Raw genomic sequence first — 115,343 nt, forward strand, 5'->3', positions numbered from 1 at the left:
GTGCGCACCAAGCAGGCCACCGAGGAGCTGGCCGAGAAGTTGCGCTCGCGCGGATTCTCCGCCGCCGCGATCAACGGTGACATCGCGCAGAACCAGCGTGAACGCACCATCGGTCAGCTGAAGTCGGGTGCGCTCGACATCCTCGTCGCCACCGATGTGGCCGCGCGTGGTCTCGACGTCGACCGCATCTCGCACGTCGTGAACTACGACATCCCGCACGACACCGAGTCGTACGTGCACCGCATCGGCCGCACCGGTCGCGCGGGCCGCTCGGGTCAGGCGCTGCTGTTCGTCGCGCCGCGTGAACGTCATCTGCTCAAGGCGATCGAGCGGGCCACCCGGCATCCGCTCATCGAGATGCAGCTGCCGAGCGTGGACGACGTCAACGCCACCCGTGTCTCGAAGTTCGGCGACATGATCACCGAGAACCTGTCGTCGGACAACATCGCGTTGTTCCGCAAACTGATCGAGGACTACGAGGCCGAGCACAACACCCCGCTGGTCGACATCGCGGCGGCGCTGGCCGTCGGTGGTTTCGACGGCGACAACTTCTTCATGGAGGCCGAGCCGGAGCCCGCGCCGCGGCGCGACCGGGATCGGGACCGCGATCGCGAGCGTGCCCCGCGCCGCTACGACGACGAGGACCGTGGACCGCGTCCGCCGTCGTTCTCGCGTGAGACCGGCGCGGAGCTGGCCACCTACCGGATCAGTGTCGGCAAGCGGCACCGTGTGGTGCCCGGCGCGATCGTCGGCGCCATCGCCAACGAGGGTGGGCTGCGGCGCAGCGACTTCGGGCACATCAGCATCCGGCCCGACTACAGCCTCGTCGAGTTGCCCGCGAACCTGCCGCACGAGACGCTGGAAGCGTTGCGGCGCACCAGGATCAGCGGTGTGCTCATCCAGCTGCAGCCGGATCAGGGCCCGCCGTCGCAGCGGCTCAACGCGCGCGGACCCCGGCGCGACCGTGAGGCCCGTCCGCGTACCGAACGGCGTAAGCCGCGCACGTAGCGCACCCTCGCACGTAGACGAGTCCATGGGTCGCTCCATGGGCTGTCTCGGCGCTGGCTAAGGTGTTGCCGTCGGGTGTGCGTGAACACAGGAGGGCCGCGTTTGTTCGTCTCCGGTGATCGGGTGATCGGTGCTGTCGGCGATCTCGTGCGCGCGGCGGACTGCGAGTTCGCGCTGCTGCGCGGGGTCGACGCCGCCCTCGGCAACCTCCCCGGCACCCGAGACGCCGCCGCGGATCTGGTGCGCGCCGTCGACGTTTCCCCGGAGTTGCTGCGGCACTTCGGGGACGGGTTGATCCACATCCCCACCCCCGATCCCGTCGACGCCACCACTCTCAGCGAAGCCGCCGCACGCACCACCGACGCCCTGCGTGCCGGTGCCGAGGCGATCGCCGGTGCGGTCTTCTTCGACGGTCGATTCGTCTGCCAGGCAGACCTTCTCGTGCGCGACGGTGCGCGGTACGTGGTGCACAGTGCCGTCGCACCTGCGCGAGTGGGGTTTCCGCGCGAGGCGCCTCAGCATGATGCCGGGGCGTCGGGAGTCGGCCTGCCCAGTCGATCTCGCCGAGATGACACGCTGGACAGCGGCGTGGACGGCGAGGCGTGCCGGGGCTCGAGTGGTGAGGTCGCCCCCGTCGGCAGCGATGGGGGAGACAACGAATCGCGCGTCGGCTGTGCGGGCGGGTTCGGTGGCGCACGTGCCGAGTCGCCCCGGGACCGGGGCCTCGGGGCGGAAGCCGGTCGTGATGAACCGGGTCCGCTTGTCGAGTCCGGTTCTGGTGTCGCGGGTTTCGATGCTGACGACCATCGGGTGTTGCGGCGTGAACTCGCGGCGGGGCGGACGCCGTTCGAGCGGGTTTCGGCGTCGGTGCGGTCGGTTGGGGTCGATCCGGTTCGGCTGGAGCTGTGTGCTCGGGTCGAAGTAGCCGCGTGCGTCGAGGCATTGGCGGCGGCCGGGGTGGATGTCGACCCGGTGGCGCGAATTTCGACGCCGACCGGTGAACGTGGCGTGGTCGCAGCGGAACTCGAGCCGATCTACCGGGCGCGGCGGGCGCGGGTGGAACACGTCGTCGAGGAGAAGCTCACCGAATTGCTGCCCGTGCAGTGGGGTGACCCGCGCTACTTGGCGTGTGGGCAGTGCCCGACGTGCCGTGCGGCGGCCGCGACCGCACGGGACTTGCTGCTGGTAGCGGGGATTCGGCCCACCCAGCGGGCCCGGCTGCGCGAAGCGGGCGTGCTCACCATCGACCGACTCGCCGCCACCACCGTTCCCGTCCCCGGCCTCGCCCCGCGCACCGTCACCGAACTGCGCCGCCAAGCCGACATCCAGCTCACCCGCGAGCGCACGGCCACCCCCACCTTCGCTCTGCGCGATGCCACCGCCCTCGGCGCCCTCCCCACCCCTCGGCCCGGCGACCTGGCCCTGCTCATCGACCTGGACCGCCGGGGAACCATCACCTCGGTAGAACTCGCCGACGCGACAACCACTGTCTTCCGCCCGGACCCCTCGCCGATCGCGTCGACCGACCCGCGCGACGCGCAGGCCAGCGACTACGGAACATTCGGGAGGAACGGCTGGCCCGACTCCCACGAGGGTTTTCCGACGGGCGCCGGAGGGCTCGGAACTTCAGCGACGGGCGGCGGTCTCGGCCCGTCCACCCAGGGCGGGTACGGCCCGGATGTGCTCGAGGAACTGCTCGACATCATCGGTGAGTATCGGGCGCTGGATCCGGATGCGCGGGTCTATCACTACGGGTCGGCGGTTCGGACCGCCCTGCTGGACTGGTCGGGGCGGTTCGGTGTTGGAGCCGATCAGCTCGACGAACTGCTCGCCGACGGGGCACTGGTCGACCTGGCACCCGTAGTGCGCACCGCATTGCTGATCGGTGAGCAGTCCTACGACGTGGCCGGATTGGCCGCCCTGGTGCCCGGCGCACATGGTCGTGCGGCCACCGTGCTGGGGATCCGGGACTGGTTGCTCGAGCGGGCGGCCGATGCGGGGATCGAGGTGCCCGGCCCACGGTTCGCGGTGGCCGAGACCGACATTCCGCCGTCGTTACGGACGGGTTCGCTGGAGGCAGCACTGGCCGAATTCGCCGTCGACGCCCATGGCGACGCGGCGAGGGCGGCCGCGCTCACGGCCGCGGTGCTCGGCTACCACCGGCGCGAACGGCAGCCGAGATGGTGGGCCCACATCGACCGGCTCGGGCACCCGGTGGGCGAGTGGGCCGACGCACCGGGCGTGCTGGTCGCCGAGTGGGGCACCGTCGACACCAAATGGCACCGCACACCCCAGCTGCCGACGATGCGCCGCTACCTCACCCTCACCGGCCGCCTCGGCACCGGCGCCACCCTGACCCCCGGCACCCAGATGGTCACCATCTACGACGGCGCGGCCGCGGCGGGCATGACCCAGACGCTCGGTCGGCGCGCCACCGCGACGGCCACCGTGCTCGGCTGCGCGGTCGACGCCGATTTCGACGACACCGTGCGCCTGGAGGAACTGCTCCCGGCGGGCTGCCCGCCCTACGACGACCTGCCCGCCGCCATCGCCCCTGGCCCGCCCGACGGCGAAGCCGATCTCGAGGCGGCCCTGGAAGCCACCGCCCAGGACCTCCTGGTGACGTTGCCGTCGGTGCCCGCCAATGCCGTCTACGACCTGCTGCTGCGTCGCGGGCCCCGCCTGCGCGACGGCGCGCCGCTACCCCGGCCCGAAAGCGACATCACGCAGGCCGTCGTCCAGGCGACCGCCGCGCTCGACGCCTCCTACCTGGCGGTGCACGGCCCGCCGGGCACCGGCAAGACCGCGACGACGGGCCGCGCCATCGAGCGCCTGGTCACCCGGCACCGCTGGCGGATCGGGGTGGTCGCCCGCTCGCACGAGGTGATCGAGCGGATCTTCGACGCGGTCGTGGAGGCCGGGTTGCTGCCCGAACTCGTCGCGAAGAAGGACGTGGCGTCGGTTGGCCGCGAATGGTCGGCGATCGAGGCCGGTCGGTATCCCCGATTCCTCGACAACGCCGTGAACGGGTGCGTGATCGGTGGCACCACCGCCGATTTCGTGGACGAGACACTCGTCGCCCCCGGTTCGCTCGACCTGTTGGTGATCGCCGACGCGGGTGAATGCTCGCTGGCCGACACGGCCGCCGTCGCGGTGAGCGCGCGCAACCTGCTGCTCGTCGGTGATCCCGAGCCCGCGCTCGCCCAGGCCGAACACCCCGAGCCGATTCATGTTTCGGCCCTCGAGTGGCTGTGCGACGGCGCGGCCACCTTGCCGCCGGAGTACGGCTACTTCCTCGACCGCACCTGGCGGATGCACCCCGCGGTGTGCGCGCCGGTGTCGGTGAGCTGCTACGACGGCAAGCTCACGGCGGTCGAGGCCGTCACCCGCGCCCGCGATCTCGCCGGGATCGCGCCCGGGGTGAATACGGTGTTCGTCGAACATCGTGGCAGCGCGACCGAATCCGACGCCGAGGCCCGCGAGGTGGTGCGCCGCGTGCGCGCCCTGCTCGGCGAAACCTGGACCTCCGGTGCGCGCACCCGCAAACTGCACCCGCACGACGTCTTCGTGGTCGCCCCTTACGCCGCGCAGGTGGCGCGCATCCGAACCCTGCTGGCGCGCGCCAAGATCGAGGACGTCCTCGTCGGCACCCCCGACCGTTTCCGGGGTCGTGAAGCCGCCGTGGTCGTGCTGTCGATGACCACCTCCACCCCCGACGACGCTCCCTTCGGTATGCGCGCACTCCTCTCGCGCACCGTCATCCACGCCACCCTGTGCCGTGCCATGTGGAAAGCGATCATCATCCGCTCGCCGCTGCTCACCGAGTACCTGCCGGACACCCCGGAAGAACTCACCGCCCTGCGCGGCTTCCTCCAGCTCGGTTGAAACACTCGGCGGCCCACCACCCGTCGCGCGGCGCAGCCGCCCGCGCTCGATCGACAACTCGCCCCACGAGCTGTGATGGTGCTACGCCTCGATCCGATGCCGCCCACCAACTCCGACCGATTCACCGCCTGACCCTATGAACCCGGCAGCCGCATGGACCCGCACCGGGGTGATCTCGTCGTCACAGGTGCTGGCCTGAGCGCTGCGGCTCAAGCGGCACGCAACAGCCGCCGCAGCCAGTCGGCGGTGGTGTCCGGTGTCGCCGGGGCGACCGACACCTGGTGGCCGGAGTGGATCAGGTACCGGCCGTCGCCGGTGACGTCGATCCAGGACAGGACGCCCGTGGCAGGTTCGTCGGCGCCAGGCGCGACGAGAATCTGGCCGATGCCGGTGCGCGGGCGTTGGAGGAGTTTGCGGATACGGGCAGCGTCGGAGGGGCCCGCGACGGGGACGGTGACCAGGTCGCGGCTGTCCTCGCGCACGCGCGCCGCCGGTGCGGCGATCCGCGGACCGGTACCGACCGGTTGGCGCGGCATCCGGGAAAAGACCTGGGGCGCGAAGCGTTTCGTCGCACCGACCTGAACGTGCAGGTCTCCACCTCGGTCGGCAGCGGTGCCGGGCGACTGCACGGCGAGTACCGCCACGTCCCCCGCGACGGCGCCGAGCATGCGCACGGGCGCGGGCGCGTGCCCGCTCACCTCCACCCGGATCTCGGGTTTGGCCAGCACCCGCAGCGCCGCCGAGAGGTCGGGGTCGAGGGTGCGGGCGCACCACGCGTCGAGTGCCGGTTGCGCGGCCGCCCGCTCGGCGGTGTCGCGGGCGGACGCGCGAACGGCGAGCGGATACGGGATCCGGTCGCCGTCGGTACGCGCCCAGGCCAGCGCGAACTGGTCGGGCGTGAGGTGCCAGTTCACTCGTGCTCGGTCCACTCTCCGAGCACGGCGGGACTGGTCGGTTCCAGCTTCCCGATCAGCGGGTTCACCTCGTCGGCGGGTTCGAGGAAGGTGGGTTCCTCCTCGAGGAAACGCAGGAAATCGTCGTCGTCGTCCTCGATCTCGGGCTGAACGGGTTGGCGTGGACCACCGGGAGCGCGGCTGTGGTCCGCCGCGACCATCGCCCCACCCATGAGTCCGCCGATCGCACCCGCACTCATCCCGGCAGCCGCTTCACCACCGGCGACCGTCGCGTCGTGCCGCCCGTCCTCCGACGTCGCCGAACGGGTAGCGGGAGAAGCCGATTCGCCGAGCGAAGCCGCCTGGGTCGCCGGTGACCCGGCGGCGGCCCGCGATGTCTTCGCCCGTTTCGCGGTCCGCCCGGGCCCGGCGAGGGCAGCGGCACCCGCCACCGGGTTCGCGCTGCCTGCCGAGGTGCTCGACCCGCCGACCGCGCCGGACACCGCGCTCGACCCGCCCGATCCGGACACCGCCGCCGGTGCGACCGCTGCCGAACCGCCCGTGAACAGGGAGGTGCTCGCCGACGAGGTGCTCACACCGGCCGCCGAAACCACTCCTGGACCACCGGCGGCGACTGCGCCCGCCGCTCCGCCCGGAACGGGGTGTGCCGCCGCACCGGTGACCTCGACATCGGAATTCACACCGGAAATCGCCGCGCCCACCGCCGACGGCGCCGCCCCGAGCGCGACCCCAGGGGCCACTTCGGTTGTCCCCGCATCCATCCCGCCGAAAGCGGGCACTCCCGACCCGGTGGGCACGAAGGCACCCGCGTAGATCGTCTCCATCGCCCGCACCGCGTCCAGCCGCGCGTTCTCGGCTTCCCGCGAGATCGTGGCGTTGTCGGTGGCCCGCTTCGGATCGAGCAGCGCGGCGTCCGGATCAGGCTGCGCCGCAGCCGGTTCGGTGACAGCGGCGCGAATCGACTCCGCCGCGTCACCCGCCTGGCACAGCCGAACCCCGACGGCCGTCAACACATCCGAGATCTGGCGACCCGCCTGCTCGAACGTGCGAAGCGCGTCGACCGCCGACTGCGCCGAGGACCCACGCCATCCGTCGGCGATCGCCGCCCGGATCTCGGCGTGCGCGTTGTCGACCTCGTCACCCACCGCCGTGGCCGCCGCCAGATACAGCTGACCACCACTGCTCAACGCCGCCGGGTCGAGTTCCTGTACCGCCGTGTGGATTTCGGAATGCGACAAGCTGTCGAACACCTCGACGACGGCCACGTAGTCCGGGTCGGTCCCCGGTGCGTCGGAAATGCTACGCATGCCCGGCACCCGTCTCGATCGCGCGGACCGCGCTCGCCATCACCTGATCGCTGTCCTGATACGCGGCACCGGCGGCCCGCAGCACCGCCGCCAGTTGCCGTGCCGTCGCGGCGTAGGCGCGCAACTGGTCCAAGGCGTCACCGGTCTTGCTCTCGAAACCGGTGCGCAGCGCGGCGCCCGAGGGCAGCCCACCGAAACCGGGCAGCGTCGAGGCCTGCGCCAGGGCCTGCACCTGTACGTCGATGGCGGCGGCGAGACGCTCGTAGCGCAGCGCGCACCGTTCGGGGGCGCCGTCGGCGACGAGCACCCCGTCGACCCACAATCCACCCTCCTCGACGGCCTGACCGAGCGCCGCCGTATTCGGCAGCCCCGCGCGATTCGATTGCACCGCTTCCCCCTTCGTCGTTCAGCCCGCCGTGGCCAGTACCCACCGCGCGATGTCGTCGGCCACGCGGTCCCGCACCGGTTCGTGCAGCAGGTCGTGACCCGCGTCGGCGTACTCGCGCAAATCTACCGATCCACACCGCTGTGTCCATAGCCGCACCGCATCGATCGGCGCCCGGCGATCATCGATTCCGTGCACCGCCAGGGTCGGCGGACGCGGGTTCGGCGTGATCTCGGTGGCCCGGCGAGGGGTGCCGCTCAGGACGAGTCCGCGCAGTTCGGCGGCTTGATCGGCGGCGAAAGCGAGCGCCGTGACGGCACCGAGCGAATGGCCCATGAGTACCGGCGCGGTCGTGGTGTCGCCGCGCACCACCTCGAGCAGTCCCCTGGCATCGGCGACGAGTTCGGCGAGGGTGCCCGGCGCGTGCGGATCGCCTTCGCTCAGGCCCTGTCCCGAGGTGTCCAGGGTCCACAACGCGATGCCGGTGGCGGCCAACGCGGCACCGAAGCGGTGGTAGTGCCCGCTGTGTTGACCGGTGCCTGGCAGCAGCACAACGGTCGCGGCGACGGGGTCGAGCGACCTGCGCCGGTAGTGCAACCGGCCACGCGCGCTGTCGAAGTAGGGCACCGACCGATTATCCGCACCTGCCAAAGCATCGCGCCAGCCGTTACACTTCGCCCGTCCACCTGGTTCAGAGTCGAGGTCGTCCATGTTGTCGTTGCGTCGTTGTGTGGCAAGCATTGTCGTCGGTGCGGCGGGCGTGAGCACCGCGGTCACCGCGGTCGCCGGTGCCGATCCGGTCGCCGCCTGCGGGCGGGCCGGTCAGGAGATCGCGATCCACTCGACGGTCCCCCTACTGGACTGGTCGGAGAACTTCGGCATCGACGAGCGCGGCGACGTATGGGTGGCGCGGGTGCTGCGCGGCGAGGTGCAGCGGTACGACAGCGCCGGACAGCTCACCGCCACCGTGGACATCGCGGCCCCCGGTGCGGTCCGCCTCGGCCCCGACGGCCTGCTCTACGTGGTCACCGGCAATTCGCCGCTGTCGGGTTCCGGCGGCGTCGTCCGGTTCGACCCCACCGCCGCCGACCCGGCCCCCGAATCCTTCGCCACCGGCTTCATCCAGCCCAACGGGGCCGCCTTCGACGCGCAGGGCAACCTTTACGTCACCGCCCGCGACGGCGTGCACCGGCTGCTGCCCGACGGCACCGAGGACATGACCTGGTGGTCGAACGTCACCGTCGAGGGCCCCAACGGCGTTGTGGTCTTCGGTGATTCGGTGTACGTCACGGCGAACTTCGTCGACAGCGCGGCGGGCCCGGTGGGTCGGGTGCTCCGCTTGTCGCGCACGAATCCGGCGGTGAGCACCACCGTCGCCGACCTGACCTCGTTCGGTTCGCTGCCCGACTTCGTCGACGACCTGGTGATGCGTGACGGCGCACTGTACGTGACGACACTGACCGGCCAGCTGGTGCGCATCGATCTGGCGTCGGGCGGTGCCTGCACGATCGCCGCCACCCAGCCGCTCACCGCGGTCGTCGCCGACCCGGCCGACTCGACGGCGCTGCTCGCGGGCACCGAAGAGGGAACCGTGCTGCGCATCCGTCCGCGCGGCTGACACGTCACACGACAACGGCCGCCGACATCAGTCGGCGGCCGTTTCTCGTTGCGGCGTGCGATCAGCCGCCGACGCTCAGCGCCGACGGCGGGGCCGGGGGAGCGGGGGCGGGAGCGGGCTGCGGCGTTTCCGCGGGTGCCGGGGCGGGCGCGGGCGTTTCGGGTGCGGGCGCCTGGGACTGAGCCGCCCCAGGACCCGGTGCGCCCGAGCCGGGTGCTGGCGCCTGCGGTTCCGGTGCGGCGGGCGCTTCCGGTGCGGCCACCGGCAGGTCGGGAACGACGAACGTGCCGACGGTTGGCGTCATCACGCAGCGCGCGCCCGGGTAATCGATGGTGCCCCACATGGACGCGACCACGGTCCCCGCACCGCTGGTGATCGTCTTCGACAGCGACGGCAGCTGGTATTCGGTGACGTCGTCGAGCACGGCGATGCCGCTCTGCCCGTTGTTCACGTTCACCCAGGCCACGTTCAGTCCCGAGGCCAGCGGCACGCCCGTGTGGGCCGGGCTCGCGCTGAACCGCACATCGCCCGGTGTCAGGCTGGTCGGGGTGCGCGGGCCGGGACCCTCGACGGTCGCCGCCGCGATGATGGTGGTGATGGGGCCGTTGCTGCCGCAGCCGAACGTGGGGGCGGCGTAGCCGAGCGGGATGAACTGGGCCGAGATGTCGCGCAGCTTGTCGGCGCCGACTATGTTGGTGAAACTGGCGATCGCGTCGACACCCGCCTTGGTGTTCACGTCCTCACCGGCGAGATGGCGCAGGTGGGTGATGGCGTCGTCCAGGGGTGACGCGCTCGCGTTCGCCGCCAGCACGACCACAGCCCCGATGCTCGCCGCGGTCACCGCCGCCGCTCTACCTGCGATGGATCTGCCGTTCACCCGTAACTCCCTGCTGCTCGCGCGCCGGTTCCCCGGTCCGTGTGGCAACGTACCAGTTCGACCGGCCGGTGGCAGCGTGGCGGTGTCGTGGCGCCGCCGTGCGGGGTAGGTTCCTAGAGGACGGCTACTAGAGACGCTGGGAGACCCGTATGAAGCTAGCCCTGTCCCCGGAAGAGGTCGCCTTCCGCGACGAGCTCCGGCACTTCTATCAGACCGAGATCCCCGTCGAGATCCGTGACCGCGTGAAATACGGACACGAGCTTTCCCGCGAAGACATCGTCACCGCCAACAAGATCCTCAACGACCACGGGCTCGCCGTGCCGAACTGGCCGGTCGCGTGGGGCGGCAAGGACTGGACGCCGATGCAGCGCCACCTGTGGCTCGACGAGATGCAGCTGGCCTCGGTGCCCGAGCCACTCACCTTCAATGCCTCCATGGTCGGCCCGGTGATCGCCCAGTTCGGTTCCGAGGAGCTCAAGCAGCGTTTCCTGCCGCCGACCGCGGCCCTCGACATCTGGTGGTGCCAGGGCTTCTCCGAGCCCGACGCCGGTTCCGACCTGGCCTCGCTGCGCACCACCGCCGTCCGCGACGGCGACTCCTACATCGTCAACGGCCAGAAGATCTGGACCACGCTCGGCCAGTACGCCGACTGGATCTTCTGCCTCGTGCGCACCGACCCGTCCGCGCCCAAGAAGCAAGCGGGCATCTCCTTCCTGCTCTTCGACGTGAAGTCGCCCGGTGTCACCATGCGCCCGATCAAACTGATCGACGGCAGCTACGAAGTGAACGAGGTGTTCTTCGAGAACGTGCGGGTGCCCGCCGATCAGCTGGTCGGTGCGGAGAACCAGGGCTGGACCTACGCCAAGTTCCTGCTCGGCAACGAACGCACCTCCATCACCGGCGTCGGCAAGACCAAGGTCAAGATCGGCCTGGCCAAGGACCACGCCCGCTCGATACGCACCGGCCACGGCACCCTGCTCGAGGATCCCGTGTTCGCCGCGCGCATCGCCGAACTGGAGAACGAACTGCTCGCCCTGGAACTCACCCAGTTGCGGGTGGTGTCGAATTCGGCCGACGGCAAGCCCAACCCGGCCTCCTCGGTGCTCAAGCTGCGCGGCACCGAATTGCAGCAGGCGGCCACCGAACTGCTGCTCGACATCGCGGGCGCCGACGCCCTCCCGGTCGGCGCCGACGACATCGCCTCACCCGCCTGGGCCCAGCACACCGGCCCCGGCTATCTGAACTACCGCAAGGTGACCATCTACGGAGGTTCGAGCGAGGTCCAGCGCTCGATCATTTCCTCCACGATCCTCGGATTGTGAGGCGCTGACATGGATCTGGCACTGACCGAAGAACAGACGATGCTGCGCGACACCGTGCGCGAACTGCTGCACCGGTTCTACGACGGCGAGGCCCTCACCAAAGCAGGCGACACCGACCCCGGCTGGAGCCGCACGGTCTGGAAGCAACTCGCCGACCTCGGCGTCCTCGGCCTGACCATCCCCGAAGAAGACGGCGGCGTCGGCGCGGGCCCCGTCGAGGCCCTGCTCGTGCAGGAGGAGCTTGGCCGTGCGCTCGCTCCCGAACCGGTGCTCGACGCCGTGGTCGTTCCCGCCGAACTGATCCGGCTCACCGGCAGCGCCGACCAGCGTCACCGCCTGCTGCCCGCCCTCGCCGAAGGCACCACCCTGCTCGCCTTCGCCCACGCCGAACCCGGGCAGCGCTGGCCGTCCACCGAGGTCACCGCCACCGCCACCAAGGACGGCGACTCGTACACCCTCACCGGTGTGAAGAACCCCGTCCCGCGCGGCGACTGCGCCGACCAGCTGATCGTCAGCGCGGGCCTCCCCGGCGGCGGCGTCGGCCTGTTCCTGGTCGACCCCACCGGCACCGGCGTGCAGCGGCGCACCTACCGCACCTTCGACGGCCGCCGCGGCGCCCAGTTCGATTTCGCCTCCGCCCCCGCCGAACCGCTCGGCGACCCCGCCGACGCGACCGAACAGATCACACTCGCCCAGGGCTACGCCCAGGCAGCACTGTGCGCGGAATCGGTCGGTGCCATGCAGGTAGCCCTCACCTTCACCACCGACTACCTCAAATCGCGCAAACAGTTCGGCGTCACCCTGTCGAAGTTCCAAACCCTCACCCAGCGCGCGGCCGACTGCTACGTCTCCCTGGAACTGGCCCGCAGCATGAACCTCTACATCACCGCCGCCCTAGCCGACGGCGCCCTCGACGAGGTCGTCGCCTCACGCGCCCGCCTCCAGATCGGCAAATCCGCCGCCCACATCGGCCGAGAGGCCATCCAGATGCACGGCGGTATCGGCGTCACCGCCGAATACCCCGTGAGCCACTACGTCGCCCGCCTCACCGCGATCGGCCAGACCCTCGGCGGCGAACTGGAACACCGACGAGTCCTCGCCGACCGAGTCGGCAGTTACGACCTGCCCGAGTTGTAACCACCCCACAATGGTGCGTACCCGCACGGGTACGCACCATTGTCAGCAGGATGCCATCCATCTCGGCCCCGTAGAACGCCGATATGTCCCTGGCGCAGAAGCCGCAAAAATGATAGCCACGGGTAATGTTGACAGGCTTCCTTGCTGCTTTGCGAAGTTATTCCAGGAGAATTTGAGATGGACTGCCGACGTCAAAGGATTCGTGACCCGCAAGCCAGCCCACGTTGAGTTCTGTGCCGCGACCGACTGCTCCCTCCTCGCCAGAAAGATAGCTGTACAAACTCAAGTCGCGAAAACACATCGTCCAAACCTGAAAATACAGTTCACAGCTCTCGGGTCCGCAGCGGCATCTCCTAGTTGAACGACCCTCTGCGGCTTCAAAAGATCAGCTCGACACAAGACGATTATCTCCGCTTCGTAGGTCCCACAAATATTCTTGCACATTGGAATATCGTTCGATGTTCTGGCGCCACTGCACGAGAAGATCCGCGCCACCCAAGCGGATACCGAAAGTCCACATGGGATCAATGAACAGACTGCTCGCCCCTTGAAATTTCATCTCCATACACTTCACGATACCTTGATCCACGCGAGAATTATCATCTAGGAAGTATCGAATGCTTGCGCAACGCAGGGCGGTATAGCCATCTCCGAAAAGATTTTCACCGCAAGAAGCCACCAGTATTTCATCCCCCTCTTCGTGGAGGACACCCGCGAGGTTCAATTCTGAAGAATATTCAATTTTGAGCTGGTCGTACTGATCGATGGATTCGAACTGTAGATACCCTTCATCTAGGCGCATATATACGATAGTCGGCTGAGGTCGAAACTCTGAGTAGCCTATGCCTCGATCGATCCATCCAGGGACGAGTACATCGGTGGCCGACCGTTCTCTGAAGACGGCATCGAGAGTGCCAAAAACCGTCATCTCGAATCCCTTTCATTGAAATTTGAGCCTGATGGCCGGTGCCCTCTACACTATCTACTCTCCGTTACATTCGCCCGTCGGTGACTACCCAATGCGCAGCTTCGATGCTACACAGCGACGCTCACCGACTTTTCCCAATCCTCCGAAACTTGCGGTAGCGGACCCACTACCGACTTTGCACCGCACAAATAAATAATCCACCGCAACTCTTCACACTTGTAGACTCCCTCCCCGAATGAGTCCACCCAGACACGGACAATATTTCCGAAAACCTTTGTCACATCCCACCATGCCCATTCCCGCTCACGTGGATCGAAGGAAAACAGCACATCCTGCACCGTCCACTCCTCGTGCCCCCGGTGCGCCCCGTACCGAACGGCCGCCGAACCCCAGGCTTCCCGCATCCACTGTAGGACACCGGTTTCCGGAATGAAGTCGCCCTCGAAGTCGGCCGTCAGCGAGGCATCGACACCGACATTCACGACTTCACGCAGCCTACGACCGAACCCGATAACATCATCGAACGACTCGACCTCCACGTAGAACATCGACAGCAGCACACCCCCAGCGGTAGGGCGGCGGAAAATCCTGGCAACTTCGTGCGAAGTCATCTGATCACTCTCGCAGACCTTTCGAACTATCGAGTCACTCGGCTGATCCAGTCCGCAGTTCGGTCGCAGCGGAAAAGCCATTCGGATATATTCGAACCGCTACCCCGGTACATGCTACGAGGCTGTCCGCCCCCATAGACTTCAGCGCAAAGCACTGTACCCGGGGCCATCGGCAGTCATCTATGCCTGAGATACGCTGAAGTTCGGCAGACTGCGCCGAATCAGCCTCTGAAATGGTCAGCGTGGAGAACAGTGTTTTCAGCTGCATGGCAAAGACAGCGATGAATTTAATGGACACAAACGTTGGCGCCGAACTTCTGTCGAAGCTCCGTAACTCCAGTTCGGATAGCGACAATGTGTAACGCCATGGCCTGAATTTTAAATTTAAATGAAGGGGAAGTTCATTCCGAAGCAAGAACGATCCGTGACCGTCCTCAGAGCTTGACATATCGAAATCCGTTCAGGACGGAGATTGGCAAATATCGGTCGCCGCAAATAATAGTACACGACAATATCTGGTTGATAAAGCGCCTCGGCGGCGTTGGCGGCCCCCTTCCAGTCTTTTAGGATACTCGAGAAATGTGGAGGTCGACTTCGGAAATGCAGGAGTAAAGCCGGTCAAAAGGCGGGCCGTATTCGCCAGCGGAGAATGAATTCGTGAATTAACTCTGTCACTGTGACACGTGTGATCGAGGGGTGTCGAGTAAGGCGATGAACAGCTTGCCATATTTATTCATTAAATGCTCCGGTGACTCATTCCTGAGAGTTCTTGATTTCACACCTTGGAAATCTGCCCTGTCGTTTCCCGTACGGTTCCCATGCCCGGTTTAGTATTGCATATTAAACGACGGGTAGACATGTCGGAACGGAATCGTCATCGCCCCGTCGGGTATGGCTGCTGATAGCTTGGCCGATTTTCGGCCCCGTCAATTTCCGTAACGGTCGTATTCCTCGAATTCACCGAAATCATCCTGTAACCAACCGAGATCACGCCACGTCCCCGTGCCATCGAGAGGGCCCTCGTAGACAATTTCGAGGAAACTCCCGGTTTGGTCATCAAGGCGCAATCGACGGCCTCTGCTGAACAGGAACAATGTAGCACTGACATGCGGTTTCCCGTCAATATTCTGCATTCCAAGCGTGCCCTCCCATGCCACCTGGAGGGATGGATGGCAAGGTTCGGGCCCTCGTATGGAAGAGGAGAATCCATCAGGCATCTCGCCCGCGTCGACTATGGTTACGGTTTCGTTGAGGTGCTTGGACAACCCGGCGACTAGAGAGTTGATTAAAGACGTCCACCGGCCTAGCCGCGGAGGGTTCTGGAAGTCGTCCTCCATATTCACTGCCACTCATTCCTTTCCCAGTTCTCTCGGTTTGGATAAATTACTTCGTTATGGTTGTTATTCAAGCGAATCTCGACAAAATTTGGGTCATCGGCCCATTTTTTGTCGGGATTGACAGCTCTCGGCGACGAGCTTCTCTTATCGATCAAACCATATGCTGTGATGACTGAGCTCTTGTTGCCAGCTTCAGTAATCACTACCGAGCCGTTGTTATAATAGATGTCGACAGAACGGGTGTACGGTTGACCGGTGAGATGGTTTACGCCGTGGAAGTTTCCGCTGAAGATTCGCTCAGGGTTGTTGAGGATAGACGCTTGAACCTGGGCGGAGACGCGGTGCTTCGAAAGCGCGTGCCCTGGGTACCCGCCCGGGTATGGGGGCGGTGCTCCGTGAAGATCTCCGGGCGCAACCTGCCTATGGAAGTTTTTGAATCGCTCGCAGTCTGTGGGCCTGAGACCGAGGGGATCGATGAACCGAAGCGGGTTCGTGGTGTAGGAGTGGGGGTTGGGTGAGGGATCCAAGCCCAGTGGGTCGGGTGTGAGGTACCGGCCCGTATCCGCGTTGTAGTACCGGAACATGTTGTAATGCAGACCGGTTTCCGGATCGTAAATCTGCCCAGGAAACCGCAGTGGAGAGCTGGACTGGCCGCGCCATATGGTGCGCCCCCAGAGACCGACGTCCGCAGCAGCCATGGAGTAGGCCGATTTGGGGTCTATGAGCTGCGCGGGAGTTCCGACGAGGTCGGTGATTATTGCGTAGAACTCGCGGTCGATGGTTGGTTGGTCGGTGGTTTGGGTGAGGGGGGTGTGGGTGCCGGGTTGGTAGTGCCAGCGGGTGGTGGATTCGAGGGTGGTTTGTTCGGTGAGGGTGGTTGCGTCCCAGGTGTAGTCGGTGCGGTCGAGGATGGTGCCGTCGGTGGTGCGGTGTTGTTTGGATGTGCGGCGGCCGAGGGGATCGTAGGTGTAGTGCCACCATTGGTGGTCGGGAGTCCAGACGTCGGTGAGTTGGTCGAAGCTGTTGTAGCGGTAGTGCCAGGTGGCGGGTTTTCGGGAGAGGCGGGTGGTGGTTTTTCTGATCAGGCGGCCCGCGCTGTCGTAGTGGTAGGTGGTGCGGCCGTTTCGGATCAGGAGGTTGTTGCGGTATTCGCGGCGGCCGGAGTCGGCGGTATCGGGGGCGGGCGTTGTCTTCGAGTCGGGCGTGTGGCTGCTGGTGATGTTGCTGAGGGGGTCGTAGGTGTAGCGCTCGGTGACCTGGTTGTTGCGGGTGAGGGTGGTCACCCGCCCGATCGGGTCGAGTTCGTAGTCGCGGCTGATCGACGCGCTGTCGGGGTGGTGGGTGGTGTGGTTGGTGAGGTAACCGTCTGGGCGCCAGGCGTACTCGTCGGTTCGGAGGGTGCTCGGTGGGGTACGCGGGGCGGAGTCGAGGCCGATGTTGAACAGGCGGTGTGGGTGGGCGGTGACGGTTTGGGTGGTGGGGAGGCCGGTCGGGTTGTAGGTGGTGTCGACGGCGAGTTCGTCGAGTTGCCAACGGGTGAGGCGGCCGGTGAGGTCGTAGGTGAAGTCGATGTTGTGGCCGTCGGCGGTCATCGCGCCGTGGCGGCCCGCGTAGTCGAAGGACCAGTGGGTCTGGGCGCCGCTGGGGGTTGTGCGGCGGGTGCGGCGGCCGAAGTCGTCGTGGTCGAACCGCATCGGCGGTTGGTCGTCCACTTGCTGTGAGGCGAGCTGACCGGACTCGGTGTAGGTGAACTGGATCGTGTGAGAAGGGGTTTCGCCGGTGCCGTTGGCCGCGGCGAGTAGACGACCCGACACATCGTGGGTGTAATGGATCCAGTCGCGGGAGTCGGTGGTGATCGCGGTGAGGCGGCCGAGGATGTCGTAGGCGTGGTGTCGCGTGATGCCGGTGGCGGGTGTGACCGTGGCGGTGCGCCCTGCCGGGTCGTGGGCGTAGCGGGTGGTCGCGCCTGTGTAATCGGTCTGGGCGATCAGGTGACCCGCAGGATCGTAGACGTAGTGCCAGATTTCACCGTTGGGATTCGTGACGGAGGTGAGGCGGCGTTCGGTGTCCCAGGTGTAGGTGGTGGTCGCGCCCGCCGGGTCCGTGCGGGCCGCGAGGAGGTCGAAGGCGGTGTAGGTGAAGCGGGTGACCCCACCGGCAGGGTCGGTGTGGGTGAGGAGGTTGTCCTCGCCGTCGTAGGTCCAGGTTTCGCGGTGACCGTCGGGGAGGGCGCGTTCGAGGAGCTGACCGGTGGGCGAGAACCGGTGGATGGTGGTCGCGCCGAGTGCATCCGTGATCCGATGCGGGCGGCCGAGACCATCGCGTTCGATGGTGGTCACCGACTCGAGCGCGTCGGTGATCCGGATCGGTAGACCCGCCGAGTCGACGTCGATCGTCGTGGTCGCACCGTTCGGTTCGGTGATGGACGCGACGGCGCCGCACGGGTGGTGGGTGAAGGTGGTGCGGGCGCCGGTGGTGGCGACGATGGCGGTGAGATTGCCGTTGGTGTCGTATTCGCGGCGGATTTCGGTGCCGTCGACGTCGGTGATGCGGGTGGGGCGGTTGCGGAACAGGTACTCGAAGTGGATGGTGTTGCCGTCGGGGCGGGTGATGGAGGCGACGTCACCGTCGTCGGTGTAGGTGTAGCGGGTGACCGCGCCGTCGGCGGCGGTGAAAGTCAGTGGGTTGCGGTCGGTGTTGTAGTCGGTGTGGGTTCGGGCGCCGTTGGGGTCGCGGACATCGCGGGTGCGCAGGTCGGTGTCGAAGCCGTAGGTGGTGGCGGCGCCGAGGGAATTGGTGTGGGTGGTGATCCGGCCGGTGCCGTCGGGAAATGCGGCATAGTCGAATTCGGCGTCGAGAACTCCGGCGATACCGCGTTGACGGGTGACTCGACCTGCCGCGTCGTAAGTGTTGACCATGTAGTTGTCGTTGGAGTCTGTCCACGACGTCATGCGGTCCGCGTGATCGTAGGTGTAGTGGGTGGTCGCACCGACACCGTTGGTGATCGCGACCAACTGTCCGGCGCTGTAACCGAATTCGCGGATGGTGGCGAGGTGGCCACCGGACGGGCCGAGAACGTCGAGACCGGTGACACGCCCCCGGGCGGTGGTCACGGCCACGCGGTAGCCGCCGGAATGGGTGATCTCGATCGGCGCGCCGTCGCTGTCGTAATGGAACCGGATGCGGTTGCGGTGGCGGTCGGTGATGGCCGAGATCGCGTAGTTGCCGAGGGCGACATCGAGTCCGGCCCGGAGCGGTTCGGGTGCGAAATGCCAGATCAATTCGCGTTCGGGATCCCAGACCCGGTACCCGCCGACCTCGGTCCGGGTCAATGTCCAGCGTGACGCACCGGCGAGCGGCAACACCGGTGCATCGGGCTCAGCGTGGGGATAGAGGAGCGTTACGCCGTCCTCGCCGATGAAGATGACGCCGTGGTCGTCGACGATGACCCGCATGTCGAGGGTCGCTGACCAGGACGGCCCGAACCAGCGGCCGAAGCGGTAGTTCGAGCGGTGCCGACGTTTCAGGATCAGCGGCAGGACACCGGGCAGGCTCAGGTCGAGTTCGGGGAGGAGGAATTCACCGGTGGCCGCGTCGACGGGGTCGTTGCATTCTTCGATGTCCTCGTCGGTCCGGTCGTGTTCGACCGGATTCTCCGCGGTGGATTCGCGGATCTTCTCGGGATCGTCGACGTGTTCAGAGGTGTCGGACTCGTCCTGGCCGGACTTGTCGGTGCCGCTCGTGTCGTGGTCGCCTTCGGCGTCGGTTCTTGGTTCGTTGGGATCCGGAGCGGACGAACCGTCGCTGTCGCCACGAGCGGGAGCGGAGGTGGTGTCGTGGTCGGGGGATGGTCGTGAATCACCCTGCCACTCGGGGGTGTTCGAATCCGGCGTCGCGCGCGGGGTCGGGCTGGGGTCGGCCTTGTCCTGGTCGGGCGTGCCGGAGTGTTCGTCGGGTTTCGGCTGAGTTCTCTCGGTGTCGGTATCTCGGACCGGTCGGTTGTCGGGTGTGGCGGCGGGGCGCGGGTCCGGTGCCCGGGTGGTTGCCGGTGCCTCCGGCGTGCGGGTGCTCGGTGTCGGAGCCAGGGTCGACGCGGGTGTGGTCGAGTCGCGTTGCGGCGGCTCGGAATCCGAACGGGTCGGAGTGGTCGGATCGTGATCCGCTGTCGTCTCCGCGTCGCTGTCGGTGCGCGCGGGCGGCTGCCGGGTCGAGTCGTGCTCGGCATCGGATCGGTGCGGATCCGACGTCGAGTCCGCGGCACCATCCGCGTCGGAGCGGGCGGGCGGTTGTCGGGTCGAATCGGAATCGACCGCTCCGGGGTCGGACTTGGGGGTGGCCGGATCCGTGTCGACGGCCCGCGCAGGCGGCTCCGTGCGGGCCGTGTCGGCGGGGGTGTGGGTGGTCGGTGCGTCGGTAGCGGGATGGCTCACGGGCGAACTCGAATCCTGCACCGGCCGCGTCGGATTGGGGTCCGTGCCGGGTTGGCGGGGTGCCTCGACGGTCTTGGCGTCGTCGGGATCGGGCTCCGGGGCGTCGGCGTGCGCCGGGGTGCTGGGCTGGTCGGCGGGATCGGTTCGGACGGGCGCCGGGTTGTCGGAATCCGGACGGGGCGCGATTGTTTCGGCATCCGGGCGGGTCGCCGGAGCCTCGACACGCGGTTCCGGGGTGTTGTGCACAGGCGTGCCGGGCGTGTTGTCTTCGGGTGATTCCTGTCGGTGGGTGTCCGGGCGTTGCGCCGGAGCTGCCGGTGCGGAATCGGGGCGGGCGCCCGCGTCGACGTTCGATTGCGGGTCGGCGCGCGGCCCGTCCGGCACCCCGGCCTGCGGCGGGGCGTTCTCGTCGCCACGATTCGCCGGTTCGGGGGTGCCGGACCGCTCCGGCGTCGCACCATCGGGACTGTCGTGGTTACCGCCGGGAAGGCGGCGACCGACGTCGCCGAGCTTGTCGATCGCCGACAACACCGGCTTCGCCGCACCGCCACCGCCGGTGGCGACCGTGACCAACAGGTCGCTCGTGATCGCGCCCGCGAACTCGAACGGGTTCGCGCGGGCCTCGGAAAGGATCGCATCGACAGCCGCACCGGGATCGGCGGCCGCGACCACCAGGCCGGTCCCCAGGTCCGACATCTTGGACATGTAGTCGGCCGGATGGGTGATGTTGTAGACATCGGCCGGATTCACCTGCCGAACGAACTGCACGAGCCCCGTCAGACCCGTGAGCACGCCGGACTCGAAGCTCAACTTCGCGTGCTCACCGATATCGGCCAGATCCGACAGGTTGGCCGACATCCGCGAGGTGAACGGCGGCGTCGTCGGCGCCTTGTTGGTTGCTTCGGCGATTTTCGTCGTCGCCTCACCGGCGGCGTTGTCGCGTTGGGTGCGAGCGAAACTCAGGATCTGGCGTGCGTTGTCGCGCAGCGCGGTCCAGGTATCGGGCAGGGGGCCGACCTGTTTCTGCTGATCGCCGGTGAGTGAGTTCCACCAGTCCTTCTTGGTGCGTTCCTCGGTCAGCGCACGTTCCCACTCGGTGATCGCGTCCGCGGCGCGGGCTTGCGCCGTGGTGACCGCCGTGGACCAGGTGTCGAGGACAGCGGCGGTCGCGGTGAACGCTTCCGCGGCGTCCCACCACAGTTTGGGCTGCTGGTCGTAGACGGCGTTGAACGCGTCCGCCCCCGCGCCGGTCCAGTCCGCGGCATCGATCGTTTTCAAGGCGTCGCCCGTTTTGGCGATCTGGGTCGCCATGTCACGCAACGAGGTCGCGGCGTCGGTGATGACCGTCGGCTCGCCTCGGATCAGTTCCTTCGGGTCCTTCGTCTCCCCGAGCGCGCGTTCCTCGACCTCACCACCGGCGGCCGAGGCGAGTTGATCGCCGAGGTCGTCGAGCGATTCCGCCAGGCTGTCCATACCGAGCTTCGTGGCGCCGACGGACGCGACGTCGAGCACGTCGTCGGCGAGCTCACCGGCCTTCTCGACAGCACTTTCCACACCTCGCCCGAACAGGTCGCCGAGGCTGTCGAACACTCCCATCGATCAGCCGGGGGGATTCAGAATCTCGGCCGCTCGCTCCGCGGCCTGAGTGTTCCAGCCCGCATCGGGCAGGCCGTCGTCTCCGGGCTTGGCGTAGGAATACGGATCGAGGGTCGACAGATTGGCCAGGGCCTGCGGGCCGACAGCCTGGACCACCTGCCAGTTCTTGTCCGCGTGGGCGGCCGCGTCTTCGAAGGACTCCGCGGTGTAATCAGGGTTGAGCGCCATGTTGATCGGATTGTCGGCGAGAGTCTCACCCCACGTGCGGGCCTTGATCTCCGCGCTCGACAGATGGGGATTGCCGAGCAGGTGGGTGTACATCTGCTTGAACGTGTCCGAGCCCTGCTGCTCCATCATGTAATAGCGGCCCGCCGCCAATCCCACCGCTTCGGCGATGGAGTTACCGGACTGCACCAGATACCGCACACCCCACGACCACCGCTCGGTGAACTCCTCGAACCCCTTCTGCACCGCCGCTTTCCCCGCCTCGAGACCCGACATGGTCAGCAGGGCGAAGCCACGCCCCGAGGACGCGGTCTCCTTGACGCCGATCTCCGACAGTTCGCTGATGATTCCCGTGATCCCCTGTGCCGCTTGAATCAGCACTTCGGGCGCGACTTTCAGTTCATCGGCCACGACTGGCCCACCCTCGTCGTACGACCTGCCCGGGCCGTCATCGCGGACCGGGCAGGACGCACCGATACGCGCGAGGCGGACGTACGACCGAGACCAGCGTTGAACGCCTGGATCATGAAAACGAGCCTCCCCCAATACTTCTGACGACCGCGCCCCCTTTGGCGGTCGATCAGCAGCATAGCGAGATGGGGGCTGGTCTGCCAGCGAAGCTGTCGGGAGCTCGATATATTGCCCCAGAATCATGACGAGGCGATGAGTGGGGATCGAACATGGCCGGAAAGCTTCGGCATCGTGTCGGCGATCTCTTCGGTGCCACCGACCTCGATGCGCTCGGGCACGGGCCTCGAGTGAGGTGATGTCAGCCGTCGGCCTGGGTGGTCGACGGGGCCGCTGTGGTGGGGGTGGGGGTGCGGGTGACGTTGTCGTGGGCGTTGGTGGTGGGGATGTCGGAGTCCTCGAACTCGCCCTGGTAGGTGGGGCGGGTGCGTGGGGGGTTCACCGTGCGGGTGGGTGGTGTGGTGCGCGGTGGGCGGGTGGTGGTCGGCGTCGAGTCCTCGGTGGTGGTTTCGGGGGGCTCGGTGGTCGCCTCGGGTGGGCGGGATTCGGTGGTCGCCTCGGTGGGGTGGGGTTCGGTCGTCGGCTCGTCCGTGGGCGGGGTCTCCGAGGGGGAGGTGGTCTCGGTCGAGCTGAGGCTGAACGGTTTGCGTGGCGACATGTACGGGGCGATGCGCCAGCTCGGCGACGGCGGGATCGAGACCCGCACGGTGGTTGAGGTCGGCTCGTCGGCGACCTGGCTCGGTGCCGCGGCCAGCCCGGCCTGCAGCGGTGGCGGAGTCACGTACACGTCCTGCTGCCCGACGCCGCACGCGCCGATCACGATCAGGCCGAGCGACACCGCGCCAACAGCGATTGCCGGACCTACGAGCTTGGCCCTGCTGTCTTCCATCGCCTTGTACTCCTCGTCGGCTCGGGTCGCCTCACAGTAGTGCAGCCCGTGAAAATCGGCTCATTGTAAACATGAATGATTCAGATATCGGATTGATCTCGCAAGCGTGTCGTGGGGACGTGTCGCGCGCTTTTGTAGCGCGGGGGTCGTAGCGTGTGTGAGCAAAGTTACGCATGAGACGCCCGGACCGAAACCCCTGACGCGCGAGGTTTGCGCGACGCAAGAATCAGATCGGCGTCATCGAGGAGAGTCTGATGGGAGCTTATTCGACACCCCGGCTGGAAACGGCCGAGGCGAACCCCGATCCGGCCACCGAGGCCCCCGAGACACCCGACACCGCAACCCCGCCGGGGAACCGCGCGTTCGCTGTCGCGGCCCGGGTGCTCGGCTGGGTGTTCTTCGTCGGCGGGCTCGTCGGTGCGGGCCTCGGCATCGCGGGGCTGCATGTGGAGATCACCGTGGCCGGTCTGATCCTGGCCTGCACCGCGGGCCTGATCCTGCTCAAGCTGCGTGCCGACCAGGAGCCGCGCGAAATCGCCTGAGCTGCCACATATTCCGATTCCGCCGCCGACGGGTACGCGCTACCGTCGATGCGGTGCGAATCGATATCACCGGTGACGCCGCCCGGTTCCTGCCCGAAGCCGAAGCACTTCTGCGCCGTGATGCCCTGCGCAACACGGTGATCGCGAGCAGCGTCGTCAACCAGATCGACCGGAACTTCGCTGGCACCCGCTTCCTCGCCGTCCGGGACGACGAGGTCGTCGGGCTCGCCCAGTGCACCGATGACGGTCGCGCCTACCTCGGTGACCTGCCCGCCGACAGCCTTCCTGCGGTGGTCGACACTTTGGTCGAGCGCGTCGAGAACCTGCGCAGCGTCGAGGGATCGAGCGCCGAGGTCGACGGATTTCTCACTCACTGGGCGGTGGCGCACGCGGGAACCCATCGCCTGGACTACACCGCGCGGCTCCACCGGCTCGAAACTCTGCGCCCACCGACCGTCCCCGGCGCCGCCCGTCCGGCCACCGCGGACGATGTGGCGCTGTGCCTGGACTGGTTCGCCGATTTCGACCGCGAGATCGGTGCCGCGCCGCGCGCGCTCGACGAGGAACGGGCGCTGCGGCTGATCGAGCGCGGATGGTGGTGGCTGTGGGAGGTCGACGGTGCGCCGCGCAGCTTCGTCGCCCGCCAGACCGAGGTGTTCGGCTGGGCTCGGATCGGACCGGTCTACACGCCGGTCGGGTTGCGCGGCAACGGGTACGCCAGTGCGCTCACCGCAGCCGTGTCGGCGGTGATCCGGGCCGATGGTGCCGACGTCTGCCTGTTCACCGATCTGGCCAATCCCACGTCCAACAAGATCTACGAAAGCATCGGATTCCGGCCCGTACGCGACTTCCCGAACTACGAGCTCACACGGTGAACACGGCGAAGATCAGCAAGCCGACCACGGCGAAGAGCGCGATCATCGACAGCCAGCCCATGAACGACCCCTGCCAGCGAGAGGTCCGTTTGGGACCGAGATAGGCCTCGGCGACGGACTTCTCCGGTTTCCGCCTCGGCGCACGGGGTGGCGGGGCCTGCCACTGCCTCGGCTGCGGGTAGTCGGGTGGATATGTGGGCGCCGGGCGCATCGGAAAGTGTTGTGGCACAGCGGGAGCGGTGAGTGCCTGCGCGGCGGCGGCGGCGAATTCGGCACAGGTGGCGTACCGGTGTTCGCGGCGCTTGGCCATCGCGCGCGCGAGCACCGCGTCCATCGCCGGTGGCAGATCGGGTCGCAGCGCGCTCGCGCGCGGCGGTGGCTGCTGCAGGTGACCCTGGATCACCGACACCGGATTCGGCGCGTCGAACGGGGTGGCGCCGGTGAGCAGCCGGAACAGGGTGCAGGCCAGCGAGTACTGGTCGGCGCGACCGTCGAGCGCCACCCCGGTGAGCTGCTCGGGCGAGGCGAAAGCGAGGGTCGCGGTGAAACTTCCGGTCTGGGTGAGCTTGGCGGCGTTGTCGTCGTGGAGGCGGGCGATACCGAAATCGGTGAGATACACCCGCTCGGCGCCGTGCACGGACTCGATCAGGATGTTGGCCGGTTTCACATCGCGGTGCAGCACCCCGCGGCTGTGCGCGAAGTCCAGCGCCGCGGCGGTCTCGGCGACGATGTGCACCGCCCGTGCCGCATCGACCGGGTCGGGCAGCGACGCGGCGTCGGCACCGTCGATGTAGCGCATCGAGATCCACAGCTGGTCGTTCTCGACGCCCCGGTCGTACACGGTGACGATATTGGGATGCTCGAGCTGCGCGACCAGGTCGGCCTCGCGTTCGAACCTGGCCCGGATCTCGGTGTCGAAGAACAACTCCCGGTTCAGCAACTTCATCGCCGTGTGCCGGGGCAGCCGTGGATGCCTGGCCAGGTACACCGAACCCATGCCACCACGGCCGAGCAGTCGCTCGATGGTGTACCCGGCGAAAACCCCCGTCGTCTCCCGCATCAGTTCAGCGGCGCCGAACGCCACCAGCTCAGTAGTTCGTCGGCCTCGGCGTAACTGTCGGAGTACATCAGGAACTGGGCGCGATCGGGGTCGCCGGTGAACACGGTGACGATCTTGTTCCCGTTGTCGGAGAACTTGTAGTTGGTGTACTGCTTGCCGCCGTTGGTGTCGGTCGACTTGGTGTTGGCGGGCAGGCTGTCGATCACCGCCTGCACATCGGCGGCCGAGTTGTAGACGTAGAAGCGGTAGAACGGGTCGTTGTCCGAGTCGTCGCCGCCGCCGTAGCAGCGCCACTGCCACACCCAGGAACCGAACTCGGGATCACCGTCGTTGTCCGTCGGGGTGTAGCTGGTGTCGGTCTCCCAGCAGGTGGAGCCGTTGTAGCCGGTCTCGCTGTCGACATCCGGCGGCACCATCTGGCTGAACTCGGCGCTGATCGCGGCGGCGTCGGGGGTGACGTGCTTGGCCGAGGTCGTGGTCGTCGACGTGGTGGACGCGGTGCTCGAATCGCCGCCGCCGGCCGCGACACCGATACCGATGAGCAAGGCGAGCACCAGCACGACCGCGATCACGATGCCGATGATCAGCCCGGTGTTGGACTTCGACGGCGGCCGCTGCGGGTACTGGGTGTAACCGCCACCCGTCGGCGGACGCGGCGGCGCCGCCGCGAACTGCTGGTGCGACTGCTGGGGGTAGGCGCCGCCGGTCTGCGGAGCGGGGGTCTGGTTGCGCATCGGGGGCGCGGTCATCGGGCCCTGGGTGTGTGCCGCGGTGCCCATCGGGCCCGCCGTCATCGCGTTGCCGGTCATCCCGGAACCGGTCATCGGGCCCTGCGTCGCAACGGGAAACGGCGAACCGGTCTGTGGGACGGCGCCGCCGGTGGTCGGGCGTTGGCCACCGGTGATCGGCATCCCCGGTCCCGTTCCCGGCCGGGCGAGCGGCAGCGCGGGCGAGCTCGGATTGCTCAGCGCGGCGGTCGCGGCGGCGGCGAAGTCCGAACACGTGGCGAACCGGTCGTCGGGACGCTTGGACATCGCCCTGGCCAGCACACCGTCGAGCGCGGGCGGCAGCCCGGGACGCACGCTGCTCAGCGGTGGCGGCGGCTGCTGCAGATGCCCCTGGATCACCGCGGCCGGGTTGGTCGCCGCGAACGGACCGGTCCCGGTGAACAACCAGAACAGCGTGCAGGCCAGCGAGTACTGGTCGGAACGGTGATCGAGGGCGGCGCCGGTGAGCTGCTCGGGGGAGGCGTAGGCGAGGGTGGCGGTGAAGGTGCCGGTCTGGGTGAGATGACCGGTGTCGTCCCGCAGGCGCGCGATACCGAAGTCGGTGAGGTACACCCGCTCGCCACGGCCCGCGCCCGAGCGGGCCAGCAGGATGTTGGCGGGCTTCACGTCGCGGTGCAGCACACCCATGCCGTGCGCGTAGTCCAGCGCGTCGGCGGTCTCCTTCACGATCTGCAGTGCCCGGGCGGGCGGCAGCGACTGCGCTTCCACCGAGGCGGCATCGATGCCGTCGATGAACTGCATGGAGATCCAGAGCTGTTCGTCGTCGAGGCCCCGGTCGTACACGGTGACGATGTTCGGGTGGTCCAAGCGTGCGACCAGGTCGGCCTCGCGTTCGAACCGCGCACGCACTTCCTGGTCGAAGAACATCTCGCGGTTGAGCAGCTTGAGCGCGGTGAGCCTCGGTAGACGCGGGTGCTTGGCGAGATAGACCGAACCCATGCCACCGCGGCCGAGCTGCCGTTCGATCACATAGCCGGCGAAGACATCTCCGTTGGCCAGCATGTCTGCTCCACTTCCCGCCGTGCGCCGGGACCCACCAGCGCACGCGCGTACCGAAAATCATCGAAACCATAGCAGTCGGTCACGAAACCGACGGGGCCCGCGAACTGCGGGCACACGATCACGGTGGGCGCCGGTGCTGCGGCGGCACGATGTAGCCGGGATGGTTACGGCCACCGGGAAAGTCGATGGTTCCGGGCCGGGTGGCCGGGCGCCGAGGCGGGACGGGATTGCCACCCGTCGACGGGCGCTGCGTGTGGGGCCGCTCGACGTGCGGATACGGCTGGGCGGGGGTGGCCGGTCGCGGCGTCGGGTAGGGCCGAGGGGCTTCCCGCGCCCGCAGGACCACACCGTTGGAGGTGTACTGCGGCTGGTGATGCCACGGGCCGGGCACGGCGAACAGCGCCGCCCGCGCCGCTTCGGCGAATTCGGCGCAACTGGCGTACCGGGCCGTCGGGTGTTTCGCGGTGGCCCTGGCCAGCACGGCGTCCAGCGTCGGGGGCAGGTCGGGACGCAGGCTGCGCAGGGGCGGAACCGGGGTGCTCATGTGCGCCTGGATCACCGCGGCCGGGCTCGGTCCGGGAAACGGCACCGAACCGGTGAGCATCCAGAACAGGGTGCAGGCCAGCGAATACTGGTCGGCGCGATGGTCCATCGGACCACCGGCCAGGTGCTCGGGCGCGGCATAGGCGAGGGTGGCGGTGATCGAGCCCGCCGAGGACAGGGTGGTCTCGCTGTCGCGCACGGCCGCGATGCCGAAGTCGGTGAGCACCACCCGCTCCGGGCGGCCGATGGGTGGCTTGGCGAGCAGGATGTTCGCCGGTTTCACATCGCGGTGCAGGACACCGCTCGCGTGCGCGAAGTCCAGCGCGGTGGCGGTCTCCGCCGCGATCTGCACGGCGCGACCGGGGGTCAGCACGTTCACATCGGCGGTCGCCACATCGGTCCCGGCGACGAACTGCATGGAGATCCACAGCTGATCGTCGTCGGTGCCACGGTCGTAGACATTGACGATGTTGGGGTGCTCGAGCTGGGCCACCAGATCGGCCTCGCGCTCGAAGCGGCGACGGATCTCCTCGTCGGCGGACAGATCGCGACTGAGCAGCTTCAGCGCCGTGAGCCGGGGTAGACGCGGGTGTCGGGCCAGGTACACCACACCCATCCCACCGTGGCCGAGCACACGTCGGATCGTGTAGCCGGCGAACACGTCGCCTTTGACCAACACGCGAAGTCACCCCCTCCAGGGCAGAGCACCCGTTCGAAATTCTACCGATGTATCTCCCGCCGACTCCCACGCGCAACATCGGCCGACCTTGTCGGTGCCGCGGATTAGGGTGTCAGCTATGCGCATTGGAGCACACGTTCGCGACGAGGGCGATCCGATCGGATTCGGCGAGAAGCTCGGCGCCGACGTCATCCAGATGTTCGTAGTCGATCCGCAGAGCTGGGACAAGCCGCAACCGCATCCGAAGGCGGCCGAGATCCTGGCCAGCCCGATCGACGTTGTCGTGCACTCGTCCTATCAGATCAACGTGGCCAGCCTGAACAACCGCCTGCGGATGCCCTCGCGCAACGCGGTCGCCCAGCAGGCGAAGGCGGCCGCCGAACTCGGCGCGTTCGGGCTGGTGGTGCACGGCGGGCACGTGCGCTCCGATGCCGAGATCGACACCGGCATCGACAATTGGCGCAAGCTGTTCGAACGCCAGCAGGACAAGGGCGGCTTCGCCGTGCCGATCCTGATCGAGAACACCGCGGGCGGTAACCACGCGATGGCCAGGCACTTCGACTCGATCGCCCAGCTGTGGGACGCCGTCGGCGACCACGGCGCCGGATTTTGCCTCGACACCTGCCACGCCTGGGCGGGCGGCGAGGAACTCGTCGGGGTGGTCGAGCGGATCAAGGCCATCACCGGCCGCATCGACCTGGTGCACCTGAACTCCTCGCGCGACGAGTTCGACTCCGGTGCCGACCGGCACGCCAACTTCGCCGACGGCACCATCGACCCGCAGCTGCTCGCCGAGGTCTGCCGCACCGCGGGCGCCCCGGTGATCCTCGAGACTCCGGTCGACGGAGTCGCCGACGACCTGGCGTATCTGCGGGAGAGCCTGGGCTGAGGGCTTTCGATCAGCGGGCGAGAAAACCTGTCTGTTCGATCGGATTCGCGGTGTGCTTGGGGCGTACCAACCGATCCACACAAGACAGAGGTGATCCCATGGTCGACCAGGCCCCCGTGACCGTGACCAAGCTCGGCGCCCATATCGGCGCGCGGCTCGACGGCGTCCGTCTCGGCGGCGAGCTGGACGCCGCGACCGTCGCCACCATCCGGCGCGCGCTCAACGAGCACAAGGTGATCTTCTTCCGGGGGCAGGACCACCTCACCGAGGACGGGCAGTACGAGTTCGCCCAGCTGCTCGGCAGCCCGACCACCCCGCATCCCACCGTGAAGTCACACGGGGTGAAGAGCCTGGCCATCGACTCGGAGAACGGGCGGGCCAACTCGTGGCACACCGACGTGACGTTCGTCGACCGAGTGCCCAAGGCATCGATCCTGCGGGCGGAGTACCTGCCGACCTACGGCGGCTCCACCACCTGGGCCTCCACCGTGGCGGCCTACGACTCGCTGCCCGAGCCGTTGAAGCTGCTCGCCGAGAACCTGCGTGCCGTGCACACCAACGTCTACGACTACGCCGCGAAGAACGTCGAGCCGCTGCGGCCCAAGTCCGAGCAGTACCGGGCCGAATTCCAGTCGACGTACTTCGAGACCGAGCACCCCGTCGTCCGCGTGCATCCGGAGACCGGGGAACGGGCGCTGTTGCTCGGGCATTTCGTGAAGAATTTCGTCGGCCTGTCGACCAGCGAGTCGCACGCGCTGTTCCGGTTGTTCCAGGACCGTGTGACCAGGCTGGAGAACACCACCCGCTGGAACTGGGCCGACGGCGACGTCGCCATCTGGGACAACCGCGCCACCCAGCACTACGCGATCGACGACTACGACGACCAGCCCCGCAGACTGACCCGCATCACCCTGGCCGGTGACATCCCGGTCGGCGTCGACGGGCGGGCGAGCAAGACCATAGCGGGCAATGCCGAAGAGTACTCGATCATCGAGGGCGTAGAGCTACTGGCCAGCTGATCGAAAGGTCTCGCCTGACCACCGCAAGAACATCGGTAACTCACCGGGCACGGGCCAACTCACCGCACATCTGGGGCTTGCCGCGTCCCCCAGGTCTCCCCGCACCGGAGTCTGGCCCAAAGTCGCGGAGAGGCGGGCAGGCGCTAGAGTTGCCGGGTGGCGGACAAGTGTATTCGGCCGTTGGACGGTGTTCGCGTCCTGGAACTCGGCAATTATGTGGCCGCTCCCACCGCCGGTCGTATTCTCGGTGATTTCGGTGCCGAGGTCATCAAGGTCGAACGGCCGGGTACCGGCGACGAGCTGCGGAATTGGCGGTTGTACGGCGGCGACACCTCCATGCTGTATCGCACGGTGAACCGCAACAAGAAGTCGATCGTGCTCGATCTGCGCACCCAGGCGGGCCGCGATATCGTGCTCGATCTGCTCGCGCACTGCGATGTGCTGCTGGAGAACTTCCGGCCGGGGATGCTGGAGAAATGGGGCCTCGGGCCCGAGGTGCTCGAGCAGGTGAACCCGAATCTGGTGATCACCCGGATCTCGGCTTATGGCCAGACCGGTCCGATGGCGTCGCGGCCGGGCTTCGCCGCCGTGGCCGAGGCCGTGGGTGGGCTGCGCGAACTCGTCGGCGACCCCGACCGGCCGCCGGTGCGTGTCGGGGTGTCCATCGGTGACTCCATCGCGGGCATCTACGCCGCGTTCGGCACCGTCATGGCCCTGTTCCAGCGTGAACGCATCGGCCGGGTGCCGCAGGCCGAGCGCATCATCGACGTGGCGCTCAACGAGTCGATCCTGTCGGTGATGGAATCGCTGGTGCCCGATCACCTGGCCTACGGCATCAACCGTGAACGGGTCGGTGGCCGCATGGAGGGCATCGCCCCGAGCAACGCCTATCCGACCAGCGACGGGTTCAGCATCATCATCGGCGGCAACGGCGACGCCATCTTCCAGCGGTACATGCGGGTCATCGACCGTCCCGACCTGGCCGTCGACCCGGAACTGGCCGACAACGCCGGACGCTGGCGCCACCGCGAGCGACTCGACGCGGCGATCGCCGAATGGACCGTGCGCCACACCCGTGGCGAGGCGCTGAAGCTGCTCGACGCCGCCGCGATCCCGTGCGGACCCATCTACACCGCGGCCGATATCGTGGCCGACGAGCAGTACCGAGCTCGAAACATGATCCAGTCGTTCCCGGTCGAGGTGGGCGAGCCCGAACCCAAGCAGGTGGGTTTCACCGGCATCGTCCCGGTGATCGGGGGTGCGTCGCTGCCGATCCGCGCTGTCGGCCCCGACCTCGGTGAGCACACCAGGGAGGTGCTCGGTGGGCTGCTGGGGATGACCGACGATCAGATCGACGCGCTGGAGGCATCGTGACCAGACGAGTACACGGTCGGCGCCGTCCACCGGTCCGCAGCAAGTGGGAACCACGCGGACCGGGCCATGTGCGTCCGACGGTGCACCCCACCCCGGCCAGCGTCGGCGACAAACCGTGCGGCGGGGTGATGTGTGTGCCCGCGCAGGAACCGGAGCACCGGCGATGACCGCGCTGCTGCGCGATGTCACCCTGCGCGACGGTTTGCAGCTCACCGGCAAGGTGCTGCCGGTGGAGTACAAGATCGACGTGGTGCGCCGACTCCTGGCCGCCGGGGTGCCCGCACTGGAGATCGGTTCGATGGCTCGGCCCGATCTGGTCGCGCCGATGGCCAACTCGCTCGAGCTGATCGCCGCGCTCACCCCCGATGAGCTGGCGAAATGCTGGGTGTGGGTGGCCACGCCACGACACGTCGAGAAGGCCGCCGAGGCGGGCGCGCGCAATTTCCAGTACTGCTTCTCGGTGTCGGACGCCCACAACAAGGCCAATATCGGGCGTGATACCGAGACCTCGGTGGCCGCGATGCCGGACGCCATCCGGCTGGCGAACGAGGCGAACGGTTCGATCCAGCTGTGCCTGGCGACCAGCTTCACCTGCCCGTTCGACGGCCCGGTCGACCCCGAACGGGTGCTCGCCATCGCCCGCGACCCGCGCACCGACGGCGCCACCGACATCGTCCTCGCCGACACCCTCGGCCAGGCCGCGCCCGGCCAGGTGAGCACGCTGGTCACCGCTGTCCGCGACACCACACCGGCGCGGCGCATCGTCTTCCACGGGCACGACACCTGGGGGATGGGTGTGGCCAACACCCTCGCCGCGATCCAGGCGGGCGCGGGCATGGTCGACGGTGCCCTCGGCGGTCTCGGCGGCTGCCCCTTCGCGCCCGGCGCCAGCGGCAACACCGCTACCGAGGACATCCTGTTCGCCACCCGCCCGTCCTGGTTCGGCCCCGACGAACTCACGCGGCTGGTCGGGCTCACCGAGGAGTTGCTCGCCGAACTGGGTGAGCCCAACCGATCACGCACCGCCGAGGGCGCGCGGTCGAAGGCCGACGCCTTCGAGTGGGTCATCCGGTAGGCATCGGGGGAATCCCGGATGGCGCCGGTGACGGCGGCCCGCCAGACTGGACACCATGACTTCACACCCCACGGGGACCGAGGCCGTCGATACGGCGGCCGCCACCGAGATCGCCGCCGCAGCACAGGACCTGGTGAAGCTGTACGGCTCCGGCGATACCCAGGTCAAGGCCCTCGACGGGGTATCGGCGGACTTCGCGCGTGGCGAGTTCACGGCCATCATGGGACCGTCCGGTTCGGGCAAATCGACGCTCATGCACTGCCTGGCCGGGCTCGACAGCGCCAGCGGCGGCCAGGTCCGCATCGGTGACACCTCGCTCACCGGCCTGTCCGACAAGCAGATGACCGCGCTGCGCCGCGATCGCATCGGCTTCGTCTTCCAGGCGTTCAATCTGGTTCCCACGCTCTCCGCGCTGGAGAACATCACCCTCCCGCTCGACATCGCGGGCCGCAAGGCCGACCAGGACTGGCTCGAGACCGTGGTGAAGCGGCTCGGCCTCGCCGACCGGCTCACCCATCGACCGAGCGAACTGTCCGGTGGGCAGCAGCAGCGGGTGGCCTGTGCCCGCGCGCTGGTCGGCAAACCGGAGATCATCTTCGGCGACGAACCGACCGGCAACCTCGACTCGCATTCCTCCGGTGAGGTGCTCTCGATCCTGCGTGCCTCGGTCGACGAATTCGGTCAGACCGTCGTGATCGTCACCCACGACCCGCGCGCGGCCGCTTACGCCGACCGGGTGGTGTTCCTCGCCGACGGCCGTATCGTCGACGAACTGCGCGATCCGACACAGGACTCGATCCTCGACCGGATGAAGGCGCTGGAGACCAAGTGAACACAGCATCGCGTCGTGATTCCATGAGGGGCGGCGGTCGGGTGACGGGTGGGCCGATGCGCAGGGTCGCCTTGCGTAATCTCGCCGCGCACAAGGTGCGGTTGGCCCTGACGGTGTTGTCGGTGGTGCTCGGCACCGCGTTCATCTCCGGGTCGTTCGTGTTCACCGACACCTTGCAGCGCACCTTCGACGGGATCTTCGCCGGTCAGGCCGAGGGTGTCGACGTGCGGGTGGGACCGAAGGACCAGCAGTCGCTCGGTGTGCCGACCAATATCGTCGCCGCATTGGCCAAGGCCGAGGGCGTCGAGCGTGTCGCGCCCGCCGTGAACGGCCCGATCGTGCTGCTGCAGCCCGACGGCAAGAAAGCCGTTCAGACCGGGGGTGCGCCGAGTTTCGGCCTGTCGTACCTGCCGCCGGAACAGGCTGTCGAGACGCCCGACAAGTTCGTGGCGGGTGTGCCGCCCGCGCAGCCGGGCGAGATCGCGCTCAATGTCGGTGGTGCCGAGAAGGCCGGGCTGAAGGTCGGTGACAAGACCAAGGTGCTCGTCCCCTCCAAGGGCGACCCGTTCGAGGTGACCCTCACCGGCATCTACGAGATGCCGGGCGCCGAGGGCGGCGGGGTGATCGCGGTGCTGTTCACCGACCAGCAGGGCCGCAAGCTGTTCACCGACGGCAACTACGTGGCCTACGCCGATATCCGGGCCGCACCGGGGGTCGCGGCCGACGACCTGCGCGACCGGCTTGCCACCGGCCTGCCGAACCTGAAGGTGCAGAACTCCGACGAGGTCCGTGAGGACATGAAGAAGGAGATCTCGGAGGCCCTCACCTTCATCAACTACTTCCTGCTCGCCTTCGGGGCGATCGCCCTGATCGTCGGCACGTTCATCATCTACAACACCTTCTCGATGATCGTGGCGCAGCGGTTGCGTGAGCTCGCGTTGCTGCGCGCGATCGGGGCGAGCCGTCAGCAGGTCGGCCGTTCGGTGGTCGGCGAGGCGGTGGTGATCGGGTTGATCGGCAGTGCGATCGGTCTCGGCGCGGGCATCGCGCTGGCGTTCGGGTTGTCGGCGTTGCTCAACGCGTTCGATGTCGGTTTGCCGACGGGGTCGCTCACGGTGCTGCCGCGTACCGCGGTCGTCGCGCTGCTCGTCGGCTTGCTGGTGACCGTGGCCAGTGCCTACGCACCGGCCCGCCGCGCCGCGAAGGTGCCGCCGGTGGAGGCGATGCGCTCCGAATTCGCCAGTGCCGGTGAATCCTTGCGACTGCGTACGGTCCTCGGCGCGGTGCTCGCCGTGGCGGGTGGTGTGCTGGTGTATCTCGGCGCCCAGGGCACGGGCAAGAGCGCGGCGATCACCGTCGGCGTCGGTGCGCTCGGCCTCATCCTGGCGGTGCTGCTGGCCGCGCCCGCGCTGTCGCGGCCGATGGTGATGGTGCTCGGTGTGCTCACCCGGCCGTTCGGGCCGATGGGGCGGATGGCACGCAACAACGCGGTCCGCAATCCGCGTCGCACCGCCGCCACCGCCTTCGCGCTCACGCTCGGTCTGATGCTGGTCTCGGCCATCGGCATTCTCGGCGCGTCCGCGAAGACCAGCGTGGCCGTGCTCATCGACAAGGGTGTGAAGGCCGAGTACGTGCTGGCCGGTCCGCCGATGCTCGGTGTGGCGATCGGTGCGGTCGACGCGGTGCGCCAGCAGGTTCCGCAGGTCGAGGAGGTCACCGGGATTCGCATCGTCGGGTTCCGGCTCGGTGAGGAACGGGTCGGTGGAACCACCCTTGAGGGACCGATCGACCCGGTGATGGATATCGAGATGCGCGAAGGCTCGAGCGTCATCGGCGAACGGGGCATGCTCGTCGGCGAGACCGAAGCGGCCGACCGCGGCTGGGAACTCGGGGAGAAGGTGACCATCACCAGCCTCGACAACGCGCGGCTCGAGTTGACCGTCGGCGGCATCTACGCCGACTCGCCGCTGCTCGGGACGATGGTCGTCGACCCGCGACTCTACGAACAGCTGATGCCGCAGAAGTTGCGGACGAACGCGATCGTGCTGGTGAAGGCGCAGCCGGGCGCCGATGTCGCCGCCATGCGGACGAATCTGGAGAAGGCCACCGAACCGTTCGCGGTGGTGCAGGTGCAGGACCACGAACAGTTCAAGGGCGCTCAGGGCCAGCAGATCAACACGCTGCTCGCCATTCTCTACGGCCTGCTCGCGCTGGCGGTGGTGATCGCGGTGCTCGGCATCATCAACACCCTCGCGCTGTCGGTGGTGGAGCGTCGCCGGGAGATCGGCATGCTGCGCGCTGTCGGCACTCAGCGTTCGCAGGTTCGCCGAACGATCTACCTGGAATCCATGTTGATCGCGATCTTCGGTGCCATCGTGGGGCTGATCCTCGGTATCGCCCTCGGTGTCGGCTTCCTGCGCACCCTGCGTGACATGGGTATCGACCAGATCGATATCCCGTGGTCGCAGCTGGTGGTGATGCTGATCGCCTCCGGGGTGGTCGGTGTGCTGGCGGCGGTGTGGCCGGGTGTGCGGGCCGCGCGGACGCCACCGTTGGCGGCTATCGCGGACCTGTAAGAGCGACGAACCCGTCGGGCCCCGGGAGTGGATTCCGGGGCCCGACGGTTTTCGGGTCAGGCGGGGTACCGGTCGAACCAGTCGTCGGTGGGTCCGCCGTGCTCGTCCCTCGGTGGGGTGAGCCCGAATTCGGTGCAGTAGTCGGTGGCCAGGCGTTCGAGGACCGGGCGCGCGTCGACGGTGCGCGCCCAGCGGTGGGGCAGGGCGCCGCGGCCGTAGCGGGCGCCGAGCAGGCTTCCCGCGATCGAGCCGGTGGCGTCGCTGTCACCGGAGTGGTTCACCGACAACAGCAGTCCGGTGCGGACGATGACGTGGCCGGGCCCACCGACGGTTTCCGCCGCCAGCATGGCGTAGACGGCGATCGCCAGCGCTTCGGGGCCGATCCAGCCCGCGCCGAGGGTCTCGAGGTCTTCGGGGCGGGGCACGCGCGCGGCGCGAGCCGTGCGGGTGGCCAGCGCGATCGCCGCTTCGAGGGCGGCCGTCGTCTCCGCGTGGTGCGGGTAGGTCGCGAGTTCGGCCAGCGCCTGGTCCAGTGCGGTTCTGGACGCGACGCCCCGGCTCAGCTGATAGATCAGCGTGGCGAGCACGCCCGCAGGCAGCCACCCGCTGGGGTGACCGTGGGTGAGCGCGGCGGTGTCGCAACCCAATTCGAAGATGGCGGTGAGCGCGGCCCCGGAACGGTCGGCGGCGTAGCCGAATCCGCAGGGCGCCGACCGCATCAGCGCGCCACTGCCTTTGGAATGGTTGATCGGCCGGTCGCGGGTGCCGAGCGGGTTCGTTGGCTCCCGGCGTTCGGCCACCGCGCGCAACGAGGTGTACACCGAGTTCGCGACGCCGCGCTGCTCGATCAGCTCGCGATGGCCCGCCAGGGAGCTGTGCAGGGCGGTCGGTTGCTCGGGCAATTCACCCACCTGTCCACGCAACCACACGAGCATCCCCTGCTGCAGCAGACCGAGCGTCGCGCCGCCGATGCCCTTGGCCCGCGCCCGCACCGAACCCCGGATGAGCGCCTCGACGGTGAAGGCGGTCAGCTGAGTTTCCTCGGAGATGCGCAGCTGGTCGGCCTCGTCGGTCACCCCGAGATACCCGTACTCGTCGCGGATCCGACGCAGGGACAGAGTCTCGACCGGTGCGCCGAGTGCGTCGCCGATCGCACCACCGAGCAGGCAGCCGTGTACCGCGTTCAGCCATTCGACCGCACCGTGCGGTTTCCCGGTGTCGGAGTGTGCTTTTCGTGCGTCGGGCGAGGCGAGCGCGTGCGCGCCGCGCGTTCGCGGCTCGCCGGTGCGGATCACCGGGATACCCGCCGACACGGCGGGGTTGCCGGTGGGTGCGGACGTTTCCGTGTCGGCGGCTGTGCCGTCGTCGACGGGTCTGCCGACGGCGGTGGGATCGCCGCGGTGGTGCGGCGGCAGGCGGTGATCGCCGGTGTGCGGACGTGGCGTGGCCGGTTGTCGACCGGTGCGCGGGGGTCGGCGCAGTGCGTCGGTGAGGGCGGCGGCGAAGGCCGTGCAGGTGGGGAAGCGGTGCGCCGGATTCTTCGCGAGGGCCTTGGCGAGGACCGCGTCGACGGCGGTGGGGAGGCTGGCGCGCCGCGTGCTCGCCGACGGTGGCGCAGCGTTGAGGTGGCCGAGCATGACGGTGGCCGGATTGGGCGCGTCGTAGGGGCCGCTGCCGGTGAGCAAGCGGAAAACAGTGCAGGCCAAGGAGTACTGGTCGCCGCGACCGTCGAGGGGTTCGCTGCTGAGCTGCTCAGGGGAGGCGTAGGCGATGGTTGCGGTGAACTGGCCGGTGCGGGTCAGGCCGACGGAGTCGTCGAGGAGTTTGGCGATGCCGAAGTCGGTGAGTACCACCCGTTCGTCGAAACCCGCGCCGACACCCGCCGTGCGCGAGAGCAGGATGTTGGCGGGCTTCACATCGCGGTGCAGCACACCCTGGCGGTGCGCGTAGTCCAGCGCGCCAGCGGTCTGGGTGACGATCTGGGCGATGCGCTCGGTCCCGAACTCCGCCGCCGGGATCGCCGCCGCGTCCACACCGTCGACGAACTGCATGGCGATCCAGCACCGTTCGTCCTCGACCCCACGGTCGTAGACGGTGATGATGTTCGGATGGTCGAGCTGGGCGATCACATCGGCTTCCCGCTCGAACCTGGTCCGGATCTCGGTGTCGGCGAACAGCTCCCGGTGCATGAGCTTGAGCGCGGTGAGGCGTGGCAGCCTGCGGTCCTTCGCCGCGTACACCGCGCCCATCCCGCCGCGTCCCAGTTCTCGTTCGATGACGAAACCGGCGAAAACCGCCCCGCGCCGCACCATCGCTCACCCCGTTCACCGAATCCGATCGTTGGCAGCCTAATCGGCGCGGTCGCTCGCCGAGTCGTTGTCACACCGCCGGGGCGTGGGTGTGTGCCCATCGGGTGATGTCGCCGCGGTCGAGCGCGGTGGCGAGCAGGTCGGGGAATTTGTCCGGTGTACAGGCGAAAGCCGGGATTCCCAGGGCCGCCAGTGCCGCCGCGTTGTCGTGATCGTAGGCGGGGGCACCCTCGTCGGAGAGCGCGAGCAGCACGACCACCTGGACGCCTGCCTCCTTCATCGCGTTGCACCGGCGCAGCATCTCCTCGCGCACCCCGCCCTCGTAGAGGTCGGAGATGAGCACGAACAGGCTGTCGGTGGGTCGGGTGATGAGCGATTGGGAGTAGGCGATGGCGCGGTTGATGTCGGTGCCGCCGCCGAGTTGGGTGCCGAACAACACGTCGACCGGGTCGCTGAGCTGTTCGGTGAGATCGACGACCTCGGTGTCGAACACCACCAGCGAGGTCTTCAACGACCGCATCGAGGCCAGCACCGCGCCGAACACCGAGGCGTAGACCACGCTGGCCGCCATCGAGCCGGATTGGTCGATCGCGAGCACCACATCGCGCTGGATCGCCTGCGACTTGCGGCCGTAACCGACGAGTCGCTCGGGCACGACGGTGCGGTGTTCGGGCAGGTAGTTGGCCAGATTCTTGCGGATGGTCCGGTCGAAATCGATATCGCGCAGCTTCGGGCGGTGGGTACGCGCGGCCCGGTTGACCGCGCCCGACACGGCCGCGACCGTCTTGGCCGCGATGCGCTGCTCGATCTCGCGCACCACCTTCTCCACCACCATCCGGGCGGTCGCCTTGGTGGTCTCGGGCATCACCCGATTGAGACCGAGCAGCGTACCGACCAGGTGCACATCGGGTTCCACCGATTCCAGCAGCTCCGGCTCCAGCAGCAGCTGCGTGAGGTTGAGCCGTTGCACCGCGTCGCGCTGCATCACCTCGACCACGGTGGCGGGGAAGTAGGTGCGGATGTCGCCGAGCCACCGCGCCACCCGGGGCGCCGAGCCACCGAGCCCGCCGGACCTTTTCGCCGAGGTGCCCGCCTCGCCGGTGTTGTACAGGGCGCTGAGCGCCTGGTCCATGGCCTGATCCGCCCCCGATCCCAGCCCGCCGAGTTGTTCTTCGGCGGCGGAGCCGAGTACGAGACGCCAACGGCGAGCGTGGGTTTCGTCGTTACCGGTCATGGTGACGCTCCTGATGATCGTCGGACGTGCGGACTCGCGGACCCGGGATGTTCGCCCGGTCCGGGGACGGCGGGCCGGGGTAGGTACTCATCCGGCGGCGCCGAGAATGGTGGCGGCGGCGCGCAGGGCCAGCTGTCCGCGCGTCGGGTCGATGGTCGTGGCGTTCGTAGCCGCGGCCGGGGCGGGGCCGGTATCGCGTAGGGCTTGGCCGATGGCGCGGCGTTCGCCCGATTCGAAGGAACCGAAGGTTCGACGGAGTAGGGGCAGGGTGGCGACGAACTGGTCTTCGGGGAGATCGCGCAGCCAGTCGTCGATGCGGCGCAACAGGTCTCGGTCGTGGACCAGCAGGAGACCTCGGCCGCCGAGGAAGCCGTCGATCCAGGCGGCCTTGGCGGCGGGGGTGTTGCCGACCGAGAGCGCTGCCGAGAGCCTGCGCGCCGAGTCGGCGTCATCGATGCGTTCGGCGTCGCACAGGAGTCGAACGGCACGGCCGCCGATGGCGCCGTGCACGTCGTCGCGGTCGGCGATCCGGTGCAGGGTGGCCAGCCACTCGGTGGTCGAGCGGGTGTCGTCGCGGGTGCTGATGGCCGTGTGGGCGGCGTCGATCTGGCGGCGCAGCGCCTCGGCGGCGTCGGTGTCCAGACCGGTCACCGCACCCGGCAGACCGGCACAGATGCGCACGAGCAGACCGTCGGCCACGTGCTCGAGTGCCTTGGTGTCGGTGCCTCGCACGTCGCCGTAGCGCAGCGTGCGGGTCAGGCCGGGCAGGGCGCCGAGCAGGTGGGTGACGTCGTGGTCCAGGGCGGCAGCCGCCTCCAGGCGGGCGATCAGGCCGTCGGTGGCGCCACCGAGGTCGGCGAGCAACGCCAGTTCGAGGGCGTCGGCGAGTTCGGTGACCGACACGCCCTCGCGGCTCGCGGTGTCGAGGATCTTGGCTTCCGCCGCGGTCCGCAGCGTGGTGCCCCACACGGCGGCCTCGACGATGCGCACCTCGAACTCCGGTTCCCACCGCAGCGACCAGGTTTCCCGGAAGGTGCCGGTGCTGCGCACCTCGCCCACGGTCGGGGTGCCCCACTCGATGCCGAGCAACCGCAGTCGGTGCAGCAGGTGCGAGCGTTCGACATCGCGTTCCTTGCGCAGATCGAGATCGACCGTGCGAATGAGGGCTTCCTGCTCGAGCCGCAGGGTCTTGATGCGCGCCCGCAGGTCGGCGGCCAGCGGAACGGTCGGCGTGTTCTCCGGCACGGCACCGAGCGTTTCGCCGACGACGAGCTCGTCGACGACCAACCGCAGCATGGTCTCGTCCCCGCCGCACATCACCGACCGCACGGCCTCGGTGACCTCCGACAACCCGGCCAGCGGCCGCCCCCGCAGCGCCGCGAGTGTGTCGGCCAGACGGACGGATTCGATGATGTGGGCGCTCGACACCGGGAGATCGTGCTCGCGCAGCACGCCAGCCACCTTCGTCAACCACCGCGCCACCGGCCGCTCGGTCTCGGTGAACAAGTGGTGATACCAGCCGGGTGAGGTGACCCCCGCGCCGTACCCCGACCCCGAGGCGAGCCGCGAGTGGGTCCACGGCACCCAGGTCAGCGACGCTTTCGTCTTCGGAAGTCCCTTCAACAGACGGGTATCCGGCGCGGCCGGTCCCAGCGGTCCCGCCAGCGCGGGCGCGTGCCACGCACCGCACACCACCGCGACCCGTCGCGCCCCACCCTTGAGCGCTTGGCGGATCGTCTGGCGCATGTACGCCTCCCGCCGCAGCGTGTGCTCGTCGACGACCAGCGGTCCGGCCCCCGCCGCTTCGGGGAGCAACTGGGCCAGACCGGCATCGTCGGGCGATTCAGCCCGAGGTGCCGGATCGGCAGGCGCGGCCGAGTCGGTCGACGTCAGCGGTTCGATCGTGGGATCGCTCGCCTCCGTATGTGTCGTGGACTCGTCCGAACCAGCGACGAGTGTGTCGCGGTCTGGTTGTGTGGCGCGGCCGTTGGAATCGGGTGGCACATCCAGATCGAGGCCCGCACGGGGATTGCGGGCATTCGGGCCTGGTTCGGATTTCTCACCGTCCGGCGCGGTCGGTGCTGTGCCGGACGGCGCGTCTTCGCGCAGTGCCGCCATCGCCTCGGTGATGGCGTCGAAGGCGGCGGTATCGGGGACCGATTCGACCACGGCGTCCCACCAGCGTTCGGCGTCGTCGAAACCGGCGGCCGAGGCGAGGGCGGCCAAAGGGTCGGTGCGGTCGGCGCGGGTGTCGTCCTCGATGGCGAGGACGGTGGTGGCGGGCAGGTCGCAGAAGCGGACCGGGACACCGTTGTCGACGCCGTATCGCATGGCCTGCCACTCCGGGGAGAACACCGCGAAGGGCCAGAAGGCGGCCCGGGCGGGGGAATCCGGGACGTAGGCCAGCAGGGCGACCGGTGGGCTCATCGTGTCGGCGGCAACGAAACCGACCAGCGGATCGGCGTCGGCGGGCCCCTCGATGAGGATCGTGTCCGGCCGGAACTCCGCGAGTGCCTGCGCCAACGACCGTGCCGATCCCGGCCCGTGATGCCGGATACCGAATACCCGGGTCACCGGTTCGTCGGCAGTCGGCTCGTCGCGGGCCGGGTCCGGCCTGGTCCCGCCTGTGTGTTCGCTCATCGAAAACCCCATGTGTGCTGTGTGATCCGTCCGCCCCGTCGCCCCGGGATCAGCTGGCGATGTCGCGGCAGGCGCGGTAGAAATCGGCCCAGTCGGGGCGTTCGCGAACGACGGCCTCGAGGTATTCGGTCCAGATCACCGCGTCGGCGACCGGGTCCTTGATCACCGAACCGAGCACGGCGCCCGCGATGTCGGAGGCACGCAGCACTCCGTCACCGAAGTGGGCGGACAGGGCGAGTCCGTTGGTGATCACCGAGATCGCCTCGGCGGTGGACAGCGTGCCCGAGGGCGACTTCAGTTTGGTCCGCCCGTCGACGGTGATGCCCGAGCGCAGCTCACGGAACACCCGGACCACTCGCCGCACCTCCTCGGCGGCGGCCGGAACCGTCGGCAATTCCAGTGCGGCGCCGAGCTGTTCGACCCGGCGGCTGACGATCGCCACCTCGGAATCCTCGTCGGCGGGCAACGGCAGCACCACGGTGTTGAAGCGGCGACGCAGCGCCGAAGACAGATCGTTGACACCTCGGTCGCGGTCATTGGCCGTGGCGATCACATTGAAACCCTTGGCCGCTTGCACTTCCGCCCCGAGCTCGGGAACCGGAAGCGTCTTCTCGGACAGGACGGTGATGAGCGCGTCCTGCACATCGGAGGGGATACGGGTGAGCTCCTCGATCCGGGCGATCGCGCCGGTGCGCATGGCCGTCATCACCGGTGACGCCACCAGCGCCGCATCGCTCGGCCCCTCGGCGAGCAGCCGCGCGTAGTTCCAGCCGTAGCGGATGGCTTCCTCCGCGGTTCCTGAGGTGCCTTGCACGAGCAGCGTCGATTCGCCGCTGATGGCGGCCGAAAGATGCTCCGACACCCAGGTCTTCGCCGTACCCGGTACGCCGAGCAGCAGCAGCGCGCGATCGGTCGCCAGGGTCGCCACGGCCACCTCCATCAGCCTGCGCGGCCCGACGTACTTGGGCGTGATGACCGTGCCGTCGGCGAGCGTGCCGCCGAGCACATAGGTCACCACCGCCCACGGCGACAACTGCCACGACGGCGGGCGCGGCCGGTCGTCGACGCGCGCCAGCGCGGCCAGTTCGTCGGCGAAGGCCTGCTCGGCGTGCGGACGCAGCAGGGTGGTTGCGGATTCGGTCGTGGTCATGACAGCTCCTCGAGCATGGTGGCGCGTTCGGTGAGATCGGTGGCGAGTGTGCGGAAGGCCTGATGCCAGGCGGGATCGTCGGTGGCCTCGGCCAGCGCGGTGACGCGGGCGGCCAGGTCGACGGGCAGGTGGACGCCCGCCGCGGTGAGCAGGGCGCGATCGGTGTAGACACCCGCGCCGGAATGCGGTTGGCGGGAGGTGGTCCTGGCGCGCTCGCCGAGCAGCCGCAGCACGTGGGCGGCGACCCGGTCCGGCCACGGATGATCGAGGCCGGGCAGGATCGCGTGCAGTTCGGTGAGCTGATGCGCGTCCAGGTCGAGCACGTGCTCCACGCGGTCGGCGGGATCGAGCAGGGTGAACAGTTCGCGGCGGCGCAGCACCGCCTGTTCGGTCGGCGTCGCCCGGGCGAAAAGTTCTCGCGCCCAGGTGGTGTCGCGGGCGGCCAGGGCGGCGTCGACCCAGCCGTCGACGATCGCTTTGGCGTAGCGCACGGGCAGCGACAGAGCGAGCGCGGTCGCCGCGGTGTTCTCGGGGGTGGTGCGCAGGATCCGCGTCCAGGCCGACAGCGGGGCGGCGGCCACCACCTGGTGCAGCGTCTGCACCGAGGCGTCGGAGTTGTCCCAGCGCAGTTTCGGCTGGTCGGTGCCGTCGGTGATGCCGTCGCGGCGGGCCTCGGCGCCCACGTCGGCGGGGACCCGCACCTCGAGTCCGCCGTCGGACCCGATCCGGAGCCACGCGGTGAGCAGCGCGGTCATCCTGGCGCCGTACGCGGAATCGGGCAGCCGGGCGAGCAGACCGGTGGCTGTTCGCCGCACATCGCCGCGCCGGTCGTCGAGCGCCCGTTCGAGCAGCGCTTCGTCGGCGGCGTGCGCTCCGATGGCGAGCAGGCCGAGGAGTTCGGCTTTGATCGGCCCCGATTCCTTGGGCCAAGCGGTGGTCAATGCCTCGAGCCCGCGTGCCGGGTCGACCCGCCGCAGGTTCGCGAGCCAGTCCCTGCGTTCACCGGGCGTGCCGAACAGCCATATGTCCTGTGCGGCCGGGCTTTCGGCGGAGCCCGCTCGGTCCGCGGCTGGATCCGTGGTCGCGTGCGCACCCGCCACCGCAGGGTCCTTGCCGGACGAGGTATGGTCGACCGGGAACTCGTCGACCAGCTTCGACCAGGCCGGATTGCGTGCCGCCAGCCACCGTCCACGCCGCCCGGCCAACCGCAACAACGGAGCGCGCAGCGCGGGGTCCGACGCCGCCGACAACGCCTGGACGCACAGCACATCGGGCAAGCGGTAGTCGAACGGCTCGGCGGCGGCGAACCATTCAGGGAGGAACGCCGACTTCTCTGTGAGCAGGCGGCTGAGCCGGTCGGCCGAACGGCGTGGCAACAGCGGACGCGGATCGTCCACGGCCGGCTCGGGTTTCGGCGCCGTACCGGGCACTCGCCCGCCCCGCAGATACAGGTCCTGCAACGCGGCGGTCTCCAGCAGCTTGGTCGCGGGGTCACCGCCGCGCTGCGGCACCGCGTCCGCGACGGCGGAATCGAGGTGCACACCGTCGAGTCCGCGACGTGCGGTACCGAGCAGGGCGACCGAAACCAGCTCGGCGAGTTCGGGACTCGCGGCGGTATCGGTGGGGAAGTCGGTGTCGAGGTCGTGCGTCTCACCCGCGCTGAACACCGACACCGGATCCAAGCCCTCGGCCGACCACTGCCCGGCCACCGTCACCGGATGACCACCCGAGACCGCGAGCAACCGCCACGGCCGGACACCGGCGGGCAGCGGCAACGCGGTGCCCTCGGCGTCGACGAGGTGCCAGCCGTGCTCGTCGACGGCGGGAACCACCTCGGTGAGCAAGGCGGGGACCGAACGCACCAGGGGATCCGCGCCGAGGGCGGCGGCGTAGGCGTCGAGCACATCGGTGATCGCGGTGCCGGTGGCGGGGACGGTGGTGAACGGTTCCGGCGCACCGTGGCGCGCACCCCATTGCACCCGCAGTGGTACGGGGCCGGGGTAGTAGTGCAGGTCCGCGTCGACTTCGTTGCCGGGCGCGGGCACCTCACCGGTGAAATTCGGTGTCCCGAAGGAGTGTTCGATCAGCAGCGCCCACCGGCCACTGCTGCGACCACGCAGCCAGGTGCGGCGGGCGTGCAGCCGCTCCTCCTCGCTCACCCGCATACCGAGCACCTGCCAGCGGTCCCGTACCGCGGGTTCGGCGAGCACCGTCTCGGCCTGCACCGGGTACCCGATGTGGGATCGGATGCCTGCCTGTAGCGGTTCGGGCAACGCGTCGAGCGTGCGGTGGGCCAGGACCAGCAGATGCAGCCGCGCGTACTCGCGCAACAGCAACTCGGGCCAGTGTTCGGTGGTGGCCACCGCCGAGGGCAGCCTGCGCAGCGCTTCCGCGATCCGGGGCGCCTGGGCATCGACCATCCGCGCCGCGACGGCCTCGTAGGCGGCGAAGGAGCGGTCGGTCTGGGCCAGGCCGGTGCGCACCTGGTCGGTGAGCCAGACATGCAGCTCCGCCAGCCCCGCCGCCACCCGGCCACGCCGCTGCTCGACCGCCGCGGCCGACGGCGCCGACTTGGCCTTCGGCGCGGCGGTGGCCTTGGCCGCACGTCCCGCGAGCCACTCGGCCGCGAAGTCGGCGGCCGCCTCCCGGGTCGGAACCGCACCGCTCGACCAGGCCAGCAGCAACGACAGGGCGTGCTTGCAGGGAAACTTCCGGCTCGGGCACGAACACTTGTACGCGGGGCCGGAGAGATCGACGATCGTCTGGTAGGGCTTGGCCCCGCTGCCCTGGCACAGCCCCCATACCGCGTTCCCCGCGGCGCCGGTGTCGCGCCAGCGACTCGCCAGCTTGCGCGCGGCAGCCACGGAGCTCGCGTCGGGTGCGAGCGCACGGACCTGGTCCTCGGTCCACGGCGCGGATGTGTCGGTCATCGGTTCCCCCGTTCTCTGTCGCCGAAATATCTACCCGAGCCCACCGACAACTTCGCCCGTGCACGAGGAAGCGCCTGGAAAACACTGGTGCCGTGGAAAATTCGCGCCTCAACTCTTGCTGTGTGGGGCGAACTCTGGCATTCTGACCTGTTCGGTTCGACCGGACCGCCCGGGCCGCTCAACGCAGCGTAGCGCGGGTGAGAGCACCTCATCGAGCTGCCCGCCGGGGTGGGCGAGGGGTGGACATCGAGGGCCGCCTCGCGGCGCCACGATGGCCATTCCACTCCCGCGGGCAGATTCGCTGGGGCGCAGCGCATCCCCTGGGCGAACGCCCGGCGATCGGGTAGCGTTTCGGGCACAGTTGCGCGCGGGGCGCGAAGGGGGTGTCGCCAGTGTGCTCGGACCGCATCACCGAGGTGGTCGCGCGCGAGCTCGCCGCCGACCCGGCTGTGGAGGACCGGGTCGCCGATTGCGTGCTCGCGGCGCTCACCGAGGTCGACGATGCCGTCGACACCGCCGATGCCGGTGACACGGGCGTTTTCCTGCGGGCCGTCACTGTGCACGGATTCCGTGGCATCGGGCCCACCGCCACCCTTCGCCTGAATCCCGGTCCCGGCCTCAGCCTGGTCGTCGGCCGCAACGGCAGCGGTAAGTCCAGCTTCGCCGAAGCCGCCGAATTCGCGTTGACCGGCGGCAACCGCCGCTGGGACGGGCGCACCAGCGCTTGGCGGGAAGGCTGGCGCAATCTGCACGAACCCGATCTCGCCCGGATCGAGGTGGAGCTGCTCACCGGTGGTGGTGAGGTCACCGTCGCCACGCACTGGACGCCCGGTGCCGAACTGGCCGAGGCGCAGTGGACCGAACGCCGTGGCGTCGCCTCGCCCGCCGTCATCGACCCGGTGAGCAAACGGCAAGGCCTCGATCTGTATCGCCCCTTCCTGTCCTACAGCGAACTCGGCGCCCTCGTCGACGGCAAACCCAGTGACCTCTTCGACGCCCTGCACCGCCTGCTCGGCCTCGACCAGCTCGCCGCGGCCGCCGAGCGGATCCGATTGCGCAAACTGGAACTCGAACGCGCCGTGAAACTGTCCAGACAGGACCGCGCCGACCTGCTCGACGAACTCACCGCGGTCGACGACGATCGTGCCGACCGCGTCGCCGAACTGCTCCGTGAATCCGAGCCGGACCTCGACGCCATCGCGGCCGAGGTGGCGGGCTCGGTCCTCGGCGCCGAAGGCCCGGACGGCCTGCGCGCCGTCCTGCGCGTGTCCCTACCCGACCCCGCCGAGGTCGTGGCCGTCGCCGACCGGCTCGCTGCTGCCGCCGCCGACCTGGCCCGCCACGCCACCACCGATGCCGAAGCCGACCTGCGCGTCCTCGAACTGCTCACCCGCGCACGCGAACACGTCACCGCTGTCGGCGCCTGCCCCTGCCCGGTGTGCGGCCGGGGCGATCTCGGCGACGACTGGCTCACCGCCACCGATGCCGAGATAACCAGGCGCAGCGCTGATCTCGACGCACTGTGCTCCGCTCGAACGGAATTCGAATCGGCCCTCGCGGCGGCGCGCGCACTGCCGATGCCGCTACCCGAGGAATTCGCCGATGCTCCGGTCGTACAAATCAGTTCGACGACACGGGCTTTCGAGCCAGCGGCGACTCCCTCGCCGCTGTCCGACGAGGCACCGTGGTCCGGATCGACCGCGAGTGGCTCTTCCCACGACAGACCAAGCGCTCCCAAGTTCGAGGGAACCGCCGCGCCGACCCGACCCGAGACCTTGGGTGAACGCCGCGACGCGGTTCGACGATGCTGGCGGGCGTGGGCGTCCCTCGCCACCGCCGACTACGACGAGCAGTTGCCCGACCACCTCCGGACCACCTATCAGGACCTCGCCGCCGAACTCGCCGCGCTGCAACGCGACGCGCGCGTCGAGCTCGAACGCCTGGACGCGGTGTGGTCACCGCTGGTGCCGCGCATCCTGGCCTGGCTCGACCCGGCCCGGGCCGTCGCCGCCGACGCGGGGGAATTACGGCTCGTGCGCAAGGCGGCGGACTGGCTCAAGTCGGCGACGACGACGATCCGGGGCGAACGGATGCGGCCGCTGGAGACGACGGCGCGGTGGGTGTGGAGCACGCTGCGCCAGCAGAGCAATGTGGAGCTCGGGGCGATCCGGTTGCAGGGCAGCGCGGGCACGGCCCGGCGGGTTCTGCTCGACGTCACCGTCGACGAGGTGGACGGCGCCGCCCTCGGCGTGATGAGTCAGGGCGAGCTGCACGCGCTCGGGCTGTCGCTGTTCCTGCCCCGAGCCACGGTGGCGCACAGCCCGTTCCGCTTCGTGATGATCGATGATCCGGTGCAGGCGATGGATCCCGCCAAGGTGGACGGGCTGGCCCGTGTCCTCGCCGAGGTGGCGCTCACCCGGCAGGTCGTCGTGTTCACCCACGACGAACGCCTCGCCGAAGCCGTGCGCCGCATGCAGCTCGACGCCACGGTGCTCGAGGTGCAGCGCCGCGAACGCTCCGTCGTCGAGGTGCGGGTGACCGGCGACCCGGTACGCCGCTACCTGGACGACGCCCGGTCCCTGCTGCGCACACCGCAATTGCCCCCCGCCATCGCCGACGAACTCGTCGCCACCTGCTGCCGTTCGGCCATCGAAGCGGCGGGCCTGGCCAAGGCGCGGCACGAACTGCTCGCCGCCGGACTCGCACACGCCGAGGTGGAACGCCGCGTCCGCAACGCGCACACCACGCGCGCCATGATCACCCTGGCCATCATGGGCCCGCGCGCCCGCGTCGACGATCTGAACAAGCACCTCAGCGCGGTCGGTGGCCGCTGGCTCGTCGGGGTCCTGCGGGACGCGACGGCGGGCGCCCACGTCCCGATCGACCGCCCGATGCGTGAATTGATCAGCGACACCGAGCGATTCATCGCCTGGCTGCGTGCCCACGAACCGGCGATGGCGCGGTCGTGAACCGCCGCGGCCGACCGGTGCGAGCGAGATTCACCCCGCGTCCCACCGTGGCCGAACGCTTGGAAGCCGCCGAGGACCTGTTGAACGGGTCGGTCTCGGACGCCGGGGGCGTGTGGTCGCGGGCCGTCGCCTGGATTCTACGGTTGGCGTTGGAGCAGGCCGTGGACGAATTGTGGGCCCAGATCGCACCGGAACTCATGCGTTGCCCGATGCGTGCCCAGCTCCTCGCCCTTCGCGTCTACGCGGGCCCGGACACCGCGGGCCAGGTCGGTGCGCTCTGGGCCGCGCTGTCGCGTGCCGCCCACCATCTCGACTACGAGATGGCGCCCAGCGTGACCGACCTGCGCCGCTGGCGCGACCAGACCACCGAACTGTGGCGGGCCCTGGAACTGGTCCCCCTGGCGCACCAGCCCTTCGGCTGAGTCCGGCGACCTCGGCGATCGCCCGCGCGCCCGCACCCGGCAGGATGATCCCCATGGGTGACGCGAAACCATGTCCGTGCCGACGCGGCGAACCGTTCGATGCCTGCTGCGGTCCGATCCTGACCGGTGAGCGCGCGGCGCCGACCGCCGAGACCCTCATGCGCTCGCGCTACACCGCCTACGTGGTCGGCGACACCGGCTACCTGCTGCGTTCCTGGCATCCGGACACCCGCCCGAAGGGCCTCGAGCTCGACCCCGACCAGCGCTGGCTGTTCCTCGAGATCGTGCGCACCGAACGCGGCGGACCGTTCGACGACAACGGCACCGTCGAGTTCGTCGCCCACTACCGCCTCGACGGATCGCGCGACAGCATGCACGAGGTCAGCACCTTCGTCCGCGTCGACGGCGCCTGGGTGTACCTCGACGGTGTGTTCGCGGCCTGAACCGGGGATACTGCACCGGTGGCCCGCATCGCGATCGAATACTGCACCCAATGCCGCTGGCTGCTGCGGGCGAGCTGGATGGCGCAGGAACTACTGAGCACCTTCGGCACCGAGCTGACCGAGGTGGCGCTCGTGCCGGGGGAGGGCGGCGTCTTCCGCATCACCCTCGACGGCGACCAGCTGTGGGAACGCAAGGCCGACGGCGGTTTTCCCGAGATCGCGGTGCTCAAGCAGCGGGTGCGCGACCGGATCGCTCCCGGACGCGACCTCGGGCACGTCGACCGGCACGGCTGATCAGCAGCAGCCGCCCCCACCGCAGCAGCCGCCACCCGAGGGTTGTGGCGCGGGCGCGGGTGCCGCGCGCCCGACGGTGGCGAAGGTGGTGAGCAGTTTGACGGTGTCGTCGTGGCCCGCCGGGCACGACGCCGGATCCGAGGACCGCGCCATCGGCCGGTTCACCTCGAAGGTGTCGCCACAGGAGCGGCACCGGAAGCTGTAGTTCGGCATGCGGCAAGTGTAGGTCGCGCCGAACCGATCGCCACCTTACGGTTCAGCACACCGGCAGCTACCGGAATGCGAGGGAATACGACCGGCCCGCACCCCGTCGACCTGTGCCGGAACCACCTCGACGGAACGCGGCTTCGGCGGCACGGGTCAGCCTCGGACCGCCCGATCACGAGGTGGCATCCGTGTCGGAGAGTAACCGTTACCTGCGGAAATGGCGCGTTGGCGGTGTGCCAGTCGGCGTGGGACGTACTCTCGTAAGGAGTCACCAGGTGCTGCGGCCCACGGGAGCAAATGCACAGGCACTCGTGCGGGCGCGCCAGGCTAGGAGGTGTGCGATGAGCATTCAGCCCGATCTCGACCCAGGCACGTGGACCCACGAAGCCGAACCACTGGCGCACACCGCGTACGGCACGGTCAGCGGAATCTGGGACGGACCGATCGCCGTGTGGCGCAGCATCCCCTACGCCGCTGCCCCCGCCGGACCCCACCGGTTCCGCCCGCCGCGTCCGCCCCAGCCGTGGGACGGCGTGCGCGACTGCGCCGTCTTCGGGGAGATCGCGCCGCAGGCGATGGGTGCGATGGTGCCCGTCGACTCGGATCTGCGCATGGGGGAGGACTGCCTGTGGCTCAATGTGTGGTCACCCCGTCCGCAACCCGCCGAGGACGAACCGCGACCGGTGATGGTGTGGCTGCACGGCGGTGCCTACTGTCTCGGTACCGCGGCGCAGTCGATCTACAACGGACGCAGACTCGCCGAGGCGGGCGACGTGGTGGTCGTGAGTGTGAACTACCGCCTCGGCGTGCTCGGATTCCTCGATCTGTCCAGCTTCGGCGAACAGTTCACCCCGAACCTCGGCCTCCACGATCAGCTGGCCGCGCTGGCCTGGGTGCGCGACAACATCGCCGCTTTCGGCGGCGATCCGGACAACGTCACCGTCTTCGGTGAGTCCTCCGGTGCGGGATGCGTCACCGCGCTGCTCACCTCACCCGCGGCGGCCGGGCTGTTCCACAAGGCCATCGCCCAGAGTCCGCCCGCGACAACGGTGTTCGGGCAGGAACGCGCCGCCGTGGTCGCCGAACGCTTCCTCGAACTGCTGGAACTCGGTGTGGGCGACGCGGATCGGCTGCTCGAACTGTCGGTCGAACAGCTGGTCGAGGTCGGCGCGGTGCTGCTCGACGAGGTGCCGACCAAGGAGCCCGGTCGGCTCGCCGCGGCGCCGGTCGTCGACGGAGACCTTTTGCCCTCCTATCCGATCGAGCGGTTCCAGCAGGGGCTTTCCCACCGGGTGCCGTTGCTGATCGGCAGCAACAAGGACGAGGCCTCGCTGTTCCGGGTGCTCAAGTCCCCGATCATGCCGGTGACCCCCGACGCGGTGAACGCCATGCTCCAGGACGTGGCCGCCAGCCACCCGGAGATGTCACCCGAACGGATCGCCGAGATCACCTCCGCCTACCCGGACCTCACCAAACTCCGTGGCGCGCTGGCGATGTCGACCGATGCCGCGTTCCGCATGCCCGCCGCCTGGGTCGCTGAAGGGCACGCCAAGCACTCACCGACCTGGAAGTACCGCTTCGATTACGCGACGCCGATGCTGAAGGCCGCCCGGGTCGGCGCGGGACACGCCACCGAATTGCCATATGTCTTCGGTAATTTCGGCACACTCAACCACGACCCAACCTTCTGGCTCGGCGGTCGCAAGGTGTCGCTGGCGGTTTCGGGTCGGATGCAGCGCCGCTGGTTGGCTTTCGCCGAACACGGCGTGCCAGCCGCACTCGACGGCTCCAAGCACTGGCCGCACTACCGGCCCACCGACCGCACCACCCTGCTCATCGACACCATCGACCGGGTCGTCGACAACCCCGACGCCGATCTGCACACCGCCTGGGGTGACCACGCCGTCGGCTTCGGCTGAGGAACGAGCACGCCGGGCCGTCGACCGGAAGTCGACGACCCGGCGGTGTCACACGTCGGTGGAGAAGCGGATGCCGCCGTCGGGGATCTCCACGCCCGGCCACACCCTGGCCCCGCGCAGCAGTTCACAGCGGGCGCCGACCTGGGCGCCGTCACCGATCACACCGTCACGCACCAGCGCCCGAGGACCGATCCGGGCACCGAAGCCGACGATCGAGCGCTCGACGGTCGCGCCCGCCTCGACAACCGCGCCGTCGAAGATCACCGCACCGTCGAGTCGCGCGCCCGCACCGATCTCGGCACCACGCCCGACCACGGTGCCGCCGATGAGCAGCGCGCCCGGCGCCACACCCGCGCCCGGATGCACCAGCGACTCACCACGCTGACCCGGCAGCGCGGGGGAGGGAGCGATGCCGCGCACCAGGTCGGCCGAACCGCGGACGAAATCCTCGGGAGTACCCATATCGCGCCAGTAGGAGGCGTCGACATGGCCCTGCACGCGGGCACCTTCGGCCAGCAGCGCGGGGAACACCTCCCGCTCCACCGACACCGGACGGCCGGTGGGGATCTTCTCGATGTACTCGCGGCGGAACACATAGCAACCGGCGTTGATCTGGTCGGTCGGCGGGTCCTGGGTCTTCTCGAGGAATGCCGTGACCCGGCCCTGCTCGTCGGTCGGCACGCAGCCGAACGCGCGCGGATCGCTCACCCGGACCAGGTGCAGGGTCACATCGGCGTTGCTCGACTCGTGGGTGTCGAGGATCGCGCCCAGGTCGGTACCGCCGAGCACGTCACCGTTGAACACCATCACGTTGTCGGCGCGCAGCTTGGGCAGCACGTTGCGGATGCCGCCACCGGTGCCGAGCGGCTCGGTCTCGGTGACGTACTCCAGCTCGAGCCCCAGCTCCGAACCGTCACCGAAGTGCTCCTCGAACACCTCCGCCTTGAACGAGGTGCCGAGCACGACGTGGGTGATCCCGGCCTCGGCGATGCGGGCCAACAGGTGGGTCAGGAACGGCAGCCCGGCCGTCGGCAGCATCGGCTTGGGCGCCGAGAGGGTGAGCGGACGCAGCCGCGTGCCCTGTCCGCCGACGAGGATGACCGCGTCGGTGCCTGCATTGCCTGCCATCGAGTTTCCCCTGTTCACAGTGGACCGGCCCTACTCAGGCGCCGGTGTCAATTTGCCTGCCTCGGCGCCCTACGTGGTTACGCAGGCTGCCGCCTCCGGGCGCTGACGAGTCAGGCAGTTCGCGCTTTCTCACGCAGCGCCGATCGAACCGCAATCCGGGAGCGAACCGCAAGTCCGGCCCGCAAGGCGAGCCGCAGCGGCGCCTGCCACCAGTGCGGATGCCGGTCGGCCTGGAAACGGTAGGCGCTGGCGTGGTGGGCGGGCAGCATCAGTTCCGGGTGCTTGCCCGCGGCGTGGCCCTTGGCGTGGGTCACCTCGGCGTCCGGGACGAACACATTGTGCCAGCCCGCCTTGCCCATGCGGTCACCGAAGTCGACGTCCTCCATGTACATGAAGTAGCGCGAGTCGAAGCCGTCGATGGTGTCGAACGCGGCGCGACGCACCAGCAGGCACGAGCCCGACAGCCAGCCGACCACCCGCTCGGACAGCTCCTCGTTCTCCTGCCGGTAGCGCACCGACCAGGGGTTCTTCGGCCAGATCGCGCCGAGGATCGCGTGTCCGGCGCCGTCGGCCAGGCCGGGCACCCGCCGTGCCGAGGGATAGACGCTGCCGTCGGGTTCGCGGACCATCGGCCCGAAGGCGCCCGCGCGTGGCCAGCGCCGCGCGGCCGCGAGCAGCTTGTCGATGGAGTCGACACCCCAGCGGATGTCCGGGTTGGCCAGGATGACGAATTCGATCGACGGATCGATCTCGGCGACGGCTCGGTTGATGGCGCCGCCGTAGCCGATGTTGCCGCCGGTCCGCAGCAGCCGCACGTGCGCGTTGGCCTCGGCCACCAGTTCGGGCACGCCGTCGGTCGACCCGTTGTCGGCCAGGATCACCTGCGGCTTCTCGCTGGTCGCGTCCGCGAGGGTGGTGATGAAGTGCTCGAGGTGCTCGCCCGGTGAATAGGTCACCGTGACGACGGCCAGACCGGCCGGGGCGGGGGATTCGGCTGCGTTCACGACTGCGCAGCCTAGTCGGACAACCGGCGAAGTGTGTCGGTGAGTGCGCGACGCCAGGGCCGCAACGGGGTCAGGCCCGCGTCGTTCCAGACCCGGGGTGACAGCACTGAATAGGGCGGGCGCGGTGCGGGTCTGAGGAAGGCGCTCGAATCGCACGGCAGCACCCGCGCGGGGTCGGCGCCGAGCTCGGTGAACACAGCGACGGCCAGGTCGAACCAGGTGGCGGTGCCGGAGTTGGTCGCGTGCAGCACCCGTGGCGCGTCGGGACGGTCGGCGAGTTCGAGCAGGGCGGCGGCCAGGTCGATCGCACTGGTCGGTGAACCGAGCTGGTCGTTCACCACGGTGACGGTGTCGCGTTCGCGTTCGAGCCTGCGCATGGTCGCGACGAAATCCCCCTCGACACCCGCGTACACCCAGGCCGTGCGCACGACCTGCGCCTCGGGGCAGGCGTCGAGCACGGCCCGCTCACCCGCCAGCTTCGACTGCCCGTACACGGTCGCCGGACCGGTCGGGTCGTCCGGTTCGTGCGGTGTGCTCGCGGTGCCGGGGAACACATAGTCGGTGGAGACGTGGATGAGCCGGGCACCGGTCGCCGCGCAGGCGGCCGCGAGCACGGCCGGGCCGGTGGCATTGGCCGCGAACGCGGCATCGCGATCGGTTTCGGCGGCGTCGACCGCCGTGTAGGCCGCGCAGTTGAGCACCACCGTGCCGGGTGTGAGGATCGCCTCCACCGCGGCGCGGTCGGTGATGTCGAGCTGTGCGCGGCCGAGGCCGCGCGCCTGCGGGGCGAGACGCAGGATTTCCCGGCCGAGCAGCCCGTGCGCGCCGGTTACGATCAGGGGAGCTCGAGTGGGGAAATCGGCATTCACGCGGCCAGTCTGGCACGCCGCGAGACCTGCGGGTCGGCCCGACTGTGGTAACTGTTGGTTAGCCTGTGTTCACGACAGTGGGGTTGGCGGGGAGGCGTGCGGGCGGGGCGCCGCGTAGTCGAGAGGAAGCACCAGTGCGAGAGTCGACAGGATCACCGTCGGCCGCCGCGCCTGCGGGCCCGGCGAAGGTGATGGTGGCGATCGCGGCGGTCCTCGTGCTGGCGGTCACCGGATTCGCCTGGCGCAGCGTCGACAATCTGATCGCCAATATCGAACGCATCGGGGGCCTCGGCCTCGGCGGCGGACGCGACGGCGCCGTCGACATCCTGCTCGTCGGCGTCGACAGCCGCACCGATGCCCACGGCAATCCGCTCACCAGCGCCGAGCGCGCCATGCTGCACGCGGGCGACGAAGTGGGTACCAACACTGACACCATCGTGCTGGTCCGCGTCCCCAACGACGGTCGATCCGCCACCGCCATCTCCATCCCCCGCGACTCCTACGTCGACGTCCCCGGCCAGGGCAAATCCAAGATCAACTCCGCCTACGGGGCGACGAAGGAGACCGAGCGCGCGAAGATGCTCGCCGACGGCGACACCGAGGCCGACGCCGAACGCGACTCGACCAAGGCGGGCAGGCAGGCGCTGATCAAGTCGGTGGCCAATCTCACTGGCGTCACCGTCGACCACTACGCCGAGGTGAGCCTGCTCGGGTTCGTGCTGCTCACCGACGCGGTCGGTGGGGTCGAGGTGTGCTTGAACAACGCTGTGGACGAATACATGTCGGGTGCGCGGTTTCCGGCGGGTCAGCAGCGTCTCGACGGTCCGCAGGCTCTGAGCTTCGTGCGTCAGCGCCACGATCTGCCGCGCGGTGACATCGACCGGATCGTGCGTCAGCAGGTGTTCATGGCCCAGCTGGTCGGTCAGCTGCTCACCGCGAAGACCCTGGCCGATCCCGGCAGGCTGAGCCAGATCAGTGAAGCCGTCGGGCGAACCGTCGTCCTCGACGACGACTGGGACGTGCTGGCCTTCCTGCAGCAGCTCAAGGACCTCTCCGGTGGTCAGGTGGAATTCGACACCATCCCCGTCGCCGACCTCAACAGCATGACGGCCAGTGGTGAGTCCGTGGTGCGCGTGGAACCGAAGGCTGTGCAGGACTACGTGGCCGGGCTGGTCGGCGAGGAGAAGCCGGTCGAGGAGCAGAAGGTCGACCCGTCGACGGTGACGGTGAGCGTCTTCAACGCCGGTGGTGCCACCGGTCTGGCGGCCGAGGTCGCGGCCGCGTTGACCGGCAAGGGTTTCCGAGAGGGGCTCGTCGGGAACTACTCCGGCGGGAGTGTGAGCTCGAGCCGGGTGCTCGCCGCCGACAGCGCCGATCCGAAGGCCGTCGCGGTGGCCGAGGAACTCGGCGGCCTGACCGTGGTCGCTGATCCGTCGCTGTCGGCGGATTCGGTGAGCGTGGTGCTGGCGAGCGACTACTCTGGTCCCGGCTCGGCCGCGGCAGGCATGTTCGATTTCGACGGAACATCCTCGGCGACCGCCACGCCAGTACCGCCCGCCCCGCCGATCGACGCAGGCCAGAACGGACCGAAATGCGTGAATTGACCCATGCGTGAGCCTCATTCGACACTGACCGACGCCCTCCTCGACCCGATCCTCGAACGCGATCCCGCCGGACCGCGCGTCACCTGGTACGACGACGCCACCGGCGCCCGCATCGAGCTGTCCGGGCTGACGCTGGCCAACTGGGCGGCCAAGACCGCCAACCTGATCCGCGACGAGTTCGCGCTCACCCCCGGCGCCCGGGTCGCGGTGCTGCTGCCTGCGCACTGGCAGACGGCCGCGGTGCTGCTCGGCTGCTGGTGGGCCGGAACCGAAGTGGTGCTCAGCCCCGATCCGGACGCCGACCTCGCCCTGGTGACGCCCGACCGGCTCGACGACGCCGACGGCGTCGATGAGGTGGCGGTGCTGTCGCTGGACGCCATGGGCACCCCGGTGCGCGACCTACCGGTCGGCGTCACCGATTTCGCCACGGCGGTGCGTGTGCACGGTGACCAGTTCCTGCCCGGCGGCTTCCGGGCGGCCCTCGACGGTATGTCGGTGGGTGAGGTGCTCGACGCGGCGAAGAAATCCGCGGCGCTGCAGGGCATCTCCGCCGGTGACCGGGTGCTGTCCAGCGCATCCTGGGACACCGCCGCCGAACTGATCGACGGGTATGTCGCCGTGCTCGGTGTCGGGGCGTCGTTGGTGCAGGTGGTCAATCCCGATGCCGCCGCCACCGAGCACCGGGCCGAGACCGAACGGGTGACCGTACGGCGTTGAGCCACTCGACTCCTACCTGGGTATAGGTCGCCCTCCGACCGGAGAACGTGGTTTCTGTCACACCCCGTCCGTACTGTGGGAGTCATCTTCAGCAGTACGGCACAAAGGGGTGGCGATGAACGTCGGGTACTGGATCCGCTGGTCTGCTCAGCACGGTATTCCCCGTGCCTTCCTGCGCTGGCGGGCGCGGCGCGGCGACGCCTTCGCCACGCTGCTCGCCGGGGAGCGCGGACTGCACGATCCGTACCCGCTCATCGAGGAACTGCGCGGCCCCGGCCTGCGGCGGACGCCGTTGGCGTACGCGGTGTTCGAACACGCACAGGTCCGAAGCATCCTGCGCGACACCCGGTTCGGCGTGTTCCCCGCTCTCGGGCCCGAGGTGCCCGCACCGTTGCGCAAGCTGGCCGAACGGGTGGTTCCGCCGCCGAGCCCGGTCGAGCCGCCGTCGATGCTCGTGCTCAATCCGCCCGAACACACCAGGATGCGCAAACCGGTGGCCTCAGCGTTCACCCCGCGCGCCATCGGCCGGTTGCGCGACCGGGTGGAAACCGTCACCGCCGAGCTGCTCGACGCCATGCCAGCGCACGGCTCGATCGATCTCGTCACCGATTACGCGGCCCAGGTGCCGATCGCGATCATCGCCGAGATGCTCGGCTTTCCCCCCGCCGATCGCGAGCTGTTCCTGCGCTGGGGCGACCGGGTCACCCCACTGCTCGACATCGGCACCTCCTGGCGCTCGTACCGGGACGCGATGGCCGCCACCGATACTCTGGCCGACCACCTGGCCGAGCACATCGACCGCCTGCGCGACGAACCCGGCGACGACATCCTGTCCACCCTGGTCGGCTCGGGTGATCTGACCATGCGCGAACTGCAGGCGGGCGCGGGGCTGCTGATGGGCGCGGGCTTCGAGACCACGGTCAACCTGATCGGCAACGCGGTGGCCGCGCTGTCGGCCCACCCCGACCAGCTCGCCATCGCGCAGAACGATCCCGATCGCTGGCCCGACGTGGTGGAGGAGGTTCTGCGGTTCGACCCACCCGTGCAGACCACCGCGCGGGTGGCGCTCGAGGACGTCGAGGTCGACGGTGTGCGAGTGAAAGCGGGCGCCACCCTCATCCTGTCGCTGGCCGGGGCCAACCGCGACCCGGCGGTCTTCACCGACCCGGCGCGCTTCGACATCGACCGCCCGAACGCCAAGGAACACCTGGCCTTCAGCAGCGGCATCCATGCCTGCCTCGGCGCCAGCCTGGCCAGGATGGAAGCGGTGCACGCCCTGCGCGCGCTCTACACCCGCTACCCGGATCTGCGGTTACGCGGAGAACCGGTGCGCCGCAACCTGTTCACCCTGCACGGGTTCGAGCACATGCCGGTCGACCTCGGCCCGGTCGCGCGGTCCGGGGCACCCGACGACCTGGCCGGTGCCACCACCAAGGGGTGAGCTAGGTCGAAACCCGCCAGCGGTAGCGGGTTTTCGGCCGACCGGCGCGCCCGTAGTCGGCGCGACGTTCGGCGAGGCCGTCGTCGGCGAGTTTCTCGAGGTACCGCCACGCGGTGATGCGCGAAACTCCCACCGCCGCGGCGGCATCGGTGGCGGTGATGCCCGCTTCGGCCGCGCGCACCGCCCGCGACACCTCCTCCAGCGTGTGCTGCACCACGCCCTTCGGGGCGCCCGCGCGCTGATCGGCGGTGCGTAGCGCGCCGAGCGCGCGGTCGATGTCGTACTGCGACAGCGCCGCTTCGCCCGCGGGCAGAGCAGTGTCGAAATCCCGGTAGCGTTCCAGCTTTTCGCGAAAGGCGGCGAAGGTGAACGGCTTGAGCAGATACAGCACCACCCCGTGGGCCACGGCGCTGCGCACCATGGTCAGCTCGCGGGCCGAGGTGATCGCGATGACGTCCGGGCGCGGGGAGAGTCCGTTGAGCGCGGCGGCCACCTCGAGGCCGTTGATGTCGGGCAGTCCGATATCCATCAGCACCAGGTGGAACGGGTTGCCCTCGGCGATCGCCGAGGCCGCGAGATCGAGCGCGTCGTGACCGGTATGGGCGACGCCGCCGGTGACGAACCCGTCGAGCCGTTCGAGGTAGGCCCGGTGTGCCTGGGCGATCAACGGTTCGTCCTCGACGATCAGGACGCGGATCATGGGTTCTCCCTCAACGGAATTCGGACGGTGACCGCGCTGTGTGGTGCGGCCGTTGTGGTGATGGCACCGCCGTGTCGATCGACGAGACGGTGCACGAGCGCCAGGCCGAGCCCGGCATGATCGGATTTGGTCGTGTAGCCGCGTTCGGCGGCACGCTCGAACATCTGCGCCGACATGCCGGGGCCGCTGTCGGCGACGCGCACGCACAGGTGCTTGTCGCGGTGGCTCACCGACACCTCCACGCGCTTGTCGGTGGTGCCCGCGGCCGCGTCGATGGCGTTGTCGACCAGGTTGCCGACGAGTGTCACGGTTTCCTGCGCCGAGAGCGGATCGGTGGAGTCGAGCGCGGTGTCCTCGCTGATCGCCAGGCTCACCCCGCGTTCGGCGGCCTGGTCCACCTTGCCGAGCAGCAGGGCCGCCAACGCCGCGTCACCGACGGCAGCGAGCAGTCGGTCGATCAGCACCTGCGACAACGCCAGTTCGTCGGTCGCGAACGCCACCGCCTCCTCCGGTCTGCCCAGCTCGACCATGGTGACCACGGTGTGCAGCTTGTTGGCCGCCTCGTGCGCCTGGGCGCGCAGCGACTCCGCGAAATTGCGCACCGAGTCGAGCTCGCCGAGGACCGCGCGCAGTTCGGTCTGGTCGCGGATGGTGAGCACGGTGCCGATCTGTTCGCCCTCCCAGGTGACCACGTCCTGGTTCACCAGCAGCACCCGATCGGTCGTCACGTGCGTTTCGTCGCGCACCACACCCTGACGCTCCCGACGCAGCGAGACGGGCAGGTCGTCGCGATACACCGGACCCTGCGGCAGATCGAGCAGGGTTCGCGCCTGGTCGTTGACCACCTCCGCCGGGCCATGACCGGTGCCGAACACCACCAGGCCCTCGTGCACCGAGTGCAGCACCGCGTCGTGGTGCTCGTAGAGCGCGCGCAACTCGTCGGGCGCCAGACCGTGGGTCTGCCTGCGCAGCCGCCTGCTGAGCAGGAACGAGGAGAACGCGGCCAGCGTGAGCCCCGCCGCGCTCACCCCGAGGATCACCGGCAGCTGCGAGGCCACCTGGGTGCCGATCCTGGCCCTGGTCACCCCCGCCGACACCAGCGCGACCACCCGGCCGCGGTCGTAGACCGGGGTGACCGCGCGGATCGAGGGGCCGAGCGTGCCGGTGAAGGTCTCGGTGAACGTCTGCCCGGCCAGTGCCTGGTCGATGCTGCCGGAGAACGGTTTGCCGATCATCTCCGGGTTCGTGTGGGTGTAGCGGGTGCGGTCCGGTGCCATCACCACGATGAAGTCCATCCCGGTGTCGGCCCTGATCCGTTCGGTGGTCGGTTGCAGCAGGCCGCTCGGATACGGCGAGTGCACGGCCGCCAGTGTCGACGGCGCCCTGGCCACCGAGACGGCGACGTCGCGGACCTGAAGTTCGGTGGCCACATCGTGGTCGCGCCGGGCATCGAGCACGGCGAGCACCGTACCCGTGCCGATCATCACCGCCAGCACCACCAGCTGCCACACGAAGGCCTGTCCGGCAAGCGACAGTCGTCCTCGTCGCATCCTGCCCTCCGACCTCGAACTGAACGTTATGTACCTAAAGCACGTTATGTACCAAACGTGACGGCGATCACACCTAACGGGCATGCTCGCTGCCATGATCACAACCACCGCGCGAAAACGAGACCATACCCACTGGCTGTACATCGCGGTGGTTATCGCGGTCCTCGCGGGAGTTCTCGTCGGCAAGCTGGCACCGGAGTTCGGTCAGTCACTGGCGCCGCTGGGCACACTGTTCGTGAATCTGATCAAGATGATGATCGCCCCCGTCATCTTCTGCACCATCGTGCTCGGTATCGGGTCCGTGCGGGCGGCGGCGACCGTCGGCAAGGTCGGTGGCCTGGCCATCGCCTATTTCCTCGCCATGTCGACGGCGGCGCTCGCGATCGGCCTCGTGGTCGGCAACGTGATCGAACCCGGTTCGGGGCTGGGGGAGGCCAAGCCCGGCGCGGGTGCCACCTACGCCGAACAGGCGCATGGTGCGGGCGGCACCTGGGAGTTCATCCAGAACATCGTGCCGACCACGCTCGTGTCCTCGCTGACGGCGGGCAGCGTGCTGCAGGCGCTGTTCGTGGCCCTGCTCGTCGGGTTCGCCGTGCAGGCGATGGGCTCGGCGGGCGAGCCGATCCTGCGGGCGGTCTCGCTCGCGCAGAAACTGGTGTTCCGGATCCTCTCGATGATCCTGTGGCTGGCCCCCATCGGCGCCTTCGGGGCGATCGCCAATGTCGTCGGTCGTACCGGCTGGTCGGCGGTGGTACAGCTGGCGACCCTGATGGTCGCGTTCTACCTGACCTGCCTGGTGTTCGTCTTCGGCGTGCTCGGTGTGGTGCTGCGGGTGGTCTCGGGGGTGTCGATCCTGAAGCTGTGCCGGTACCTGGCCCGCGAATACCTGCTGATCGTCGCCACTTCCTCGTCGGAGTCGGCGCTGCCTCGGCTGGTCGCGAAGATGGAACACGCGGGTGTGGAGAAGACCACGGTCGGTGTCGTCGTACCGACCGGGTACTCGTTCAACCTCGACGGCACGGCCATCTACCTCACGATGGCCTCGATCTTCATCGCCGACGCGCTGGGGCAGCCCCTGAGTCTCGGCGAGCAGATCGGTCTGCTGTTGTTCATGATCATCGCGTCCAAGGGCGCGGCCGGTGTCACCGGTGCGGGCCTGGCCACCCTGGCGGGCGGCCTGCAGAGCCACCGCCCCGAACTGCTCGACGGTGTCGGTCTGATCGTCGGCATCGACCGGTTCATGTCCGAGGCCCGCGCGCTGACCAACTTCTCGGGCAACGCCGTGGCCACCCTGCTCATCGGCACCTGGACCAACACCGTCGACGCCGACCGCACCCGCCGTGTCCTCGACCGCGAACTCCCCTTCGACGAGGAGACCATGGTCGACGACGACCACGGCACCCCCACCCCCGAGGCCGCCGCCGACGCCGAGCCCCCGGTCGCGGTGCGGTAGTGCAGCGGACCGACCTCGCCTAGTGCGGAGCCGGTCCGCTGCCCGTGTTCAGGCCCGCGCCCACTTCTCTGGATGGAGATGGAACTGCACCAGCGCGGTCGCGTGCCCGTGCCCGAGGCCGTGCTCAGACTTCAACCAGTTCACCAGCGCGCTGTGTCCGGCGACGTCGGTGGCGGCCAGCAAGGTCAGCCATTCGTCCACGGGCCGACCATATTTGGCCTCGATGGCAGGGAAGTAGGACGCGGGGCCGTGCGGTGCGTTCGCCATGAGATCTCTCCTTGTTTCTCGTTATCGGTGGAGACGGTGCGTACCGCACGAATTCATCGCCGTGTCGGGCAGGGCCGCCCCGGGACCGGTAATCGTCCGCCGGGGACGTGACGCGGCACTCGTCCGCCGTGACGGATCGGCCGCGTAGGTTGGAGGGAAAGTCGGTCGGCGAAGGGACGGCGATGGCGGAAGTCGTAGTGGTCGGGTCGGGGCCGAACGGGCTCGCCGCGGCGGTGATCGCGGCGCGTGCCGGGCTGTCGGTGCGGGTACTCGAGGCGCAGGATCAGGCCGGTGGTGGTTCACGGACCGCCGAGCTGACCCTGCCCGGTTTCCAGCACGATGTGTGCGCGGGCGCGCACCCGATGGCCTTGGCGTCGCCGTTCTTCCGCGCGTTCGACCTCGCCGCGCACGGAGTGGAACTGCTGGCGCCCACCGTGTCCTACGCCCACCCGCTCGACGGTGGCGTGGCCGGGTTGGCCTGGCGCAATCTCGAATCCACGGTCGCCGACCTCGGTCGTGACGGTCCGGCGTGGCGCTCGCTGTTCGCCCCGCTCGTCGAGCACTGGCCCGCGGTGGTCGAGCTGGCCATGTCGGATCTGCGCCACCCGCCGCTGAACGTGCCGACGGGCGTGCGGTTCGGGTTGCGTGTGCTGGAACAGGCATCACCGTTGTGGAACAACCGGTTCCGTGAGGACGCCGCCCCGGCCATGCTCACCGGCGTGGCCACTCATGCCATCACCCAGCCGCGTGCCATTCCCGCCGTCGGTGCCGGTCTGCTGCTCGGCACGCTGGCGCACGCGGGTGGCTGGGTGATCCCGCGCGGCGGCAGCCAGGCCATTCCCGACGCGCTGATCGCCGAATTGGAACGCCTCGGCGGCGAGGTGGTCACCGGTCATCGCGTGGACGACTTCGCCGAGCTCGCCACCGCCCGCGCCGTGCTGTTCGACACCGCACCGGCCGAACTGCTGCGCATCGGCGGTGACCGCCTGCCCGAGCGTTACCGCGACAGCCTCGGCCGTTTCCGCTACGGCGGAGCGGCCTGCAAGGTCGATTTCGCGCTGTCGGGACCGGTGCCGTGGACCGCGCCCGGCGCCGACCTGGCGGGCACCCTGCACCTGATCGGTACCCGCGAAGAGGCGATGCGTGCCGAAAAACAGATCGCCGCGGGGAAATTCGCCGACCGGCCGTACGTGCTCGCCATTCAGCCCGGCGTCGTCGACAGCACCCGCGCGCCCGAGGGCAAGCACACCTTCTACACCTATGCCCACGTCCCCAACGGATCCGATCGCGACATCAGCGAGGACGTGATCGCCCAGGTGGAACGCTTCGCGCCCGGCTTCCGCGACCTCATTCTCGCCAAGCACGTGCGCCCGGCGGCATTCATGCCCGCCCACAACGCCAACTACATCGGCGGTGACATCTCCGCGGGCGCGATGACCTTGCGCCAGACCGTCTTCCGGCCCCTGCCCCGCTGGAACCCGTACGCCACCCCGATTCCCGGCGCCTACCTGTGCTCGTCGTCGACCTCGCCCGGACCCGGTGTGCACGGCATGTCCGGACTGCACGCGGTGGCACACATGCTGCGCACCCGGTTCGGTATCGTCACCGACCCACTCGACCTGCTGCGCGGCGAGCAACCCGCCTATCGGTGACTACCGGTGGCACCGGCTTTCTCGGGTCGGAACACGTCGGGCTCGAGATAGACCGTGCGCACGCTCGGTGCCGCGTCGCGGATACGCGCGTCGGCGGCGTCGATCGCGGCGCCCACCCGGCTGATGTCGAGATCGGCCTGCATGGCGATCTTGGCGTTCACCAGCAGGTCCTCCGGGCCCAGATATTGCGTCTGCAGGCGGAGCACTCGCACGATGCGCGGATCGGCGAGCAGCGCACCGCGAATGGCCCGGTCCTCGGCGGCGGTGGCGCCCTCACCGATGATGAGGCTCTTGGTCTCCACGATCAGCACGATGGCGTTGAACCCGAGCAGCAGCCCGATGAGCAGGGTGCCGACGCCGTCCCACACCCCGTTGCCAGTGAGTACCGTCAGGCCCACGCCGGCAAGCGCGAACATCAGCCCGATCAGCGCGCCCATGTCTTCCAGCAGAACCACCGGCAGCTCGGGATTGCGGCTGTTGCGGATGAAGTGCCACCAGGAGTGCTTGCCTTTCAACGGCACCGACTCCCGGCGTGCGGTGCGGAAGCTGAAGCCCTCGAGCAGCATCGACACCAGCAGGATCGCGATCGCGACCCCCGGTGACTCGAGTTCGTGCGGGAAGCGGATCTTGTGCACCGCTTCGTTGAGCGCGAACAGACAGCCCATCGTGAACAGCACGAGCGCCACGACGAACGAATAGAAGTACCGGTTGCGGGTGTAGCCGAAGGGGTGCAGCACATCGGGCGCCTGCTCGGCCCGGTTGCGGCCGACGAGCAGCAGCGCCTCGTTGCCGGTGTCGGCCACCGAGTGCACGGCCTCGGCCAGCATGGACGACGAGCCCGTGATGAACGCACCGATGAACTTCGCGATCATGATCCCGGCGTTCGCGCCGAGCGCGGCCAGGATCGCGATCTTGCTGTCTCCACCTTCAGCGGCCATACCGGGGGACGCTACCGTCCTCGCCCGCGAAACCGCGCGACCTCGACGCTATGTCCCGGCCGCGCGGTGACCGCCCGAGCACACCCGGCTACGACACCGACTGCCGGTACAAGTCGGGCTCGAGGTAGATCAGCCGAGCGAACGGAACGGCGGCGCGCACACGCGTCTCCGCCGCATCGATGGCCTCGGCGACATCGGCGATCCCGAGACCGGGAGCGATGGCCACCTTGGCGGCAACCAGCATTTCCTCCGGCCCGATGTACTCGGACTTGAGGTGGATGACCGAGGTGATCTTCTCGCCGTCGATCAGGTTGTCGCGGATGGCGCGGTCCTGCTCGGGGGTGGCCGCCTCACCGATGAGCAGGCTCTTCATCTCGATGATGAGCACCACCGCGATGATGCCGAGCAGCGCGCCGATGCACAGGGTGCCGATGCCGTCGAAGACCGGGTCGCCGGTGATCATGGTCAGACCGACCGCGCCGAAGGCCAGGATCAGACCGATCAGGGCGCCGGTGTCCTCGAGCAGCACCACGGGCAGTTCCGGGCTGCGGGAGGTGCGGATGAACCGCCACCAGCTGGCGTCGCCTTTGAGCGGACGCGATTCACGCACCGCGGTGATGAAACTGAACGTCTCCAGACCGATCGCGATGCCGAGAATGACGATCGCGACGATCGGCTGACTCAGTTCCTCCGGGTGCTGGATCTTGTGGATGCCCTCGTAGATGGCGTACACCGAGCCGAGAGTGAACAGCACCAGCGCGACGACGAACGAATAGAAGTACCGGTTGCGCCCGTAGCCGAACTGGTGCAGTTCGTCGGCGTCCTTCTCCGCGGCACGCTGTCCGAACAACAGCAGACCCTGATTGGAGGTGTCGGCCACCGAGTGCACCGCCTCGGCCAGCATCGACGCCGACCCGGTGATCGCCGCGCCGACGAACTTCGCCACCGCGATCCCCGCGTTGGCCGTCAACGCGGCGATGATCGCCTTCTTGCCGCCACCAGCCGACATCTTGTCCCCGTCCTCCCACTGCACCGAACACGCTTTGCTCGCAACAGCCTAAGGGGCGTCGCGCGAAAAGTACGCCCCGACGCTAGTTCCCGTCGCCGACGCAGGCGCTGAACAGCTGCGCCGCGCCGCCGACGGCGCGGGCACGGATGTCGGCGTCGGCCGCCGAGATCCAGGCCGCACTGCCGGGAACGAGGGTGAGTTCGCGCCCGTCGTGGCGCAATTCGACGGTGCCGTCGGTGCACAGCACGATGCCGGGTCCGGCATCGGCCAGCGCGACGGGTTCCGCGCCTGCCTCCAGATCGAACCGGCACAGCGCGAATTCGGGGGCGGGTGTGGCGTAGCGGATACTGCCGTCGGGGCCGGGTTCGGGTTCGATCACCGGCAGGTCGATCGGTTCGAAATCCAGCACGCGCAGCAGCTCCGGGACGTCGACATGCTTGGGGGTGAGCCCGCCGCGCAGCACATTGTCGGAGTTGGCCATGATCTCCACGCCGACACCGCGCAGGTAGGCGTGCAGGTTACCGGCCGCGAGGAACAGGCCCTGGCCCGGTTCGAGGGTGAGCCGGTTGAGCAGCAGCGCCGCGAGCACCCCCGCGTCACCGGGGTACACCTCGGCCAGTTCCAGCACGGTGCGCGTCTCGGCGGTGAACTCGCGCGGACCCGTGCCCGACAGGTAGCGCACGCACCCCTCGAGCACCGTGGGCAGCAGGGTGGCCAGGGCGGCGGGCGGCAGCGTGATCCAGGTGGTGAACAGCGTGCGCAGACCGGCCGAATCGGGTTGGGCGGCAAGCAGTTCGGCGTAGACATTGAGACCGGGCACGTTCAGTGCGCGCAGCAGGTCGACGGTGCGGTGCGGGGCGCGGAAACCGGCGAGCGCCTCGAAACGCTCCAGCGCGACCACCAGCTCGGGTTTGTGGCTGTCGTCGCGGTAGTTGCGCAGCGGCGAGTCGAGCGGCACGCCCACCCGGTTCTCCCGCTGGAAACCGGCCAGCGCCTGTGCCGAACTCGGATGAGCCTGCAGCGACAGCGGTTCCTCGGCCGCGAGAATCTTCAGCAGGAACGGCAAACGAGGACCGAAACCCTCGGCGACCGGGCCCAATTCACGCACCGGATCGGCGGCGAGCACCTCGAGCAGCGACCGCGAACTGCCGTTGGACTTCACGTGCGCGGGGTCGGCGGGGTGCGCGCCGAACCACAGTTCGGCCTCCGGATGAGCCGAGGGCACCGGTCTGCCACACAACCGAGCGAGCGCGGTGCGCGATCCCCATGCGTAAGAACGCAGCGCACCAACGAGTTCCTGCACTAGTAGCGTCCCCCGTCGTGATATCGGTCCTGGTCGCCCGAGGACGCACCGCGTGCGCCGAGGCGAAGGTAGGCCGCGGCCATGTCGAGCCGCAGGGCGAGCACCGCCAGCTGTACGAGTTCGCTGCCGTGTCCGCCCCCTGCGGCGGAGGTGGCGATCGCGCTCTCGGCCGAGGGCTCCGAACCCGGCTCGGCCAGCTGGGACTGCAACACGTCGACATCGGCGTGTACGAGTTCGGCGTCGACGAGGCCGTTGCCCGCGCCCTCGAACACGGTCAGCTTGCGGCGGGCCGCCGCCTGGTCGGGGTGCACACTGAGGGCGAGCACACGCACCCGGTCCACCGGGGCCGGACCGTCGAGTTCCTCGTCGTGGAACAGCGGATCGAAACCGGGCGCCGCGCCACCGGCCGCCTGGGCGAGCCTGCCGACGGCGGCGACCGCGTCGGCCAGGTCGGCCGCCGAGGCCAGCTTGCCCGCCGACTGCAACAGCACCTCGGTGCCGTGCCCGGCCAGCTCGACCGCGGCGGGAGAGTCACCGGCGAGGACGACGCCGACGCCGTGCATGCGGGTCGCGAGGGTTTTGGCCGGGTTGTGGAACACCTCGTTGTGCGGACCGTCGCGCAGGGCTTCGGCGTCGAGGACGTCGGCGAGCGCGGTCAGGTCGGGGGTGGCGGGAACACTGCGCTGGCCGTCGATCCCGCGCAGCACGGCGATGCCGACCGCGAGGAAACGCAGCAGGCGGTTGTGGTCGAGCACGGGCACGCGCGGTTCGAGCACGATCGCGCGACCGGCGGCGACCGCCCGCAGCGGACCCTCGTTGGGAACGGCGATCACCACTTCGGCGCTGCGCCGCACCGCCCGGTCGACCGCGTCGATCAGGCGCGGGTCGCCCGCGTCGTCACCGGCGACGAGCACCACGTCCAGCGGCCCGACCCACGGAGGCAGCGCGGTGACGGGCACGATCGGCAGTCCGACCCGGTCACCGAGGGTGGCGACCAGCAGCCCGGCGGCCCGGGCGGCGCGCCCGGACCCGGTGACGAGCACCAGGCTGCGCGCGCGCAATTCCGACAGCCGTTCGATCAGGGAGGTCTCGGCGACCGCGGCGGCGGTCGCCCGCACCTGGGCACCGCCCGAGGCCGCCGACCGTAAGAAGCCGCCGGTGTCGGCCGCCTCGAGCGACGCGGCATCGTCGAGGTCGAAAACCGGTGTTCCAGCGATCATCGCCGAGTCCACCTCCCCTCATCGCGCTGTGTGGTCGGTCGGCGCGAGCGCCGCGCTCTGCTGGTTTCCATGTTCCCAGTCAGGCGCGGACGATGCTCAGGATCTCGGTCACGAGTGCGTTTACTTCGGCCTGCGATCCGGCTTCGACATTGAGCCGTAGCAGCGGCTCGGTGTTGGAGGCGCGCAGGTTGAACCAGGCGTGCTCGCCCAGATCGACGGTGACGCCGTCGAGGCGGTCCACCGACACCGTGCGGTCGGCGAAGGCCGCGAGCACGGCCTCGGTGCGGTCGGTGGCGTCGGCGACGGTCGAGTTGATCTCGCCCGAGGCCGCGTACCCGTCGTAGGCCGCCATCAGCTCCGAGACCGGACGGTCGCCCTCGCCGAGCGCCGCCAGCACGTGCAGCGCGGCGAGCATGCCGGAGTCGGCGCCCCAGAAGTCACGGAAGTAGTAGTGGGCGGAGTGCTCGCCACCGAAGACCGCGCCGGTGGCGGCCATCTCCTGCTTGATGAACGAGTGGCCGACCCGGGTGCGCACCGGCTTGCCGCCGAGCTCGGAGACCAGTTCGGGCACCGCCCGGGAGGTGATGAGGTTGTGGATGACGGTGGCGCCCGGCTCCTTGGTGAGCTCACGCTGGGCGACCAGGGCCGTGATCGCCGACGGCGACACCGGCTCGCCCCGCTCGTCGACGACGAAGCAGCGGTCGGCGTCACCGTCGAAGGCCAAACCGATGTCGGCGCCGCTGGACCGCACCAGAGCCTGCAGGTCGACCAGGTTCTTCGGGTCGAGGGGATTGGCCTCGTGGTTGGGGAACGAGCCGTCGAGCTCGAAGTACAGCGGCACGAGGGTGACCGGCCCGAGCGCGCCGAGCACGGCGGGCACGGTGTGGCCGCCCATGCCGTTGCCCGCGTCGACCGCGATGGTGAGCGGTCGGATCTCGTCCAGGTTCACCAAGTCGCGCAGGAAGCTCGCGTAGTCGGCGAGCAGATCGACCGACGACGCGGAACCGGGCGCGCCGTCGTAGGCGGGCACACCGGCGACGACCTCGGCCGCGATGGTGGCCAGACCACTGTCCTGGCCGACCGGCAACGCGTTGGCCCGGCACAGCTTGATGCCGTTGTACTTGGCGGGGTTGTGGCTGGCGGTGAACATGGCACCGGGACAGCCGAGCCGACCGGAGGCGAAGTACAGCTGGTCGGTGGAGGCGAGCCCGATGTGCACGACGTCGAGACCCTGACCCTGCACGCCCTGGGCGAACGCCTCGGCCAGCTCAGGGGAGGACTCGCGCATGTCGTGACCGATGACCACCCGCTCGGCGCCCTCGGCGCGCATCAGCCGGGCGAAAGAGGCGCCGACGTCGCGCACGAAACCGGCGTCGATCTGCTCGCCCACCACCCCGCGGACGTCATAAGCCTTGATCACGGCGTTCACGAGTTCGCCAGAGCGCGCGAGGGTCGTCATGCCGCAAAGCCTAGCCGATCCGCCTCCCCGGGACTTTTGGCCAGACTCAGGGGCGGGGGAGGTGTCGTTGGCGGCCAGACTTGGGTGCTGGGTCGGGTGAGCCCGTGCCCGGTGAGTTACCCATGTGCTCACCCGCTCTTCGATGACTTTTGGCCGGACTCAGGCGCGGGGAGGGTGTCGTCGGCGGCCGGACTCAGGTGCGTATGGGTGAGCCAGTGCCGGTGAGTTGCGCATGGGCTTGCTGTTTCGCTCCCCGGACTTGGTCGGACGATCGCTGGCGAACTGCGTCGACGGTGAACTGAGTGGCGCGTGGTCCAGCGCCGCAACGCCTGATCTCGCAAGTACATGGGTAACTCCCCGGGCACGGGCTCCGGCAACCCGGCACGTGAGTCTGGCCGCCCGACGCAGTCTCTCCGCGCTCGAGTCTGGCCAAAGTCGCGGGGAGGCGGGTGAGCTCAGGGGTCTGGGAGGACTCGTAGGTGGCCTCGGCGGCCGGTGCGGGGCTGGCGGGGGGCCGGGGTGGTGGTGTCGCGGTAGCCGGGCTGGTCGGGTTCGGCGGGGCGGCGGCGTAGGCCTGCCTCGCGAACGGCTTCGGCCAGGGCGGTGAGGTCGTCGTCGTCGGGGGTGCTCGAGGAGAAGCCGCCCTCGTGGCGCACCAGTTCCCAGCCCTTGGGGGCGGTGATGCGGCAGGCGTGGGTTTCGCACAGATCCCAGGAATGCGGTTCGGCGACGGTGGCCAGGGGTCCGACGACGGCGGTCGAGTCGGAGTACACATACGTCAGCGTCGCTACAGCCGGGTTCTTGCAGCCGGGTCGGCAGCAACGACGCATAGGGATCACGACGTCGAGATTAACCCTCCAGCCCACAAAAGTGGATACGGACACGCGGTGGCGGAGGCGTCGTTCTACTCCGGTTCGGGGTCGATGAGGTCGGGATCGACACCGAGATACGTCGCGATCTGCTGCACCAGGACCTCACGCAACAGCTCGACGAGATCGTCGGGATCGGCGGCGCGCAGTTCCAGCGGCTTGCGGAACAGCACCACTCGCGCACGGGTCGCGGCGCCGTGCCGGTCGACGCCCGCGGGAATGAGCCGCGACAGCGGAACCGGTCCGTCGGCGACGACCTCGTCCGGCCAGGTGACCGAATCAGGATGCAGCGGACGGATTTTCGGCACATCGTCGACGGCGATGTCGAGTTTGGTCAGCCGGTCGTGCCAGCGGGTGTCCAGCGGTGCGAAGGCCTCGAGCACCAGCCGGTCGAATTTCTGCCCGCGCGTGCGCCAGGCGGGCACCGTCGGCGGGAGCATGGGACCACGGACACCGCGACCGCGGCGGGTCACCGAACGAGCGGTCGGCGCCGGAAGATGTCGCCGGGAACGTGCCATGGGTACTTCGCCTCTCTCGCCTGACCGGTAACGGGCGTTCGCCCGGAGACACCGACGTACTGCGCCTGCGTGGCTCCGGGCCAGGCCTGGAGAGTCTACTTTCGAACAGTCACTTATCCGATTCCGCGCTTCAGCCTGCGACGCTCTCGTTCCGAGAGACCGCCCCAGATGCCGAAACGTTCGTCATGCGCCAGCGCGTATTCCAGGCACTGGTCACGCACTTCACAGCCCAAGCAGATGCGCTTGGCCTCACGGGTCGAGCCGCCCTTCTCCGGGAAGAACGCCTCGGGGTCGGTCTGAGCGCAGAGGGCACGTTCCTGCCACTGCTCTTCGATCGACTCGAACATTTCGTCGAAGCCCGTGACGACCAGACTCAGCCGGGGGGCCGCGACTTCGCTTGCCGCGTCCGGTTCCGGCCAGCTCGTTTCAGCGCAGACAGCGTGAGCTGCGCCTGCTGTGGAATCGGTCGGCGAGACCAGGTTTTCGGTCATCGTTCCGCCTCCTCACTATGTGTTAGCGCAGAATGATTTCCGTCGGATGAACTAGAACCCCGACGGCCCAACACCGCGACGTAGTCTCGCGGGCTTCCCCGAGCCTGCCTTCCGGCGCATCGGCACCCTCCTGCAAACGCCCCCGCGCTATGTCTTCTCGCGGTGACCGGAATGACATGTCTGTGATTAGACACGCCGCACTTGCCGGTGGTCAACCCGCCGTCACCCTTCCGTTACACTCCGGACCCGCCTTTCGTGTTGATCTTGTTATGTGCCGTGGCAAATGACCAGCAACTTTGTTCTTCAGCACAGGGAAACGACCCGGCAACCGGCACCACTTAGGCTGTGTCCCTGTGACTGCACAACACGCGGTGCGCGAGCCCAGGATCGCCGTTCTCGTCGGTGGTGTCGGGGGTGCACGGTTCCTCCAGGGCGTCAGGCATCTGCTGCCCGATGCTGATATCTCGGCCATCGTCAATGTCGGTGACGACGTCTGGATGCACGGCCTTCGCATCTGTCCCGACCTCGACACCTGCATGTACACCCTCGGTGGTGGCATCGATCCCGAACGTGGCTGGGGCCACGCGAACGAGACCTGGCATGCCAAGGAGGAACTGGCGAAATACAACGCCAAGCCCGATTGGTTCGGACTCGGCGATCGCGATATCGCCACTCACCTCATTCGCACCGAGATGTTGCGCGCCGGATTTCCGCTGTCCTCGGTCACCGAAGCGCTGTGCAATCGGTGGCAGCCGGGCGTGAAACTCATCCCGGCAACCGATGACCGCTGTGAAACCCATGTGGTGGTCAGCGATCCCGACAATGCTGGCGAACGTCGCGCGATCCACTTCCAGGAATGGTGGGTGCGGTACCGCGCGGCGCTTCCGACTCACGGATTTGCCTCGATCGGCGCCGAACAAGCCTCTCCCGCACCAAATGTGACCGATATCATAGCTGCCGCCGATGCTGTGTTGCTCGCCCCCTCGAACCCGGTCGTGAGCATCGGATCGATCCTCGCCGTGCCCGGTATCCGCGGTGCCTTGCGGACCACCGAGGCCAAGGTCGTCGGCCTGTCTCCCGTGATCGATGGAAAGCCCTTGCGGGGCATGGCCGATGAGTGTCTGAAGGTGATCGGGGTGGAGTCGACGGCCGAGGGGGTCGGCAGGCATTACGGCGCCCGCTCGGCCACCGGCATCCTCGACGGCTGGCTCGTCCATTCCACCGACACCGCCGAGGTGCCCGGTGTGGAGGTGCGCAGCGTGCCGCTGCTCATGTCCGACCCCGACGCGACGGCCGAAATGGCCCGTGCCGCACTGGAATCGGCGGGAGTGAAGGCGTGAGCACACCGACCGACCACGCGGCGGGCGAACTGCGGATCCTGCCGGTCACCGGACTGCCGGAGTTCCGGCCCGGCGACGACATCGCCGAACACCTTGTGGCACAGGCGCCCTGGCTCGCCGACGGTGACATCCTCGTGGTCACCAGCAAGATCGTGTCCAAGGCCGAGGGTCGCATCGTCGCCGCGCCGACCGACCCCGAGGAACGCGACACCGCCCGCCGCGAACTGGTCGACGCCGAGGCCGTGCGGGTCCTGGCGCGGAAGGGTCGCACCCTCATCACCGAGAACCGGCTGGGCATCGTGCAGGCCGCCTCCGGTGTCGACGGCTCCAATGTCGCCGAGGGCGAATTGGTGCTGCTCCCGGTGGATCCCGACGCCAGCGCCAAGGCCCTGCGCGCGGCCGTCGCCGAGCGGTTGGGAGTCCAGGTCGCCGTCGTCGTGACCGACACGATGGGCCGCGCCTGGCGTACCGGCCAGATCGACGCGGCCATCGGCGCGGCGGGCCTGCGCGTGCTGCACGACTACGCGGGCGCGGTCGACGGGCAGGGCAACGAACTGCAGGTCACCCAGGTGGCCGTCGCCGACGAACTCGCCGCCGCCGCCGATCTGGTGAAGGGCAAGCTCGGCGCGGTGCCGATCGCGGTGGTTCGCGGCCTGCCGACCGTGGACGACGGCTCCACCGCGGCGGCGCTGCTGCGCGGTGGGGTCGACGACCTGTTCTGGCTCGGCACCGCCGAGTCGATCGAACTCGGCCGCAAACAGGCTGTGCCCCTTCGTCGTTCGGTGCGCGCGTTCAGCGACGAACCGGTCGACCCGGAGCGGCTCAGGGCCGCCGTCGCCGCCGGTCTCACCGCCCCGGCTCCGCACCACACCCGGCCCGTGCGCTTCGTCTGGCTGCGTGATCGCGACGTGCGTGCCCGGCTGCTCGCCGCCATGGCCGACAAGTGGCGTGCCGATCTCGCGGCCGACGGACTCGACCAGGAGCGGATCGAACGTCGCGTCGCGCGCGGGCGGATCCTGGTCGACGCGCCGGAGGTGGTGATCCCGTTCTGCGTGCCCGACGGCGCGCACGACTACCCGGACGCGCGTCGCCGGGCGGCCGAGCAGACGATGTTCACCGTCGCTGTCGGCGCCGCCGTGCAGGGCCTGCTCGTGGCGCTGGCCGCCGACGGGCTCGGCAGCTGCTGGATCGGTTCGACCATCTTCGCGCCGGAGGTGACGCGCGAGGTCCTCGGGCTCGCCCAGGATTGGAACCCGTTGGGCGCCATCGCCATCGGTCATCCACTCCAGACGCCCGAGCCACGGACGGTCGGCGACCCCGGCCCCGGATTGGTCGAACTGTGAGCCGGAGCGCCACGGCCACGATCGGCGCGACCCGGCCGTGCGGCGGTGGAGTTGTGAGTCGCTGCGATGCGGCTGCGGTCGGTTCGACCCGGTGCCGGGGCGGGGGAGTTGCGAGCCGCCACCGGTTCCGACGTGGTGCAGCCGTGCGGCCCTGTCGCCGTGCCGACGCGGAGAGGATGTCATGACCGCCGAATCCCTGCACCTCTCGGCCACCGAACTGCTCACCTCCTGGAAGCCACCCACCGACGCGGATTCCGCACTGCGCGAAGCGATGCTGGCGTTTCTCGGGTCCGCACCGCGCGGGTGTCTGCGCGAACACGCACCCGGCCACATCACCGCCTCGGCGATCGTGTTGTCGCACGACCGCCGCGAGGTGCTGCTCACCCTGCATCCGCGCGTGGGCCGCTGGATCCAGCTCGGCGGCCACTGCGAGCCCGGCGACGACACCGTCGCCGACGCCGCGCTGCGTGAGGCTGTGGAGGAATCCGGTATTCCCGACTTGACGCCGGTGCCCGGTCTCTACGGTGCGCAGGCCCATCCGATCACCTGTTCGCTCGGGGTGCCGACGCGTCATCTGGACCTGTTGTTCGAGGTCATCGCCCCGCCCGGGGCCGTCCCGGTGCGCAGCTCCGAATCCACCGATCTGCGGTGGTGGCCGGTCGACGGGCTACCGCCTGGCGCCGACGTGGCGCTGAAAGCCTGACCCCTCGCTGACCGGCGATCGTGGCGGCCGCATCCGAACGGGTGCGGCCGCCTTTTCCGTTATCTCCCCGTTACCTACTTTACAAATTCGCCGATTTGTCTAGACATCGACCGGCGAGGCGGCCTATCGTCTGTGACAGAGAGTTACGCACATCACACCTGTGAGATGTGCCTCAGGATGGAGACAACGATGTCCACCGACGCCAACCCGTCCGAACGGACGGCAGCGCCACCGCAGTGGCGCGATTCCAAGCGATACCTCTGGCTGTGGGGCCTGTTCGCCCCGACCGGGCTGTTCACGATCGCGATTCCGATGATCTGGGGAATCAACCAGCTCGGCTGGCATCGTCTGGCCGAAGTGCCGTTCTGGCTCGGCCCGATCCTGATCTACATCGTGATCCCGCTGGCCGACCTGTTCTTCGGCCCCGACGGCGACAATCCGCCCGACGAGGTCATGGAACAGCTGGAGAACGACAAGTACTACCGCTACCTGACCTACCTGTACCTGCCGTTCCAGTACGCCTCACTGATCTTCGCCTGCTACATCATCACCGCCGACAACCTGCACTGGCTCGGCTTCCCCGGCGGCGCCAACGTGGTCGACAAGATCGGCATCGCGATCAGCGTCGGCATGATCGGCGGCATCGGGATCAACACCGCGCACGAATTGGGCCACAAGAAGGTCGAATTGGAGCGTTGGCTCTCGCGCATCGCGCTGGCCCAGTCGTTCTACGGGCACTTCTACATCGAGCACAACCGTGGTCACCACGTGCGGGTCGCCACACCGGAGGACCCGGCGAGTTCGCGCCTGGGCGAGACCTTCTGGGCCTTCTGGCCGCGCACCGTGTGGGGCAGCCTGCGCTCGGCCTGGCACCTCGAGAAGGACCGGCTCGCCCGCCTGGACAAGGGTCCGTGGACGCTGCGCAACGACGTGCTCAACGCGTGGGCCATGTCGGTGGTGTTGTGGCTGGGTTTGATCCTGGTCTTCGGGATCGAGGTGCTGCCGTACCTGGTCCTGCAGGCGGTGATCGGATTCAGCCTGCTCGAGTCGGTGAACTACCTCGAGCACTACGGCCTGGTCCGGCAGAAGACGCCGAGCGGGCGCTATGAGCGGCCCGCCCCCGAGCACAGCTGGAACTCCGACCACCTGGTCACCAACATCTTCCTGTACCACCTGCAGCGCCACAGCGATCATCACGCCTACCCCACCCGGCGCTACCAGACACTGCGCAGTTGGGACGGCGCGCCGAACCTGCCCAGCGGCTACGCCAGCATGATCCTGCTGAGCTACTTCCCGCCGATCTGGCGCAAAGTGATGGACAAGCGGCTGCTCGCCCACTACGGCGGCGATGTCGGTTTGGCCAATATCGAACCGAAACGCCGCGAGCAGGTGCTGGCGAAATACGGAACGGAGGCGCCATGAGTTCGTACCGCTGCCCCGTCTGTGATTATGTCTACGACGAAGCCGAAGGCGCTCCGCGCGAAGGGTTTCCGGCGGGCACCCCGTGGTCGGCGGTGCCCGACGACTGGTGCTGTCCCGACTGCGGAGTGCGGGAGAAGATCGATTTCGAGGCGGTAGGAGTAGCGGGATGACCGAGTACAAGCTGTATCAGTGCGCCCAGTGCGGATTCGAGTACGACGAAGCGCAGGGTTGGCCCGACGACGGCATCGCCCCCGGCACCCGCTGGGACGACATCCCCGACGACTGGACCTGCCCGGACTGCGGTGCTCGCAAATCCGATTTCTTCATGGTCGAGATCGAACGTTCGTGAGGGCGGCGCGCCAGGGTGCGCGCCCGCCGTACCAGGAGGCCGCGCGCGACCTGCTGCGCACCTCGGTCCTGGACGCCATGCGCGAGCTGCTCACCGAACGGGACTGGTCCAAGATCACCCTCGGTGATGTGGCCGCCAGAGCCGGGGTGAGCAGACAGACGCTCTACAACGAGTTCGGCTCGCGGGCCGGGCTGTCCCAGGCCTACGCGCTTCGCCTGGCCGATACGCTCGTCGACCAGGTGCGCGACGCGATCCATCGGCACGTCGGTGACGCGCGCGAGGCCATCCGCGACGGCATGACCGGCTTCTTCTTCGCCGCCGCGGCCGACCCGCTGGTCCGCTCGCTGCTGGCGGGGGAGATGAAGCCGGACCTGCTGCGGCTCATCACGCTCGACGCGGGTCCGCTGCTCGAACACGCCACCGCGCGCCTGGCCGACGTCTTCCAGCACAGCTGGGTCGACGCCACCGACGCCGAGGCCGACGTCCTCGCGCACGCGCTGGTGCGCATCGCGCTGAGCTATATCCCCAACCCCCCGGTGCCCGAACGCGACGCGCCCGCCGAGATGAGCGCCTTGTTGAGCCCCTACGTCGAAGCGATCGTCCAGGCACGCGGTATCCACCCCTAGACGAAGTGGGGCGGATCACTATAAGGGGTGATCTGCTCTTATTCGCGGTGATGTAACCATCACCACGTTTGAGGAGCGGCCGCTGTGTAACGTGCCCATGGTCTGTCAGTATTCACATCCGTCGGCAATTGGTCTTTTTGTAGCGGAGCGGGTGTGCAAACGGTTGGCAAACCGGGGGGTTTTCGTGATCCCAAACGGTATCTGTGGGCTCTCGGGCTGATCGCACCGGCCAGTGCCCTGCTGCCCTCCCAGCTCGTCTACCGCACCGGCGCCGAAGCCTTCTGGTGGATCGGTCCCGTGATCGTGCTGATCGCCATCCCCGTTCTGGACTGGATCGTCGGCGAGGACGGCAACAATCCGCGCGACGAGGACTACGAAGCGCTCTCGCGTGACCGCTACTACCGCTGGTGCACCTATCTGTTCCTACCGGTCCAGCTGGTCGGGCTGCTGCTGGCCTGTGCCATGTGGGCGGGCAACGACCTCGATGTCGTCGACAAGCTCGGCCTCGCCGCCACCGTCGGCTTCGTCAGCGGCATCGGCATCAACGCCGCCCACGAATTGGGCCACCGCGTGGAGCGTGCTGAAAGATTGCTGTCGAAGATCGCGCTCGCCCAGTCCGGCTACGGGCACTTCTTCGTGGAACACAACCGCGGCCACCACGCGCGGGTGGCCACCCCCGAGGATCCGGCCAGCGCGCGCCTGGGCGAGTCGCTGTGGGAGTTCTTGCCGCGCAGCGTGATCGGCGGCTTCCGTTCGGCACTCCAACTCGAGCGCGCGCGCCTGGCCAGGAAGGGTCTGCGGTGGTGGCATCCCACCAACCAGATCCTGCAGGCCTGGTCGATGTCGGCGGTGCTGTTCGGTTCGCTGGTGCTCGTCTTCGGGTTCGCGATCGTGCCGTGGCTCGCGCTGCAGGCGGCGATCGGGGTGATGCTGCTCGAGACGGTCAACTACGTCGAGCACTACGGACTGCTGCGCGCACGCAAGCCCAACGGCCGCTACGAGCGCTGCTCCCCGCGCGACAGCTGGAACTCCGACCGCCTGGTCACCAACATCTTCCTGTTCCATCTGCAGCGTCACAGCGACCACCACGCCAACCCCGGCCGTCGCTACCAGACCCTGCGCAGCACCAGCGAGTCGCCGCAGCTGCCCGCGGGCTACGCGACGATGATCCTGCTCGCCGCCGTCCCGCCCCTGTGGCGTGCGGTGATGGACCCCCGGGTGGCCGCCCACTACGGCGGGGATCTGAGCCTGGCGAACGTGGCGCCCGTCAAACAGCGGCGGTTGCTGGCCAGATACCGCGCCACCGCCTGACTCCGACCTGGGCGGAGGCGGAAACAGCAGCGCCCGCAGACGGTAGCCTTGCCTGCGTGACGACCTCAGAACTCTCCCCGCGCACCGAGCTCACCGCTGACGTCCGCAACGGCATCGATTACAAGGTGGCAGATCTGTCGCAGGCCGAATTCGGCCGCAAAGAGATCCGCCTGGCCGAGCACGAGATGCCGGGCCTGATGGCGCTGCGCCGTGAATACCACGACGTGCAGCCGCTGAAGGGCGCCCGTGTCTCCGGTTCCCTGCACATGACGGTGCAGACCGCTGTCCTGATCGAAACGCTGGTCGACCTCGGCGCGCAGGTCCGCTGGGCGTCGTGCAACATCTTCTCCACCCAGGACCACGCCGCCGCCGCGGTCGTCGTCGGGCCGCACGGCACCGTCGACGAGCCCAAGGGCGTGCCGGTCTTCGCGTGGAAGGGCGAGACCCTCGAGGAGTACTGGTGGGCCGCCGAGCAGATGCTCACCTGGCCCGGCGAGCCCGCCAACATGATCCTCGACGACGGTGGTGACGCCACCATGCTCGTGCTGCGCGGCGCGCAGTTCGAGAAGGCCGGGGTCGTCCCGCCCGCCGACGCGGACCACTCCGCCGAGTACACGGTGTTCCTGAACCTGCTGCGCGAGAGCCTCGAGCGCGACAACACCAAGTGGGGCACCATCGCCGACTCGGTCAAGGGCGTCACCGAGGAGACCACCACCGGCGTGCTGCGCCTGTACCAGTTCGCGGCCGCGGGCGAGCTGGTGTTCCCGGCGATCAACGTCAACGACTCGGTCACCAAGTCCAAGTTCGACAACAAGTACGGCACCCGCCACTCGCTGATCGACGGCATCAACCGTGGCACCGATGTGCTCATCGGTGGCAAGAAGGTGCTGATCTGCGGTTACGGCGACGTCGGCAAGGGCTGCGCGGAATCGCTGGCGGGCCAGGGCGCACGCGTGCAGGTGACCGAGATCGACCCGATCAACGCCCTGCAGGCGCTGATGGACGGCTACGACGTGGTCACCGTGGAGCAGGCCATCGGCGACGCCGACATCGTCATCACCTCCACCGGCAACAAGGACATCATCACCCTCGACCACATGAAGGCGATGAAGGATCACTCGATCCTCGGCAACATCGGCCACTTCGACAACGAGATCGACATGGCCGCGCTGGAGCGTTCGGGCGCGACCCGGATCAACATCAAGCCGCAGGTCGACGAGTGGACCTTCGACTCGGGCAAGGCCATCATCGTGCTGTCGGAGGGTCGTCTGCTCAACCTGGGCAACGCCACCGGACACCCCTCGTTCGTGATGTCGAACAGCTTCTCCAACCAGGTCATCGCCCAGATCGAGCTGTGGACCAAGCCGGAGGAGTACGACAACGAGGTCTACCGCCTGCCCAAGCACCTCGACGAGAAGGTCGCCAAGATCCACGTCGAGGCCCTCGGCGGCACCCTCACCAAGCTCACCAAGGACCAGGCCGAGTACATCGGCGTGGACGTGGAAGGCCCGTACAAGCCGGACCACTACCGCTACTGAGCCGACACCCGGTGGCCCGTCGACCGTTCCGGTCGGCGGGCCACCGTCGTCTCCGCCCCAGCGGTGGGGTGTTGCGGATGCTGATCAGGCCGCACAGCGGGGCGCGGCCCGCGTGAGCCACGGGCCGCGCCCGAAAGGTCAGCTCAGCAGCAAGCAGAGGGGGAGGGGTACCACGACTTCGAGCAGGAGGCAGCCTGCCAGTTCGGCCGAGCCGCGCGCGGCCGACCCCGCGGCGGCGGAGCCCGCGGACGCGGAGCCGGAGAGCAGGCCCGGGTGGTTGTGGTGACCGTGGCGGATCGGGTCGACGGGGGCGGCCGAGGCCGTGCCCGCGCTGGCGAAAGCGAGTCCGAGAGCCGTGGCGGCGACGGCGGTGTGCAGGGCGATGCGTGAGCGCATGGTGACTCCTGGGTAGAACAGACTCTGAAATGAAATCACCTCACAATCTCCGAATGGGCCGGAATCGCCGGAGTGGCTCGCGTCGAAGGGCGTGGCATGCGGCGCGGTAATCTCACGGCATGGGTGTGTTGATCGCGGTGGAAGGGCTCGACGGGGCGGGGAAACGCACGCTCATCGACGGGCTCGTCGACGAACTGTCCGCGAAAGGGCTCCGGGCGGGCAGTCTCGCCTTTCCGCGATACGGCCGATCGATACACGCCGACCTCGCGGCCGAGGCATTGCGCGGGGCGCACGGCGATCTCGCCGGATCCATCAACGCCATGGCGATCATGTTCGCCCTCGACCGCGCCGACGCGAGCGCGGAGCTGTCGAACCTGTTGGACGCCAACGACATCGTGATCCTCGATCGCTGGGTCGCCTCCAACGCCGCCTATTCGGCGGCCCGGGCAGTGCAGGACGCCGACGGCGAAATCGTCGCCTGGGTGGGCGATCTGGAGTATGGCAGGCTCGGGCGCCCGGCGCCGGACCTCACCGTCCTGCTCGACGTCGGCACCGACGTGGCCGCCGAACGTGCCCGGCGCCGTGGCGAACTCGACACCGCGCGAGCCCTCGACGCCTACGAGAAGGACAGCGGTCTGCAGCGGCGCACCGGCGAGGTCTATCGTGAATTGGCCGATCGCGATTGGTTCGGCCGGTGGTGGACATACCGATCCGAACACGACCGGCCCGCGCTGCTCACTGTGTGCACGGAAATTCTTGCCGGATAAGGTTGGATAAGCGACGGGTTCACACCATTAATGGCGTGGCGGCCCGATCCTGGCCTGGAAGATGACAACATAGGATTATGAAGCCCAAGATTCTGGTCGTCGACGACGATATGGCACTCGCTGAGATGCTGACCATCGTCTTGCGCGGGGAAGGGTTCGACCCGCACGTGGTCGGCGACGGCACGCAGGCCCTGTCGGCGGTGCGGGAGATCCGCCCCGACCTGGTTTTGCTGGACCTGATGCTGCCCGGCATGAACGGCATCGACGTATGCCGCGTCCTGCGGGCCGATTCCGGCGTTCCGATCGTGATGCTCACCGCCAAGACCGACACCGTCGACGTGGTCCTCGGTCTCGAGTCCGGCGCCGACGACTACATCGTCAAGCCGTTCAAGCCCAAGGAACTCGTCGCCCGCGTGCGTGCGCGCCTGCGTCGCACCGAGGACGAACCGGCCGAGCTGCTCTCGATCGCCGACATCGTCATCGACGTGCCCGCGCACAAGGTGACCCGAGGTGGCACGCAGATCTCGCTCACCCCACTGGAGTTCGACCTGCTGGTGGCGCTGGCACGCAAACCGCGTCAGGTGTTCACCCGTGAGGTGCTCCTCGAGCAGGTGTGGGGTTACCGGCACGCCGCCGACACCCGCCTGGTGAACGTGCACGTGCAGCGGCTGCGCGCCAAGGTCGAGAAGGACCCGGAGAACCCGGAGATCGTGTTGACCGTGCGCGGCGTCGGATACAAGGCCGGACCGCCGTGATCGGTCGCTGTGAGGCGCCGCGGTGACCGACGGGCTCATCGCGCGGCTGCGGCGGTGGGCGACCCCGGTGCTCGACTGGTTCCAGACCATCGGCACCGCGCTGGGTCACCTCTGGCGTCGCTCGCTGCAATTGCGGGTCATCGTCTCCACGCTGACCCTCTCCCTCATCGTGATCACGATCCTCGGGGTCGTGCTGACCGGTCAGATCACCGACCGGCTCCTCGAAGCCAAGATCAACGCGGCGGTCGAGGAGATGGATCGTGCGCGCAGCACGATCGAGAACGAGCTGAGCGGTGTCGAGGGCGCCAACAGCCGCCAGCAGCAACTGGCCGACGCGCGCAGCGCGCTGTCCAGCCGAGGCGGCACCGGCCAATCCACGGGCGCCGCCGGTAGTTTCGACTCGGCGCTGGCCATGGTCGGCGGGACCCCGCCGCAGGAGATCACCACCGATCTCATCTCCGAGGTGCCCCAGGAACTGCGCCGGTTCGTGCAGCGCAGCCAGGTGTCCTACCAGTTCACCACTGTCGCCGACCCGGACGGTTACCGTGGCCGCGCGCTGATCATCGGCAGTCCGAGCGCCGAGATCGCGACGCTGGAGATCTACCTGATCTTCCCGCTGGCCAGCGAGGAGTCGAGCCTGTCGCTGATGCGCGGCACGATGCTGATCGGTGGCGTGGTGCTGTTGGTGTTGCTCGCCGCGATCACCGCGCTGGTCACCCGGCAGGTGGTGCTGCCGATCCGGTCGGCCGCCCGCATCGCGGGCCGTTTCGCCGACGGCAGGCTGAAGGAACGCATGCTGGTGCGCGGCGAGGACGACATGGCCCGGCTCGCGCAGGCGTTCAACGAGATGGCCGAGAGCCTGTCCAACCAGATCACCCAGCTCGAGGAATTCGGCAACCTGCAACGCCGGTTCACCTCCGATGTCAGCCACGAGCTGCGCACCCCGCTCACCACGGTGCGCATGGCCGCCGACCTCATCCATGGTTCCAGCGACGATCTCGACCCCGCGCTCGCGCGCAGTTCGGAGCTGCTGGTCAACGAGCTCGACCGATTCGAAGGTCTGCTCAATGACCTGCTCGAGATCTCGCGCCACGACGCCGGTGTGGCCGAACTGCAGATCGAGTCCCTCGACGTCCGCATGTGCGCCAGGGCCGCGATCACGACGGTGCGGCACCTGGCCAAGGACGCCGGGGTCGAGCTGGTGGTGGATCTGCCGGAGGAACCGGTGGTCGCCGAGGTCGATCCGCGCCGCGTCGAACGGGTGTTGCGCAATCTGCTCGCCAACGCGATCGACCACTCCGAGGGCAAACCGGTCCTCATCCGGATGCGCGGCGACGGCGAGTCCAATGCCGTGGCAACGGTCGTGCGCGACCAGGGTGTCGGCCTGCGACCGGGTGAGGAGAAGCTGGTGTTCAACCGGTTCTGGCGCTCGGATCCCTCGCGGGTACGCCGCTCCGGCGGCACCGGTCTCGGGCTGTCGATCAGTGTCGAGGACGCCAATCTGCACGAAGGTCGCCTGGAGGCCTGGGGCGATCCGGGTGTCGGAGCCAGCTTCCGGCTGCTGCTGCCGATGGTGCGCGGCCGCAAACTCGGCCCGAGCCCGCTGGCACTGGAACCGATGCTGCGCAAGGTGCCCGCGTTACCGGAGGCCGAGCCGGAACCCGAGGTCCTCGACAGTCCCCAGCGCGACGCCGACAACGACGAGGACGCCGCGGCGACCGAGACCGGAGACCGAGAGTCATGAGCAGAGCGGGTGGTGTTCGCCAGGGGATCGGGCTGTTCGCGCTTGTCTGTCTGCTCGTCCTCACCGGATGCGCGAGCCTGCCGGAATCGTCGGCACCGCAGGCGCTCGGCACCATCGAGCGCGCGCCGACCTCGGCCGGTCCGCCGCCGCCGGAGCCGGGGCGTGACCCCGACCTGCTGGTCGGCGACTTCCTCGGTGCCAGCGCCGACCCGACCAACCGGCACGCCGCGGCCCGCCAGTACATGCGCGACGAAACGGCGGGGGAGTGGAACGACGAGGCGAGCATCACGATCGTCGACCGGCCCGACACGCTGCGCGAATCCCGCACCGGCGATCGGGCGACCTATGTGGTGCGCGCCCGCAAGGTGGGCGAGCTCGGCCGCGACGGCGCCTACCGCGCCGTCGACGGCATGCTCGAGAACAAGATCGAGATGAGCAAGATCGACGGCGAGTGGCGCATCACCGACCTACCCGACGGTGTGGTGATGGATTCCGCGTCGTTCGTGAGCACCTACCAGCGCTATGTCCTGTACTACTTCGACAGCTCCGCGCAGCTGCTCGTCCCCGATCCGCGCTGGATCTCGGTGCCGCGTGGGCAGCTCACCGAGCGACTCGTCGGCCTGCTCAGCGGCGGTCCACAGCCCGGCATCGCCGGAGTCGTCCGCAACCTGCTCGCCCCGCCCACCGCGGTGCGCAGCCCGATCACCAAGGCGGAGAACGACCCCGGCGAAGTGGGCGTCGGGATCGGTGGCGTGCGCATCGATTTCGGCGGGATCGCGACGCTCGACCAGCGCGGGCGTGAACTGCTGGCCGCCCAGGTGGTGACGACCCTCTCGCGCGCCGACATCCTCGGCCCGTATGTGCTGCTCGCCGACGGCAAACCGCTCGACGAGCGTTTCGCGAACGGGTGGTCGGCCGCCGATGTCGACCAGTTCAGCGCGGCGACGGCTGGACAGAACAAGATCGGCTTGCACGCGCTGCGCAACGGCACCCTCGTCCAGGTGACGCCGGACGGGATCGTCGCGCCGAGCGGCGCGTTCGGTGAGGCGACCAACCTGCAGTCGGTCGGCATCTCCTCCGACGGCCAGTTCGTCGCCGCCGTCGCCGACACGGGACGACCGGCGCCGGAGCCCGGCCGTACCCTGCTGATCGGCAACTACGGCGCGGGTGCGTTCGGCGTGGTCGAGGCGGCGAGTATCGCCCGGCCGTCGTGGACCATGGACGGCGGTGCCGCGTGGACCGTGCTCGACGAGCAACGCGTGGTGCGGGCGGTCACCGACCGCGCCACCGGCAATGTGTCGCTGCAGGACGTGGACACCTCGGCGCTGTTCGAAGGTGCGGGAGCGCCGCGACCGCCGATCACCGAGGTGGTCGTGTCGCGCACCGGGGTGCGGGCCGCGTTGATCGCCGACGGCAAGGTGTACGTGGCGGTGATCGAACGCAGGCCGGACGGCAGATACGCACTCACCTCGCCGCTGCCGGTGGCGATCGGGCTCAGTACGCCCGCGGTGTCGTTGAGCTGGGTCACCGGTGACACCCTGATGGTCGCCCGGGAGGGCAACGTCGACCCGGTGTTCACCGTGTCCATCGACGGCTCGCAGTTCACCCCGGTGACCTCGCAGAACCTGACTCCGCCCGTCCGGGTGGTCACGGCGACCCAGTCCACCCAGTACGTCGCCGATTCCCGGGCGGTGCTGCAACTGCAAACGGCCGACCCCACCCGCACCGACCGTTTCTGGCGCGAGGTGCCCGGGCTCACCGGCGAAGGCGTGGTCCCGGTCCTGCCGAGCTGAATCTGTCGGTGCCCGCTGTCATGCTCACCGGCTATGAGAGCTCTGGTTGATCTCTTGCTGCCGGTCCGCTGCGGCGGTTGCGCGCGGGTTGGCACGCCGTGGTGCGCCGCGTGCGCGGCGGAGTTGGCGGCGGGGCCGGTGCGGGTGCGGCCGCGGACCGATCCCGGCGTCGCGTGCTGGGCGCTTCGCCCGTATCGGGGCCCGGCCCGGCGGGCGGTGCTGGCCGCCAAGGAACACGGCCGACGCGATCTGGCCGACCCGCTCGGCGTCGCCCTGGCCTCGGCATTGACCCGGTTACGGTCCGCTGATCGCCCCCTGGTGCTGATTCCGGCGCCCACCCGGGCAGCGGCGGCCAGGCGCCGCGGTGGCGATCCCGTCGCCCGTTCCACGGCCTGCGCCGCGCGGTGGCTGATCGATTGCCGAGCGGTCGGTCTTCTTCGCCTGCGGCCAGGAGTCCGCGATTCCGTCGGGCTCGACTCGCGCGAGCGTGCGCACAATCTCGCACACAAGATCATCGCCGTGTCCCCCGCCACCGCACTGGGTGCGATTCCGGCGAATGCCGAGGTAGTGCTGGTCGACGACGTCTTGACCACCGGCGCCACCGCCACCGAATCGATACGTGTTCTTAGCCGGATCGGCATACATCCGTGCGCTGTTTTGGTGACCTGTGCGGCTTGACGCAGCGAAATTTGCGTGAACAGTGGCGGACTCGTCCGTGGCGGACTAGCGTCGCGAACACACACCGAACACCGCGCCTGAAGCGGCGGGCCGAAGGCGGTAGCGCAGCGTAACCACGGAGGCCCTCGCGAAGGCGCAAGTCAACACAGCTTCTGGGAGGTGGCGCCGCGAACTCTGGTGTCGAGCGATTCCCGATCGGCACAGCTCAATCCCGCCGCACTCGCTCTGGTGTGCGGCCATATCCGGGAGGTACTCGCGTGACGACTTCTGCACGGGCATCAGTGCACGATGCTGACCCTTCGGCACTGGAAAACGGTGCCGCCGACTCGACTCGGACACCCCACGCGGAAGTGGTGGTCTCCGGTCGTAATGTCGAAGTACCCGACCACTATCGAATCTATGTTTCGGAGAAGCTCTCCCGGCTGGAGCGTTTCGATCCGTCGATCTTCCTCTTCGATGTGGAGCTGTTCCACGAGCGCAACCGTCGTCAACGTAAGGCCTGCCAGCGCGTCGAGATCACCGCACGCGGGCGCGGCCCGATCGTGCGGGCCGAGGCGTGCGCCGACAGCTTCTATGCCGCTTTCGAGTCGGCTTCACAGAAGATCGAGAGCAGGCTGCGCAGGTCGAAGGACAAGCGCCGGGTGGTGCACTACGGGGACAAGACGCCCGTCTCGGTAGCGCAGGCCACGGCATCCCTGGTCGACGACTCGCTGTTCGCCCAGACCAACGGGCATGTGGCGCACGAGCACGAGGAGGAGCCGCAGGACGAGGGTCCCGGCCACATCGTGCGCACCAAGGACCATCCGGCCACGCCGATGACGGTCGACGACGCCCTGTACCAGATGGAACTGGTCGGGCACGATTTCTTCCTCTTCCACGACAAGGAAAGCGATCAGCCCTCGGTGGTCTATCGCCGACACGCCTTCGACTACGGTCTGATCCGGCTGGTCTGACCGCATCCGAACTCCGGGCACCCGTCGTCGCGGGTGCCCGGATCACGTTCAGCCGCCGAACTTCTCGTAGTGCACGGCCTCGGTGAGCGCCCGCCGTGCCCGCCAGCCGAACCGTTCCAGATCCGGCACCTGCTGGAATTCGCGCACCGGTCCGACGCACAGCCAGGCGACGGGCGTGATGCCCTCGGGCAGTCCGGCCAGGTCGCTCAGGAACTCGGGCTCGTAGAACGACACCCAGCCGACTCCGATCCGCTCGGCGGTCGCGGCCAACCACAGGTTCTGGATGGCGAGCACCGTCGAATACACGCCGGTCTCGGGGACGCTGGCCCGGCCGAGCACCTGCGGTCCACCGCGTCGGTTGTCGTGGGTGACGATGATCCCGGTACCGCTCTCGACGATCCCCTCGATCTTGATCGGGTCGAAGGTCGCGGCCCGGTCGGCGGGCAACGCGTCGCGGAACTCGGCCCGCTTGACCGCCACGTGGTCCGCGAAGCGACGCAAGGTCGCCGCGTCGCGGACCACCACGAAGTCCCACGGCTGGGAGTTGCCGACGCTCGGCGCCCGGTGGGCGGCGGACAGGATCCGCCACAGCGTGTCGTCGTCGACGAGGTCGCCGGTGAATTCGGCGCGCACATCGCGACGCAGCCGGATCGCGTCGTAGACGCTCAGTTGCTCAGCACACACCGGTGCAGTGTGGCATTGCGAGCTCAGGCCGACTTACGCGCCATCCGTCGTCCGGCGGCCAGCGCGGTGCGCAGACCGCGCCTGCGACCGGTCACCGGGTCGATCGTCGGCACGGCCTTGCCCTCGAACAGGCGCTCCGACTTGGTCTCCGGTGCGTCGTCGGCGGTGTGGCGCAGGTACTTGTTCGGCAGCGACAGCTTGAGGATGGTGCGCCACGACTTGAAGTACTGCACCGGCAGTGAGCCGGTGGTGTAGGGCAGGTCGTACTTATCGGCCAGCTCGCGCACCCGCACCGCGATGGCGGCGTAGCGGTTGCTCGGCAGGTCGGGGAACAGGTGGTGTTCGATCTGGTGGCTGAGGTTGCCGGTCATGAAGTGCATGACCGGGCCGCCGCTGATGTTCGCGCTGCCGAGCATCTGCCGCAGGTACCACTCGCCCTGGGTCTCGTTCTCGATGTCGGCCTTGGTGAACTTCTCGGCGCCGTCGGGGAAGTGGCCGCAGAAGATCACCGCGTTGGTCCAGACGTTGCGCACCACATTGGCGGCGAAATTGGCCGTGAGGGTGGAGAAGAACGAGGGGCCGGTGAGCAGCGGGAAGATCACGTAGTCCTTGGCGGCCTGCTTACCGATCTTCTTGAGCACCAGCTTGCGGTCGGCGTCGAACTGCTTCCATTCCGGAGAGTCCTTGTCCCACTTCTTCTTCGCCACCTTGCCCAGCTCGAGGTGCTGGATCGCGACGCCGTACTCGAACAGCGCCTGCAGCAGGAAGTTGTAAATCGGGTTGCCCAGGTAGAACGGCATCCAACGCTGATCGCGGGTGACGCGCAGCAGGCCGTAGCCGATGTCGTCGTCCATGCCGAGGACATTGGTGTACTTGTGGTGCAGGAAGTTGTGGGTGATCTTCCAGTGCGCCGACGGGCCCGCGTTGTCCCACTCCCAGGAGGTGGAGTGGATCTCCGGATCGTTCATCCAGTCCCACTGCCCGTGCATGACGTTGTGCCCGATCTCCATGTTCTCGATGATCTTGGCGGTGCCGAGCAGGGCGACCCCGGCCAGCCAGGCCGGGGGTAGGAAGCTGGCGAACAGCACGGTGCGGCCGCTGATCTCCAGGGCTCGCTGTAACCGGATGACGTTGCGGATATACCGGGCGTCGGCCTCGCCTCGCGAGGATTCGATTTCGCGGCGGATCGCGTCGAACTCCGCACCGAGAGCTTCGACATCCGCGGCGGTGAGGTGCGCGTATTCCTTGACATCCGAGATCGCCATGGCGGTTACAGTACCGTAGGTTACGAGAGCGTAGGTTGGCGATTTCGGTGCTGGATTGTGGGATGTGTCCTATTGCGCAATCGAGACGCAGATGTTATCTGAGACCGCGCGCCCTTTTCCGGAGTGCGGCCTTTTCCTGCCTCGCCCGCTGCTTGAGCGCCGCCTTGGCCTCGCGCAGGACTTCCTTCTCGTGCCGGGCCTTCGCCTCGAGGGCCACCTTGGCGTCGTGCAGTGCCGACCGCAGGCCGAGGCGCTTGCCCGTCTCGGGATCGACCCGCAGCGCCTCGGGCAGCGAGATGCCGTGGAACTTGCGCTCCGAGGACGTCTCGGGGGCATCGTCGGCGGTGCGCTTGAGGAATCGGTCGGGCAGGGCGAGCTTGTGGATGGTGCGGAAGGCCAGCAGGTACTGCTTGCCGAGCGAACCCGTGGTGTAGGGCAGGTCGTACTTGTCGCACAGCTGACGGACCTGGGCCGCGACCTCCGGGTACCGGTTGCTCGGCAGGTCGGGGAACAGGTGGTGTTCGATCTGGTAGCAGAGGTTGCCGCTCATGAACGCCATGGCCGGGCCCGCTTTGAAGTTGGCGCTGCCGAGCATCTGGCGCAGGTACCACTCGCCCTGGGTCTCGCCGTCGAGCTGTTCGATGGTGAACTTCTCGGCGCCGTCGGGGAAGTGGCCACAGAAGATCACCGCGTAGGCCCACAGATTGCGCACCAGGTTGGCCGTGGTGTTGGCCTTGAGTGTCGATTTCCAGGCCGGACCGGTGAGCGCCGGGAAGAGCACGAAGTCCTTGACGACCTGGCGGCCCGCCTTGCGCGCGAAATCCTTGTTGGGCTCGGAGAGCAACTGCTTGGCCGGGATGCCCGCCAGTTCCTTCTCGATGCCGAGGTCGTGCAGGGCGATACCCCACTCGAAGGTGGCGGCGAGCAGCAGGTTGGCGGCGGGCTGCACCAGGTGCTTGGGGTGCCAGGCCTCGTCGCGGGTCATCCGCAGGATGCCGAAACCGAGGTCCTCGTCCTTGCCGAGCACGTTGGTGTAGGTGTGGTGGGAGTAGTTGTGCGCCCGACGCCACTGCGCCGAGGTGCCGGTCATGTCCCACTCCCAGCTGGTCGAGTGGATCTCGGGATCGTTCATCCAATCCCACTGCCCGTGGCTCACGTTGTGCCCGAGCTCCATGTTCTCGATGATCTTGGCGACCGACAGCAGCGCCGTACCGCCGAGCCAGGCCCAGCGGTTGCGGCTGCCGAACAGGACCGCGCGACCCGCCACCTCGAGGGCGCGCTGCGCGGCGATGGTGCGGCGGATGTATTTGGCGTCGCGCTCGCCGCGCGAGGTCTCGACGGACCGGCGGATCGAGTCGAGTTCTTTGCCCAGGGTCTCGATGTCGGCCGCCGTCAGATGAGCGAAGGCCTGGATATCGGTGATGGCCACCGGGGTCCTCTCTTGTTCGGTTGACGGCCGTTGCGCTCGGTCCACACACGAGGAGTCCGGCGGTGACGCTGCGGCGTCACTGCCTAGACCAGCCGCTGCCGGTCAGTCATATGACCGGCGCATGATTCGAGGATACCCGTAACCGAAGCGTGACGGTTGGATCAGATGTCGAGTGTGCAGTCGCCCGCCGCGGCGGAGATGCAGGTCTGAACCTTGTCGCCCGGCTGGCGTTCGTCACCGTTGCGCAGATCGCGGGCATGACCGGCCGACAGCGTCACCACGCAGGTCTGGCAGATGCCCATCCGGCAGCCGAACGGCAGCTGCACGCCGACCGACTCGCCCGCCTCGAGCAGGCTGGTCGCGCCGTCGACGGTGAGGGAGCGCCCGGTGGTGCCGAAGGTGACGGTGCCACCCTCACCGACCGCGGAGCGCTCCACCTCGAACCGCTCGACGTGCAGCTTGTCCGCGATGCCCGCCGCCCGCCAGTGCGCTTCGATGGCGTCGAGCATCGGCGCGGGACCGCACGCCCACGTCTCGCGTTCGCGCCAGTCGGGGTACAGCTCGTCCAGGCTTGCCAGCGCGAACAGGCCCTGTTCGTCGGTGAGCTGCAGGTGCGAGACGAAGCTCGGGTGCTTGTCGTGCAGAGCGCGCAGTTCGGCACCGAACATCACGTCGGCGTCGGTCGGGGCGGAATGCACGTGCACCACGTCGTGGACGCCGTCGCGGCGGTCCATGGTGCGCAGCATCGACATCACCGGGGTGATGCCGCTGCCCGCGGTGAGGAAGAGCACCTTCTCCGGCACCGGCTGGGGCAGCACGAACCCGCCCTGGGGCGCGGCGAGGCGGACGATGGTGCCCGCCGCCACCCCGTTGACCAGGTGGCTGGAGAGCTTGCCCTCGGGCATGGCCTTCACGGCGATGGAGATGAGCCGCTTGCCACCCTCGCCGGTCCAGTCCGGCGGGCAGGTGAGCGAGTAGGAACGCCAGTTCCAGCGGCCGTCGATGAGGATGCCGATGCCGATGTACTGACCCGGCTGATACTTGAAGTCGAACCCCCAGCCCGGCTTGATGACCAGCGTCGCCGAGTCGGCGGTCTCCTTCTTCACGTCGACGATGCGCCCACGCAGTTCCCGCGCCGACCACAGCGGATTGGCCAGGTGCAGGTAGTCGTCGGGCAGCAGGGGTGTGGTCACCCGGGCGACCGCGCCGCGTAGCACGTTCAGCTTGCCGCCGCGATCGGCGACCTGCGCCGCCGGTGCCTCGAGCCATTCCCGGAACTTGTTCAGGACCATGCCGCCGTTTTCTCCCTGTCGTGCATCAATGCCACCCGTGGGGTGGCTCGCTCGCAGCCAGGTTACGGCATCGTAGGTTTGGCGCCAGCCGAAGGACTGGGCGTTCTCGGCGCGTCCCCGCCTCTGGACTGACCGGAGGGTGCGACGAAGGAGTGCCCGGAGGGAGGGAAGAGGCGGGGTTCAGCGCCGAGAACCGCGGCGCCAGCCGCCAATGTCACAGCAGATCCAGGAGGAAGGGGAGTTCTTGGGTCGCGTACCAGGCCAACTGGTGGTCTTCGGCGTCGCCGAGAACGAACTCCGCGTCCGGGTCGCCCAGGTCGGCGGCGTCGATCACGTCGACCGCCTTGGCCACCTGGGGTTCGGCGTCGGCCAGGTCGACGTGTACCGAGGCCACCTGGTCGTAGGTGATCGGCCCGGCCAGTTTCACCACGGCGTCGTCGAGGTCGGGGCGCAGTTTCGCGCCGGTGACGTCGGCGGCGATCACGCAGCGCCGGTAGGTCGGGCTGCCCGGGTTCGCGGCTTCGTCCGGGGTGGTGGCGTCGTCGTCGAGGTCGTCGAGGCCGTCGCGTTCGGCGGCGATGAGCCGCAGCGAGGCGCGCGCGGCCTCCGACATCGCCACCTCGGCGAGTTCGTCGTCGTCGCCCGCGGCGTAGGCCTCGCGCAGCGCGGGGGTCACCGCGAAGGCGGTCGCGCCGAGCGGGAACAGTTGGCGCTCGTCGACCAGTCGACGCAGCATCGGGATCGTCGTCGGGATGTAGACGCGTATCTTGGCGTTCTCAGAGACAGGCACCGAGCAACTCCTCCATCGATTCGTGCACCGACGCCGCGAGGACGTCGAGATCGGCCATGGCGTCGCGGTCGGCGTTGAGTCCGTAGAAGACCTGACCGTCGTACGAGGTGAGCCCGAAGCTCAGGGTCTGATTGCGCAGCAGCGGCGACACCGGATACATCTCCAGCATGCGCGCACCGCCGATGTACATCGCGGTCTGGGGTCCCGGCGCGTTGGTGATCACCAGGTTGAACGTGTTGTCGGCGAAGGTACTCGCCGCGCGCACGCTCATCGCGTGCAGGCTGGCCGGGGCGAAACCGGCCAGGTGCACGAGGGTCCTGGCCCGCACACCACGGCGTTGCCTGCCCGCGGCCTCGGTGGCGTGCGAGATGTGGGAGAGCCGCATCGTCGGATTCGGTTCGCCCACCGGTAGATCGATGAGGAACGAGGACACCTCGCTGGCGGGGGTCAGTTGGTTGTCGCCGTCGACGTACACCGACATCGGTACCACCGCACGCAGATTCGTCGATTCGACCAGTGCCTCGTTGCGCGAGAGCAGCCAGTTGCGCAGTGCCCCGGTGACCACGGCGAGCACGGTGTCGTTGATCGAGCAGTCGAAGTGCCTGCGGATCCGGCGGTAGTCCTCGAGGTCGGTGCGCACCACGTCGAAGCGGCGGCTGCGCGAGGTCCTGGCGTTGAGCGGGCTGTCGGGTGCGCCCGAGGTGGCCGCGCGAACCGCGTTGGCCGCGGCGTGCACCGCCATCCGGGCGCCGCGGACCACGCCGAACGCGCTCGAGCCCGCGTCGCGCACCGCCGAGTACGCCTCGCGTGGTTGCGCGGCCAGCTGCGACAGCGCACCGGCGAGCAGTTCCACGTCGGTGGGTTCGCGGGGCGCGCGCCAGGCGTCGTCGGCCAGTTCGCGTGGCAGCGGGCTGTTGTCGAGGATCACGTGACCGATCTCGAGGGCGGTGTCACCGTCGACGAGCGCCGAATGCGATTTCGTGAACACCGCGCCGCGTCCGCCGGACAGTCCCTCGATGAGATACATCTCCCACAGCGGCCTGCCCTGATCCAGTGGCCGGGACGCGAGCCGGGCGACCAGATCGTAGAGCTGTTCGTCGGTGCCGGGAGCGGGCAGCGCGGAGCGACGGATGTGATAGCTGATGTCGAATCGGCTGTCCTCCACCCACACCGGACGACCGAGGGCGAGCGGGATCTCGCGCACCTTGCGGCGGTAGCGCGGGACCAACGGCAGCCGGGATTCGACCAGCTCGATGAGCTGTTCGTAGTCCAGGACCTGCCCGGATCCGTCGGCGGCGGAGTTCTGGAGGATCGCGAGAGAGCCGATGTGGATGGGGTTACTGCTCGACTCGAGCCGGTAGAACGCCGCGTCCTGCGGCGTCAATCTCGTGATCACGCGCTCCGATGCTCCTTCCGTTGCACGCTTCGCGCGCCGTCGGGGCGCAGATCGGGCACCCGCCACATCCTACGGCACAGTAGGTCGATCGCGATGCCGGGCAAGCCCCCTCGTCGAATGCCGTGACCTGGGCGGATGTGAGTACCCGGTACACCGGGCACCGGTCCGTGCGGCCGGGTACGGTGGTCTGCGGACTACCATTGCCCACAACACTGTGGCTCACTAGCCCGAACCCGACTCCGACCAGAGGACTGACGAGACCCGTGCCTGCGCTGACACTGACGAGGTTGCTACGGATTGGTGAAGGCCGCATGGTCAAGCGGCTGTCGAACCTCGCCGACGAGGTCATCGCCTACGGCGAGGAGATCGAACAGCTCACCGACGACGAGTTGCGCGCCAAGACCGCCGAGTTCAAGCAGCGCTACGCCGACGGCGAGACCCTGGAAGATCTGCTGCTCGAGGCGTTCGCGGTGGCCCGCGAGGCGTCCTGGCGCGTGCTGAACCAGAAGCACTACAAGGTGCAGATCATGGGTGGCGCGTCGCTGCACCTGGGCAACATCTCGGAGATGAAGACCGGTGAGGGCAAGACCCTGACCTGTGTGCTGCCCGCATACCTCAACGCCATCTCCGGCGACGGCGTGCACGTGGTCACCGTCAACGACTACCTCGCCAAGCGCGACGCCGAGTGGATGGGCCGCGTGCACCGCTTCCTCGGACTCGAGGTCGGCGTGATCCTCGGTGGCATGACCCCGGCCGAGCGCCGCGTGGCCTACGCCGCCGACATCACCTACGGCACGAACAACGAGTTCGGCTTCGACTACCTGCGCGACAACATGACCCACTCGCTCGACGATCTGGTCCAGCGCGGGCACAACTTCGCCGTGGTCGACGAGGTCGACTCCATCCTCATCGACGAGGCGCGCACCCCGCTGATCATCTCGGGCCCGGCGGATGCCTCCTCGAAGTGGTACGCCGAGTTCGCGCGCATCGCGCCGCTGCTGAAGAAGGACGTCCACTACGAGGTGGACATCAAGAAGCGCACCATCGGTGTGCACGAGGCGGGCGTGGAGTTCGTCGAGGACCAACTCGGCATCGACAACCTCTACGAGGCCGCCAACTCGCCACTGGTGAGCTACCTGAACAACGCCATCAAGGCCAAGGAGCTCTACCAGCGCGACAAGGACTACATCGTGCGCGACGGTGAGGTCATCATCGTCGACGAGTTCACCGGCCGCATCCTGGTCGGGCGCCGCTACAACGAGGGCATGCACCAGGCGATCGAGGCCAAGGAGAAGGTCGAGATCCAGCCGGAGAACCAGACGCTGGCCACGATCACCCTGCAGAACTACTTCCGCCTCTACAACAAGCTGTCCGGTATGACCGGTACCGCCGAGACCGAGGCCGCCGAGCTGCACTCGATCTACGGCCTCGGCGTGGTGCCGATCCCGACCAACAAGCCGATGGTCCGCAAAGACCAGGCCGACCTGATCTACAAGTCGGAAGAGGCCAAGTTCAACGCCGTCGTCGACGACGTGGTGGAGCGGCACGAGAAGGGCCAGCCGGTCCTGATCGGTACCACCAGCGTGGAGCGCTCGGAGTACCTGTCCAAGCAGTTCACCAAACGCGGTGTGGCGCACAGCGTTCTGAACGCGAAGTTCCACGAGCAGGAAGCCCAGATCATCGCCGAGGCCGGTCGGCCCGGCGCGGTCACCGTGGCGACCAACATGGCCGGTCGTGGTACCGACATCGTGCTCGGCGGCAACGCCGACATCATCGCCGACATCCTGCTGCGCAAGCAGGGCCTCGACCCGGTCACCACCCCCGACGAGTACGAGGCCGCCTGGCATTCCGCGCTCGAGCAGGTGAAGAAGCAGACCGAGGAAGACGCCGAGACGGTGCGCGAGGCCGGTGGCCTCTACGTGCTCGGCACCGAGCGTCACGAGTCGCGCCGTATCGACAACCAGCTGCGTGGTCGTTCCGGTCGTCAGGGTGACCCGGGTGAGTCGCGGTTCTACCTGTCGCTGGGTGACGAGCTGATGCGCCGCTTCAACGGCGCCGCGCTCGAGGCGATCATGAACCGCCTGAACCTGCCCGACGACGTGCCGATCGAGGCGAAGATGGTCTCCAAGGCCATCAAGAGCGCCCAGACCCAGGTCGAGCAGCAGAACTTCGAGATCCGCAAGAACGTTCTGAAGTACGACGAGGTGATGAACCAGCAGCGCACCGTCATCTACGGCGAGCGCAATCGGATCCTGCGTGGCGAGGACATGGAGGGTCAGGTCCAGAACATGATCACCGACGTGATCACCGCCTACGTCGACGGCGCGACCGCCGAGGGATACATCGAGGACTGGGATCTGGACAAGCTGTGGACCGCGTTGAAGACGCTGTACCCGGTGAGCCTGGACCACAAGGAGCTGGCAGGCGAGACCGCCACCGGCGAGGCGGGCGAACTCACCCACGACGAACTGCGTGACGCGCTGCTCGACGACGCGCACACCGCCTACGAGAAGCGCGAACAGGAAATCGACGGCCTGGCCGGTGAGGGCGCCATGCGCAACCTGGAACGCCAGGTCCTGCTCTCGGTGCTCGACCGCAAGTGGCGTGAGCACCTCTACGAGATGGACTACCTCAAGGAGGGCATCGGCCTGCGCGCGATGGCCCAGCGCGACCCGCTGGTCGAGTACCAGCGCGAGGGCTTCGACATGTTCTCGGCCATGCTCGAGGGTCTGAAGGAGGAGTCGGTCGGCTTCCTGTTCAACCTGCAGGTCGAGGTCCAGCAGCCCCAGCCCGAAGGCGTCTCCATCGACAAGGGCCTGCGTTCCCCCGTCGGCGCCCGCCCCCAGGACGCCGCCCCCCAGAACCAGGCCCCGCCCGCCCTGCGCGCCAAGGGCATCGACGAGTCCACTCCCCGCGGCCTGAACTACTCGGGCCCCGCCGAGGACGGCCGCGCCGAATCCCACTCCGACGCCCAGGAATACGGCGGCCGCCCCCAGCAGTCCGGCACTCGCCGCGAACGCCGCGAGGCCGCCCGCACCGAAACCAAGGGCAAGCGTCGCCGCTGACCAGTTCTCTCGAATAGCGAAGGCCCCCACGGTTCTCTGTGGGGGCCTTCGCTGTATGCCTACGGACGATCCAACGCGTCGAAGGTGATTGCCAACGTCACCGGATTGTCGAGAACCAACGCGGTGCGGTGAACCCGATGCGGCATGTACCGCATCCCCGACCAATCGAGCCGATACTCCTCGATCCGATCGATGGATTCCCAGCTCTTGTCGAAATGCACGATCAGATAGACCGGAATTTCCGCCCGGGCATATAGTTGTCGCTTGATCCCGGTGTCGCTGTCCACCGTCGCGCGCGAGGCGACCTCGACAACCAAGGCGATATGGCTACGCACCGAATTGACGTCGTACGGTTCACAATCGCGCACAAAAATATCGGGGTACCGCACATTGAGGCGGCGATCCGCTGCTCCGTCCTCAGCATCTGCGAAACGTACAGCGACATCGGAGGCAACCCGAAGGCATGGGCCAGCCGGGTCACGCGCATTTTCGAGAGCAGCGGCCAACCTACGCACCACCCTGCTGTGCGCCTCACTCTGCGCCATCGCCCGAACAACGAGCCCGTCTACGATCTCGAAATCGCCGAATGTGCTGCTCAGGGCATCCGGCTCGGATCCGAGAAACTCTTCGGCGGTGATCCTTTGCGGTTCGTCTGGATGCACTGCGGTCACTGGTCAACTCCTCCTCGTCGCAGGCGCGTACGACACTACCGCTGTCAGCTCGGCAGTTGCATGATGGGCGCAAACGAGCCCGCGAGCGGCGCCCATCAGCGAACAGGGTGACCGTCTTGCCGGTGCGGTTGAACATCGACGCGGCGGCGGCACCGATGTGCTGGCCGCTCAGGTCGGGGGAGCCGATCCATTTCCGCTTTCGAGCTCGACGGTGTGTTCTTCGTCGGGCGCCGCACCGAACCCGACAAGCATCGCGAGTATCACCGTGAACACTGTCCGCACGGCGTCGGAATGCACCCGGAAACTGCTCTCCCGCAGCAGGTTCCGTACGCAACGAAACCCGCGTTCGGGCGTGGTTTCGATTGTTCAGCACAACGAGCATCCCGGCTGTCGCGGCGGCGCCCGTGTCAGCGTTCATCATCAGCGCATCGCCACAACCGCGACCGTGCATGTACAATTGCATGCATGGTCGCCTTGCAGATTCGAGACGTTCCCGAGCCTCTGCGGGATCAGTTGGTCGCGTTGGCTCGCCAGCGAGGCCAGTCTTTGCAGGCATTCCTCTTCGATCTGGTGCGCGACGAAGCCCGGCGTCAGGACAACATCGCGGTGCTCAAGCAGTTCAGTCCCGCCACCTGGGATGTCGCGTTCACTGCTCAGGACGTGCTAGTGGCCTTGGACGATGAACGCTGCGAGCGGGACTCGGCGTTGGACGGTCCGGGAGCGCGCGAGTGATCGTGGTCGACGCTTCGGTCTTCGTTCACGGGCTCCTGAACCCCGACCCACTCGGTACGGTCTGCCGAGATGCCCTGGAAGCCGACAATCGCTGGATCGCCCCGCAGCATTGGACTGTCGAGGTTCTGTCCGTCATCCGCCGATTCGCCCGCGCGGGCACCATCACCTCCGAGCAGGCCGCTCGGGCTGTCACCGCGTTGGAAAAACTCGACCCCGAAGTTCCGGTCACGCGCGTACTCGTCCCGAGAATCTGGGCACTGCACGACAATCTGACCGCCTACGACGCCGCTTATGTCGCCGCGGCCGAGGCTTATGGTTGCGATCTGCTCACCACCGATTCGAGGCTGGCGAACGCGCCGGGCATCACCTGCGCGGTGCGTGTCCTGACGCCCGTGAACACTGCACCGATCCAGTAGGGCCGTTCAGCTGGCTCGGTGGATGGGGTGGACGCGGGAGAGGGCGCGTTTGGCTTCGGCCAGGGAGATCATGTGGTCTTCGTCGTCGATTTCGGCGACGGCGGCCTCGGCCCATTCGCGCAGTAGTGTCGATACTCCGACGCGCCGTTCGTCGGCCAGATCCTTGAGCCGGGAATGCAGGCCGAGCGGTAACCGGATCGATGTGGTCACCATGATGTCCTCGTTGGCGGGCAGTCGGGGCGGCGCGTCGGCGGGCTCGTCGGAGAAACTCAACCGATCCATGAAGTCGGCGAGTTCTTCTCGGCTGGACGGAAAGTCCTGATCGCTCATGATGGATTCCCACTTTCCCACTGCTCGAATCGCGCCAGTTCCTCGGCGCGCATCGTCCGTGCGCCGATGATCACCCACGTCCAGTCGTCGCGCTGCCGTGTCACCACGATCAACGGACGCCCGGCCGTGGTGCGCCCCCACACCGTCAGGACGGTCACCTGGCCGTCGAAGGCCGGGCGTGGCCACCGTCGTGACGCTGCGAGGACCTGCCGAACCTCGCTGGGTTCGATACCGATCAGGTGAGCGATCGCCCAATCAGGCCACTCGAAACCCATAAGTCCATAATACGCATGTAGTAACGCGCTGTGAAAGAGCCGTGTATCGAACCGACCCCGGTTCGTTAGGCTCGCCGTGACTCGTTTTCTGACGAAGGGGAGGGCGCGACGGTGCGCACGGACTCGGTGGAGCGGGCGTTGTCGGCGTCGGAGCGCTGGTTCTGGTTGGTGGATCAGTTGTCGCCCGCGAATTGTGTGGTGCGGATCCGGGTGCGTGGGGCGATCGGTGCGTATCGGCTGGAATCCGCGGCCGAGGCGCTGGTCGCGGAATTCCCGTTGTTGCGGTCGGTGGTCGGCGCGGGCCCGTGTTTCGTCGCCTCCGCTGATCCGCATCTGCCGGTACTGCATCGCATCGTCGGTGATCTCGACGACTGGCGCACGGTGTTCGACACCCAGCTCGCCACACCGGTCGACCTGGCGACCTCCCCGGGCAGGATCGTCGACCTCGCCTTCCGGCCGGGCACCGAGGACGAGCAGCACGACCTGATCGTGGTGTTCTCCCACGTGTATCTCGACGGGCGGTCGATGGTGGCGCTGGTGTGGCGGTTGCTCGCCTACGCGTTCGGCGCCGAACCGGTGGTCGCCACCCGTTCGGCGATTCCCGCCCCGGACGACCTGATTCCGCCCGCGCAGACCCGGATGGTCCGCTGCCTGTGGACTAATGTGGCAGGCCAACTCAGGGCCGTCGCGCGCCGTGCGGTGAGTCTGCCCGGTGTCCCACCCCCGTTGGGGATGCGTCGCACCCGCACCGTCGTCCGCACGATCACCGGCGACCTGCTCGCCGGACTGCGATCCCGCTGCCACCGCGAAAGCGTCACTGTCAGCGCACTGCTGGCGGCCGCGTTGGCCGAAGCGATCGGCGACTACGCCCCGCGCGATTCCGGGGTGGTCGGCATGGGCGTCCCGGTCGACATCCGCTCCCGACTGAATCCCCCTCCCGCCGAGGACGAACCAGGCATGTTCACCGCCGTGGTCCCCACCTTCGTCCCCTTCGGCACCGACCTGCCGTCCGCCGCACGATCAGCGAAAGCCCAGTTGGACAAGGGGATCGCCCGCCACACCGACCTCCGCGCACTGGCGGCCATCCGCTACGGCTGCCCCCGCACTCTCGAATCCGGCCGACGCACCATCGAACTCATCGACCGTCGCGCCCCCTGGAACGTCACCCTCAGCAACCTCGGCCGCATCACCCCACCGCGACCACCCGAGCCCCTGCACATCGCCGACGTCACCGTCGCGGGAACCAATTCCTGCGCCAGCGCCCTCACCGTGGGTGTCGCCACTTTCGACAACACCCTGTCGATCACCTTCTGCTACGTCGACACCATGGTCCCCAGAGCAACCATCGAAGCCCTCGCCGACACTATGATCGCCACTGCCACGGCGTAGCGATATCTCAGACCGGAACAACGTTGAGCAGCGGGCCGAGTCCCTTGAAATCATCCGGGTTGCGTGTGTACAGCGGCAGTGCGTGTTGGACAGCTGTCGCGGCGATCTGCAGGTCTGCTACGCGGCTGCGGGGTTTACGGCCGAGTTGTTCGACCAGTAGGGCCAACGATCCGTAGACGTGCGCCGTTTCGGCGTCGAAGACCAAGGGGTCGAATGTTCGCACCACCCAGTGGAACTGGAGTTGGCGTTGGGCTCGATGCACCGGGTCCTTCGCCGCGTGGACCCCGGCTGCGAGTTCGGCGAGACTGACTGCGCTGATCGCGGCTTCGGCCTGACCGGGAAGTGCGGTGTGGATCTCGGCGTAGTCGACGAGGACCGAAGTATCGAGCAGAATGTTGAGGGGTTCGACAGCCTCACTCACGGCCGGGGACTTCAGGATCGATCATTGCGTCGAGGTCGGCTCGCCACTGGTCGTATCCGACAGCGGGCAATGTGGCGCTGGTGCGCGCCAGCTCGGAGACCGGGACGAATGTCCGTCGAACCAATGGCTCGAGCTTGGCCACCGGATTGCCGTTGCGCGTGATGATGAAGCTCTCCCCGGCTTCGACAGCGGCCAGCACTTTCCCGCTGTCGTTGCGTAGGTCGCGTTGCTGGATCTGCCTCATGGAGCCAGTGTACGCCGCTGCTACAGCATGTACGAAATGCTACGGAATGTGCTCAGTGCAGCCGGGCGCGCACCATCTCCCGCAGCGCGGTGCGGTCGGGTTTGCTCGTGCGGCCGGTGACGGGGATGTGGTCGACGGTGATGATGTCGTCCGGGAGGGCGGAGGTGTCGATGAGCTGGGGGAGGGAAGTGCGGAGACGGTCGACCACGTCGCCCGCGTCGGGCTCGGCGACTATCGCGAGGACGATGCGCTCGTCGCCGATCTCGTCGGGCAGCCCGACCATGACGGCGTCGCGCACGCCGTCGACGGCGGCGATCACCGGTTCGTAGAGTCCGGGGTAGATGTTGGTCTTGCCCCGGATCATCATGTCCTTCTTGCGCCCGGTGAGGACGAGGCGAGTGCCGTCGAAGCGGGCGAGGTCGCCGGTCGCGATCTCGGTCAGCGGTGGTTCGCCGAGGTAGCCCCGGCACAGGTTGGGTCCGCTCAGGACCAGTTCGCCGTCGTCGGCGATACGTGCCCGGACACCGCGGACGGGCGGGCCGAGCAGGTCGCCGTCGTGGGCCAGCTTGTCCGCGCCGGTGGCGACCGCGACGGGCAGGATCTCGGTCATGCCGTAGACGGCGAGGAATTCAGTGGCGGGCAACGACTTCTGTGCCCGGCGCAGTAGCGCGGCGGTCACCGGCGCACCCCCGAGCGCCACCTGGCGGAGGTAGCGAGGTGCCGCGATGCGGCCCGCTTCCAGCGCGTCGAGGGCGACGGCGAGGTCGGCGGGTGTGTAGAAGGCGTGGGTCGCGCTGCGCAGGTCACGCGTGAACCGCACCGGGTCGATGTGCGTGCCGAAGAGGGGATATCGCGGCATGGCCCAGCGGGCGCCGGACATCAGCGCGGGCAGGCCCATCATGAGCTGTTCGGTGTGCAGGAACGCGCCGGGCGCGAGACTGGTCTGCCCGCACATGGCCGCGAGCCCCGCGCTGAGCGAAGCACGCGTGTGCACAACGGCTTTCGGCTCGTCGGTGGTCCCCGAGGTGAATACGATGAGCGCTTCGGATTCCGGATCGCCCTGGGGCAGCGCGGAATCCGGCGCGTCACCGAATATCCGCCGTAGCGGCAGGGATCGCAAGGGCGTGCCGGGCAACCACACCCCACTGTGCAGGTGCCGTACGTCGAGGTCGCCGAACCGTGGCAAGGCCAGCCCCCGCTCGCGCCCGAAGCGGGCCAGCGGGCCACTCACCGAGTAGAGCAGCGATTCCGTTGCCGCCCAGCGGGGTTCGACCAGCGCGATGCGTCTGGCGAACAACTCCGGCCCCACGCCGGGGTCGACGAACACGATGGTTCCGCCCGCCGCGATGGTGCCGAAGATCAAACCGACGGAACTCACCGACGGGCGGATCGAGAACAGCATCCGGTCGCCGGGCCGCAACCCGGCCACCCGCAGGTTGTGGGCCACCCGGCCGATCGTGTCGACCAGCTCCTGGTAGGTGAGGGCCCGCTTGCCGACGGTGCCGAGCGCGGAGGCGTCCGGAATCCGGGCGGCGTGGGCGGCGAGACGGTCGAGGAAATCGGGGGACGACGAGCTCACCGGATGTCGACCACCTCGGGCCGGTACCGGTGATCGGCGTACCAGGCCAGCGTCTTGCGGATGCCCCAGGCGCGCACCCGTCGGTTCGACCCGTACACCCGCACGTCGCGGCGCAGCCCGTACTCGGTGGTGATGGTGCGCACCGCGTTCACCAGCGCGCGGTCCTCGTGCAGTTCCTCGATCGCGGTGCGCGGGAAACCGCCTGCGGCCGAATACAGTTCGGCGGTGATGGCCATATTGCACCCCGGTGTCATCACATACGGCCCGAGGTAGCGCGGGTCACGATTGCCCGACCTGATCTTGCCGAACAGCGACGCCAGCTCGAGCGCCACCCGGATGATCGTGCGGTCCGACCAGGACACTCCCTCGTCGGTCCGGGGGATCAGCTGTCCGCTCACCAGGCGCAGGCCGGAATCGAACCCGGCGCGGATCCGCTGGGTCCAGTCCGGCGCGGGTAGACAGTCGGCGTCGGTGCGGGCCAGCAGCCGGGCACCCTGCGAGATCGCGTATCGCATACCGGTGTCGGCGGCGGCACCGGTGCCCTTCTGTACCTCGTCGATCACCTCGATCACCGGGACCGGGTGCGCCGCGGCGAATTTCCGCACGACCTCGACGGTGCGATCGGTCGAGTTGTTGTCGACGACGACCACGGTGAAATCGGTGTCGCGTTGGGCGGCAATCGCTTCCAGCGTCGCCTCGATCCCGCGTTCCTCGTCGAACGCGGGGATCACCACCCACAGCGGCGTCGTCACGGGTATCGGCGGATCATGGCTCGCCCAGGGTCTTCCACCAGGTGGCGCCGAGCAACATCGTCATCAGTGCCGCCCGGCCCGCCGGGATACCGCGTGCGGCGGCGACCCGCCGCGCGGCCGGGATCTGGGCGGCGTGCACACCGACACTGAGCACCACATCGATCCAGAACGCCACCCGGAGCACCGTGGTGCGGAAGGGCCGGATCACGCCGAGGATCAGGAACAACCAGCCGAAGATCGGGATGGCCCGCAGCGCGAGCACCGCCTCGCGGCTCGGGGCACGGGCGGGTTCGGCCCGGTGGCGACCCGGTTGGGGCACGCTCACCTGCCAGGACTCGCCCTCGGCCGAGACCGCGTGCAACGGACGACTGCTCACCGCACTCCCTGTCCTCGGTAGGTCACCGCCGCCGCCGTCGGCCCGCCGTCGGCGGCGACGAACAACAGCGCGCGATTGTCGTGTCCCGCCGCTCGCGCGGCGACATAGGCACCGGTGAGGGCGGAGGTGTGGGCGTCACCGGCGAAGTCGTCGGTCACCACCGTCGCGACGCCGAGTTCGCGTGCGAGGTCGGTGGCGAAGTCGGGCGTCGGCTTACCGCACACCAGCACTGTATCGGCCGGGTCGAGACCGTCGGTGGCCAGTGCGTCACGTGCCGCGATCACCGCGTGCTCGACGAGTTCTGCTGTGCCGGTGGCGAGTTCGACAGTCAGCGCGGAGCGGCCCTCGGCACCCATCTCGGCCAGGGCGACATATCCCTGCGCAGCGGGCACCGTGTCACCGGCGCTCACGTGGACATCCCCGAAACCGTAGGCGTCGGCGCGGTTCTCGAGGACCAGTGCCGCGCCGACGGGTTGGAACGGGAACTGCGCGTCCGGGCTCATCGAGGGATGCGCGTCACCGGAGACGATCACCACGTGCCCGTTGGGCAGGTCGGCCAGCAGCGAGGCGGCCACCCCGATGGCGTTCACCGGACCGCAGGCCCCGTTCATCAGGTCGAACGACAGGCACGGCACATCGCCGGGCCGGTATTCGAGGCCGATGCCCGCGGCCTGCTGGATGAGGGCCGCCACCGCCGGTTCCACCAGGTTGGCGTCGCGGTACACCCCGACATTGATGAGCGCGTCGACCTGCTCGTGCGGACAGCCCGCCGCGTCGAGCGCGGCACCGGCGGCCTCGGCCGCCTGCCTCACCGAGCTGACGCCACCGGTGCGGGTGATTGCCGCCGAAATGATAATTCCCATACTGTCCTATACCCGAAGATCGCCCAGTGTCACCGACAAAAATCCCGCGACCACCCCGGAGGCGGCGGGCACGAACAGCACCTTCGACCTCGGGGTGATCCGGCCGTGCCGCAGCGCGTCGTAGAGGACGACGAAATGCGAAGTCGAGGCGGTGTTTCCGTACTTGTCGAGAACGGCGAGCCGGGGTGGCATCGCGGAGTCGAACTCGCGCTCGGCGATCTTGTCGATCAATTCCACTGCCGGGCCGCTGAATTGGTGGTGGATCAGATAGTCGTACCCCTCGGCGGCGAAACTCGAGTCGCGCTCGGTGAGGAACTGCTGCTGACGCGAGGTCCACAGCAGATACCGCGATTCGTTGTGCATCGCCCGGTTGTCGGTGTAGAGCGCTACGCCCGCGCTGCGGTCGCTCGGCATACCGAGGCACAGCTCGGCGTAGGCGGCGCTGGTGTTGAGTTCCACGTAGTCCAGGCCTGGCCCGTCGGTGGCGTCGAGCAGCACGGCCGCGCCCGCGTCGCCGACGGTGAGCGAGGCGAACTGTGGGTCGTACTTCGCGGAGATCTCGCGGACCGCCGTGTCGGAGATCGGGGTGATGCACTCACCGGAGACCACCAGGCCACGCCGCACCGCGCCGGACCGAATCAACCTGTCCAGCACCAGAACTCCGGTGAGCATGCCCGCGCACGCGTTGGAGACGTCGAAATGGATCGCGCGTGTGGCGCCGAGGGTGTTGCGCAGCATCAGCGCGAACGACGGTTCGAGGCAGAAATCGGTGCCGCGGGTGCGGGTGATCGAACATGAGATCACCACGTCGAGGTCGGCGGCCTCGTAGCGCGAATTCGCCAGCGCGGTGCGGGCGGCGGCAAGGGCGATGGTGAACGAGTCCTCGTCGTCACCGCGCACCCGCCGGGCCCTGACCCCGCTGACCTTCTCCAGATCCAGCGGCGCCTCGACGGCGAGCCGGCTCATCAGTTCCGCCGTGGTCAGCTCGCGGGACGGCAGATACGCGCCGATCGCTTCGATTGTCGATCTCACCATGTGTGTCACTTCCAGCTATCGCGCGACGGCCGACTCCGCCACCGTGCGTCCCGCCGATCCTAGTCACAGACCTTCACTAATCGGGCCTGGTCAGCTAGATTCTGCCGGGGTGTGGAGTACTGCTCGTCGCCGTGAACTCACCCTACTCGCCGCAGGTCAGCCCTGGTTACCGGGCTTGTTGCTGGTGGGAAGGGTCGCGCGGCCCGTGCGCAAAGTGCCCGCACTCGGTTGGTTCGTCGCCGATCCCGTGGTCGCCCGCCAGATCTACAACGACAGCACCCACTTCAGCATCGTCTCCGAGGGCGCGGCCGGGCACTGGTGGTCGCAGGTGATCGGTGACTGGGTGCGTGACCTGTTCGAGGGCCCCGGCCACACCGAGCTGCGGACCAAGGTGCGTGACCTGTTCACCCTCACCCACACCGACGCCCTCGTCCGCCGCGTCATCGGCCCCGACCTGCGTGATCTGCGCGAGCGGCTGGCGGCGGGGGAGACCGTCGACATGGCCGCCCGCGCGCAGATCCTCGTCGGTCGCAGCGTGTCCGACCTGGTCGGCATGCGGCCCGAGGACATCGCCGCGGCCATCGGCGGCGACCCCGACGCCGACCAGGACGCCCTGTTCCTTCGCCTGTTCCACCATGTGGAGGAACTGGTCAACCTGGGTTTCGGCACGATGGCCTCCACCACTCTCGACCCGGTGGCGGTGGCACGCGCCAGGGAACTGGCCACCCAGCTGGCCGTCAATGTCCCTGTCGCCTATGAACGGGCCGATCCCGACACCACCCTCGGCCGCTGCCGCGAACTCGGTCTGGCGGTCGAGCACGCGGCGGGCCTGGCGATCCTCATGGCCGTCGCCGGAACCGACACCCTGGCCAGCGCCATGACCAGGATGGTCGCGATCATGCACGACACCGATCAGCACCGTGCCCTGCTCGCCGCACCCCATCGCCTGCCCGACGCCGTCCGCGAAACCCTGCGCGTGACGAGTCCCGCGTATCTGGTCGGTCGGTCGGTGACCGCCGACGTCCGCGTCGCCGACCGCGACCTGAAAGCCGGTGACCACGTCAAGATCCTCACCTGGACCATCAACAACGCCGCGGGCGATTTCGACGTCCACCGTGACTACAACCCCGAGACCCGCCAGCTCTGGTTCGGCGGCGGCCGCCACCTGTGCCTCGGCGCGCAACTGGTGCACTCCGAGCTCACCGCCCTGCTCGAAGCGCTCACCGCCGCCGGGCGGCCGTGGGAGATCGTCCACCGCCGCTACCGGCGCAAAGTCTTCATCCCCACCTACGAATCGCTGCGGATCCGCCTGGCCTGACTCAGCCGAGCAGACGCAGACGGCGGGCGAGGTCGGAGGTGAAGACGCCGGAGGGGTCGACCAGGTCCCGGGTTCGGCGCCATTCGTCGAGGCGGGGATACATGGCCTCGACCATGTGCGGGGTCGTGCGGGAGTCCTTGGCGAAGTAGAGGCGTCCGCCCGCGGCGAGCACCCGTTCGTCGAGTTCGGCGCAGAACCGGCCGAGGCCGTCGGTGAAGGCGAAATCCAGGCTGAGCATGTAGCCGGGGTGCGGCCAGGACAGCGGTGCCGAATTGCTCGCGCCCATGCGTTTGAACACGTTGAGGAAGGAATGGTTGCCCGATTCGGCGATGGCGCGCACGGCATCGGCCAGCTGCTGTTCGGCGCCGAACGGCATCGAGAACTGGTATTGCAGGAAACCGCGTTTGCCGTAGGCGCGATTCCATTCCCCGAGCAGGTCGAGCGGGTGATAGAACTGCGTCAGATTCTGGATGCGACCGCGCGCCCGGCGCGGAAACATCCGGTGCGCGGCCTCCCCGGCGATGCGCGTGGTGACGGCGTTGACCATGCCGTTCGGGAAGATGTCGGGCACTGTGAACAATTGTGGCGCATCGAAGGTCAGCGGCCGCGCGCGCAATTTCGGGGGTAGCTGATCGAGTGTGGCCAGCGATCCGCGGCTGAAACCCGCCCGGCCGAGCTTGGCCCCGGTGGAAATGGTGTCGGGCACCGCCATCGAATAGTCGTAGCCGTCGTCGGATCCGCCGGTGAGCAATTCCATGGTCTCGTCGAGATCGCGGGTGCGGTCGTTGTCGACGATGAAATACGCGGTCTCGGTGTGCTTCAACCGGATTCGGGCACCGGTGATGATGCCGGTGAGTCCCATCCCGCCGACCGTCGCCCAGAACACCGCGCTGTCGGGGCCGTCGGGTGTCAGGGTGCGCAGGTCGCCGTCGGCGGTGAGCAGATCGAGCGAGAGGACGTGATTGCCGAAACTGCCCTGCGAATGATGGTTCTTCCCGTGGATGTCGGCGGCGATCGCGCCACCGACGGTCACCTGGCGGGTACCCGGCAGCACCGGCACCCAGAGGCCGGACGGCAGCGCCGCCCGCATCAGCGCGTCCAGGCTCACGCCCGCGTCCACGTCGACGATCCCGCTGTCCGGGTCGATGTGATGGATCCGGTCGAGGGCGGTCATGTCGACCACCAGCCCGCCGCCGTTCTGGGCGGGGTCGCCGTAGCTGCGCCCGAGCCCGCGCGCGATCACCCCGCGCGCGCCCGCCGTGCGCACCCGTTCGGCGATCAGCTCGAGATCGCGCGTGCGCAGTACCTCGGCGACAGTCGGCGAGGTGCGCCCCCACCCGCTCAAACTCCGTCGCGTTGCCGTGCATGTCCCCTGCGTCGATGTCACGCGGCAACGCTAGATCGGTTCGCTGAGGCCCGCCTGAGGGAGTTGTGGAGAAAGTGTGCCCTTGTGCAGGGTGTGCACGCGGGTGCACGCCACGTCGAGCAGGGCGGGATCGTGGCTGATGAGGAGCACACCGAGGGTGCTGGCGTGCTGGATGACCAGGCGGATGACGGCGGCGGTCGTCGCCGCGTCGAGCATGGCGGTCGGTTCGTCGAGGAGCAGGTAGCGGGGCTGCTGGGCGAGGGCGCGGGCCAGGCAGGCGCGTTGGAGTTGGCCCTCGCTGAGGGTGTGTGGTCGGCGGTCGAGCAGGTCGGGGGTGAGGCCGACGGCGGCGGCGAGGGCGGGGATGTCGGTGGGGCGGCGGTGCATTCGGGTGGGCTCGGCGATGATCTCGGCGACGGTGAAGTGCGGATTCGTCGCCGCGCGGGGTGATTGGAAGACCATGGCCACGGTGCCGCGTGCGCGTCGGGGAGGTGTGCCCTCGACCGTCACCCGCCCCGCGTCGGGGGTGCGCAGACCGGCGAGGGTGGTGGCGAGAGTGGTTTTGCCCGAGCCGGATTCGCCGCCGAGCCCGACGATCTCGCCGGGTGCGATCGTGAGCGAGACGTCCGCGAGGACGGGGCGGCCGTAGCCGACGGTGATCGAATCAGCGTGCAGCACGTCAACTCCTCGCGCGTCGGATCAGGCGCTGCTCCACCGGAACCAGCGTGGTCGGCCCGCCCGCGTAGGGGCAGCTGTCGGACAGGTTCGTCAGCTCCCGTGGCGGGTGGGGGAGCGGGTGCAGCCCGTTCTCGGGCAGTGCGGCGAGCAGGTCGCGCGTGTAGTCGTGCCACGGATCGGCGAAGACCTCGGCCGCCGGACCCACTTCCATCAGCCGGGAGGCGTACATGACGGCCACCGTGTCGGCGATACCCGTGCGCCGCAGGTGGCTCAGATCGTGCGTGATGAGCAGGACCGCCGCGCCCGCGTCGGCGCACGCACGCAGCAGGGCGCCGATCCGATCGGTGTGGTCGCGGTCGAGTCCGGCCGTCGGTTCGTCGGCGACGATCACCGCCGGATCACCCGCCAGCGCCGCGGCGACCGCCGTCCGCTGGGCCATCCCGCCGGACAACTGGTGTGGGTAGAGGTCGAGTGCCGAGGGATCGAGCCCGGCCCGGCGCGACAGGTCGGCGGGTGTGTGCGAAGTGCCGAGCGCGGCAATCGTTTCCGCGAGTTGCGAGCCGATCGTGCGGACAGGTGTGAAGTGCGTGCTCGCCGATTGCGGGATCAGCGCGATATGCCTGCCCCGGTACGGCTCGACGAGGTGTCCGCGTGCGGGCCGCCCACCCGGCAGGCCGATCCGTCGGCGCCGAGTGAGCCCCGGTGCGCCGGGTTCGACAGACGAGCGTCCTCGCCGGGCTCCCCGCTGGCTCGGCTCCTCGACGCTGTCGGGCTCGGCGGAACCGAGGTGCCGGACGACATCGATGCCTCGGTCACCCAGGCCCAGCCGAACAGCGCCGCCGACAACTGCCTCCGGCGGCAGTGTGCCCATCACCGCACTCGCGACAACCGACTTCCCGCACCCGGATTCACCAACCAGCGCGGTCACCGTGCCCGGTGCCACGTCGAGCGACACCTCACTCACCGCGTGCACGACCGCGCCACGTCGAACCGGGATCCGCACGGTCAGCGAGTCGATACGCAGACCCTGCCGCATTCGCTCCGCGCAGCCACGAGTCGCCCGCCCGTCCGCGCCCGGACCGCTGTCGCTGGGACGCTGCGTGGTTTCCCGGCTGTCCGCGTCGAGTTTGTCGGTCATCGCGGAATACGGGAAGGTTTGGGCGGCACCAGGATTGCACGCAGCGACGAACCCGCCACGGCGACGGCGAGCGTCGTCGCCACCAGGAAACCCGCGGGGAACACGAGGGTCCACCATCCGCCGAGCAACAGCGAACTCCGCGCCTCCTCGAGCAGCGTGCCGAGGCTCGGTTCGTGCGGCGGCAACCCGAACCCGAGGAACGACAGCGTCGACTCGTGCCAGATCGCGTGCGGCAGTAGCAGAACCACCGCGATCAGCGCTTGCGGCGCCACCGCGGGCAGCAGGTGCCGGGTGAACAGGTGGGTATGTCCGGCTCCGGCGAGCACGGCGGCGGCGATGTAGTCGCGTTCGCGCAGGCTCACGCTCTCCGCCCGCACGATCCGGGCCACCTGAACCCAATGGGTGAGCCCGATGGACAACACCACGGCCAGGGTGTTGCCCCGGAACAGCGCGACGATCACGATGCCGAGCAGCAGGTGCGGCAGAGCGTTGGCGGTGTCGGCGAAGCGCATCAGTATCCGGTCGACCCGTCCGCCGACCAGCGCCGACACCCCGCCGACCAGCACGCCGAGCACCGTCGACACCGCCGCCGCGCACACCGCGACCACCAGCGAGGTGCGCAACGCCGCCGCGATCCGCGTGAACAGCGACCGTCCCGCCGCATCGGTACCGAACCACCACTGCCCCGACGGTGCCCGCCGGGCCTCGGCGAAATCGGTGAGCCGGTCGTCCACTCCGCCGAGCCAGGGCACGACCAGTGCGTACCCCAGCACCACGGCCAGCACCGTGATGGCGACGACGAGGCGCCGTCGAGCACCGTCACCCATCGGCGCGCACCCGCGGATCCAGCAGCACCACCGCGATGTCGGCGAGCAGCGAACCGAGCAGCACCGCACCCGTGGCGGCGACCGTCAGCGTGGCCAACAACGCCATGTCCAGGTCTTTCGCCGACTGCACGAAGGCACCCGCCACCCCGGGCCAGGAGAAGATCTCCTCCACCAGCACCGCGCCGACCACCACCTCGGGCAGTCGCGCACCCAGAATCGTGACGAACGGTGCCAGCGACGACGGCAGGATGTGGCGACGGGTGATGGTCGCGGTGTCGATGCCGCGCGTCACCGCGCCGACGACGAAATCCTCACCGCGATTGGCGGCGACCGTCTCCCGCACCGCGAGCACCAGCCACGGCAGCTGCGAGAGCGCCAACGCCGCGGCGGGGAGAACCAGGTGCCGCGCCACCTGCCCCGCGTCGATCTCGGCCCCCGCATCGGTGAGCCCGGCGGGCGGTAGCCAACCGAGCCCCACCGCGAACACACCGATCACGGCCAGCGACACGACGAACGGCGGCAGCCCCTGCAGGGCGACGCAGGCGGCGCCGACCACCCGATCGAACAGTCCACCGCGCCGCATCCCCGCGGCCACCCCGACGGTGAGCGACACCCCGACGGCCACCGTCATGGCGACTACCACCAGCAGCATCGTCCACGGAAGACGCTGGGCGAGAAGATCTCCCACCGGCTGCGCGAAACTGCGTGAGACCCCGAGGTCGCCGGTGCACAGCTCGGCGACCCACCGGCCGTAGAGCCGATACCAGGGCAGGTCGAGCCCCAGTTGCCCGGCGAGCACCGCGCGGTCGGCGGCGCCGGTGCTTTCGTAGCGGTCGCCGAGATAGCCGACCAGCGGGTCGAACGGTGACACCGCCGCCGCCGCGAACAGCGCCGCCGACACCACGACCAGCACCGGTACCAGTGCCAGTACCCGCCGCCGCGTCATCCGGGCGATTCCCCGACCGCTCACGAGCCGCGTGTCCAGGTCTGCAGCGACCACCACGGTCCCCAGGTCACACCGTGCGCGTGCGGTTCGAGCACCGGCCCCGACATCGTCCATCCCGAATCCCGCACCACGTACGTGTGATCGAGATGGACGAGGAAGACGTGACTCGGATCAGCGGCGTAGCGGACCTGCACCGCACGGTAGGCCGCTGCCCGTTCGGCCGGATCGAGGGTGCGCCTCGCCTTTTCGAGGAGCGCGTCGATCTCGGGATCGGAATGGCGGCTCGCGTTGTCGTACGGGCTGCCCGCACCGGGGTCGACGGTGTGCAGCGTGTTGTAGGCCTGGGTGTCCGGGTCGTAGGGTTCGCCGCCGCCGCCGAGCAGGATGCCCGCCCGCTCGATCCTGGATTCGATCCGATCCCAGGACAGCGCTTCCAGGTCCACCTCGACACCCACCCGGCGGGCATCGGAGGCGAAAGCCAGGGCGAGGTCACGACGCAGGGTGTCGGTGGCGTTGTACATCACCGTGAACCGCGCCCGCACACCCTGTTTCGCGCGGACGCCATCCGCGCCGCGCACCCAACCCGCCGCCTCGAGGACCTGCTCGGCCCTGGCCCGGTCGAAACCGAAAGACACCGTGGGGTCGTGGGAGTCGCCGTAGACCTCGGGGATCGGTGTGTGGGCGGGGCGGCCGTATCCGCCGAGGATGTTGTCGATCATGGCCTGCCGGTCCACCGCGAAGTTCAGCGCCAGCCGGACCGAGGGATCACCGGCCACCGGGTCACCGGCGGGCAGGGAGACACCGCGCCAGTCGGCGGAGGTGTTGGCGTGCACCGACATCGGCGCGCGCCCGGCGAAAGTGGCGGCCAGCAGCGGCGGCAACGAGGTGCCGTCCAGCTCGCCGCTCGCCATCCGCTGCGCGCGGGTGTTGTCGTCGGGCACATGGAGCACGGTGAGCCGTCGTACGGCAGGCGCGCCGCCCCAATAGTTCTCGTTCGCCTCGAAGACGGCACGGGTCGGTTCGAGCGAGGTCAGCCGGTAGGGCCCCGTGCCGATCGGCTTCGTGTTGAGCGCCGATGCGGTGGCGGGACCCGGAACGGCCACCGCCTCGGACGGCACGATCCCGATGAGCAGCTTGGTGGGGAACGCCGCGTACGGGTGGCGCAGCGTGAAGCGCACCGTGGCGGGGTCGACGGCCTCGACTCGCTCGATCATCGAGTACGACGAACGCAGTTCCGAGGCCGAGGCCGGGTCGAGAATCGCCCGGTAGGTGGCCACCACATCGGCCGCGTCGAAGGCGGATCCGTCGCTGAACCGCACCCCTGTGCGCAGCGGGACGGTCCACACGGCGGCGCCCGCTTCGGCTGTCGGCGGCTGGGTCGCCAGCGCGGGTGCGAAGCCGGGCATCCCGGTACCGCCGGTGAGCCGCAACAAACCGTCGTAGACCTT

At 68.6% G+C, this 115,343-nt stretch carries 99 protein-coding genes (2 of these 99 cut by a window edge); 43 read left to right on the top strand and 56 right to left on the bottom strand.

Translation table 11 applies throughout. From position 1 onward, the window contains the following. Both NC7_RS18495 and NC7_RS30230 read left to right on the top strand, forming a co-directional pair. A protein-coding gene (locus NC7_RS18495; protein WP_067984808.1) for a DEAD/DEAH box helicase crosses the window boundary here: on the top strand, window positions 1-1,008 show its 3' portion. Its footprint begins 795 nt before the window's first position; 1,008 of the gene's 1,803 nt are visible here — the last part of the coding sequence; its start codon lies off the left edge, out of view; the stop codon is at window positions 1,006-1,008. An 81-nt stretch (window positions 1,009-1,089) separates the two neighbouring features. Further along, window positions 1,090-4,893: a bifunctional RecB family nuclease/DEAD/DEAH box helicase gene (locus tag NC7_RS30230; RefSeq protein ID WP_236573479.1), complete on the top strand. Its 3,804-nt coding sequence runs from the start codon at window positions 1,090-1,092 to the stop codon at window positions 4,891-4,893. Window positions 4,894-5,102: 209 nt separating this feature from the next. On the opposite strand, the gene NC7_RS18505 is transcribed toward NC7_RS30230, so the two are convergent. Genes NC7_RS18505 through NC7_RS18520 form a run of 4 tightly spaced genes read right to left on the bottom strand, consistent with a single transcriptional unit; the run spans window position 5,103 to window position 8,126 of the window. After that, complete coding sequence (locus tag NC7_RS18505) at window positions 5,103-5,807, bottom strand: ESX secretion-associated protein EspG (RefSeq protein WP_067984812.1); 705 nt, start codon at window positions 5,805-5,807, stop codon at window positions 5,103-5,105. After that, complete coding sequence (locus NC7_RS18510; protein ID WP_157102068.1) at window positions 5,804-7,114, bottom strand: WXG100 family type VII secretion target; 1,311 nt, start codon at window positions 7,112-7,114, stop codon at window positions 5,804-5,806. Before NC7_RS18510 ends, NC7_RS18505 begins: the two co-directional genes overlap by 4 nt. Beyond that, on the bottom strand, window positions 7,107-7,502 hold the full coding sequence (locus tag NC7_RS18515) for a hypothetical protein (protein WP_067984816.1): 396 nt from the start codon (window positions 7,500-7,502) through the stop codon (window positions 7,107-7,109). The genes NC7_RS18510 and NC7_RS18515 overlap by 8 nt, the downstream gene beginning before the upstream one ends. 18 nt (window positions 7,503-7,520) lie before the next feature. Beyond that, entirely contained in the window at window positions 7,521-8,126 is a 606-nt protein-coding gene (locus tag NC7_RS18520) for an alpha/beta hydrolase (protein WP_067984818.1), read from the bottom strand. A gap of 103 nt (window positions 8,127-8,229) precedes the next feature. Here NC7_RS18520 and NC7_RS18525 point away from each other — a divergent pair, with 103 nt between their 5' ends. Continuing rightward, the gene (locus NC7_RS18525) at window positions 8,230-9,117 is read left to right on the top strand and encodes an SMP-30/gluconolactonase/LRE family protein (RefSeq protein ID WP_157102069.1); all 888 of its coding nucleotides are present in this window, start codon (window positions 8,230-8,232) and stop codon (window positions 9,115-9,117) included. A gap of 61 nt (window positions 9,118-9,178) precedes the next feature. Here NC7_RS18525 and NC7_RS18530 read toward each other — a convergent pair whose 3' ends face one another. Then, window positions 9,179-9,994 (bottom strand): hypothetical protein, encoded by an 816-nt coding sequence (locus NC7_RS18530; RefSeq protein WP_067984823.1) that lies wholly within the window; start codon window positions 9,992-9,994, stop codon window positions 9,179-9,181. 149 nt (window positions 9,995-10,143) lie between these two features. Between NC7_RS18530 and NC7_RS18535 the strand changes: the two genes are divergently transcribed. Both NC7_RS18535 and NC7_RS18540 read left to right on the top strand, forming a co-directional pair. Further along, complete coding sequence (locus NC7_RS18535) at window positions 10,144-11,316, top strand: acyl-CoA dehydrogenase family protein (protein ID WP_067984825.1); 1,173 nt, start codon at window positions 10,144-10,146, stop codon at window positions 11,314-11,316. A gap of 9 nt (window positions 11,317-11,325) precedes the next feature. Continuing rightward, window positions 11,326-12,453 (top strand): acyl-CoA dehydrogenase family protein, encoded by a 1,128-nt coding sequence (locus tag NC7_RS18540; protein WP_067984827.1) that lies wholly within the window; start codon window positions 11,326-11,328, stop codon window positions 12,451-12,453. A gap of 385 nt (window positions 12,454-12,838) precedes the next feature. Here NC7_RS18540 and NC7_RS29220 read toward each other — a convergent pair whose 3' ends face one another. The 5 genes from NC7_RS29220 to NC7_RS18560 form a co-directional block, all read right to left on the bottom strand. Continuing rightward, window positions 12,839-13,381: a hypothetical protein gene (locus NC7_RS29220; RefSeq protein WP_157102070.1), complete on the bottom strand. Its 543-nt coding sequence runs from the start codon at window positions 13,379-13,381 to the stop codon at window positions 12,839-12,841. 107 nt (window positions 13,382-13,488) lie between these two features. Further along, on the bottom strand, window positions 13,489-13,992 hold the full coding sequence (locus tag NC7_RS18545; RefSeq protein ID WP_067984829.1) for a hypothetical protein: 504 nt from the start codon (window positions 13,990-13,992) through the stop codon (window positions 13,489-13,491). A 1,339-nt stretch (window positions 13,993-15,331) separates the two neighbouring features. Further along, complete coding sequence (locus NC7_RS18550; protein ID WP_157102071.1) at window positions 15,332-21,355, bottom strand: putative T7SS-secreted protein; 6,024 nt, start codon at window positions 21,353-21,355, stop codon at window positions 15,332-15,334. 3 nt (window positions 21,356-21,358) lie between these two features. Further along, a complete protein-coding gene (locus tag NC7_RS18555) occupies window positions 21,359-21,991 on the bottom strand; it encodes a hypothetical protein (RefSeq protein ID WP_067984833.1) in 633 nt (210 codons plus the stop codon). A gap of 358 nt (window positions 21,992-22,349) precedes the next feature. Beyond that, window positions 22,350-22,937, bottom strand: a complete 588-nt coding sequence (locus NC7_RS18560) for a hypothetical protein (RefSeq protein ID WP_157102072.1) — start codon at window positions 22,935-22,937, stop codon at window positions 22,350-22,352. A 254-nt stretch (window positions 22,938-23,191) separates the two neighbouring features. On the opposite strand from NC7_RS18560, the gene NC7_RS29225 reads away from it, so the two are divergent. Then, window positions 23,192-23,479 carry a hypothetical protein gene (locus tag NC7_RS29225; RefSeq protein WP_067984837.1) on the top strand — a complete coding sequence of 96 codons (288 nt, stop codon included), beginning with the start codon at window positions 23,192-23,194 and terminating at the stop codon, window positions 23,477-23,479. A 53-nt stretch (window positions 23,480-23,532) separates the two neighbouring features. Continuing rightward, window positions 23,533-24,354 (top strand): GNAT family N-acetyltransferase, encoded by an 822-nt coding sequence (locus NC7_RS18570; protein ID WP_067984839.1) that lies wholly within the window; start codon window positions 23,533-23,535, stop codon window positions 24,352-24,354. On the opposite strand, the gene NC7_RS18575 is transcribed toward NC7_RS18570, so the two are convergent. The 3 genes from NC7_RS18575 to NC7_RS18585 form a co-directional block, all read right to left on the bottom strand. Beyond that, a complete protein-coding gene (locus tag NC7_RS18575) occupies window positions 24,344-25,414 on the bottom strand; it encodes a serine/threonine-protein kinase (RefSeq protein WP_084458611.1) in 1,071 nt (356 codons plus the stop codon). The two genes, NC7_RS18570 and NC7_RS18575, sit on opposite strands and share 11 nt — an antisense overlap. Next, the gene (locus NC7_RS18580) at window positions 25,414-27,204 is read right to left on the bottom strand and encodes a serine/threonine-protein kinase (RefSeq protein WP_067984841.1); all 1,791 of its coding nucleotides are present in this window, start codon (window positions 27,202-27,204) and stop codon (window positions 25,414-25,416) included. The genes NC7_RS18575 and NC7_RS18580 overlap by 1 nt, the downstream gene beginning before the upstream one ends. A gap of 118 nt (window positions 27,205-27,322) precedes the next feature. Then, entirely contained in the window at window positions 27,323-28,426 is a 1,104-nt protein-coding gene (locus NC7_RS18585; protein WP_084458591.1) for a serine/threonine-protein kinase, read from the bottom strand. A 118-nt stretch (window positions 28,427-28,544) separates the two neighbouring features. Here NC7_RS18585 and NC7_RS18590 point away from each other — a divergent pair, with 118 nt between their 5' ends. The 6 genes from NC7_RS18590 to NC7_RS18615 all read left to right on the top strand — a co-directional run bounded on the left by NC7_RS18590 (window position 28,545) and on the right by NC7_RS18615 (window position 36,191). Next, complete coding sequence (locus NC7_RS18590) at window positions 28,545-29,315, top strand: deoxyribonuclease IV (RefSeq protein WP_067984843.1); 771 nt, start codon at window positions 28,545-28,547, stop codon at window positions 29,313-29,315. A gap of 98 nt (window positions 29,316-29,413) precedes the next feature. Further along, window positions 29,414-30,334 carry a TauD/TfdA dioxygenase family protein gene (locus tag NC7_RS18595; protein ID WP_067984845.1) on the top strand — a complete coding sequence of 307 codons (921 nt, stop codon included), beginning with the start codon at window positions 29,414-29,416 and terminating at the stop codon, window positions 30,332-30,334. Between the two features lie 156 nt (window positions 30,335-30,490). Further along, entirely contained in the window at window positions 30,491-31,708 is a 1,218-nt protein-coding gene (locus NC7_RS18600; protein ID WP_067984848.1) for a CaiB/BaiF CoA transferase family protein, read from the top strand. Between the two features lie 163 nt (window positions 31,709-31,871). Then, window positions 31,872-32,783 (top strand): hydroxymethylglutaryl-CoA lyase-like TIM-barrel protein, encoded by a 912-nt coding sequence (locus tag NC7_RS18605; protein ID WP_067984850.1) that lies wholly within the window; start codon window positions 31,872-31,874, stop codon window positions 32,781-32,783. 55 nt (window positions 32,784-32,838) lie between these two features. Continuing rightward, a complete protein-coding gene (locus tag NC7_RS18610) occupies window positions 32,839-33,615 on the top strand; it encodes an ABC transporter ATP-binding protein (protein WP_067984851.1) in 777 nt (258 codons plus the stop codon). Between the two features lie 56 nt (window positions 33,616-33,671). Continuing rightward, on the top strand, window positions 33,672-36,191 hold the full coding sequence (locus tag NC7_RS18615; RefSeq protein ID WP_067984853.1) for an ABC transporter permease: 2,520 nt from the start codon (window positions 33,672-33,674) through the stop codon (window positions 36,189-36,191). A gap of 56 nt (window positions 36,192-36,247) precedes the next feature. Here the strand turns inward: NC7_RS18615 and NC7_RS18620 are convergent, their stop codons facing one another. The 5 genes from NC7_RS18620 to NC7_RS18640 all read right to left on the bottom strand — a co-directional run bounded on the left by NC7_RS18620 (window position 36,248) and on the right by NC7_RS18640 (window position 46,454). After that, window positions 36,248-38,503: an ADP-ribosylglycohydrolase family protein gene (locus NC7_RS18620; RefSeq protein ID WP_067984855.1), complete on the bottom strand. Its 2,256-nt coding sequence runs from the start codon at window positions 38,501-38,503 to the stop codon at window positions 36,248-36,250. Window positions 38,504-38,570: 67 nt separating this feature from the next. After that, the gene (locus NC7_RS18625) at window positions 38,571-39,734 is read right to left on the bottom strand and encodes a VWA domain-containing protein (RefSeq protein WP_067984857.1); all 1,164 of its coding nucleotides are present in this window, start codon (window positions 39,732-39,734) and stop codon (window positions 38,571-38,573) included. An 87-nt stretch (window positions 39,735-39,821) separates the two neighbouring features. Next, on the bottom strand, window positions 39,822-42,374 hold the full coding sequence (locus NC7_RS18630; protein WP_067984859.1) for a DUF5682 family protein: 2,553 nt from the start codon (window positions 42,372-42,374) through the stop codon (window positions 39,822-39,824). Window positions 42,375-42,423: 49 nt separating this feature from the next. Continuing rightward, entirely contained in the window at window positions 42,424-43,524 is a 1,101-nt protein-coding gene (locus tag NC7_RS18635; protein ID WP_067984861.1) for an ATP-binding protein, read from the bottom strand. Next, window positions 43,521-46,454 (bottom strand): SWIM zinc finger family protein, encoded by a 2,934-nt coding sequence (locus NC7_RS18640; RefSeq protein WP_067984863.1) that lies wholly within the window; start codon window positions 46,452-46,454, stop codon window positions 43,521-43,523. Before NC7_RS18640 ends, NC7_RS18635 begins: the two co-directional genes overlap by 4 nt. A gap of 392 nt (window positions 46,455-46,846) precedes the next feature. Here NC7_RS18640 and NC7_RS18645 point away from each other — a divergent pair, with 392 nt between their 5' ends. Genes NC7_RS18645 through NC7_RS18660 form a run of 4 tightly spaced genes read left to right on the top strand, consistent with a single transcriptional unit; the run spans window position 46,847 to window position 50,582 of the window. Then, window positions 46,847-49,423 carry an AAA family ATPase gene (locus NC7_RS18645; RefSeq protein ID WP_067984865.1) on the top strand — a complete coding sequence of 859 codons (2,577 nt, stop codon included), beginning with the start codon at window positions 46,847-46,849 and terminating at the stop codon, window positions 49,421-49,423. Window positions 49,424-49,440: 17 nt separating this feature from the next. Continuing rightward, window positions 49,441-49,845, top strand: a complete 405-nt coding sequence (locus tag NC7_RS18650) for a hypothetical protein (protein WP_236573480.1) — start codon at window positions 49,441-49,443, stop codon at window positions 49,843-49,845. Between the two features lie 44 nt (window positions 49,846-49,889). Further along, window positions 49,890-50,288 (top strand): YchJ family protein, encoded by a 399-nt coding sequence (locus NC7_RS18655; protein WP_067984868.1) that lies wholly within the window; start codon window positions 49,890-49,892, stop codon window positions 50,286-50,288. 18 nt (window positions 50,289-50,306) lie between these two features. Next, complete coding sequence (locus tag NC7_RS18660; protein WP_067984870.1) at window positions 50,307-50,582, top strand: Rdx family protein; 276 nt, start codon at window positions 50,307-50,309, stop codon at window positions 50,580-50,582. Here NC7_RS18660 and NC7_RS18665 read toward each other — a convergent pair whose 3' ends face one another. Further along, entirely contained in the window at window positions 50,583-50,795 is a 213-nt protein-coding gene (locus tag NC7_RS18665) for an FmdB family zinc ribbon protein (protein WP_067984872.1), read from the bottom strand. Between the two features lie 335 nt (window positions 50,796-51,130). On the opposite strand from NC7_RS18665, the gene NC7_RS18670 reads away from it, so the two are divergent. Next, on the top strand, window positions 51,131-52,708 hold the full coding sequence (locus tag NC7_RS18670) for a carboxylesterase/lipase family protein (RefSeq protein ID WP_067984875.1): 1,578 nt from the start codon (window positions 51,131-51,133) through the stop codon (window positions 52,706-52,708). Window positions 52,709-52,756: 48 nt separating this feature from the next. On the opposite strand, the gene manB is transcribed toward NC7_RS18670, so the two are convergent. The 3 genes from manB to rfbD all read right to left on the bottom strand — a co-directional run bounded on the left by manB (window position 52,757) and on the right by rfbD (window position 55,709). After that, window positions 52,757-53,836: a mannose-1-phosphate guanylyltransferase gene (gene manB, locus NC7_RS18675; RefSeq protein ID WP_067984877.1), complete on the bottom strand. Its 1,080-nt coding sequence runs from the start codon at window positions 53,834-53,836 to the stop codon at window positions 52,757-52,759. 110 nt (window positions 53,837-53,946) lie between these two features. Then, on the bottom strand, window positions 53,947-54,840 hold the full coding sequence (locus NC7_RS18680; RefSeq protein ID WP_067984879.1) for a glycosyltransferase family 2 protein: 894 nt from the start codon (window positions 54,838-54,840) through the stop codon (window positions 53,947-53,949). An 11-nt stretch (window positions 54,841-54,851) separates the two neighbouring features. Then, a complete protein-coding gene (gene rfbD, locus NC7_RS18685; protein WP_084458592.1) occupies window positions 54,852-55,709 on the bottom strand; it encodes a dTDP-4-dehydrorhamnose reductase in 858 nt (285 codons plus the stop codon). 191 nt (window positions 55,710-55,900) lie between these two features. Between rfbD and NC7_RS18690 the strand changes: the two genes are divergently transcribed. From NC7_RS18690 to NC7_RS18700, 3 genes are all read left to right on the top strand, one after another. Then, entirely contained in the window at window positions 55,901-57,313 is a 1,413-nt protein-coding gene (locus tag NC7_RS18690; RefSeq protein WP_167352442.1) for an LCP family protein, read from the top strand. A gap of 3 nt (window positions 57,314-57,316) precedes the next feature. Continuing rightward, entirely contained in the window at window positions 57,317-58,030 is a 714-nt protein-coding gene (locus tag NC7_RS18695; protein ID WP_067984882.1) for a TIGR03089 family protein, read from the top strand. 115 nt (window positions 58,031-58,145) lie between these two features. After that, entirely contained in the window at window positions 58,146-59,471 is a 1,326-nt protein-coding gene (locus NC7_RS18700; protein ID WP_067984884.1) for a cytochrome P450, read from the top strand. Window position 59,472: 1 nt separating this feature from the next. On the opposite strand, the gene NC7_RS18705 is transcribed toward NC7_RS18700, so the two are convergent. Beyond that, the gene (locus tag NC7_RS18705; protein WP_067984886.1) at window positions 59,473-60,171 is read right to left on the bottom strand and encodes a response regulator; all 699 of its coding nucleotides are present in this window, start codon (window positions 60,169-60,171) and stop codon (window positions 59,473-59,475) included. Next, a complete protein-coding gene (locus tag NC7_RS18710) occupies window positions 60,168-61,721 on the bottom strand; it encodes an ATP-binding protein (RefSeq protein WP_067984888.1) in 1,554 nt (517 codons plus the stop codon). The genes NC7_RS18705 and NC7_RS18710 overlap by 4 nt, the downstream gene beginning before the upstream one ends. 94 nt (window positions 61,722-61,815) lie before the next feature. On the opposite strand from NC7_RS18710, the gene NC7_RS18715 reads away from it, so the two are divergent. Then, window positions 61,816-63,174, top strand: a complete 1,359-nt coding sequence (locus tag NC7_RS18715; protein WP_067985110.1) for a cation:dicarboxylate symporter family transporter — start codon at window positions 61,816-61,818, stop codon at window positions 63,172-63,174. 48 nt (window positions 63,175-63,222) lie between these two features. Here the strand turns inward: NC7_RS18715 and NC7_RS18720 are convergent, their stop codons facing one another. Next, entirely contained in the window at window positions 63,223-63,441 is a 219-nt protein-coding gene (locus NC7_RS18720; RefSeq protein WP_067984891.1) for a DUF4287 domain-containing protein, read from the bottom strand. Window positions 63,442-63,623: 182 nt separating this feature from the next. Here NC7_RS18720 and NC7_RS18725 point away from each other — a divergent pair, with 182 nt between their 5' ends. Next, window positions 63,624-65,093, top strand: coding sequence for a phytoene desaturase family protein (locus NC7_RS18725; protein WP_067984894.1), 1,470 nt, complete (start codon window positions 63,624-63,626; stop codon window positions 65,091-65,093). Here the strand turns inward: NC7_RS18725 and NC7_RS18730 are convergent. The 8 genes from NC7_RS18730 to NC7_RS29230 form a co-directional block, all read right to left on the bottom strand. Further along, the gene (locus NC7_RS18730; RefSeq protein ID WP_067984896.1) at window positions 65,084-66,031 is read right to left on the bottom strand and encodes a cation diffusion facilitator family transporter; all 948 of its coding nucleotides are present in this window, start codon (window positions 66,029-66,031) and stop codon (window positions 65,084-65,086) included. The two genes, NC7_RS18725 and NC7_RS18730, sit on opposite strands and share 10 nt — an antisense overlap. Window positions 66,032-66,119: 88 nt before the next feature. Next, complete coding sequence (locus NC7_RS18735) at window positions 66,120-67,040, bottom strand: cation diffusion facilitator family transporter (RefSeq protein WP_067984898.1); 921 nt, start codon at window positions 67,038-67,040, stop codon at window positions 66,120-66,122. Window positions 67,041-67,122: 82 nt separating this feature from the next. Further along, on the bottom strand, window positions 67,123-68,343 hold the full coding sequence (gene manA / locus NC7_RS18740; protein ID WP_067984900.1) for a mannose-6-phosphate isomerase, class I: 1,221 nt from the start codon (window positions 68,341-68,343) through the stop codon (window positions 67,123-67,125). After that, window positions 68,343-69,563: a tobH protein gene (locus NC7_RS18745; RefSeq protein ID WP_067985112.1), complete on the bottom strand. Its 1,221-nt coding sequence runs from the start codon at window positions 69,561-69,563 to the stop codon at window positions 68,343-68,345. Before NC7_RS18745 ends, manA begins: the two co-directional genes overlap by 1 nt. A 79-nt stretch (window positions 69,564-69,642) precedes the next feature. Next, a complete protein-coding gene (locus tag NC7_RS18750) occupies window positions 69,643-71,022 on the bottom strand; it encodes a phosphomannomutase/phosphoglucomutase (RefSeq protein ID WP_067984901.1) in 1,380 nt (459 codons plus the stop codon). A 455-nt stretch (window positions 71,023-71,477) separates the two neighbouring features. Then, window positions 71,478-71,852 (bottom strand): DUF3499 domain-containing protein, encoded by a 375-nt coding sequence (locus tag NC7_RS18755; RefSeq protein WP_067984903.1) that lies wholly within the window; start codon window positions 71,850-71,852, stop codon window positions 71,478-71,480. Between the two features lie 74 nt (window positions 71,853-71,926). Then, window positions 71,927-72,409 carry a metallopeptidase family protein gene (locus NC7_RS18760; protein WP_201449895.1) on the bottom strand — a complete coding sequence of 161 codons (483 nt, stop codon included), beginning with the start codon at window positions 72,407-72,409 and terminating at the stop codon, window positions 71,927-71,929. Window positions 72,410-72,522: 113 nt separating this feature from the next. Next, window positions 72,523-72,756: a WhiB family transcriptional regulator gene (locus tag NC7_RS29230; RefSeq protein WP_133733920.1), complete on the bottom strand. Its 234-nt coding sequence runs from the start codon at window positions 72,754-72,756 to the stop codon at window positions 72,523-72,525. Window positions 72,757-73,271: 515 nt separating this feature from the next. On the opposite strand from NC7_RS29230, the gene cofD reads away from it, so the two are divergent. From cofD to ahcY, 9 genes are all read left to right on the top strand, one after another. Next, on the top strand, window positions 73,272-74,240 hold the full coding sequence (gene cofD / locus NC7_RS18770; protein WP_084458613.1) for a 2-phospho-L-lactate transferase: 969 nt from the start codon (window positions 73,272-73,274) through the stop codon (window positions 74,238-74,240). Continuing rightward, window positions 74,237-75,583, top strand: coding sequence for a coenzyme F420-0:L-glutamate ligase (locus NC7_RS18775; RefSeq protein ID WP_084458593.1), 1,347 nt, complete (start codon window positions 74,237-74,239; stop codon window positions 75,581-75,583). Before cofD ends, NC7_RS18775 begins: the two co-directional genes overlap by 4 nt. 181 nt (window positions 75,584-75,764) lie before the next feature. Continuing rightward, window positions 75,765-76,286: an NUDIX hydrolase gene (locus NC7_RS18780; RefSeq protein WP_067984905.1), complete on the top strand. Its 522-nt coding sequence runs from the start codon at window positions 75,765-75,767 to the stop codon at window positions 76,284-76,286. A gap of 189 nt (window positions 76,287-76,475) precedes the next feature. Then, a complete protein-coding gene (locus NC7_RS18785; protein ID WP_067985119.1) occupies window positions 76,476-77,708 on the top strand; it encodes an alkane 1-monooxygenase in 1,233 nt (410 codons plus the stop codon). Further along, on the top strand, window positions 77,705-77,878 hold the full coding sequence (locus NC7_RS28610; RefSeq protein WP_084458594.1) for a rubredoxin: 174 nt from the start codon (window positions 77,705-77,707) through the stop codon (window positions 77,876-77,878). The genes NC7_RS18785 and NC7_RS28610 overlap by 4 nt, the downstream gene beginning before the upstream one ends. Further along, window positions 77,875-78,057: a rubredoxin gene (locus NC7_RS18790; protein WP_067491380.1), complete on the top strand. Its 183-nt coding sequence runs from the start codon at window positions 77,875-77,877 to the stop codon at window positions 78,055-78,057. The genes NC7_RS28610 and NC7_RS18790 overlap by 4 nt, the downstream gene beginning before the upstream one ends. Before the next feature lie 77 nt (window positions 78,058-78,134). Continuing rightward, window positions 78,135-78,683, top strand: a complete 549-nt coding sequence (locus tag NC7_RS18795) for a TetR/AcrR family transcriptional regulator (RefSeq protein WP_084458614.1) — start codon at window positions 78,135-78,137, stop codon at window positions 78,681-78,683. A gap of 153 nt (window positions 78,684-78,836) precedes the next feature. After that, complete coding sequence (locus tag NC7_RS18800; RefSeq protein ID WP_067984909.1) at window positions 78,837-79,994, top strand: alkane 1-monooxygenase; 1,158 nt, start codon at window positions 78,837-78,839, stop codon at window positions 79,992-79,994. Window positions 79,995-80,050: 56 nt separating this feature from the next. Further along, window positions 80,051-81,532, top strand: a complete 1,482-nt coding sequence (ahcY, locus tag NC7_RS18805; RefSeq protein ID WP_067984912.1) for an adenosylhomocysteinase — start codon at window positions 80,051-80,053, stop codon at window positions 81,530-81,532. Window positions 81,533-81,670: 138 nt separating this feature from the next. Here ahcY and NC7_RS18810 read toward each other — a convergent pair whose 3' ends face one another. Beyond that, the gene (locus NC7_RS18810) at window positions 81,671-81,928 is read right to left on the bottom strand and encodes a hypothetical protein (protein ID WP_067984914.1); all 258 of its coding nucleotides are present in this window, start codon (window positions 81,926-81,928) and stop codon (window positions 81,671-81,673) included. A gap of 119 nt (window positions 81,929-82,047) precedes the next feature. On the opposite strand from NC7_RS18810, the gene NC7_RS18815 reads away from it, so the two are divergent. From NC7_RS18815 to hpf, 6 genes are all read left to right on the top strand, one after another. After that, window positions 82,048-82,695 carry a dTMP kinase gene (locus tag NC7_RS18815; protein ID WP_067984916.1) on the top strand — a complete coding sequence of 216 codons (648 nt, stop codon included), beginning with the start codon at window positions 82,048-82,050 and terminating at the stop codon, window positions 82,693-82,695. A gap of 77 nt (window positions 82,696-82,772) precedes the next feature. Next, window positions 82,773-83,450, top strand: coding sequence for an MtrAB system response regulator MtrA (mtrA, locus tag NC7_RS18820; protein WP_067491393.1), 678 nt, complete (start codon window positions 82,773-82,775; stop codon window positions 83,448-83,450). 22 nt (window positions 83,451-83,472) lie between these two features. Continuing rightward, window positions 83,473-85,194 (top strand): MtrAB system histidine kinase MtrB, encoded by a 1,722-nt coding sequence (mtrB, locus tag NC7_RS18825; RefSeq protein ID WP_084458596.1) that lies wholly within the window; start codon window positions 83,473-83,475, stop codon window positions 85,192-85,194. Next, on the top strand, window positions 85,191-86,987 hold the full coding sequence (lpqB, locus tag NC7_RS18830; protein WP_067984918.1) for an MtrAB system accessory lipoprotein LpqB: 1,797 nt from the start codon (window positions 85,191-85,193) through the stop codon (window positions 86,985-86,987). Before mtrB ends, lpqB begins: the two co-directional genes overlap by 4 nt. 33 nt (window positions 86,988-87,020) lie before the next feature. Continuing rightward, the gene (locus tag NC7_RS18835; RefSeq protein WP_067984921.1) at window positions 87,021-87,665 is read left to right on the top strand and encodes a ComF family protein; all 645 of its coding nucleotides are present in this window, start codon (window positions 87,021-87,023) and stop codon (window positions 87,663-87,665) included. A gap of 257 nt (window positions 87,666-87,922) precedes the next feature. Continuing rightward, the gene (hpf, locus tag NC7_RS18840) at window positions 87,923-88,618 is read left to right on the top strand and encodes a ribosome hibernation-promoting factor, HPF/YfiA family (protein WP_067984923.1); all 696 of its coding nucleotides are present in this window, start codon (window positions 87,923-87,925) and stop codon (window positions 88,616-88,618) included. 48 nt (window positions 88,619-88,666) lie between these two features. Here the strand turns inward: hpf and bluB are convergent, their stop codons facing one another. The 6 genes from bluB to NC7_RS18870 all read right to left on the bottom strand — a co-directional run bounded on the left by bluB (window position 88,667) and on the right by NC7_RS18870 (window position 95,474). Continuing rightward, entirely contained in the window at window positions 88,667-89,302 is a 636-nt protein-coding gene (gene bluB / locus NC7_RS18845) for a 5,6-dimethylbenzimidazole synthase (protein WP_067984925.1), read from the bottom strand. Window positions 89,303-89,325: 23 nt separating this feature from the next. Continuing rightward, window positions 89,326-90,567, bottom strand: coding sequence for a fatty acid desaturase family protein (locus NC7_RS18850; protein ID WP_067984927.1), 1,242 nt, complete (start codon window positions 90,565-90,567; stop codon window positions 89,326-89,328). A gap of 94 nt (window positions 90,568-90,661) precedes the next feature. After that, window positions 90,662-91,996 carry a fatty acid desaturase family protein gene (locus NC7_RS18855; protein ID WP_067984929.1) on the bottom strand — a complete coding sequence of 445 codons (1,335 nt, stop codon included), beginning with the start codon at window positions 91,994-91,996 and terminating at the stop codon, window positions 90,662-90,664. Window positions 91,997-92,157: 161 nt separating this feature from the next. Further along, window positions 92,158-93,288 (bottom strand): ferredoxin reductase, encoded by a 1,131-nt coding sequence (locus NC7_RS18860; protein WP_067984931.1) that lies wholly within the window; start codon window positions 93,286-93,288, stop codon window positions 92,158-92,160. Window positions 93,289-93,502: 214 nt separating this feature from the next. Beyond that, entirely contained in the window at window positions 93,503-94,024 is a 522-nt protein-coding gene (locus NC7_RS18865; protein WP_174550248.1) for a DUF6912 family protein, read from the bottom strand. Window positions 94,025-94,064: 40 nt separating this feature from the next. Then, the gene (locus NC7_RS18870) at window positions 94,065-95,474 is read right to left on the bottom strand and encodes a WS/DGAT/MGAT family O-acyltransferase (RefSeq protein WP_067984932.1); all 1,410 of its coding nucleotides are present in this window, start codon (window positions 95,472-95,474) and stop codon (window positions 94,065-94,067) included. A gap of 263 nt (window positions 95,475-95,737) precedes the next feature. Here NC7_RS18870 and secA point away from each other — a divergent pair, with 263 nt between their 5' ends. Continuing rightward, window positions 95,738-98,539, top strand: a complete 2,802-nt coding sequence (gene secA, locus NC7_RS18875) for a preprotein translocase subunit SecA (protein WP_084458597.1) — start codon at window positions 95,738-95,740, stop codon at window positions 98,537-98,539. Window positions 98,540-98,598: 59 nt separating this feature from the next. Here the strand turns inward: secA and NC7_RS18880 are convergent, their stop codons facing one another. Further along, window positions 98,599-99,210, bottom strand: a complete 612-nt coding sequence (locus tag NC7_RS18880) for a Uma2 family endonuclease (RefSeq protein ID WP_067984936.1) — start codon at window positions 99,208-99,210, stop codon at window positions 98,599-98,601. 465 nt (window positions 99,211-99,675) lie between these two features. On the opposite strand from NC7_RS18880, the gene NC7_RS18885 reads away from it, so the two are divergent. Continuing rightward, complete coding sequence (locus tag NC7_RS18885) at window positions 99,676-99,942, top strand: hypothetical protein (protein ID WP_067984937.1); 267 nt, start codon at window positions 99,676-99,678, stop codon at window positions 99,940-99,942. Next, entirely contained in the window at window positions 99,939-100,358 is a 420-nt protein-coding gene (locus NC7_RS18890; protein ID WP_067984939.1) for a type II toxin-antitoxin system VapC family toxin, read from the top strand. Before NC7_RS18885 ends, NC7_RS18890 begins: the two co-directional genes overlap by 4 nt. Window positions 100,359-100,364: 6 nt before the next feature. On the opposite strand, the gene NC7_RS18895 is transcribed toward NC7_RS18890, so the two are convergent. Together NC7_RS18895 and NC7_RS18900 are read right to left on the bottom strand one after the other, a co-directional pair. Then, entirely contained in the window at window positions 100,365-100,688 is a 324-nt protein-coding gene (locus NC7_RS18895; RefSeq protein ID WP_067637425.1) for a hypothetical protein, read from the bottom strand. After that, window positions 100,685-100,963 carry a hypothetical protein gene (locus NC7_RS18900; RefSeq protein WP_067984941.1) on the bottom strand — a complete coding sequence of 93 codons (279 nt, stop codon included), beginning with the start codon at window positions 100,961-100,963 and terminating at the stop codon, window positions 100,685-100,687. The genes NC7_RS18895 and NC7_RS18900 overlap by 4 nt, the downstream gene beginning before the upstream one ends. A gap of 111 nt (window positions 100,964-101,074) precedes the next feature. Here NC7_RS18900 and NC7_RS18905 point away from each other — a divergent pair, with 111 nt between their 5' ends. Further along, window positions 101,075-102,352, top strand: coding sequence for a phthiocerol/phthiodiolone dimycocerosyl transferase family protein (locus NC7_RS18905; protein WP_067984943.1), 1,278 nt, complete (start codon window positions 101,075-101,077; stop codon window positions 102,350-102,352). A gap of 7 nt (window positions 102,353-102,359) precedes the next feature. Here NC7_RS18905 and NC7_RS18910 read toward each other — a convergent pair whose 3' ends face one another. The 7 genes from NC7_RS18910 to NC7_RS18940 are packed head-to-tail and all read right to left on the bottom strand — an operon-like array spanning window position 102,360 to window position 107,622. After that, window positions 102,360-102,773, bottom strand: a complete 414-nt coding sequence (locus tag NC7_RS18910; protein ID WP_084458598.1) for a type II toxin-antitoxin system VapC family toxin — start codon at window positions 102,771-102,773, stop codon at window positions 102,360-102,362. Continuing rightward, window positions 102,766-103,017 (bottom strand): type II toxin-antitoxin system Phd/YefM family antitoxin, encoded by a 252-nt coding sequence (locus NC7_RS18915; RefSeq protein ID WP_067984945.1) that lies wholly within the window; start codon window positions 103,015-103,017, stop codon window positions 102,766-102,768. Before NC7_RS18915 ends, NC7_RS18910 begins: the two co-directional genes overlap by 8 nt. A 52-nt stretch (window positions 103,018-103,069) precedes the next feature. After that, a complete protein-coding gene (locus NC7_RS18920; protein ID WP_067984947.1) occupies window positions 103,070-104,596 on the bottom strand; it encodes a class I adenylate-forming enzyme family protein in 1,527 nt (508 codons plus the stop codon). Then, the gene (locus tag NC7_RS18925) at window positions 104,593-105,348 is read right to left on the bottom strand and encodes a glycosyltransferase family 2 protein (RefSeq protein WP_084458599.1); all 756 of its coding nucleotides are present in this window, start codon (window positions 105,346-105,348) and stop codon (window positions 104,593-104,595) included. Before NC7_RS18925 ends, NC7_RS18920 begins: the two co-directional genes overlap by 4 nt. Before the next feature lie 13 nt (window positions 105,349-105,361). Continuing rightward, window positions 105,362-105,724 (bottom strand): hypothetical protein, encoded by a 363-nt coding sequence (locus NC7_RS18930; protein ID WP_236573481.1) that lies wholly within the window; start codon window positions 105,722-105,724, stop codon window positions 105,362-105,364. Next, window positions 105,721-106,587, bottom strand: a complete 867-nt coding sequence (locus NC7_RS18935; protein WP_067984949.1) for a beta-ketoacyl-[acyl-carrier-protein] synthase family protein — start codon at window positions 106,585-106,587, stop codon at window positions 105,721-105,723. The genes NC7_RS18930 and NC7_RS18935 overlap by 4 nt, the downstream gene beginning before the upstream one ends. Before the next feature lie 6 nt (window positions 106,588-106,593). Further along, entirely contained in the window at window positions 106,594-107,622 is a 1,029-nt protein-coding gene (locus NC7_RS18940; RefSeq protein ID WP_067984951.1) for a 3-oxoacyl-ACP synthase III family protein, read from the bottom strand. Between the two features lie 205 nt (window positions 107,623-107,827). Here NC7_RS18940 and NC7_RS18945 point away from each other — a divergent pair, with 205 nt between their 5' ends. Beyond that, window positions 107,828-108,940: a cytochrome P450 gene (locus NC7_RS18945; protein ID WP_236573482.1), complete on the top strand. Its 1,113-nt coding sequence runs from the start codon at window positions 107,828-107,830 to the stop codon at window positions 108,938-108,940. Between the two features lies 1 nt (window position 108,941). Here NC7_RS18945 and dprE1 read toward each other — a convergent pair whose 3' ends face one another. From dprE1 to NC7_RS18975, 6 genes are all read right to left on the bottom strand, one after another. Beyond that, entirely contained in the window at window positions 108,942-110,327 is a 1,386-nt protein-coding gene (gene dprE1 / locus NC7_RS18950) for a decaprenylphosphoryl-beta-D-ribose oxidase (RefSeq protein WP_067984956.1), read from the bottom strand. A 9-nt stretch (window positions 110,328-110,336) separates the two neighbouring features. Then, entirely contained in the window at window positions 110,337-110,984 is a 648-nt protein-coding gene (locus NC7_RS18955) for an ABC transporter ATP-binding protein (RefSeq protein ID WP_067984958.1), read from the bottom strand. 1 nt (window position 110,985) lies between these two features. Continuing rightward, window positions 110,986-112,020 (bottom strand): ATP-binding cassette domain-containing protein, encoded by a 1,035-nt coding sequence (locus tag NC7_RS18960; protein WP_067985130.1) that lies wholly within the window; start codon window positions 112,018-112,020, stop codon window positions 110,986-110,988. Window positions 112,021-112,118: 98 nt separating this feature from the next. Beyond that, the gene (locus NC7_RS18965; protein WP_067984960.1) at window positions 112,119-112,949 is read right to left on the bottom strand and encodes an ABC transporter permease; all 831 of its coding nucleotides are present in this window, start codon (window positions 112,947-112,949) and stop codon (window positions 112,119-112,121) included. Then, window positions 112,942-113,895 carry an ABC transporter permease gene (locus NC7_RS18970; protein ID WP_067985132.1) on the bottom strand — a complete coding sequence of 318 codons (954 nt, stop codon included), beginning with the start codon at window positions 113,893-113,895 and terminating at the stop codon, window positions 112,942-112,944. The genes NC7_RS18965 and NC7_RS18970 overlap by 8 nt, the downstream gene beginning before the upstream one ends. Before the next feature lie 20 nt (window positions 113,896-113,915). Then, window positions 113,916-115,343, bottom strand: the 3' portion of a protein-coding gene (locus NC7_RS18975; protein ID WP_067984962.1) for an ABC transporter substrate-binding protein. 156 nt of this gene lie beyond the right edge of the window; only the last 1,428 of its 1,584 coding nucleotides appear in the window; its start codon lies off the right edge, out of view; its stop codon occupies window positions 113,916-113,918.

The sequence above is a fragment of the Nocardia caishijiensis NBRC 108228 genome, from assembly GCF_001612825.1.
GTDB lineage: Bacteria > Actinomycetota > Actinomycetes > Mycobacteriales > Mycobacteriaceae > Nocardia > Nocardia caishijiensis.

What these genes read in the sequence shown, in the direction of transcription:
- manB (WP_067984877.1), bottom strand. Translation starts at nt 53,836, where the DNA reads ATGGCAGGCAATGCAGGCACCGACGCGGTCATCCTCGTCGGCGGACAG.
- NC7_RS18885 (WP_067984937.1), top strand. Translation starts at nt 99,676, where the DNA reads ATGGTCGCCTTGCAGATTCGAGACGTTCCCGAGCCTCTGCGGGATCAG.
- NC7_RS18640 (WP_067984863.1), bottom strand. Translation starts at nt 46,454, where the DNA reads ATGACCGACACATCCGCGCCGTGGACCGAGGACCAGGTCCGTGCGCTC.
- NC7_RS28610 (WP_084458594.1), top strand. Translation starts at nt 77,705, where the DNA reads ATGAGTTCGTACCGCTGCCCCGTCTGTGATTATGTCTACGACGAAGCC.
- NC7_RS18850 (WP_067984927.1), bottom strand. Translation starts at nt 90,567, where the DNA reads ATGGCGATCTCGGATGTCAAGGAATACGCGCACCTCACCGCCGCGGAT.
- NC7_RS18935 (WP_067984949.1), bottom strand. Translation starts at nt 106,587, where the DNA reads ATGGGAATTATCATTTCGGCGGCAATCACCCGCACCGGTGGCGTCAGC.
- NC7_RS18710 (WP_067984888.1), bottom strand. Translation starts at nt 61,721, where the DNA reads ATGCGACGAGGACGACTGTCGCTTGCCGGACAGGCCTTCGTGTGGCAG.
- lpqB (WP_067984918.1), top strand. Translation starts at nt 85,191, where the DNA reads ATGAGCAGAGCGGGTGGTGTTCGCCAGGGGATCGGGCTGTTCGCGCTT.
- NC7_RS18815 (WP_067984916.1), top strand. Translation starts at nt 82,048, where the DNA reads ATGGGTGTGTTGATCGCGGTGGAAGGGCTCGACGGGGCGGGGAAACGC.
- NC7_RS18575 (WP_084458611.1), bottom strand. Translation starts at nt 25,414, where the DNA reads ATGCGGGAGACGACGGGGGTTTTCGCCGGGTACACCATCGAGCGACTG.
- NC7_RS18835 (WP_067984921.1), top strand. Translation starts at nt 87,021, where the DNA reads ATGAGAGCTCTGGTTGATCTCTTGCTGCCGGTCCGCTGCGGCGGTTGC.
- NC7_RS18665 (WP_067984872.1), bottom strand. Translation starts at nt 50,795, where the DNA reads ATGCCGAACTACAGCTTCCGGTGCCGCTCCTGTGGCGACACCTTCGAG.
- NC7_RS18900 (WP_067984941.1), bottom strand. Translation starts at nt 100,963, where the DNA reads ATGGGTTTCGAGTGGCCTGATTGGGCGATCGCTCACCTGATCGGTATC.
- NC7_RS18695 (WP_067984882.1), top strand. Translation starts at nt 57,317, where the DNA reads ATGCGTGAGCCTCATTCGACACTGACCGACGCCCTCCTCGACCCGATC.
- NC7_RS29220 (WP_157102070.1), bottom strand. Translation starts at nt 13,381, where the DNA reads ATGACGGTTTTTGGCACTCTCGATGCCGTCTTCAGAGAACGGTCGGCC.
- NC7_RS18635 (WP_067984861.1), bottom strand. Translation starts at nt 43,524, where the DNA reads ATGACCACGACCGAATCCGCAACCACCCTGCTGCGTCCGCACGCCGAG.
- mtrA (WP_067491393.1), top strand. Translation starts at nt 82,773, where the DNA reads ATGAAGCCCAAGATTCTGGTCGTCGACGACGATATGGCACTCGCTGAG.
- NC7_RS18630 (WP_067984859.1), bottom strand. Translation starts at nt 42,374, where the DNA reads ATGAGCGAACACACAGGCGGGACCAGGCCGGACCCGGCCCGCGACGAG.
- NC7_RS18545 (WP_067984829.1), bottom strand. Translation starts at nt 13,992, where the DNA reads ATGACTTCGCACGAAGTTGCCAGGATTTTCCGCCGCCCTACCGCTGGG.
- NC7_RS18795 (WP_084458614.1), top strand. Translation starts at nt 78,135, where the DNA reads ATGCGCGAGCTGCTCACCGAACGGGACTGGTCCAAGATCACCCTCGGT.
- NC7_RS18510 (WP_157102068.1), bottom strand. Translation starts at nt 7,114, where the DNA reads ATGCGTAGCATTTCCGACGCACCGGGGACCGACCCGGACTACGTGGCC.
- NC7_RS18540 (WP_067984827.1), top strand. Translation starts at nt 11,326, where the DNA reads ATGGATCTGGCACTGACCGAAGAACAGACGATGCTGCGCGACACCGTG.
- NC7_RS18620 (WP_067984855.1), bottom strand. Translation starts at nt 38,503, where the DNA reads ATGGTGCGGCGCGGGGCGGTTTTCGCCGGTTTCGTCATCGAACGAGAA.
- NC7_RS18760 (WP_201449895.1), bottom strand. Translation starts at nt 72,409, where the DNA reads ATGGCACGTTCCCGGCGACATCTTCCGGCGCCGACCGCTCGTTCGGTG.
- NC7_RS18745 (WP_067985112.1), bottom strand. Translation starts at nt 69,563, where the DNA reads ATGATCGCTGGAACACCGGTTTTCGACCTCGACGATGCCGCGTCGCTC.
- NC7_RS18560 (WP_157102072.1), bottom strand. Translation starts at nt 22,937, where the DNA reads ATGGAAGACAGCAGGGCCAAGCTCGTAGGTCCGGCAATCGCTGTTGGC.
- NC7_RS18865 (WP_174550248.1), bottom strand. Translation starts at nt 94,024, where the DNA reads ATGCTGCGTCGACTGGTCGACGAGCGCCAACTGTTCCCGCTCGGCGCG.
- NC7_RS18790 (WP_067491380.1), top strand. Translation starts at nt 77,875, where the DNA reads ATGACCGAGTACAAGCTGTATCAGTGCGCCCAGTGCGGATTCGAGTAC.
- NC7_RS18715 (WP_067985110.1), top strand. Translation starts at nt 61,816, where the DNA reads ATGATCACAACCACCGCGCGAAAACGAGACCATACCCACTGGCTGTAC.
- NC7_RS18860 (WP_067984931.1), bottom strand. Translation starts at nt 93,288, where the DNA reads ATGGTCCTGAACAAGTTCCGGGAATGGCTCGAGGCACCGGCGGCGCAG.
- NC7_RS18940 (WP_067984951.1), bottom strand. Translation starts at nt 107,622, where the DNA reads ATGGTGAGATCGACAATCGAAGCGATCGGCGCGTATCTGCCGTCCCGC.
- NC7_RS18590 (WP_067984843.1), top strand. Translation starts at nt 28,545, where the DNA reads ATGCGCATTGGAGCACACGTTCGCGACGAGGGCGATCCGATCGGATTC.
- NC7_RS18735 (WP_067984898.1), bottom strand. Translation starts at nt 67,040, where the DNA reads ATGTCGGCTGGTGGCGGCAAGAAGGCGATCATCGCCGCGTTGACGGCC.
- NC7_RS18725 (WP_067984894.1), top strand. Translation starts at nt 63,624, where the DNA reads ATGGCGGAAGTCGTAGTGGTCGGGTCGGGGCCGAACGGGCTCGCCGCG.
- NC7_RS18610 (WP_067984851.1), top strand. Translation starts at nt 32,839, where the DNA reads ATGACTTCACACCCCACGGGGACCGAGGCCGTCGATACGGCGGCCGCC.
- NC7_RS18895 (WP_067637425.1), bottom strand. Translation starts at nt 100,688, where the DNA reads ATGAGCGATCAGGACTTTCCGTCCAGCCGAGAAGAACTCGCCGACTTC.
- NC7_RS18690 (WP_167352442.1), top strand. Translation starts at nt 55,901, where the DNA reads ATGGTGGCGATCGCGGCGGTCCTCGTGCTGGCGGTCACCGGATTCGCC.
- NC7_RS18810 (WP_067984914.1), bottom strand. Translation starts at nt 81,928, where the DNA reads ATGCGCTCACGCATCGCCCTGCACACCGCCGTCGCCGCCACGGCTCTC.
- NC7_RS18720 (WP_067984891.1), bottom strand. Translation starts at nt 63,441, where the DNA reads ATGGCGAACGCACCGCACGGCCCCGCGTCCTACTTCCCTGCCATCGAG.
- NC7_RS18965 (WP_067984960.1), bottom strand. Translation starts at nt 112,949, where the DNA reads ATGGGTGACGGTGCTCGACGGCGCCTCGTCGTCGCCATCACGGTGCTG.
- NC7_RS18750 (WP_067984901.1), bottom strand. Translation starts at nt 71,022, where the DNA reads ATGACGACCCTCGCGCGCTCTGGCGAACTCGTGAACGCCGTGATCAAG.
- NC7_RS18615 (WP_067984853.1), top strand. Translation starts at nt 33,672, where the DNA reads ATGCGCAGGGTCGCCTTGCGTAATCTCGCCGCGCACAAGGTGCGGTTG.
- NC7_RS29230 (WP_133733920.1), bottom strand. Translation starts at nt 72,756, where the DNA reads ATGTTCGAGTCGATCGAAGAGCAGTGGCAGGAACGTGCCCTCTGCGCT.
- NC7_RS18535 (WP_067984825.1), top strand. Translation starts at nt 10,144, where the DNA reads ATGAAGCTAGCCCTGTCCCCGGAAGAGGTCGCCTTCCGCGACGAGCTC.
- NC7_RS18605 (WP_067984850.1), top strand. Translation starts at nt 31,872, where the DNA reads ATGACCGCGCTGCTGCGCGATGTCACCCTGCGCGACGGTTTGCAGCTC.
- NC7_RS29225 (WP_067984837.1), top strand. Translation starts at nt 23,192, where the DNA reads ATGGGAGCTTATTCGACACCCCGGCTGGAAACGGCCGAGGCGAACCCC.
- NC7_RS18970 (WP_067985132.1), bottom strand. Translation starts at nt 113,895, where the DNA reads ATGACGCGGCGGCGGGTACTGGCACTGGTACCGGTGCTGGTCGTGGTG.
- NC7_RS18550 (WP_157102071.1), bottom strand. Translation starts at nt 21,355, where the DNA reads ATGGGAGTGTTCGACAGCCTCGGCGACCTGTTCGGGCGAGGTGTGGAA.
- NC7_RS18700 (WP_067984884.1), top strand. Translation starts at nt 58,146, where the DNA reads ATGAACGTCGGGTACTGGATCCGCTGGTCTGCTCAGCACGGTATTCCC.
- NC7_RS18580 (WP_067984841.1), bottom strand. Translation starts at nt 27,204, where the DNA reads ATGCTGGCCAACGGAGATGTCTTCGCCGGCTATGTGATCGAACGGCAG.
- NC7_RS18960 (WP_067985130.1), bottom strand. Translation starts at nt 112,020, where the DNA reads ATGCGGCAGGGTCTGCGTATCGACTCGCTGACCGTGCGGATCCCGGTT.
- NC7_RS18655 (WP_067984868.1), top strand. Translation starts at nt 49,890, where the DNA reads ATGATCCCCATGGGTGACGCGAAACCATGTCCGTGCCGACGCGGCGAA.
- NC7_RS18785 (WP_067985119.1), top strand. Translation starts at nt 76,476, where the DNA reads ATGTCCACCGACGCCAACCCGTCCGAACGGACGGCAGCGCCACCGCAG.
- NC7_RS18915 (WP_067984945.1), bottom strand. Translation starts at nt 103,017, where the DNA reads ATGAGGCAGATCCAGCAACGCGACCTACGCAACGACAGCGGGAAAGTG.
- NC7_RS18705 (WP_067984886.1), bottom strand. Translation starts at nt 60,171, where the DNA reads ATGATCCGCGTCCTGATCGTCGAGGACGAACCGTTGATCGCCCAGGCA.
- NC7_RS18755 (WP_067984903.1), bottom strand. Translation starts at nt 71,852, where the DNA reads ATGCGTCGTTGCTGCCGACCCGGCTGCAAGAACCCGGCTGTAGCGACG.
- NC7_RS18780 (WP_067984905.1), top strand. Translation starts at nt 75,765, where the DNA reads ATGACCGCCGAATCCCTGCACCTCTCGGCCACCGAACTGCTCACCTCC.
- NC7_RS18595 (WP_067984845.1), top strand. Translation starts at nt 29,414, where the DNA reads ATGGTCGACCAGGCCCCCGTGACCGTGACCAAGCTCGGCGCCCATATC.
- NC7_RS18730 (WP_067984896.1), bottom strand. Translation starts at nt 66,031, where the DNA reads ATGGCCGCTGAAGGTGGAGACAGCAAGATCGCGATCCTGGCCGCGCTC.
- NC7_RS18625 (WP_067984857.1), bottom strand. Translation starts at nt 39,734, where the DNA reads ATGACCGGTAACGACGAAACCCACGCTCGCCGTTGGCGTCTCGTACTC.
- NC7_RS18670 (WP_067984875.1), top strand. Translation starts at nt 51,131, where the DNA reads ATGAGCATTCAGCCCGATCTCGACCCAGGCACGTGGACCCACGAAGCC.